Source organism: Eubacterium sp. 3_1_31 (genome assembly GCF_964249515.1).
Lineage (GTDB): Bacteria > Bacillota_I > Bacilli_A > Erysipelotrichales > Erysipelotrichaceae > Longicatena > Longicatena caecimuris.
Genome location: NZ_CAXUBY010000007.1, coordinates 1 through 107,916, shown reverse-complemented (window position 1 = coordinate 107,916; position 107,916 = coordinate 1). Strand labels below are relative to the sequence as shown.

Here is a 107,916-nt window from a genome sequence, read left to right as displayed (position 1 = left end):
AACAAAGGAAGTATAAAAAAACAGAAGTAAATCCAAGATGTTAAATTTGGAAATACCCCTGTTTGTCGACAGTCTGAAACCGCATTGCATGCGGTTTTCTTATATATTATGATTTTTTAGATGCCGTCTGAAGATTCTTCCTGAACAACTGGTTTAAATTCATAACGAACTACCTGATCTTTTCCTGTGTTCATAGCCATTTCTGTTAAAGCCCCTAAGTCTTCGATGAAAGAACGGCCCATATTCACTTCGATCAGCATAGGCAGGTTAGTACCGGCTAATACTTCGACATTACCTCTTGGATATCCAACCATTACAGCTGTTTTGAAAGGAGAACCTCCACCAAGATCAGAAAGTACCAAAATACCATCACAATCTTTTAAAGAATCTAAAGCTTTAGTTAATTCTCTTTCTAAATCTTCTACTGAATATTCCTGTGGAAAGTCAACAGCTACATAGTTTTGTGGATCACCAGCAATTAATTTCAAAGAGCTAGTAAGACCTGTTGCGAAATTTCCGTGTCCGGTTACGATTAATCCTATCATGTTATTTACCTCCAACAATTATTTCTTTGTATATGGGTGCAAGATGACACCTTTTACTACACGGTTAACTTCTCCTGTAGGACATGGATTGTCTGGAGTAGAACCATATGCTAATGATTTGAATAATGCTAAAATCTGTGCAGCTACGATGTAGTTGAATCCTAAGAATGCATTGTCATGTTCATTTTTCAAGTTACAAGCATATGCATAATCAACTAATTCAACGATTTCTTTATCTTCTTTATTCATGATCGCAGCAATTTTATTGCCTTTACGCTGTGCACTCATTTCTTTAATCAAATCCACTTCATACTGGCGAGTATATGGATCGTCACTAACATAAACAACTGTTAATGTTTCATCATTGATGATTGATTTAGGTCCATGACGGAATCCCATTGGCGTATCAAACATTGTAGCAACTTTACCTGCAGTAAGTTCCAACATTTTCAGCTGACTTTCCTGAGCGATACCTTTTAAGCAGTTTGCTCCAAGGTAAACGATACGGTTGAAATCAAATCCATCAGCGATTTCTTTAAATGTATTCCAATCATTTGCGCAAGTATTTTCAGCAGCTGTGATAACATCTTCTAATTCTGCTTTTACTTCATCCAGATTATCCAAGCTGAAGCATAACAGCGTTGCTAACATCATGTTAGAGAAACTGCTGGTCATAGCAAAGCTTTGATCGTGTGTTTCTGGAGTTAAATTGATAGCATATGCATTATCACGTTTTGCAGCTGCTTTACTCAAAGCACCTTCTGCATTACAAGTGATGAATAAGTGATATACATTCTTACCGCATACTTCATCCGCAACATCAACAGCACCTACAGATTCTGGTGAGTTACCACTTCTTCCATAAGATACTAACAGGGTTGGTTTGTCCTGAGATAAATAAGCTTCTGGAGTTGCAACGATATCGGTTGTTCCATAAGATTTTGTTTTGTAATTTGTACGTCTTGCAACATACGTATAAATAGAGTTACCAACAAATTCACTTGTTCCGGCACCTGTCAGAATGATGTCATAATCTTCATTCTTTGTGACATTTTCAATAAATGCCTTTAATTCATCTTTGCTGTCTTCGATCTGTTTGATGGTTTTTCTCCACGTTGCCGGCTGCTGGTTAATTTCCGTTGCAGTGAAGGTTCCCTTCAAACTTTCCCACTGTGCTGAGTCTTTTCCAAAAATCATGTTTCATCGCTCCTTTTCTGAATTTTGAAATCCTTTTCATTACGACTTCATTATATCTCACGATAGTAAAAAAAACAACGCACTGTGCATAAAGTTGTTAAAATGTGCAAAAACCTCACTAATTTTCGATATTGCCTTTTTTATAGCGTTAATTATCCGCTGACAGCCTTAATAAATGTGAAAGAAGTGGATTCTGATATAGGATAAGAAAATAGGTATGCGATGCTTTAAAAAGCATTATTTTCTTTGTATTTCTTTCTTTTAAGGTAGACGAACTTCTTGTTTCCATATATAATAAGCGTTAGAGGTGATTTTTAATGGCTATAAAAGGCAGAAAAACCGCGATGTCAGCAGAAGACAATAAAATAGGCGGTCTTAATGTATATCATGATGAAAAAGGACGTCCCGTATATCTTAACCGTATGAATCATGTAGGTTATGTGTTAACAGATAAAACCAAACCATTCCGTACCTATAGTTCGCGTTTCTTTATCGGTGGCATTGCCGCAATCTTTGCATATATGTTTGAGCTTCCTTTGATTATGTGTATTTTCCTAGGTATTGCAGCATATGCGCTCATGGAATTCAAATTCCGTAAATTCCTGCAGACTTTGCCACAGATACCAAATTTCAAACCGGTTAATCACATGGGAACGATACAATCAGAAGCAAATTTAGATGCGAAAAAAATTATCATCAAGATCTTTTTATTTATCGCTTTATCTGTATTGCTGATCATCAATGCATATCAGCAAGGGTATGAAGGTGTCATCCTGTATCTGAATTGGGCAATTGCCGTTGCCGCTGCTATCATGTGTATAATTGAAATCAGAGCATTTCTATTCAAGAAAAACAACGTTGGTTAAGAAAAAAACTGTAATCAAAAGATTACAGCATAAATTCATTGAGAAAGAAGAGAATTCTAAACGGCTATTCAGCCATGTATAAGAATTCTCTTTTTATTTCTTGATTTCACAAAACAATCTTTTTAAAGCATACGGTATATTACAAAAAAAGCTAAAGATGATATTTTCATCCTTAACTTTCTAAATATCTTTTGCTTAGGCATCTGCCAGTTTTACACTTGACTGCCCCTAATAATACTCATGCAGCCATAATGGCTTTTTTAAAATGGCATACGCTTCTTTGGGCGTTTTTGCTTTGGCATTAAACAGCTTATTAAACAATGGATAACTGTTAATGCGGGCCATCATAAAGGCTGAACGTTTAGGTATCGCCAAGGTAAAGATTTTTTCAAGTTTTTCACTTTGACTGACTTCCACGATAATAGCCTCATGATCACCAAGTATCTCTTTCATCATCCGCTGTAAAGCAATCGACTCCATATAAACAGCCTCTTTCACAACGAGATCATTTTTCTGCATTTGATAAATCAAATACCCGCAAAGCGTCCCATGCGCATCACGATATGTTACCAACTGCTTAATTCCCAGAGTCAACTCTTTTAACAATGTTTCATAATAGGCCACATCTCGTTCATAATATCCATCAAAATGACGGATAAATTGCCGATACGCCTTTAACAACTCTTTTGCTTCAGCCTCATGTGCCACTCGCAGTGGTATGATCTTATTAAGGTATTCCCTTTGAATGAGATATTGTTTGCGTTCATATAGTACCTGAAAGCCAAATTGTTCATATAGTCGCGGATTGAATGCTTTCACCAATGTAATTAAATGGTTATGACTCGCCTCATCCAATGCACTGTTCATCAATTCACGCATATGTCCGCGGCGGCGATAATCGGGTAATGTGCTAACTCCCAATATATAAGAGATATTCAACAATTTACCTTGAAACCGCATGACGTGTGTATTCATTTGCAGACTGGAGATAATACGATGATCCTGTTCCTGTACCAAACAAACACCTTCATCAAATAAATGACGGAAATAGAAGCTTAAATAATTACGATTTTGACTTGGATAGGCATGTTTCCATAATTCATAAACCTCAGATTTGTCGTCTCTTCCAGCTTCCTTTACCATGCTTACCACGCTCCATTATCATCTTTTTCTTCCGTTTCTGTATATTCAACATCAATGATATCATCTGTATCACTTGTTCTACGCTGATTGTCATACCTACGATAGTCTTGAAAATCCTCTTGATCATAAGAATCCATATCATCTTCAAACTTTTCCATGTTTTTTTGAATTTTATGTTTCATATATAAAATATAGAAAAATAATGCCAAGACGATGAATAGAATAATCGGTAAAACAATTGGTAAAATCATAAAGAATACATAAAGCAATAAAATAGCTACAATAATATAGATAAGAATGTCCATGATATTCCTCACTTTCATCAAAATATTACAGATTCATTATAATATAAAATCTTTGTTCTGTATATGAAAAGAGGGATTTCGCCCTCTTCTTCTATAATAAGTCTTTTTCGTGTACACCCAATGCTCTCGCAATTGCTTCCACTACCCGCAGCGACACATTCCGAACACCACGTTCGATGTCGGAAATATAATGTTGATGAACATGGCAAAGGGCTGCCAGTTCTTCCTGCGTCAAATGTCGCTGTTTTCTCAATGAACGCACATTGCGTCCAAAGCGGGCTTCAATACGCAGTCGTTGATCTCCTCTACATTCTTTTTGCCGTCTTTCCAGCTCCTTTTTCGAAACATTGGGGGTACGTGCAATGTATGCCTGCATACACGCTTCCCACCTTTCTAGGTTCTATTGTATCATATTTTTATGACGTAAAGACGACTTTTTCGCTTTTTTATGAAAGCCATAATAGAGCAGCATACCTAACCATAAAAGAGTACATATTCCAAGATATATAGGCCCCTGAAAAGGATAACGCTTATGTTTTTTTTCTATCGTTGGTTTTGCCATCGTCTGTGTTGTTTTTGTTTCTGCTTTCTCCATTTGTTCCTCATATACATATTCAGGATTGCGTATTAATATATAAGCAAGACCCTGTGAAAGCAATTCTTCTTGTATAAGCGTTCCATCCGCAAACAGATATACACTTAGCTTTTCATTAATTTGTGTCGTAGGATCTATTTCCATTGTTACATGATCTGCCTCCATTAAGATAGAACAGGTTTTCTTCCAAGCATTTTCATTTTTTAAATGGATATTAAATAAAGAAAGATTTAATTTGCTTCCTTGACTCTCTGCGATAATCTGATTTTTTTGGCAGTCACTAATTTGTACTTCATAAGGCGTATTATGTAGAAAAGGAAAAAGTGCAGCTATTAGTATCATGAAGATTTTCATATCATCACCCTTTTTAGTCTGCACTTTTCTATTTAATTTATACCTTGCGGTACTGATCAGCCATTTCCTTTAATTTTGCCAAGCGATGTTTCATGCCCGATTTCGATATAGTTTCATCATATACATCTGCGCAATAATCACATAGCTCTAAAAGGCTGGCTTCCGGTAATTCCTTTCGCGCATAAGCAGCATGCTGAAGCTTTTCAGGCAATGCCTCTAAACCACGATAATTTTCAATCCATTGAATATCTTCCAATTGTTTTTTCCCCGCTGCCATACTTTTCATCTCATTTGCCAGCTCACAATTATCCAAACGTGTCAATGAGTTCATGAAATCTCGTTGAATACGACTATCTTCAAACGTAAAGACTGCATCGCTTGCGCCAATATAACGAAGAAAATCACCAATCTTATCACTGGCTTTTAAATAAATCACATCTTGATTGCGGCGTTTGATATATTTTGCCGGCAAATCAAAGCGGTTCATTAGCTTTTGAATAAACTTTGCCAACGCTTCATTGTTGGTACTGATTTCTAAATGATAATTTGCTTTATTCGGTGAATTAACGCTACCTCCAGCCAAGAAAGCTCCTGCTAGATATGCTCTGGCACAGCATTCTTTGCGCAACATACGGCTAGATGGATGAGCCTGCAAACCTTTTTCGGTGAATATTTCCAAATCCTTTAAGATTTCCATTGCTTTATTTTCCACACGTATCACATAGATATTATTTTTTTTCAGTTTCATCTTTTTGATAACAGAAAGTCGTGTCGTTACATCATAACGTTCTTTCACCAATTTATAGATACGTTTCGCCGTTGTGGGATTTTCTGTTTTAATTGTCAGATGCACCCCATCACTAGTGAAATTCATCGTTGAACACATTTGTAAAACAGCGCTCAATTCTGCTTTCATACAGCAAGGATGCAACTCATTCGCCGCTATTTCCGATTTAACTTCCGTCGTAAAAGACATCTACATCATCCTAACTCTTTTTCTATAACTTCCTGAATTACATCTCTAATCTTATCTGAATCATGACGAATCAGCTGATCTTCAAAACTTAAGACATCACGATATAATATTTCATAATCATGCTGCTCTTCCTTTACCTTGACCGGTTCACTTCCCATAGCTAAATATTTATCAAGTAATTCTTTGCTGACAACATTATTATGCGTAATGACAATATCTACGGCATCCGCAAAGGAATGACGCTGTAAAGCCCGAATATGATCTTCAACTGAGAAATGATCTGTTTCTCCCGGTTGTGTCATCGCATTACAGAAATATATCTTTTTTGCTTTATTTCTTTTTAATTCATCCACCACACCATTGACAATCAAATTAGGCATAATGCTTGTATACAAGCTGCCAATACCGTAGAAAATGATATCCGCTTCATGAATGGCTTGTAGAGCTTCTCTAGTAGCTTCAACATCATCTTGATAAAAAACCTTTTCAATACGATTGGAAAACTTAGGGATATTGCTTTCCCCGCGAACAATCGTTCCATCTTCCATAATAGCGTAAAGCGTAATGACCTGTAAAGAACTTGGTATAATATTTCCACGCACTTTTAAGAATTTTGAAAAGGCACGGATGGCCTCCATAAAACTACCGCTTGTCTGTGTTAAAGCAGTCAAAATCAGATTGCCTAAATTATGACCGCCGACATCACTGTCATCCCCGTCAAAGCGAAAATTCATCAGCGAGGTAAACATCGTTTCTTCCTCTGCCATAGCACACATCACACTGCGGATATCCCCCATAGCGGGGATATGAAATTGTCTGCGAATACGACCTGTACTGCCACCATCATCTGCGACGGTCACAATAGCGCTCAGGTTAATGTCAGGAATCTGTTTTAACCCTCTCAGCATAACCGATAACCCAGTGCCCCCGCCAATGACTGCTACATTTTTCATAGTTTAACCCACTTTCTTATCACGGTGTGATTTATAACAGGTATACTGATCACGATAATGAGAATACAGCCAATTGGTAATTGTCACACTGCGATGATGCCCACCGGTACAACCGATCGCTACCATAATGTGACTCTTATTTTGGTTTTTATATTGTGTGAAAACAAAATCTAAAAAGTTTTTTAAATGTCGGACATATTCTTTTGTCTGATCAAAACTCATCACATAATCATAAACCGGTGCATCATCACCCGTTTGTTTCTTCAGTTCCTCTATATAATATGGATTTGGTAGGAATCTGACATCAAAAACTAAATCTGCATCCATAGGAACTCCGTGTTTATAGCCAAAGGATACAAACGAAATCGAAAAGACACGGCGACTGTCTAACGCCAGCTTTTCCATCAACATGCTCTTTAATTCATGTTGATCCAATTTCGTGGTATCAATATGCATGATGGCATGTTCGCTTAAGGCATCAAACATATCGCGTTCCAATTCAATTGCCTCTTCTAAGGTTTTGGCCTTATGAAAGATGATCATGGGATGATGACGTCTTGTAAATTTGTAGCGCAATAGTAACTTCTCATTGCTGGCATCTAAAAAAACAATATGAATATTCACATCGATATTCTCAAAATACTGTAAAAATTTAGGATAATCCATTGCTGTTGTTGCCAAGGCAATGTTTTTATAGCGTGGATCCGGTTCGGTGTTGATAATTTTTCCCAGTGATGCAATTAACTGTACAGGGAAATTATCAATACAGTGATACCCCATATCTTCCAGAATACCCATGGCAGTTGTTTTACCTGCACCAGACATCCCGGTTATTAACACAACATTCTGTTCATTCATCTGTATCACCTCGCTATAAGTTTACCACAGCGAGCACACATTCGCTACTTTTTCTCACAAAAGAATCCTCTTTCCCTAATCATAAAAAAAGAAGCTGTTTCCTTCTTAGTAATCGGATAAAATCAATTACACGTAACAGCTGCTTTTACTGATATGCTCTTTATCGAAAATGATATTTATTCTTGCTTTTCACTCAACTCTCCGCTTTTCATAATTAAAACTTTGTCGCAAAGGCAATCAATATCTTCTTTATTGTGACTTGCAATAATAATTATGCATCCCGTATCTCTTAGTTTTTTGAATAAATCTCTAATTCGATAAATACTAATCTCATCCAATGCATTTGTAGGCTCATCCAATAATAAAACCTTTGGCTTCTCAAAAAGAGCTTGCGCGATTACCAGTTTCTGTTTCATCCCCAACGAATAAGTCTTTACTTTCTTCTTATCAGAAGGATTTAACCCTACATCTTCCAGTGTTTGCTTTATATCTTCTTCGCTGGCGATATGACGAATCATTGATAACATTTTCAAATTCGTAAAAGCGTCATACTGCGGCAACAAGCTCATCGTTTCTATGATAATTCCTGTATCTTCCGGAAAATCAATATCCTTGTGCAGCACCTTATCATCATATCTAATTTGTCCGGATGTCGCATAAATCATTCCCGCTAATGCTCTTAACAGCATTGTTTTTCCTGATCCATTTCGACCATACAAGCCATAAATCATCCCACTCTCAAATATATAGTTAATATTTTTCAAAACTTCTTTATCACTTAAAATTTTTGTATAATTTTCTACGATAATTTTACTCATTTTGCATTCTCCTTTCTCTTGTCAGCCCATAGTCCTTTCTTCGAACAACTGTTTCCCCTGCCACATAAATTAACCAGATTAGCGCAACATACTTGGCACAAACCATAAAATACATTATTAAATTCAAACGATTTGACCAAATTAGCTGAAATATATCAAGTTCTGAAAAAAGCACACTGCTTCGGTGATAACGAAACTCTGCCAACAACAGCATAGAAAGCCCAAAAGCAATGCCTATTCCTACTAGTTTAGAGCCATTACACAAATAACTAAAATAAAAGATTGCGCCAAATATTGCATAAGTTAACGTCCATATAATTATATTTAAGATCATCCCTAACAAATATCCGTTGTCAAACAACGAAAATACCTCTTGTAATTGTACAGTTATAAACAATAATTGCATTACCGCCAGTAAAGCACTAAAAAGTAAAGCACTGCTTACGATACTTTTCATTCCCTTTTTCAAATACGCTTTGCGTGAATACCTAATTACATAAAGTTCATTATGTAGTGGTAATCGATTGTCGCAATAAACAAATAAAACAAATTATAAACACTTAACATATATATAATATTCGTGAATCCTGATGACATCGAAATTACATTAAGCAATTCTTCAATTGTAGAATCAGAAGGCATATACCGATATGCCACATACCACCGAAGGCTTAGCACAAAAACTATAGCAATGATAGCGAGCAATGTCTTCTTTTTATTTGACATCCAATCCCCTCCTTACAAAATGTCTTTTTTGGTGATCATGATGCTCCCTCCAAAGTAAGTAAAAATAATCACGATTAATTCAACAGCAATTATCATACTAGGAGCAATATCTAAATCTATTAAACGATAATTCATCGCTAAACTAGGAAGAAAAAACAGATGGTATGCATCCGGAACCTTTGTTCCAATCAAAATATCCCCTATCCAGAATGAAATAAGAAAATAGCTTAAGATGAAAATCCACGCAAACTTTTGATGTACAAACACCTCTAGAAACATCATGATACTCAATAACATAATTTCCATCAGAACAAAAATTATAATCATAAATAAAATGTCTGTGAAGCTCATCATTCCACCTAAAACATCCTCAAAACGAATCTTCCCAAAAAACAATAACACACCCAAACTAAAAATAGCGCATTTCCATACTTCAAATAGAACTGTTTTCTTTATTATTAGCTTTTGGAAATGTGAGTATATCGCTTTCCTATTGTTATTCCTGACAACTAAACAAGCAGCATACTGTTCTAAGTAAGAAGTAAAGCGCAAGTTCAATAAAGAACTAATCATTGCAAAACTCCAAAATTGATATCCGTAATAACTTATGGATACCCTAAAACCAGGTTCTCCGTAAAGTGCTGAAAAAAGACCCCAACTATTCCGTGCAAACATAAACATACATACTAATACCGAGAAAATTAGAATTATCACATTATTTTTCTTGGATGACATCTTATACCACATCCCCTCTTGTGAATTGTTTATAATTCATCACTTAATACTTTCTTCTTATACCCCACTGCAATACTTCCTGCGACAAATAAAAGCAGTGTACAAAAAGCCGGAATGATCATATCTAATCCACATTCTGTAAAAGGCTGTAATACTGACATTATATCCCACGGTGACATAACCATAATCAACCAAAACATTAAAGAAACACCATATAAATATTTCAAATCTAATATACAAAAGCTTAATGCTGCACACATCACACCGCTTAACGATAATACGATGGAATTTATGATAATATATACAAACAGCATACTATATGGATAGGAAGCTATAAATGCTTGGAAAGCTCCATCCCTTTGTAATCGTTCAAATAAGTCTATATCTGTCCCTTGTCCGAATACAATTAAACAACATATATAGTTAATGCTACATGTTATAAACACCATTGCAAAACTAATCATAAACGTTGCCAACAGTTTTGTGAAAAACACTTTCTTCTTACTGCTTCTTGTAGACAATGCTTTATATGCACCACATTTATATTCGCTCACATAGGAATCTGCAGATACCACAAGAATATATAAAGGAAAAATCCACTGATACAGCATTGCTGTAATATGTCCTTCTGATGAATTAGCGACAAATGTTAGATGCGGTGCTATATCTACTTGTGACCAAGCAACAGGTTCTCCATATTTAATATGTGGTGTTATATTATTATGATAATTGATATACAAATCAAAAAAGGTAATCCCCAATAATATAAAAAACACCACATATGTTTTTTTATTCAGTAAAATACCATATAGCTCTTTTTTCAGCACACTACTTTCCTCCCTTTTTTAAGATATGAGTGTGGACTTTAGCCCACACTCATATTACTTCCCTGTTTCTTCATCCCAAAAACCACGAACTGTATAAGTCACATCATTAGACCTATTATTTTCCGCGGTTAGATAAACGGTACACTGACTAGCTTCTCCTTTTGCCGGGCTATATACAGTTCCATCTTGAACATTTATGGTTACTACATCTGAAACATTATTACCATTGTAGTTTTCTAACCAAAAACTTGTATAGTCCCCAGGTCCACCTTCATTGGTATAAGTCATCTTAACTTTCCACTTGTTATTGACATTCGTTGCTCCTCGATATCTTCCTTCAGAAACTCTTGAATTTTGCATATATTGTTTAATATGCAAAGTAAAAGGAATATTATCATCGACTGCCCCTGCCATAATTGGTGTTAAAGATGAACAGGTAACAAATACAGCGGATGCTAAAACGACTTTCATCCTTGTTTTCATACCCATGGTCTCCTTTCTGTAAACTTTGAGGTTTTCAATAACCTCACTTACATTGACACTATAGCACGAAAAAGAAGGCATGGTTTTTACTATGTCTGAAATAAGGAAAAACGTGTTTAAGGTATGATTTTTTCATTCATGATACTTATAATCACAGAAAACATTTGATCTGTATATTTTATCTGCATGTCCCCATGATATTTTTCTACTGTATTTCGCACGCTGCTTAAACCTAAACCCTTATGGTTTTCTTTTGTTGATAAAAGTGTTCCGTCTTCTTTCTTGTTGAATTTTTGTGGTGCTGGATTCTTAATTTTAATTACCATCATTTGCTGTATCTGTCGAATGCTTAAAGTAACGGTTTTTTTATCTTCACTTAGTGTTGCTACTGCTTCAACAGCATTATCTAATAAATTTGAAAAGATTGTTACTAAGTCAAAATCTTCGATGTTTTCAAATTTAACATCACGATTATGAATATCCACAAATATATTTTGCTTTGCTGCTTCTTTTACTTTATCATCAAACAATACTTGCAATACATGACGTGATGAATACCTTTGTAGTTCTTTATTTTTAATCTGCTCGGCTAAACTTTCTAAATAAGTTGATGTCTTATCTTGTTCATTCATACTCATAATCATTTGCAAATGATTTTTCATATCATGCAACAAATAGGATATTTCTTTTTCAGCTTCTTCTCTTCGCTTATAATAAGCATAATTCAAATTTTCTTTTTGCTTTATCTGCTCAAGGTCTATCTCTGCTTCATATCCTTTACAAAGCTGTTGTGCCAGATACAGAAATCCAAGCAATATAAAAAGAAAAAACAGAATAATGATAAAAGATAAAATCTCAAACAGTAGGTCTTCATAAATAACAGAAAAATATTGTAATACTATAGAGATAAGTAAAAAGAATATAAGCATGATAATTAAAAGTATAAGATCACGATTCTTTAACTGATCGAACGCATCGATGACACTAGATTTATTCAATTTCCGATCACTGATAAAAAATAAAACAGCTGATATAAAAATGCTGATCGTTGTAAAAATCAATGTTTGTTCCTGTTGTACTGAAAAAAAGCATTGTAAAAAGGAGTATACTGTTAATAATACAAGTAAACTTGCAATGTAATATACACAATTTGTAATCATATCTTTCTGTGATTCAAATCGAAACACGCTATGTAAATACACATACATTATAAAACTCAACATAATAAAATGATATACCGTCATATCTCTAAAAAAAGAACTTATGACAATCAATGATAATAGTGATGCAACATTCATTGCTTCTGATACTTTTGTTTTATACCTTTTTTCAAAAAAGCCCAAATAGCTTACAAGAAAAATAAAAGTGCTGATATAGTATGCCAATGTTAAAAAAGAATTTAAATGTCCCATGTTTAATCAGCCACCCTATCCAGAAAATCAAGCATTATCTTTTTAAATTCCTTTGATTTTAATTGCGAAACAGGAATTAGCGTTTCATTTTTATCATCTAACGTTATACTTAGAGCCGTATACTTAGATACATGATTGAGATTTACCAAATAAGAACGATGAGGCTGATAAAAATCGCTACTTTCCAATCTTTCATTTAATTCTATGATTGTACTGTTAATAGCATAAGCTTCATCCCTTGTAAAAAGCCATGTCACTCTTTGAATATGTTCAATATACAAGATATCATTTTTCTTAAGTTTTAAGATATTTTGTCCACTACGAAACGTTAAATAATCCGTTTCTTGCTTATTTTCATGATAACGTTCTAACTCATTCAAAACATGAAAGATTTTCTCTTCATGCACAGGTTTATCTAAATAATGGAAAACATGAAAATCATATGCGATACTTTTATATTTAGCATATCCGGATAAAATGATAATCTCAACGTCAGTATCTGTTTTACGTATTTCTGCTGCTGTTTCCATACCGTTTAAATTTTCCATTTCAATATCTAAAAATATTACATCAAAATGGTTTTCTGCCTTTAACAGGGCTTCACCGCTACCAAAGCAAAACACTTCACTTTGTCGGTTTTTATTTTGAAAATATCTTTTAATTGTTTGTTTCATCCAATCCTGGATTTTTTCGTCATTATCACATACCGCTATTCTCATACTTCTTCTCCCAAAAATGTTTTCTCCTTTTTCTCATTTTATCATATTTTCGTTATTGCGTACACGTATTGCGTAATTTATATCGCATTTATAAAAGAACCTTTGCAAGTACATCGTCTTTCGTTTTCATCAAAATTCTAAATTATGAAATAAAAAAAACTCAATCAGCCTAATGCCAATTGAGTCGTTTTTACGTGTTTGATGAACATAAAACACGATAATATTATTCACTTAATTCACCATTTTGCATATATAATACTTTATCACATAAATAAGCTATATCCTCCTTATTATGACTGGCAATGATAATTAAACACCCCTGACGCTTAAACGCGAGAAATAACGATCTGACTTCTCTCATACTTTCCTCATCTAATGCATTTGTAGGCTCATCCAATAATAAAATTTTTGGCTTCTCAAAAATAGCCTGGGCAATAGCCAACTTTTGTTTCATGCCTAAAGAATACGCTTTTACTTTCTTCTTATCATTTGCATCTAATCCAACTTTTTCTAATGCTTGTCGAATATCTTCATCTGTTGCAACCTTACGTATCTTTGCTAAAAGTTTTAAATTGGTAAAAGCGTCGTACTGTGGCAATAGGCTCATATTCTCAATCATAAGCCCCAAATCAGAAGGAAAATCTATTTCATCATGTAAAATACTTCCATCAACTTTCAATTCCCCTTTATTTGCATAAATCAGTCCAGAAATTGCTCTTAATAACATTGTCTTACCCGAACCATTTCTCCCATATAATCCATAAATAGTTCCGCCATGAAAAGTATAATTGATATTCTTTAATACTTCTTTATTTTTTAAAATCTTCGTATAATTCACAACTTCTACTGTACACATCGTCTATGCTCCTTTCCTTATCTTATGATTCTTATCATAATACATCTCTTAAAACATCTCGTTTTCGAAATATATTACATGTGACGATCCCCATAAATATCACGATGAGCGAATACTTCATCATGGCAGTTCCCCACTCCATATAAGGTATTCCTACAAATTTGCCATGATCTGCAAAAATCAAATCGAATACATAAGTATCCGCAAATAATAATGGGATTTTGCATGTTCTGTTTAATATATACACAACGGTCATTACCGCTATTGTTAGAACTGCCGCACGCCATTTTCGCATGCAAAGAAACATAAAGAAAAGATATAACATACCTACGACTATAAAACAAAGCCAAAATAATAACACATTTAAGATAACGCCATGGAAGTAATAATTATGCAACAATGTTTCTACACGATAGAATTTTACAATCATGAAAACCGTTTTAATCACATTCGCAGTTAAGGCCATAATGAATGAACACCCTACAAGCGCCGGGAGGCATTTTTTGAAATATTGTGTTCTTGTCATACGCGTTATTTCAAATGATTTTATTGGTGGGATAAAAATTAATATAAATAAAAGAAACATCAAAATATCTCTTGTGAAAAGACTTGGATCTAATCCTGTAAATATATTAATTTCGTGTTCACTTAATACTTCTCCATAAATTCTATAAAACACAAGATGCCATCTTGTAATTAAAAACAGAATATAAAAAATATAGGTAACTGTAAAAGTACTTATTTGTCTTTTCCACATTTGGTTTCACCTTTCTTCCTGTAAGAAAACTATAGCACAAAAAAAAGCGATTCTTATGGTGATGTCTGAAATAAGGATATTCTTGTCTTAAATAAGAAAAGTCATATCTTTTTTACGGATATGACTTCTTTACCATTATAAACCTTTTATAACATGAAAGGCATGCTGTGCCGCAATTGCACCATCATTGGTTGCCGTTACAACCTGACGTAATTGTTTTTCAATCACATCACCTGCACCGTAAATACCTTTTACCTTTGTTTCACAGTTCTCATCCACAACCATATAACCACGTTCATTTAGAACAGGCAAATCTGCTAAGAAAGAAGTTGCCGGATCTAAACCAATATATGGGAAAATGCCATGTGTCTCGATTGTTGTTTCAATACCTGTATCAACATTTCTTACTTTTAATCCAACCACTCGATTTCCATCATCTATAACAGCAATTGGAATGTGTTTTGGAATGACATGAATTTTAGGATTCTCTCTAATTGCTTTTTGTACGATACTGTCTGCCCGAAATACATCTCGACGAATTATGATATTCACGCGGCTTGCGAATTGCGTTAAGTAATTTGCCTCCTCTAAAGCCGAATTACCGCCACCGATGACACAAACTTCCTGATTGCGGAAAAATGCCCCATCACACACTGCACAATAAGATACGCCACGTCCGATATTTTCTGCTTCGCCTGGAATCTTCATCATACGCTCCTGTGTTCCGGTTGCGACAATAACAGCCTTTGCTTCATATACCTCACCATCATCACAGATAACTTTCTTATAATCTCCTGCATCTTCTACCTTGATAACATTCCCATACAGATATTCTGCACCGAATGCCGTAGAATGTTCAAACATATCACTAGCCAGTTTAGCACCGTTTGTTTCTATGGTTCCCGGCCAGTTACTGATTTCATTTGTCTTTACTAACTTACCTCCGGGTGCTCCCATCTCCAGCATAGCCACTTGTAAGCCGGCACGGCTTCCATAAATAGCAGCACTCATTCCCGCAGGGCCAGCCCCGATGATAACTAAATCGTAACGTCGCTCCATTCGTGATCCTCCTTTACCAAATTGATGATCTCTGTCATGTCATGTATTATAGCACAAGGTTTTTCTGCTTTCATCTCTTCTGCTCTTACCTCTTCATATACAAATGCGACGGAATAAGCAGCCATCTTCTTACAAGCCTGTATATCGGTCGGAGAATCTCCTATGTAAATAACATCATCGTGCGGCACATGGAGTTTTTCACATGCTTCCAAAATACCAACTGGGCTTGGTTTGGGCTCGCTGATTTCTTCACCACCTAAGATGACCTCAAAATATGCTTCTAAATCAAATTGCGCTAACCCCATCTTCACGATATCCGACAGCTTATTCGACATGACTGCTAAAGGATAATCATGTTCCTTCAGATAGGCAAGTGTTTCTTTCACATGCGGTATTTCCGTTACATATTCATCATGATGTGCATGATTAAACGCACGATAATAGGCAATGATTTCATCAACTTTTTCGGCATCAAAATAACGTAAAAACGATTCTTTTAATGTCGGCCCTAAGAAGGAGTGCAATTCCTCATCCGTTAAGGTATGCTCTGGCAGATACTTTTTAAATGTATGGCGAAAAGAAGCAAAAATAAGTGCTTTTGTATCAACAAGCGTACCATCTAAATCAAAGATAATAGCAGGCTTACGGCGCTTAAATGGCCAAATGTTTTTAAACAGGCGGTCAAAGACACCAAGTATACCTAAGACACCTAATACGACCCCAAGCAAAGACACGACTTGTGCGATACGTAAAGGTCCAAGCATTAAAGAGTCGGTTCTCATTCCTTCCACAAAGAAGCGTACCATACCATACCATGCCAAATAGGCAAAGGCCAGATCACCACGTTTTCTTCTGCCATATTTTTTATAGACAAAGGTAATCAAAAGGAAGCCGACGATATTACCGACACTTTCAAACAAAAAAGTTGGCTGACGATAATATCCGTCAATATACATCTGATCTTTTATAAAGGAAGGCCAATGGGCATAAAAGTCACCACTGACAATTTGTCCATAGGCTTCTTGATTCATAAAATTACCCCAACGACCAATCGCCTGAGCTAGCATTAAATTAGGAAATATAGCATCTGCAATGCGCAAACCATCTATCTGATGACGATGGAAATACCAGACACCAAATAAAGTTCCGGCGATTACTCCACCATGAATCGCCAATCCACCTTCCCATATATAAAAAGCGGAAATAGGATCTGCAGCATATAGATTATTCCATTCAAAAATTACATAATACAATCTTGCCCCAACGATGGCAATCGGCAGCATTAGCAGGAAAAAATTTTCAAATATTTCTTCTTTATAGCCCCATTTGCGAACTTGGCGTAAGGTCAGATAATAAGCTACAAAGGCACCTGTCAAAATGATGATGGCATACCAAGTTATCTGAAACCCACCAATGGCAATAAAAGTTTTCATATCAGGAAAAAACGTCATAACACCCCTCCTAGTTCTCTTGCTTATTGCGTTCAATATAATCTAAAACGCGTTGTTCAAATTCTTTTGCGCTGTCCATACCCATTTCACTCAACATGAAGTTGGTCACGGCAGATTCAATAATCACTGCCATAGAACGTCCTTCACGCACAGGAACAACGATTTTCGGTATTTCTACGCCGAGGATGTTTTCGTGTTTTTTATCTTCTATGCCAACACGATCATAATCCTGATCAGGATCCCATGGTTCTAAAGTAACCTGAAAGTTGATTTCTGTTTTTGGCAATACCGAACTTACGCCAAACATGCGTGCCACATTAATTACACCAATACCACGGATTTCCAGCATGTCTCTTAATAATTCCGGTGATTTACCAATAATCTTATTATGAATACGATAACAATCCACACGATCATCCGCAACTAATAAATGTCCGCGTTTGATCAATTCCAAAGCAATCTCACTTTTTCCCATGCCGCTTTCACCGCGAATGAGCACACCTTTTCCATAAATGGATAACAAACCGCCATGCAGACATTCACTGGTTGCCAGTTGTTCATCCAGAAAAGCTACCATATCGACGATTAAGCGCCAAGTCGGTGAAGCAGAGCGAAAGATCGGAAAATTCTTTCGCTTTGCACATTTTCGTAATAATTCCGGGCATTCATGATTTTTTGTGATAATCAATGCCGGAGTTGCTTCATTGGTAATAAAGTCAAAGGATTTTCGCTGTTTTGCGACACTCATCGTCTGAATATAAGCGATTTCCTTATCGCCTAATACCACCAGTCGCTTTACTTGACTGTTTTCAAAAAATCCTGCCAATTCAAGACCGGGACGATTTGTATCCGCGATGGAAATCGGGCGATCCAATGATTTATCATTTCCGGTAATCTGTTCAAAGTTAAATGCTTCCACTAAACGACGTACCGGGCAGCTGATTTTTTCTTCCATGATGACATCCTTTCCTACAGAACTTTTTTCAGATATTGTCCTGTATAGCTGTTTTCCACCTGTGCAACTTCTTCCGGCGTACCACATGCGATGATCGTTCCACCTTCATCTCCGCCTTCCGGACCAATATCGATCACATAGTCAGCTGATTTGATAACATCGAGATTATGTTCAATAACCAAAACAGTATCTCCATTGGATACAATGCGCTGTAATACTTCTAATAAACGTTTGACATCATGACTATGTAAACCAGTCGTTGGTTCATCCAACACAAACAATGTCTTACCAGTAGCCTTACGCTGTAGTTCACTTGCTAATTTCACACGCTGTGCCTCTCCGCCGGATAATGTAGTTGCACTTTGCCCCAGCTTAATATAGCCAAGACCGACATCTTTTAAGGTTTGCAGCTTATGTTTAATTTTATGCATATTTGCGAAAAAGTCAATTGCCTCTTCCACGCTCATTTCCAAAACATCATAGATGTTTTTTCCCTTATAAGTAACCTGTAAAGTTTCATCATTATAACGCTTACCGCCACATTCTTCACAAGGTACATAAACATCTGGCAAGAAATGCATGGAGATACGTAGGATACCATCTCCCTGACATGCCTCACAACGTCCTCCTTTTACATTAAACGAGAAACGTCCCTTATCATAACCACGCATCTTTGCTTCCGGTGTCTGTGCAAACAGGGCACGAATATCATCAAAGACTCCGGTATAAGTCGCTGGATTACTTCGTGGTGTACGACCGATTGGGTCCTGTGAGATATCAATAATTTTATCAATGTTCTTAATACCTTTGATTTTCTTATGCTTTCCTGCTTTGATACGCGTTCTTCCTAATTCATGCATGATGCCCTTGCTTAAGACTTCATTCACTAGTGATGATTTCCCACTGCCACTGACTCCGGTAACAACAATAAAGGTTCCTAAAGGAAATTGCACATCGATATTTTTCAAGTTATTTTCACAAGCACCGATGACCTCTAACTTTTTCTTATTACCTTTGCGTCGCTCACTTGGTACTTCAATTTTCATCTTACCACTTAAATACTGACCGGTAATGGAATTAGGATCCGCCATTACTTCTTCCGGTGTTCCGGCAGAAACAACTTGTCCGCCATGAATTCCGGCACCCGGACCGATATCGATGATATAATCACTTGCCCGCATAGTATCTTCATCATGTTCAACAACAATCAAGGAGTTTCCAAGATCTCGCATATCCTTTAACGTATTGATCAAACGATCATTATCACGCTGATGCAATCCGATACTAGGCTCATCCAGCACATATAATACCCCACTTAAGTGAGAACCAATCTGCGTTGCTAACCGGATGCGCTGTGCTTCTCCACCGGATAAAGTACCTGCTAAACGATCTAAGGTCAGATACCCCAAGCCGACATTATTCAGGAAACTCAAACGTTCACGTATTTCTTTTACGATTAATTTGGCAATTTCTTCTTCCTGTTTTGTCAGTGTTAATTCTTCCATAAAGATAGCTGCCTGACGCACTGACATCGTCGTCCATTCATAAATATTAATGCCACCGACACGCACGCTTAAAGCCTGTTCATTTAAACGTCGCCCGCCACAGGTCGGACATGGTGCTTCTGCTAAGAAGGTCGCATACCATTCCCGTGACATCTGTGAACTGGTTTCCATATAACGTCGTTCGATCAAGGTACATACACCTTCGATAAACTCCGTTTTTTTCATCACATTCCCACTGCGTGATTCAAGTTTATAAGAGATCAGATCTTTAGAACCATACAAGACAATATCCAATTCTTTTTTGGTAAAATCTTTGATTGGTTTATCAATACTGATATCATAATAGTTTAATAAAGCCGCAAATTTTTGCCATTCCAGATTTTCCGTATTAACAATATTCTTATAATAAACGATACCACCCTGACGTATGGATTTTGTACGATCCGGTATCAGATATTCAACATCAACCTTTTGGGTAATACCTAACCCTTTACATGTATCACATGCTCCAAAAGGTGCATTGAAAGAAAACAATCGAGGTTCTAGTTTAGGAATGTTAAACCCACAATATTTACAAGAATAATTACTGGAAAACAAGACTTCTTCATGGTTATACGTAACTACTGCCAAGCCATCACTCATCTTTAATGCCGTTTCTAATGAATCATGCAACCGTGAACGATCGCTTCCTTTTACGATACGATCAATCACAACATCAATATTATGTTTCTTATTTTTCTCTAATGCCTCGACATCTTCCAATAGCTTCATTTCACCATCAACTCGCACGCGAAGATACCCTTCTTTACGTAAATGGTCAAATAAATCCTTATGCGTCCCTTTTTGACCATGGACGGCCGGTGATAAAATCGTTAAACGTGTCTTATCTTCCAGCTCCATGATTTTATCTACCATCTGTTTAATTGTCTGAGATGTAATAGGTTCATTATGCGTAGGACAATACGGTACACCGATTCGGGCATACATCAAACGCAAATAATCATAAATCTCCGTTACGGTTCCAACCGTTGATCGCGGATTATTACTCGTCGTTTTCTGATCGATGGAAATGGATGGGGATAATCCTTCAATAGAGTCTACATCCGGTTTTTCACTATTGCCTAAAAATTGACGGGCATAAGCACTTAAAGACTCCACATAACGTCGTCTTCCTTCGGCATAAATCGTATCAAATGCCAAAGATGTTTTTCCTGAACCGGATACTCCGGTCATAATGACAAATTTATCGCGTGGTACCTTAATATCGATATTTTTTAAATTATTCTCACGGGCACCTTTTATATCTATATAATCATGGCTCATATTTCTACCTCCAAACAACTACTATTATACATTAGTATGACCTTTTCGCCTAACTTTTCGCATTCTGAATCGCATTATTTTAAAAAAAATAATAAATTTGAAAGGTTTTATAAAATAGCATCGTGTTATAGGTGTACAAGGTACACAAGGAGGAATTTATTATGAAGAAGAAAAAAACAGTCGTCGTGATTGCAGTCGCTGCCACCCTTATGCTTTCAATAACTTTATTGAAGGCAAAAGCTGACACCTTTCCACATTTTGGTGTTCATCATGGTTATGAAACACATGAACATTGTGACAATACACAAAAGCATAAAGAAACACACCATGCGATATCTCAAAACAAGGCATCTGTGAAAATAGCCACCCCAAAACAAAAAAGCCCTCTTACGCCAACAACGGTGTCTACAAATACTACAAATACGCGTTCAGTAAGCAATAATGATTCTTCGCAAAGTAGAAATCAGCAGCCTTGCGCTAACGAGAATGGACAGTGTCAAAACAACAACCAAACCTTATGCCCAAATTGTCAAAAGCAACATCGTACACAGACACCATGTCCAAACAAAGGAAACTACCAAATGAAACAAACACGTAGCGGAAGAAGTAATCACACTGCTTGTAATAGAGGATATCACGGAAATCACCACTAGGCAAAACAATTAGAATTCAGTATACTAAGAATAAGGGATGAGGAAACCATGCGAAGTGAAGAGGAATTGAGGACAGCGATTCATCGTTATGCGGACATGATTCGCAAAATCTGTTTTATCCATATGAAACAGGAGAGTGATGTGGATGATGTTTTTCAATCTGTCTTTTTGAAATATGCGAAACAATCAAGCTTTCATGATGATGAACATGAAAAGGCATGGCTGATTAGGGTGACCATTAATGAATGTCATGATACTTTAACTACATGGTTTCGCCGTAAGGTCATTTTGAGTGATGAATTGGAAAGTTATGCACCCAGTGTTATTTCCATGCATTCCACGATGCTGGATGCTGTTCTTCATTTGAAACCAAATTATCGCAATGTTATTTATTTATATTATTATGAAGGTTATAAGATTCGTGAAATTGCAGATATTCTGCAAAAGAAAGAAAATACGATTCATACCTGGCTGAAACGAGCAAAAGATGATTTGAAAATCATGCTGGGAGGTGATGATCTTGACTAATCCATTAAAAGACTTAGATCAGCTGCATGCCAGTGAAGAAACGAAAGAAAAAACATTACTGTATGTTTTATCAAAACAACGTCATAAGAAAACATTGCCAATATGGCAAGGAGCACTCGTATGTGCGATCAGCGTTTTGTTGGTTATGCTTTGGCAGCCTTGGAAAGTTGATGATCTTCCAACAAAACCAACTTCACCGGCAGCCATTGCCTCAACCATCACCTTAGATGTGAATCCAAGTATGGAATTATCTGTGGATGCGCAACATCGCATTTTACAAACAAAAGCTTACAATAAAGATGCGAAACAGATTTTAGCGAGCATTGATCTTAAAAATAAAGAGCTTGATGAGGCATTAACTTTATTATTTGCGAATGCTACCTATCAGAAATATTTAGCAAATGGTATCTTGGAAGTCGGTATCTATGCCGATGATGCAGCTCTGCAAAAAAGTCTAGAGGAAGAAATTGACGCTTATCTGAAAAACAATGCTACGGCAAAACGATATCACTGTGCATCTATTGATTCCAAGACACATGAAGCGGCCAAGACGCATCATACAAGTCAGGGCAAATATCGTGTGATTGAACAAATACGTTCTTATGATGCAGCTTATACAATTGAAGAATTGTCAAACTATAGTATGAAAAAATTATATGCGCTATTAGAACAATACGATGATACCGCTGTACCTGAAGGCTGTCATAGTGATACTGCACATGAGAGCAATCAGAAAACACATCATCAAAACCGTCGTCATGGCAATCATGATTAGTCCCTATAAAAGGGACTTTTGTATTATAAAGTTAGGAGTTAAATCGATTTAATTCCTAGCTTTTTATTTACATCAAAAAATGAAAATTATAAGACAGACTATTTAACATAAGATCAATAATTTAACATGCATGTAGGTTTTGATGAAATGAGAAACCCAAACCTTATTTCAACGCTTGACACGGTATCATTGGAATACTAACTTTTAAAAAAGGCTTGAAAAAGTTCTTTTGGGCACATGGCTTTCATATAAAACACATGAAAAAACAGGATTTGATTGATTTCATCTTCTCCTGTTTATTCTAATCTTTATCACGTAAGTTATTGATCTTTTTCCTTACTCCTGTATCATTTTAAAATATTGTACAGCCTGACAGCCTCTGCCGGTATGTACTCCCACGACACTTACCAGCTTAATGATTTGATGCTTTGCATTAGGAAAGGCTGCTTTGATCTTATTCATATAATATTCTGCTTCTACTGCATCATCCGCATGTGCGACTGTTATCATATAACTATCATCCACATGCTCTTTACGCATGATTTCAATCGCCATATCCATTGCTTTATGCATGGTTCTGACCTTATCCACAACATCAATTTTTCCATTGGTTTCTTTATTTATTTTTAGAATTGGTTTGATTTTCAATAATCCCCCTAAGGTTGCGGCCAACGGTGTTAATCTTCCGCCACGCTTTAAATGCTGTAGATCATTAGGCAACAACAAAGTATCTGTCGTATCCACGATACGAGATAACACATCTTTGATTTCTTGAATTGTCTTGCCTTCTTCATGCAGCCTTTTGGCTGTCTTTATCATATATTCCTGTACCACCGCCGTAACATGACAATCAACATAAGCAAATGCTAAACCTACTGTTCTGGCACACATTTCCATAGCATTAATCGTACCGCTTAGTCCACTGCAAATCGGTACGGCGAAAATTTGCTCATATCCATCATTTTTTAAATGTTCAAATAAAGCCTCAATTTTCCCAAGTGAAGGCAATGAAGTAGATAGCATCACCCCATCACGCATAAGTTCATAAATGCGGTCAATACTTAATTCTTCTAGATCTTGATAGTTTGTATTGTCATAGCTCACCTGTAAAGGTACGCTGAAAATACCTTCCTTTGCTAATTCTTCAACTGTTTTACCTGTTCCACTGTCTGTCACAAACGCTGTTTTCATGGTAAACCCCTCCAATATCTAACACATATTATACTTTATTTCATAGAAGATGAAAAGCCATTCGCCAGAAGTTGTCATTCTTCTTGGGATGGTACGTAAAAAGAGGAGGCTTCCTCATTCCTCCTCAAATGTTTACATTTTAACTTTGCGGATGTATTGTATACCCAAGCATCCTAACCCGGTGTGACAAGAAATCACAGCACCAATGAGCCCAAAATAGAGATCCATTCCAGGAAAAGCCTCTTCCATCAAAGTTTTCAGCTTTAACCCTTCCTCTTCTGAACCACTATGTAAAACGGTTAAGGTATATGTGTCATCAAGTTTTGCTTCTTGGAATGTAGTAACGGCTTTGCTCATCGCCTTTGACATCGTACGCACCTTGTCAAATACATCGATTTTACCTTGTGAACCTTCATCCAGTTTTAAAATAGGCTTAATTTTTAATAAACCACCTAAAGCAGCAGCTAACGGTGTTAATCTTCCGCCACGTTTTAAATGCTGTAAGTCGTTAGGAATGATTAATGTGCCACTATGTGCCACACTATCCTGCAAGCGTTTCACTATTTCTTCTGCCGCAACCTCCTGTTTTACTAACTGCTGCGCGCATTTTGCTAAGTAGCACTGTATATTACAAGTAGAATACGTTTCAATAATATGCAGCTTCAGTTCACATTCTTTCGCAACTGCGTGCATCACGCTGGATGTTGAAGATAAGCCACTTGTTAAAGGTATCGCGATTACATCTTCATATCCATCTTTTTTTAATTTATGGAATAATTCTTCAATGATTCCCATTGGCGGCATTGATGTTGTCGGCATTTCACCTTGTTTCAACATCTCATATATTTGTTCTACCTGGATATCCACCCCGTCCAGATACATGTTGTCGTTTACAATAATTTGCAATGGCAGATAATAGATACCCAAAGCATCTGCCTGTTGTTTATTTAATCCGCTTCCGCTGTCGGTTACAATCGCTGTTTTCATAGGTAACCCTCCCTTTCGTGTACGGCTTATCATTACATTTCAGGTTATCAAACAATCCTGATTTGCTTTTATATTATAACAGATGAAGTTTGAATGTCAAACGACAATTCGGAAAGGATGTATATGCCCATACTAGATAGCATATATCTAGATACCTTTTATTATAAAAAGCTTACCCCTCATAATAAAACGTCTATTGTCATACATACCACTAGCATCACTTAAAGGAAACTTTAGGTACATTTACAATAGACGCTTTTTTCATCAAAGCTTTCTGGTAAAGACAATGACACTGTATGGTTCTACATTTACTTTCTGAATCAAAATATCCTCTGCCTTGCCATTGTAATACAATAATTTATAAGCCGTATTCATATCGTGAGTGAAATACTCCTGTGAAGGATTAAACAGAATGATCATTTCTTCTGTATCATCTAGCAGTTTGTAAATCAATGCCTTATTTTGGATGGTATCAAAATGCACATGCTGTTCTACATCCTCCTTGCGGCAATAACGCAGACAGGCATGTGTTCTACGCAGCTTAATCAGCTCTTTTGTACATTCCACGATGTCTTGATACTGATTCCGACGCAGATAATCTATTTTATTTATCTCATCACTTTCTTCATACGTATTTGGTAATCCATGCTTACTACGGGCAAATTCTTGACCGCTGTGTAAGAAAGGAATCCCTTGTGCTAGTAAAACCGCCGCAATCATCATCTTATGCTTTGCGATGCGGATATCTTTGCTATCTTCCTTACAGCATTCTTTCAATTTATCCCAGCTAGTCATATTATCATGACATTCCACATAATTCACAACATTTCGAGGATTGGCAAACATAGCTTCCATTCCTTCATTTGTACAGCTGGCACTTAAACAGTTTTTCATAATATCAATCAGATACAATGCGCCACTGCAATATCCTTTTACATTTACTTCATTGCTTGCCGTGCGGCCTTTTACAACATCTCGGAAACGATCAGAGAAATGTGCGATAAATGGCATTTGAGCATTATTGCCAATGCTTGCACGCTGACGGAAATCTAAGAAACTTGGCATATCCCAACCTTCCCCATAGATCATAAAATCTGTATTAATTGCGCAACATTCCCGATAGATGGCATTCATGGTATCAATATCTAAAATGCCCATGAGATCAAATCGCAATCCATCGATATGATAAGTTTTTACTAAGAATTTGCAAGCATCGATAATATATTTAGCACACATGCGACGTTTACTGTCTATATCATTCCCACAGAAAGTACCATTAGAAAAATCGCCTTGCTCATTCATCTGAAAATAATAACTAGGGACTGTCTTGTCAAAGAAGCTTTCTTCCTTATCATATACATGATTAAAGACTACATCTAAATTGACACGAATGCCTGCTTTATGACATTCTTCCACCAGTTTCACAAATTCAAATATACGGCTATAAGGGTTATTCGGTTCAGTGCTGTAACTGCCTTCAAAGACCCGATATTGGACCGGATCATATCCCCAATTGTAATGTAATAATGGATAAATTTCATCAACAGATCCAAAATCCATGACCGGCATCAGCTGTACATGTGTAATGCCTAATGATTTTAAATAAGAAAAACCCGTCTGCATGCTTTTTGTTTGTTCATTTTCTTCCACAAATCCACGAAAAGTTCCAGGACAGCTTACTCCGATATTGCTTTGCATCGTAAAATCACGCACACTTGTCTCATACACAATTGCATCACATGAACTTTGCAATGGCGGTAAAGGATAATCCTTTACACGAATCTTTGCCAAATCAACAATAGCCGAACGTCTGCTGTTTTCTATGGAAGATACACCATATGGGTCAATGGTCTCTTTCCATTTACCATTTACTCTGACAAGGTATACATAGGTCGCATTTTCTAAATTTTCTAATATCGAATAACGAAATACCCCATGTTCACTACGTTTCATCTCATACGTATACGTAACATCATTTTTCATGATTTCTAACTTTACACGATAAGCTGTAGGTGCCCATAATGCAAAAGATGTGGCTTTTTCATTATACGTATAGCCTAAATCATCCCCATCATAATAAAACAATTCATCAAATTTCGCTGTTTTTACAACAGCGCTGTATTGTAAGACGGTAGCGCGTGCATGTTGATGCACTACATAATACTCATTTCCTATTTCAATGGAATCATAAAGAGCCAACGTATATTTATTGTAGTTGCTATGAGTTGTTTCAATGGACTGAATATGGAGATCATAAACATGTCCTCTGGTGTCTTTCAAATAAAACTTATTACTGACACCTTCATAGCTGTTACGAGACATAAATACAGTTATCTTATCAAAGTCATCCAGATAAGCTTCATAATATTTCTGTTGTCGCATATTTTATCACCTTGACCTTATTATAACAGACTTTCTTCTTTTTATCATTCTCAAGTGGAATTTCCTAGCAAAGCACCTTATTTTAATATCATTTCTGCTAAAAAACTAACGGCATCTTTTCATCGTTTGTATGCATACATGCTTACATCTTTAATAACCAGTTGCATCTTACCTCATATTGTTCCTTAGAAAAAGGATGATTCCTTTAACGTTTTAGCGTTTTATGAAATTCATCCTGTACCTTTCGTAATAAATCTTCTTCCATGAGTAATCTTCTTCCAAGATTCGCCAATGCGATGGCACCATCACGTAAAGCTTTTCTTCCTGCCTCATGAATCGTAGCTGCCGCCATTTCTTTTGAATGTCCATTGACGCATGCATCGGCAATCTTGATATAGCCATGCAATGCCGGGCAACAATAGCTGACACTTCCGATATCACTAGAGCCATTTGGCACCTCATCTACCGGTTTCACATCCGTTCTGCCTAATGCCACATATTCTTCTTTCAACAAATCACATAAGGTATAATTTATGACACAGTCTTCATAAGGGCATTCATATGTCGTTACCTGATAGGTACAGCCACTCGCTTTACAAGCTCCCTCAACACAATCAATTGCTCGCTGACTGAGCTCTTTTACATACTGCATAGAGGTTCCACGGAAATAATATTCCAAACTGGCATAGGCCGGAATGACATTGGCAGCTTCACCACCATCACGAATAATACCGTGAATATATGTATTTGGCAGTGCATATTGGCGTAGCAGATTAATGCCGATATAGCTCATAACCGCTGCATCCAAGGCTGATTTTCCATGCTCAGGTGAACAACCATGTGTATTTACACCATAAAATTCAAACTTCAATGGTAACAATGCCAAAGTTCTGCCCCCGACTCCATCTTCCGTATCTGGATGAATCATCATCGCCACATCCACATCGTCAAAAACATGCGCATTCGCCATAGACACTTTCCCACCGAAATTCTCTTCTGCCGGTGTTCCTATCACACGTATTTCTCCGCCGATATCATCAATGATTTCTTTTAGGGCCACTCCCGCAGCGATGGATGTTGCCGCAATCAAATTATGTCCGCAACCATGTCCCACTTCCGGCAAAGCATCATATTCGCATAAATATGCAATTACCGGACCTACCTTACTACTTTTATACACTGCTTGAAAACCAGTTGGCACAACGAAAGCCTTTTGCGTTTCAAAACCAAAAGATAATAACCCTTCACTTAACAACTCCATCGTTTCAAATTCTTCATTACCGATTTCCGGATGATCGTACATATGTTGTACATAGGACATATAAGTATCTAAGTTTTTTTCAACACTTGTGATTAACTTTTCTTTTAACTCCATCTTCATTACCCCTTTTCTGTTGCCTATTATTTTAACGAAATTCACATAAAATTGCAAATACAGCTTTTTATAAAGTAAGTATCCTCAAGGCATGCGTGTATCAATGCCCTTTTCCATCGTTAACACTTCATAAAAACACCTTTATGCATCAAGGGAACAGAATACCTGTTTGCGTAAGCGTTCGTTACCGCACTTATCCTTTTTGATAAGCTGGGATGTAGCAATAGCACATTGCAGAATTAAGCTTATCGCCCCTCATTTATGTGAATGCTTGAAATTATGTATTTGGCAAGCATTCTTTCCCGTGTTTATGAAGAAAAAAATAGCCATATGAGTAAATTTAAGCATAAAAAAAGGAAGCATGACACGATTGCGAAATAGTGCAATTGCCATACCTCCCAGTTGATTGTTCCCAAGGAAAAATCTTTCTTATTTAACCGTCACCGGTTTAATATTCCAAATATCACGTGCATATTCATGGATCGTACGATCACTTGAGAAATAGCCAGACTGTGCGATATTTATCAGACACATTCTTGCCCATGCTTCTGCATTACGATAGCGCTGTTCAATATTGCCCTGCGCATGCACATAAGCTTCAAAGTCTGCCAACAACAGATATTCATCATTTTTGAACATCAGTTCATTATAAATCTGCTTGAAATCTCTAGGATCATTTGAGAAGGTACTGTCTACCAAGCTATTGACAACCTTCTGAATATCACCGTTTTGATTGTATTTTTTCCAAACATCATAAGAATTTTCATGACGAATCAAGGCCACATCATCTGCACGAAGACCGAAGATTTCAGCATTCTCATAGCCGACACGTTCTACGATTTCCACATTAGCACCATCCATCGTACCTAAGGTAATCGCACCATTCATCATAAACTTCATATTACCGGTACCACTTGCTTCTTTACCGGCTGTAGAAATTTGTTCTGATACATCGGCAGCATTCATCAGGATTTCCGCAATGGATACCCCATAATTCGGAATGAATACGACCTTCATATAACGGTTAATATCACTATCGTTATTTACCTTATCAGCCACACAATGAATCAGCTTAATAACTTCCTTCGCGAAGGTATAGGAAGGTGCTGCTTTTGCGGCAAAGATAAAGGTTCTAGGATAAATACGGAAGTTAGGATCTGCTTTCATACGGAAATAGAGATGAATGATGTTCATCACATTTAACAGCTGACGTTTATAAGCATGTAAACGTTTTGCCTGTACATCAAAGATGGAATTTACATCAATGTCAATGTTCAAGGTATCCTTAATGTACTTCGCAAGTATTTTCTTACGTTCCATCTTCACATCCATGAATTTCTTCTGAACTTCGCTGTTATCTACATACTTCATCAGATCTTCTAATTTTTCAGGATGTTTTTTGAATGCAGGACCAATGGTCTTTTCTAACAACTGTGTTAATTGTGGATTAGAATACAACAACCAACGACGATGTGTGATACCATTCGTCTTATTGTTGAATTTGCCAGGATATAAATCATTGAAGTTCTTCATTACATCTTCTTTTAAGATTTTCGTATGCAAAGCCGCAACACCATTCACACTGTGCGAACCGATGATGGCAAGGTTTGCCATATGCACCTGTCCATCCTTGATTACACAACATTCATTCATTAAATCAGAACGTCCTAAATCATGAGAGCAGGCATATTTGAAACGACGATCGATTTCTTCGATAATCATATAAATACGTGGCAATAAATCTTGTACATACTGAATCGGCCATTTTTCCAATGCTTCACTTAAAACGGTATGATTCGTATATGCCATTGTATCTGTTACGATTTTCCAAGCATCATCCCATTCGTAACGGAAATCATCCAACAAGATACGCATCATTTCCGGAATACACAATACTGGATGGGTATCATTCAACTGAATGGCATTCATTTCCGCAAAGTTGTCCAATGTTCCGTATACGCGTAAATGCGCATCTATAATGTTATTTAATCCTGCCGCAACAAAGAAATATTGCTGTTTCAAACGCAATAATTTTCCATGTTCGGTAGAATCATCCGGATAAACATTACGGCAGATTTCACGAACTTCGTTTACATATTCATTCAAGTTAGCCGCATCACATGCATCATCGGCAACTTCTGCACTCCACAGACGTAACGTATTGGTCAGTTTCGTATCATAGCCAACCACAGGTACATCATATGGAACCGCACGAACAACCAAGCTTGGCACATGGTTTACAACCGCCTTGCCATCTTCTCCCATCCACATGTCCACATGACCGCCGAATTTAACATTGACTGCATGCTTTGGTTTTCGCACTTCCCAAACGTTACCTAAAGACAGCCATTGATCAGGTACTTCTACCTGTTCATTATTTACAATTTTCTGTTTAAATAATCCATATTCATAACGAATACAGTTTCCATTACCCGGTAAATTCAAAGATGCTAAAGAATCCAGGAAACAGGCAGCCAGTCTTCCCAGACCTCCATTTCCTAATCCTGCATCACTTTCCAGGTTTTCAAGTTCATTAATATCCAGATCCAGATCAGCTAAACCTTCTTTGACTAAATCATAGATACCGAGGTTCATCAGATTGTTTGTCAGAAGACGTCCCATTAAGAATTCCATAGAGAAATAGTACATCTGCTTGCTTTTCTTCTCTGCGATGGCATTCTTAGAGTCGTTCCAGTGAACACTGGCATAATCTCTAACCATTTCCCCTAAAACCATGTATTTTTCTGTTATGTGCGCCTGTTCGATAGAACGGCCGTAGCGTTCAATAATTCTTCTTTTAAACTCTTCTTGAAACTCTTTCTTGTTCTTGAATTCGTTTATCATATACTCGCTTACTCCTCTCAGTAACATATTAATTTTACAATATTTGTCTCTTAATTACAAATGAAATTAAGAAATGCATACAGTTACTATATTCATTATGCGAAAGATGTGTGAATTCATTCAACTGTAAAGGCTTTCTTTATTTTTTAGGTAAAATCATTCTCAATTTTTTCTTTTTGATTGTGCTGTTTCCTATCTTGATAATGGTTATAATCCCTCTGAAATTGCTTGTTCACTTCACTGTCTTTATTACCGCTGATACCATAAGATTGCTGAATATAAGCGGCGATCATGCCACTTACCTTCTCCGCCCCATATACATTCATATGATAACCGCCATCTTTTGTGTCCGTTAACCAGTTGATCTTAGATGAATAGGGTTCTAAGTTCATATCCAGATAATCGACCTGTTCTTTTTCAGCAAATTTACTTACCAAACGCGCTCTGGAAAAGGACCATTCTCGAGCACCCGGTACGCGCAACAATAAGATTTGCATTTTCTGTTCTTTCGCAAGTCTGATCAGCTCTTTCACCCCTTGTTGATTGATTGCATCAAGCTCTGTTATCTGTTCATTATTCTGCATATAATCATGATCATAGAATGGTTCTATTTTGGTATTCATGATGAAACCATGTGTTGTATGTTTACTATCTAGTTGCTGTTTTGTTGGCTTCAAACGTTTTCGTATGACATCTCTTACATAGGAGTGAAGTAACGTTGCTTTGGTTTGTTCATCCATACTGGTATCCGTATAAGAAAGCAAATGTCGTATAGCTTGCATGCGTTCTTTCTCTGGTTTCATGGCATTGATTGCCGCGCAATTACGCGCTAATCTTCCTTCATTTTGAGCACGAAATAAATTTGCGTCAATAATCAACACTTTTGGCTTTTGATAGCGCAAGGCGCTTTTTAATAGGTAAGTACTGGTCCATGTTGTTTGTGTCGCACTAGCCAGTGTATAGGAGGTGATACCTGTTTGTTTCCATACGATCAAAGGATTGATGGAGCGAGTAAAATTACTATCACCAAGAAATAAGATATCTAAGCTATTCTCTTTTTCTTCATAAAAGCCTTGGATTCCATCACTTTGTGCAGTTGTACATTGATCGAGGTTTTCCGCAAAGATTTCCCTTTGCGTATTCCCTTTTAAGAAGAAACAAAAACATACACATAACAATACCATACCCTTCTTCATTACTTTCATATGACCACCTGCCACCTGCATTATACTCCTAGTTTCATACGACACATCTTAACTTTCCTTAATTACTTATCTTTTTTACTCTTTCTATATGAAGATAACAATCACGCGATAAAAACACCCCATTCTTTTATGAAGAAAAGAAAAAGTCTAATTGCTTACCAATCTTATAAGATCATGGCAGCCGTAAGACTTAAGTTGTTATAATCTTCCGTTTGCTTTTTCATACTCCAAATAACGTAATGTTCTTGTAAATCCTTCTTCAATTGTGTTAAGTGGTTGCCAACCAAGCTCGCGCAAGCGTTCACTCGATAAGATTCCCATGGTAAACGGTGCACATCCTGTGTTCGCATCCTTAGGAATATCAAAGCATAACTTTAAATGTTTCTCGGGATTTATCTTCACTAACAATTCAGCCAATTCACGAATAGAAACTTTTCCGTTTTCATCTCCAATGTTGTATGCCAGTTCTTCCCCATTTAGTAAAATGCGCCACATTCCGGCAATGGCATCTGCGATATAGGTGTAAGTTCGCACACTGGATCCATCACTTTTTAATACAATATCTTCATTGAATAGGACATTCTTCAAGAAGTCCGCCTGGACACGGCCATCATAAATGGACATGCCTGGACCATATGTATGGGCTAATCGTGCAATTTTCGTATTTAAACCATACTGCTTATGGAAGGAAGCACACATGGTTTCAGCCGCTTTTTTCCCTTCAGGATAGCATGATCTAGCATCTAATGGATCCACAAGACCATACGTATTTTCATAGAAGAATTCCTGGTTTTCATCTGGCTGTCCATAAATTTCGCGGGAAGAAATAAACATATAGCCTTTGGCATTCTTCTCTTTCGCTAAACTTAGCGTATAGAAAGCTCCAAGTGTGTTAGCCGCAATCGTACCTACCGGATCTTCGCGCATGATCAATGGACTGGCAGGGCTTGCGGCATGAATGATATAATCAACCTTTCCATCATATACCATCGGCTTACTTACATCATGTGCCACAATTGTTACGGCCGAATTGTTTGCTATATCTTCCGGTATCTTTTTGGGATTACGCACAACGCAGATAACCGTAGCATTCATCTTTCTTGTTTCATTTAATGCTAAAACGGTCCGCACAAAATAGGTTCCTACCATTCCGCTGGCACCGGTAACCAAAACGGCGGCATCTTTTAATTTATCCCAAGCGATATCCTGTGCGCAGATACGTTGTAAATCTTCTTTTACTATTGGATTCATAGTAGCCTAGCCTCCTCAATCTATTTTAAGCCTAAGATCTGCTCATTTTCACGATATTGCAATAATGCTCGTAAAATATAGAAATCTTCCGGCGTCGTTACTTTAATATTTCCGCGATTTCCTTCAACGATGTACATTTTCTTACCCAGATTTTTATATAAGTTACAAGAATCGGCAATATCAACATAGTCTGGATTTAGTTCCCGCATTTTCTTATGCGCCTCCATGATTTCACCTAAGTAAAAGCTCTGTGGTGCCTGTGCTGTAAACATTTCTTTTTTCAATGGCATCTCTTCTACTTCTTCGCCGCCTTTACTTAAAATCGGTGTTTCAAAGAAAGAGGTACAGGTAACAGCACTGCCATGCTGCTTTACACATTCAATGTTTTTCTGGATCACTTCTTCACTGACAAACGGGCGTACTCCATCATGAATCAAGACGATGGCATCCTTGTCATTTTCTGCATCCGCTGCACGCAATGCGCGATAGATGGAATCCTGTCCATTGCTTCCACCTTCCACAATGCCACACACCTTCGTAATCGCAAAACGTTTTGTCAGATCTTGTAATGTCGTGATATAGTCTTTTTTGCAAGAAATATAAATCTTATCAATGGATGGACTATTTTGAAAATTGTCCAAGGTATGGATAATGATTGGTTTCCCATTGATTTCTAAAAATTGTTTTGGCATTCCGGCACCCATACGTACCCCGCTGCCACCGGCAAAAATGATTGCTATATTCATATGAATCCTCCTCGTATGTATCTGTTTTCATCAGCCTTATTATACTCCTAAACAGAGGTTCTAACAACTGACGATTTCGTAATATATCATCTAAACACGCAGCTTATCAATGTCAATTTGTTTCTGGAATTTCATGATTTCCTGATAAATTCGCTCACAATTATGATGATCATTTTGAGCATAGAAATTATCTGCGCGCTTGCGATACTCCTCTTTCATGGCACAGCCTGTTTTCATATATTCACATAACATATCAATCAGCTGCTCACTCTTTGTACATATTTCACCAAAGCCCATCGTATCGTAGAAGAAGATACCATCATCATAATGTGGCGGTAAAACATCCGGATGGAAATACACAATCGGTTTTCGCATATACGCAAAGTCAAATTGCACACCGGAATAATCGGTAACCATTAAGCTGGATTCGGTTAAGATTTTTTCATAGCTCAGATCACCAACGGAAGGAATAACTTCTAATTCATCATTTTTGGTAAAGTCCTCAAGCTGCGAACTTAAGATTGGATGCAGCAAGAATTTAATCTTATATCCATAAGCTTTTGCACAACGTAATAATCGTTCATTGTTGATTAAATCGTTATACACATGGAAATATGTTGAATTTTTAAATTCCGGATTATAGCCTCTTTGTTCACCTTCACTGGTTGTTACAGGCAAGGCGTTGTACATACGCCATGTCGGTGATAATAAAATCTGTTTCTTATCGTTATTAATTAAGCCGTCATAACGTCCGATTCCGGTTAACTTCAAAATATCAAATCCCTGATAGCCATAGGCATGTTTGGATAAATTTTCATACTCAAACTTACTTGCTAAAAAATACATTAGGGTATTATCAATGATACGGCGCTGGGCGATTGCACACTTTTGCACCGATAATCCATGCTGCAGACACATGGAGCCAAAGTTACATAAGCCTCTGATATATTTAGAAGTACTCTTATTATAGCCATTGAATGGGAATAAATGAGAATTCGTTATTAAGACAATATCGGCATGGACAAAAACAAGTTTATGCTTTAACGAGCCGTTCTTTAAAGGCGTATAGCCATCTTCCTTCAACTTTCGATAATCACTTGTATTTTCATTAATCAAATAATACTTCGTGATGCCATCATCAAATTTGGCACTATAGCGGTATAAATACTCACAACTGTCTCCGCCTTTATACAGCTTATCCAACATGAGCCAAATGCGTTTATTCTTATACCATGGATACGTGATCCAATATAACCAACGAAAGCCTAAAGCCGCAAAATCCTTTTTATGATGGTTTTTAATTAAATTTAATTGGAATTGTATCTCTCGTTTTATGACATTTGTCTTCGTCGCTTTTTTAATGGTAATACCATTATCGGCATGATGACATAAATATTTATGGAAGCGCCAGTAGGAATACCGCGGTGTCTTGGATAGTTTTGCCCAATGATTCGCAAATGAAATCTTCATCTGATATTCTTCTCCCTGAATGCGGGCATAGAAGGTAATTCTCTGCATTGCTTTTTTCTCATCTAAAGGAAATTCCAGATGATATGTGAGACGGCGATATCCTGGGACCCCAAAGTATTTTGTTAAGGAATATGCATCAGTATCTACTACCGGATATTCTTTCCCATTAAATTTTGCGTAATATTCTACCTTCCCATGCTGAAAGATACTGATTAATGAACCATCGATCCAAACCTTTCCCTGAATGTAATTCATGACATTGATCGTAAAGCGATGTTTATTCAAAGAAGAGATGCGCAAACCATGAAAACACATTTCTACATCCCGCTCATTCTCCTCATCCAAAACACTTTGATAGGTGTATGCCACTTGGTCTTTTCCATATTTGATACGCAAATACATGCAACGAATCTCTGGATTTTTTGTCATATAGGACAATTCATCTTGATTCAAGAGATAATAATCATCAATCTGTAGAAATAATGTTTGGACTAAGTCTAAATACGTATCTAGTTTTTTCCCTAAGACGACTTTTTTATTGCGATTATCTTTATTGGCCATCATTCGACAATTTACATAATAGACACAATAATTTTGTAAAAAGGCCGGAATCGTTTTCTGGGTTTTTTTCGCATATTCTAACAATGGGATAAGATAGCTCTGCAAAGATTCATGATACCAACGTGCATCATGGGATGGGACATGATAAAGCACTTGATTTTCACGTGGCGCAAAGTATTCATATTCCGCTTTTGCTACGGTGGCATAAACCGGTTTTTCTAATAGAAGCTTCATCACCATATCGGTGCCTGCTTCAAATGGCAGGGTTTCATTAAATCCTATCCGTTTGATCATTTCACTATGAAAGATGGAAGAATCTAAAGCAGTATGTAAAGCAGAATACTCCTGTGACAGATCATAGACAGTGTCTTCTTCAATAAAAAGTTTGCTTAAAATGTGCTGTTTGCGTGTTTTTGTCATCAATGGGTTATTGCAATAGGATTTACCGACAACAAAGGTAGCCGCAGGATTTTCTTCCATTACTTTCATTGCTTTCTTGATGAAATGATGATTTATCGTATCGCCGGTTTCCATAAACATCACATAAGATGTATCAACATATTGCATCGCCTGATTCAATAAGGCTCCCCGCAGGTTGGCATCACTTTCGATAAGCTTTGCATGAAAAGATGACAATGCTACTTTTTCAACCGTTTCCCTATCTTTTGGCGCACAGACAAGGATAAGCTGAAAAGCTTTCTCTTTTTGTTGGCGCAGGCTTTCTAATGTTTTCGCTAGCCCTTCTACCCCATTCTGCATCGTCAATACAATTGTCAGTTTTCTTTCATCCATACTCAACACCTCTCGCCTTTCTCATGTAAAAGGATGCTGTCTATCACGATATCACTCGACAGTTTCTCATGTGTATCAAAGCATTCTTCAATAAATGCAGCCAGTTTTTCCATTTCAAAAGTTTTATTACGAATAGTCGATAAGACCTCATCAAACGTTGTACACACCTTGCCGCACGCATCATCCAAACTGCGATGCACCCCTCGGCGCAGCTGATAATAATCTTTATCAAACGCATAGAAAATGATTGGCTTTTTATGTAACGCAAATTCATAAATATTACTTGAAAAATCTGTAATTAAGATATCCGTAATATAAAACATATCATTGATATCACCATATTGTGACAGATCTTTCACATAGGTTGCATAAGCAACAGGAATATCCACTTTTTCCTGAATGAAAGGATGCATCTTAAAGATAAAGGCATAGTCTTGTTCACAAAGCTTTGCAATACCATCCATGTCAATCTTATCAAATGGATAATATGCATCACTTTGCGTATTTCCTCGATAGGTTGGCGCAAACATGATGATCTTACGACCTTTTAATTCCGGGAAATCCTGATAGAATTTCCTTTTATAAGCATTTATACGTTCTTCATCTAAATAATTATCCAAACGTGGCAATCCGGTTGCTAAAAAGTGCGAACGATCAATTCCGAAAACTTCTTCATATACCGGAATTAAGCCTTTACTGCCTACTAAGGCATAATCATATTTACGATGACATGAATCTTTCGGTAATGGTGAGCCGGCTTTTCCAAAACGTGAATATCCTACCGATTTAAAGCCGACTCCGGCATGCCATGCCTGTATCAGTTTTGTTTTAGAGCTTAAAGTAATCGTTTTAAAAATAGGGACATAGTCATCCACAAAAATATAGTCCTGTTTCGCAATGAGCCACAACAGTCTTGACCATGTAAAAAAAGTTTTAAACTTGCTTTGCTGCAAGGTTTTTGAGAAAGAATAACTTATTTTAAAAGTTTTATCTAAGCCGCGTTCTTTCATACGATCATCAATCGCTTTTAAATTACCGCCAATCGGTGTTCTTGTTTCAGACATGAAGAGCACATGTTTGCCATCCTTTTTACGACAGCTGCTTAATACCGCAAAAATCCCTCTGATCGCCGCTTTGGTAAGAATAAAAGCTACTTTTCGGCATCCTTGTTTCAAGGATTTTGATTCTAAGCGCACATCTTTTCGATTGGGATGGTCATTTCTTTTCATATAGGTGGTAAAGGCACATAAAATCAAATCTTCTTCATCCCCATGGATGACCGAAGGAGTCTGCGGCGCTTTTTTCTGTAAAACCGCTATATCGCTAATCTGAAAATTAATGGCATAGGCATAGCATTCTTGGCCATAACGATACAGCTTATCCAATTGTTCCAGTTTGTATCCACATGCCGCTGTGATACTGAGATAATATTTTTCATGATCTTTTTCATAATAAAAATACCATTTCCCATTATCTAAAAGTTTGGTTTCATTAATGTTTACCATATTTATCGTCAGCTTATTGTCTACAGGTTGTTCTAGAGGATATACTTTTTTTAAATCCGTCACATAAAAATGGCAGTCCTTGATGGCATCCCCTTGTAAAGATAATGTCAGATAAATATTATGCCAATACATATCGGTTATGATAACTTTATTCATGTGCATCGTTTCCTTCTTTCATCAAATTCAATATAAAATCGGCAATATGAAGACTGGTGTTCCCATCATATACCACATATTTTTTGCAGAAGCGTTGTAATTCATCCATATCATACGGCTCTTTTTCAATAGCATCAATAATGACTTTAGGATCTTTACTGATGACTCCGGGAAGCTCGTTTTCATAGTCAATCGCAAGACCTCGTTTACCGGTGTAATTTTGCATATCAAAATTATAAAAATACAGAGGGATATTTAATAAAGCCGCTTCATAAATAATACAAGAATAATCACTGATAACAGCATCGGCAACAAACAACATATCAAAGGAGGTAAAGGAAGTATCAACCAATACATGTGGATTGTGAATCGTCAGCTTTGATAATGGATGCCGTTTTACCACTAGGATCTGATCATCATATAAGGCATCACACAGTTTATCAACATATGTCTGCATCATCGTTTCCTTTTTTCTAAATGTCGGAACATATAAAATAACTTGCTTTTCTTTCAAGATTGGATATTTTTGATATAGCTTTTTACGCATTTCTTGTTTATAAGAAGCATCGGTTAAGATATCCACTCTTGGCAAAGGATAAATGCGTACAATGTCTTCAGGGCAATGAAATCCCTTTGCTAAATCGGCTTGATAAGCAGGGGAACTGGCGAATACATAGGAATACTGTTCATGCATGCGCATGGCCTTCGCAATCTTCGTACTTGTTCCTTCTGCCGTATCCAATGCGGTATAACCAAATTTTTTCATCGTTCCTATCGAATGCCACATCTGAATGATTTTTAAAGAACGTCTATGTTTCAAAAGGGAGATGACGATACAATAGGTATCTAAGACGACCACTTTACTGCTGGCAATCTCTTTCATCTGCTTCAACATATGAAAGGCATATTTGATTTTATCTTTGTACGATGATTTTAATCCGCCATCTAAGGTGTGACATAAAAACACGACATCGACGGATGCATCTTGTTGTTGAAGAGCTTTTTTCAACAAGATGAAATCTATGGATGGTGTATTTGACTGTCGGGATATCATGACAACTTTATTTTTTACCGGTAAAAGTTTTATGAAAAAATATAAAACATTTAAGGCTGCGGTACCTAGCTTAATAATTGCCTGCATCTTTTCACTCCGTTCTTAAAATCGATGAATTATGTTTTGGAACCTTTTTGGCATTTTTACTATAAAATATAAATAACGATTAATAAACCATATAAATATCACCATGATGAAGTATATGATGATGGATGCTAACACGGCATAAAACTGACTTGTTAAAAAAATCGGGAAAGCCGCCTGGAGAATACGTAACATAGGGATGTGCAAAGCTAATATGATAATGGTATTCTGTCCGATATAGGATAATAGCTTCGAGTGGAAATTAAACTTTTTCGCAAGAAAGATGAGAATGAAGGATAACGAGAAGGAACTAATCAGCATATAGGTGATATTGCGATACAGTTCATTGCTCATATCTACTTGCTTATTGATAAATGCCGAAAAGGTTCCCACACAGAACAACAGAAAGATTTTAAAGCGATAATGCTCCTTAAAGGCATTCATGAAATTTGTAAAATACTTTCTTATCAGATAGCCACAACCATAATAAAATTGCGCAACTAAAGATACATCAAAATGGAATGGAGCATCCAAAAACTCTTTTCCCAACGGTGCCATAACACCGATGACACCCAAGATACACGACATTAAGAAGACCGATTTATCATCTTTTAAATAATAATGTATCATATAATAAATAACCTCAGCAAATAATAAGGTCATTAAAAACCATGTCGCATTGGATGGAGCTCTGACAACGGCGCTATTGGAATAGAAGACACCGAATAAAACTTCTATCAAAGAATCCGGTTGGATCATATGGGTTTTCATGTTGATGTACCAAAAAGGCAAGGATAATATATTTAACATGATGTAGGGATGAGCTAGTTTTATGATTTTATCTTTCACACAATCCATGATAGTCGTATATTTATCAGGACGAAATGTTAAGCCGGATATCATGAAAAATAATGGCATATGGAAGGAATAAATAAAACGAAATACTTTTCCTTCTTTAAACTTTAACAGTGAATGACCTAAAACGACGAAATACATGGAAATAGCTTTTAATTGGTCTAGCCACACTAATCTCGTCGTTGTATTTTCAACTGCTTTATCCATAAAAAACTCCTTTCATTGCATGTTCTTTCCCTTTCAACTATAGAGCAAAAGCAACAACGATGTTGTTGCTTTATTTTTTCGTGAATAATTTAGATAAGAATCCCTCTTTATAGTTATGAATGATTCGCTGTTCAAATTTTTCGTTTAACATTTTTTTCTTTTCTTTATCACTCATTGCATTCAATTTATCTACATACTCTGAATAGTGGTCACATACTTCATTAATTTCCCCAAATTCAATAAGCTTTCCACCTTCAATCCACATTCCCGTCTTACAGAATTCTCGTACCTGTGGCAATGCATGTGAGATAAAGAAGATTGTCTTTCCTTGTTCATCACGCAGTTTTTTCATACGATTCATACATTTCTGGGCGAATCCTTTATCTCCTACGGATAAGGCTTCATCGACAATAAAGATATCCGGATCCAATGCCAGAGATATTGAAAAACCAAGTCTTGATTTCATACCGCTGGAATATTTTTTTACCGGCTGATATAAGAAATCGCCTAATTCTGCGAATTCAATAACATCCTCTGTAATTTCTTGAATACGTTTTTTAGAAAGGCCCATCAAAGCACCCTTAACGTTGATATTTTCTAAGCCGGTCAATTGTTGATTCAGCCCTGTATTGATGGAAATTAAGGCTTGTTCTCCACTAACATTCATTTCCCCGCCATCGATATCGGATATACCGGCTAAAATAACGGATAACGTTGATTTACCGGAACCATTGGTTCCTAACACACCAACAACATCGCCTTTTTCAACTTTGATACTAATATCTCTTAACGCATAAAAGCTTTCATTATCATTTGACTTTTGTCCGTCTTTTTTCTTTAATTTATAAATTTTAGAAATATGATGTAATTCTACCGCATAAGGGTTTGTTTCATATGTATTTTTTGCCATTCTTATCACCTGCCTAAATTAAGTCAATGAACTTACGTTTAAACTTATACATCAGCATACAGCCAATTACAAATAAGACAATCGTTACTCCCCAGAAATAAATCGTCTGTGCCGGGTGAGCAAATATCCATCGGTTATAGAAAATACAATCACGGTAGCCATTTACGATATAATACACCGGATTTAATTTCATAATAATGTTTAGGATATTATGAAATGGAACACTTGCCGCAAAATGACATTCCCAAATAACGGGTGAAAAATACATCAGCATTCGCATTAGCGAAGTTACCAGTTTTCTGACATCTCTCCACAACATCGTTAAGACGGATAAGATCAAGGTGACAGATTCAACGAACATAAAGGAACAGATCGTAAAATAAATCAACCCTAACCAATATACATTCGGGAAGAAACCGCACATAAATAACATCACGATTGCAATCAGCATCATACAAAGGTGATTAAAGAATTCCTTCGCACAAATCGTTGCCGGTAAGACACTGACAGGGAATTTCATTTTGGTGATAACGCTGGTTTTGGAGAAAATGGCATTACAACCATTCTGGATACATGGCTGAATAAACCACCATGCAGCATACCCAACGACCAACCAAGGCAGATAATTAATTTCAATACCGTCATGTTTGATAGGTTTTCTTGACCATGCCAAACCAAAAATCAGGAAATATGTAAGCACCTGAATTGCCGGTGATGCAAAATTCCAAAATAATCCAAACTTAGAGTCACGCATATCCGCAAGTAATTCATACTTCGCGATGCAAAATATACGATATAAGTTAGAGAAGTTTTCTTTTACTACATACTGTACGCTTTTAAACATATACAATACTCCTTTTTTCATTGCTTCCTATAAGCACTATTTGCACAATCTACCACATTATACAACATATAGCAAGTAGAAACTAGAGTTTTTTTACCATTTCTAAAGGGAAGATCCATTTCTTACCATCGTATCAAAGAGGTAATATTTCACGGTTACATGATGATTATAGGGGAAAAAGCGTATGACAGGATGAAGATGGTACAAGTAAAGAAAAGTGTTTCTAACGCACAACATTCGCGATAGAAACACTTCTTTATCTTTCCATAAGATGGTTTTTAAGCTTACTTTGTTTTGCAAGGTTTCATCGAACTATAAGAGCCATAATACTTTTTACCATCTATCGTCTTATAAGCTCTTACTTTTACATAATACGTTTTATTTCTTGATAGTTTTAAGGTTTTACTTGTACCACTTGTGACATACTTCAGTTTTCCTTTAGCACTTGTGGCATAGGCTATTTGATAACCGCTTGCTCCTGTGGCTTTGGCTGTTACCTTTAAGCTTCCTTTGCCTGCCTTGATACTCACACTTGGTTTTTTCGGTACGATCTTAAAGCTCTTAGTGATTGTTCCACTATAGTTGCCTTTTCCGGTGATTTTTACTGTGCCTTTTCCGGTTGCTACATTTTTTCCATAAGACAGTGTGTAATCACGTCCGTTTTTTAAAGTTGTTTTTCCATATTTCACCGTAATGGATGGTTTGATAGCCTTTCCTGTATAGGTTCTTGTAGATAGACTGCTATAGCTTAATGTGGTAACACTTCGTTTACTAATTGTAAATGTCTTCGTAATCGAACCGGTATAATTCCCTTTTCCACTGATCTTTACCGTTCCTTTGCCGGGAGAAATATTCTTTCCATAAGAAACTGTATAATCGCGTCCATTCTTTAAGGTCGTTTTTCCATACTTCACGCTAATGGATGGTTTGATAGCCTTTCCCGTATAGGTTCTTGCAGAAAGTCCGCCATAGCTTAATGTGGTGACACTTCGTTTACTAATTGTAAATGTCTTCGTAATCGAACCGGTATAATTTCCTTTACCACTGATTTTTACCGTTCCTTTACCTAATGCGGTATTCTTTCCATAAGAAACTGTATAATCTGTTCCATTCTTTAACGTTTTCGTACCATCTTTTATGGTGATGGATGGTTTGATTTGTCCTCCTGAATAGGAATAATTACTTCCCATTGTACATGAAAACTTTTCTATGCTTCGTTTCTTTATCACAAAACTTTTTGATATGCTGCCTGTAAAGTTTCCTTTTCCTGTTATGATAACCGATGCGTTACCGGCATTTGTATTATTCTTATATGCGATTGTATAATCCGTATTATTCAGCAAGACCTTGTCAGCGTATTTTACAGTGACAGAAGGTTTTATTTCTTTCCCTGTATAGGTCACAGAATTGATACTACTCATTGTTGCTTGTGAAAGACTTTTGACTTTCGGCAGTACGATTTTACTTGGTGTAGATACAGAGCCTGTATTCCCCAATAAGTATCCTACATTTTCACCCCACGCATAAAGCTCACCTGTGTACATCAACGCTAAAACAGAGTTGTCTACTAATTTAGCTTTTTTGACATTTGTTAAAACTTTTATTGGCTTAGTAGAATCCGTCTTGGTTCCATTTCCTAATTGCCCAAAATAATTAAATCCCCATGTGTAAACTTCTCCGTTTTTCGATAAAGCAAGACCGTTATTAATCGATAACTCAATAGATGCAATGTTTGATAATATTTTAACCGGCTTTTTTTGATTTCCCATTGTTTGCCCATTCCCTATTAAGCTGTCATTATTATTGCCAAACATATATAAGTCATCATCTTTTGTAATCACTGCCGTAATATTTTGAAATAAAGAAACCGATTTTACATTATTCATGATCTTTACTGGCTTCGTTACTTCATATTCCATATCGTTTCCATTACCAATTTCACCATAAAAGTTTTCACCCCACATATAAAGAGATCCATCTTTTTTAATAGCGGCAGAACGATTGTCGTTTATGCAAAAAGACGCTACATCACTCATGACTTTTACTGGTGTGTCTTGTTTCGTATTCGTTCCATTTCCGATTTGCCCATTAGAATTATCTCCCCATAAGAATAAATCACCATTATTTTTTAAAACACCCCAGAAATGATCTTTTATGTCAAAGTCTGCCACATCATCCAATTTCATCTGACCATTTTCACCAGTTCCCCATAGGTATAAATTGCTCGTTGCAGATAAAGCACCGGTATAATATTTATAACTTTTATACTTCACAGCATTACTTATTAATTTTTTAGGTGGTGTGCTCGTTTTACTTCCTTGGCCCGTCATCGCAGACAAAGAATCACCGCCCCATGTATACAGATCGCCATTTTTCTTTATAGCAGCACAATCCGACCCCGGTATATAGGTTTTTACATCACTCATAATTTTAGTTGGTGTAAGTTTCTTAGTATCCCAAGATGCTGAAATGCCCAAATCTCCATATCGATTTGATCCATTAGTATATATACTTCCATCTGTTTTTAAAATAACGGTTGACCTTTCTTTTTTTTCAACCGCCTTGACATCTCCCATAATGCGCGTAGGCATATGTTTGGCAATCGTCGTATTGTCCCCTACTTCGCCATCCGTATTACGTCCCCACATATAGAGGCTACCATTTTTCGTAACAACTGCACCTTCCATACTATCTGAAGCATCAAAGTCAACAACTTGATATCCATCATCTTCTGCTGCCCTTACCTTTGACATCCCTAATGTTGTATTTTCCACATCGACTGGCAACATCATACAAGATATTGACAATACACCTGCGATAATTCCTTTTAAAATTTTTTTCATCTCTGTTGTTCCACCTTTCTTTATTAATCAATCATTTTTATTATAGTCGAAAAAGGAATCGCTGCCTTACGAATAATGACATGAAACTTGATGTTTTTACGATATGGTACCAACATTTACATTTTCCATAAACACGGTGATGCTTACCTCATGTCCCTTATCCCGAATTAACATATCTCCATGATACTTTTCAGCTGTCCGCTGTAAAATTTTTAACCCCAGTCCATGCGGTTCACTCGTGTCTGTTTTTGTCGTTTTCCCGCTGTTTTTATCAATGTGTAGATTGGCAGGTTTTGCGTTTTCTACCTTAACGATCAGCTGATTCATTTTTAATGCCGAAGTTATGTTTAACATGCGCTGTGTTTCATCAACTTGGCAATTTGCCTCAATTGCATTATCTAATAAGTTGGCATAGACACATATCAAGTCGACATATGCAATATTGAGCTGTTGTGGTATTTGCACTTGGATATCAAAGGGTATATGCAGGCTTTTCGCTAACAGTGATTTATTATACAGGATAGCATCAATCGTTTTGTTATCACAAAAATCTACTTGATAAAGCTGCTCACTGTTGGAAATAATCTCATTTACCGCTTCATGGAATGCTTTTTCACTCATCTTTTCCGCATTCATTTGTAGATTTTTTAACATAAACGAAACTTGCTCTTTAATGTCCTCTAACTGATTATCCAATTGCGCTTTCACCTTTTTGTGTTCTTCGGCATATTTTTGTTGCTTAAGCAGCATGCTTTGTTTTTTCTCTTCTTCTATGTTGCGAAATATTTTACGAAACAAATAATATAACACGATGCAGGAAATGACTTGCAATAAGAATACTCCTGCATATACATACATATCACTTGTTTTATGCCATTGCCCAAATGCTAAAACAGTGAAGATCAGCACTTGCATGATACCTAATAAACCGATTTCTTTATTCTTCTTTAAAAATTGAATCATGTTGTTCCTCCTGATGTAACAGCATATGGGCTGTTTCCATATAATTTTGTAAATCATGATGTAATACATGCTGGTACATTCGATTATCTTCAGAATTTCTTAATAACAATTCATAAGAAGCATAAGATGCTTTTACCTTTTCTTGTCTTTGATACATAAGGCTGACATGACGTGCTTCATAACAAAAGATGATAAAAAAGACACTTTGGACAATTCCTGTTATAAAGTAGTTGATTTCGTTTTTCGGACAGCATAGTAAATAAAATACCGGTGCCAAAAAAATAGTAATCATTCCACTGGCACAAAATAATAACAAATATTCCGGGTTTCGGGAAGGTGATATTTGAAAATATGAACGTAGGATTTTTTGTACAAGATAAGCAAAGCCCCAAGTAATCAGAAAGCATATGCCATATACCCATGGTTGTTTTAATAAGATAGTCATTATATCAATATGCAAAATATACATAACAATAAAATCGAACAAAAACTCCGGTAAGAATAAAATCATAAGATATGTCATTGCCACAAATATGCGATATTTGATTTGGTCTTCAAATAAGAAAATAACAAAACCAAACATTACTGCATATGCAATCAGTGATCGCACGACTCTGTCACTGGATAAAAATGGCAACATATCACAAATCATAAAGTTGAGCGCGAAAATACCGTATTGCCATAATTTCCCTTTGAATGTAAGACAGCGATAGCAAAACCATACGAATACGATGTTTAACATTGTCTGGTAAAAGAGCTGAAAAGATGTAACTGATAATATATTCATAACTACACCATGCTTTCATCCATTAGATGATAAATTTTTTCTTTTGCGGTTTTTTTATAGCTTCGACTGACAGGCAATTCTTTTCCGTTTTTCATAATGATTTTATCTCTTGAAAACGAGCGGATGTAATCAAAATTGATAATAAAACTGTGATGAATACGAATAAATAAATCCTCCGGTAATTGATTCATAATATCATCGATCTTCTGATAAACGGTTTGTTCTTCATCACACATAATGATATTTGTTTTACGTCCTTCCCGTTCGATATAAATAATATCGGGAATGCTTAATAAGATAACTTCTTTTTTCCAATGAATCGGCAATATGTTACGCTCTTTATTGTGATAATGCTTAATGGCTTTTGCCAGTGCTTTAGGAAAGCGATTTAAGGTATTTTTTTTATAAATGAAATAGACATGGTCAACTTCATACACAAAAGGAGCGTACTCTAAATAAGCACTTATAAAAATAACTGCCGTATGCGGGTAGATTCGCTTAACTTGTTTTGCCAGTTCAATACCATTGGCATTTGACAGGCGAATATCCATAATGAGAATATCTATCGGCTTCCCTAATTTCATATGTTCTTGCAAACCTTCAGCATCAATATAACAAGTGATTTTATATTGCTCCCCTTGCAAATATTGTTCACATAATATTCGATATTCTTCCAATTGGATATATTCATCTTCTACGACTACAAGTTGCATCATCATTCTTCCTCCTCTGTAATGTTTTGACTGTTTCTAATTGATTTTGCAAATCATGGCGAAAAAGTCGTACATATTCATCTCTTTTCTTTACATCGTTTAAATAATGTCATTCACTTCTGTATAAAATACTTGATGGTTATGTAATGCTAATTCACTCCTTTTCTTTCGCACATATTCCCATAGGGTAATCATACTTCCGATAAAGCAGGCCATTGCCAATACAAAACATATTCTCATATCATTTTTATAATAACCGCCGATAATAACAAATAACGGGAACAATACAACCATAAAGAAGGCTAATAGAAAGATTATCCATAAGTACAGGTCGATTGATATGGTAAGATGGTCTTTTTTTCGTATACTGCGTGAACATAAGACCATGCATGGGTATATCAAAAGAAGTGATAGAAAGATAACATCCGTATGCTCTGCATAAAAAGAAGCGATATCCCCTTTTAGCAGTAATAATACAAAGTCAAATGGCAATTCTGACAAGATCAACAGACTACTAATTGCTAGAATATGGAAGACATATCGTTTTGCTGATCCTTTATAAAAGATATGTTGAGAGAAATACCAACAAGCATATGTAAAAATATTACGCATAACGACTTGATGAATAAGTATGGTTTCGGTAATTAGAGCTGCCACAGAGCAAATAATGATACATGCAGGCAAAGACAGTTTCTTATAGTTTCGTTCTAGTAAAGAATCAAAGAAACAAGCAATGCCAATCGATAAGAGCACATTATAAATTAAAAAATTTAAAGATGTATCCGCTGTTTGCATTTCTATTCATCTTCCCTTTTTTTAGTAGTAATATCTTTTCTACATATGAGTTCTAATGCCGCTAATTGATTTTTTAAGTCATGACGCAAGATCTGATTATATTCCATCTTATACTCCTTCATCTGTTCAACCTCTTCTAACATCGCCTGGGTATTACTTTGCATTCGCTTGATTTGCAGCGTGCTGTCATAGTATTTTTTCAATACGTAATGATTTAACCATAGCAGCAAGATTTCCATCATTAATAAAATTGGTGATTGTGCTTTTAAAAAATCTTGTAAGTAAATTAACAACGGTATAAAAAAAATTAATAAGAAATATGATAAAAGCAACACTGTCAAATACACATTTATGTGTAAAACCGCGTGCCGTCTTTTTCTTAAAAAATATGATACTAGCCATAAACCAATAAAATTCCAAAGCCCTAATAATGGCATGGTTATCGGATACTGTTGTAAAAATACTTCAGGTGAATACGTGGTACAATTTATTACATAAAGATCCAAAGGGATTTCCAAGATAGGAACCATCAGCATAAGGATCACAAGAACGACCATTCTCCATAATAAACGGTCTTTATACAAGAAGCAGATAATAAAAAGCAAACTGCTAAAATATAAGAATTCGCGCATCAATAGTTCTTCATAAAAAATATTCATGATAACAATGGAACTGAACAAATTACAGATAAGATGGATGTACAGGGAAGTTTTTCCATATGCTCTTGTCAAAAGAGTATCCAGATAATAGGTGATGGCGAGTGCATATAAAAAATTATAAACAGCAACATTCATTTCTTACTCACCTACCCCGACTTCACGTATATATATTATCTCATATATCTCTTTTTAATTATGTCAAAAATTACATGAATCGCGATATTTTTACAATATATCCTTACAATTGCTACACCATATAGGAAAAGTGCTTAAGCAATTTGAAGATGATTGGTAAACGCTTATCATGGTTATTATCGGATAGCTTCTAATACAAAGAAAAAGCAATTTATCCGAGATGGAAAAATTCCATGTTGTTGTTTGATTATCTTTTTTTAGCTGTAGCTTATGAAGAGCATGCAGCACGCTGCTAATCAGTAACGTGATTGCGGTAATTGTGATATAAAAATAGTATTTAGAAGCATTCAGATTATAAAAATAGTCGATAAATCAGTATAGAAATAAACTGTCGAACAGAAAAAGATAACAATATGCCATCTTCCTTGCCATAATTAAATATCCGGTTTCTTTCTCCATAACAACACTCCCCTATGTATGCTTTATGTATAGTATAGCACTTTTTTATGCGCAGCTACATCGTTTTTTGTATGAAAAAGAAGTGCTGTTCACACTTCTTTTCGTGTTTATTTGTTTTTATTCGGGCTGCCACATTCCGGACAGAATTTCATATTCTCATCACTGGTATAGCCACATGCTTCATTACTGCAAACAAAACCTTTTGTTGGTTTTGGTTTTCCACATTCACTACAGAAGTTGCCGGAATTGACTGCTCCACAAGCACATGTCCATCCTTCTTCTTGCGGCTTCGGTTTTCCGCATTCACTGCAGAAGTTACCACTGTTGACAGCGCCGCAAGCACATGTCCATGTCGGCTTGGATGAGGCTGGTTCCTTCTTCATGAAGAAAGGATTATCTTCTTGTTGCTGCATGCCGCTATACATATTAGCACCTTGTCCACCTGCTGCATTGGCCATTCCCATACCTAAGAATCCGGTAAAAGCTCCGGCTTCATTACTGGCTGCATTCTCCATAGCATTGGCCTGTGCGCCAGCAAGTCTTCCGGCTGCTACGCGAGAATCAGATAACATAATGGCATCATCGATGGTTTCAATACGTTTTCTGGATTCATCATCCGGTGTAACCTTAGAGATTGCGACAGCTTCAATTTCCATTCCCCGACGTTCACGCCATTCTTCATCGAGGGTGTCATTCATGAACTTCGCAATTTCACGCTGCCGTTTTGGCAGATCATTAAATTGGAATCCTTCATCACTACATTTTGCCAAAGCTTCATCCAATGCATTCACAAATTCTGCATCGCATTGTTCCATCAAATCAGCTTTTGTATAAACATCACTAATATTTCCACTGATGTTGGTATAGAAAACGATAGGGTCTTTGATCTTGAACGTATAAGAGCCAAAATAACGAATATAAATCGCACGATATGTTGGATCGTTATATGCCATCGGTGTAGCACTGCCAAATTTATTATCAAAGATTTCCTTTAAATTAATGAAATAAACACGTTGATCTTTGCCGGCAGTACCACCCATTGTAAAACGTTTCCCAAACGTTTTAAAGGAATCCTTTAATCCCTGCCAGCCGTTATCAAACAAACTTGGCTCACTGGAAGAATCCCAGATAAAACGACCGGGTTCTACAGTAAAATCAACGACCTTACCATCTTCCACAATCAACATTGCCTGTCCTTCATTAACCGCAATACCGCTGCCATTGGTGATGACATCCGGACTGCCTTTCGTGTTACTTCCGGCATCGACACGTTTACTGGCTTTTTTAACCAGTACATCATCGCTTAATGAATCACAATAGAAATACTCCAGCCATTGATCGGCTAATGTTGTTTTCGCACTGCTGATAGCTGCTTTAATTAATCCCATATGCTTACCTCCTCGTCATATATTGGATATGTCTAAGTATGCTTACCATGGACTGTAACGGTTTAATACCCAGCCAAAATCACCATTGGTAATGATGGATTTACAATATTCACATTGTCCGCTGCTGGTCACCGTAGTAGGTGCTCCACAATTCGGGCAATTGGTAACTGCTGTACCTTCCTGTTCTTTTGTTTTTATCCCTTTCTTACGAATAAATTCAAGATTATAAGAACGATATACATAATCTGTTTTACTTCCTTCTAACACTTTGCCACTGTCATCATCGACAACATAATCAAGCAGGCTGGCATCTAACTTCACATGGACAATTTCATGTTCCTCATCACTGCTATAGCTGGCAATCGTAATGCCTCTGACATTCTGCATATTCATGTAATTGGTTTTATGATGGTCTATATATTCCTGTAATTGGCGATTATGAACATTGAACAAAGTATTACTTTCAAATGGGCGTACCTTATGCCAATCTTTGGCTTCCCATGCCTCTTGCAAGGTCAACCACACTTCACTTGCATAATTACGAAAGTTTTCGGCTGAGAATGCAGGATCTTCTTCCTGGATACGGGCAATGATTTCCTCTTCAAAGATACCTTCATTAGATTTAATGCCGGGATTGGCATAAGTATACGTATTGCCTGTTCCCTTTCCTTTTCGCATATTATATACAGCATATAAAACCAATAAGACCAGCACAACAATTCCTATCGGTGAACTTGATAGAAAGAAAATACCACTTAATCCACCGGAACCGCCGTAAGAATGGGAGTATCCCCCACCTCCTCCTGAGCTGTGTCCGCCGCCGCCACTGAAGGAATTTCCTACATCGGCATGAATAGGGGCAGTTATCAGAAAGCAGAAACTCAACAATAACACTCCTATGACAGCTATTTTCATCACTTTTTTTCTATCCATACATCTGATCTCTCCTCTTCATAGTTCTATGTTGATTATAACAGACTCTTGACATTCTCACAATTCCCTTTCATGAACATCTAAAAATCGTTAGGTGCATAAAGAAAAGAGCATGATGTCAGGCTTCACCATATAAGATGAATCATTTTATCATACTCATACTATTTTTTGCTTAACGTTTCCAATGCAGATATTTCGTCGTTGATAAGAAACTGCCTATCAAGCCTACCAACATACCAAAACCTAATAAAGCGGCACAGATTTGTAAAGTGAATGGATATATCGGTTGTAAGCCAAATAAGCTTGTGACGATTTGACCGCCCAGCATTTCATATAAATAAGGATAACCAAAATATGTAAAGATGCATGGTAAGATGGCTCCCAATAAGCCAATTAGGATACCTTCCAACATGAACGGAACTTTGATGTACCAATTGGTGGCACCGACATTTCGCATGATGGCAATTTCAGCATTGCGGGCATAAATGGTCATTTTAATCGAATTACTAATCAAGAAGAGTGCCAAAAGAGTCAATAAGATGACAAAGATCATACCGCCAAAACGAATGGAATCAACCATGGACACCATCTTTGGTACACTGGTTCCTCCATACATCGTCTGTTTTACATGATCCAATTGTTCTATCTGCTTACTGATAGTCGCAATGGTATCGGCATCCTTCACCGAAACAAAGAAAGCATTACTTAAGGGATTCTCTTTTCCCCGATACATTTTAAAATCTTCTCCATGCTCCTTAATCATAAGTTCCAATTCATGATCGGCATCAGAAAAAGTCACTTTTTTTACACCTTGTACGCCTTCAATGTCTTTTTGTACATTATCAAGATCCGCCTTTTTCACCACATCAGGTTGCAACACGACATGAATCCGCAGATCATCTTCAATATTTTTTGTGAATAATGAAATATTACCTGCAATCATCAAAAAGGTACTAAACAATAATAAAGTTACCGTAACAGCGCTGATGGCAGATAAAGACATGGCCAAATGGCGAAAGATACTTATAAAGGCGGTTTTTATATGCTTGGGCAAGGAACGAAAGAAATTACTCATGTTTCAAGTAGCCCCCCTTCATGATATCGGCTATCACGTAGCCTTCTTCCAGACAGATGGTGCGTTTTTTGAAACGATCGACAATGGTAGAATCATGCGTGACCATGACAATGGTCGCATGTTCTACTTCATTGATTTTTTCCAGCAAATCCATGATTTCCGCCGACATTTGCGGATCCAAGTTCCCCGTTGGCTCATCCGCAATCAGCACTTTTGGATGATTGGCAATAGCACGGCCAATGGTTGCTCGCTGCTGCTGTCCGCCGCTTAATTCATCTGGGAAGGCTTTGGCTTTATCCTGTAAGGAAACCAGTTCTAGCACTTCCCGCACACGGCGTCGAATATCTACTTTTTTCATTCCGATAACTTCCAATGCAAAAGCGATATTTTCAAAGATCGTCATGCGTGGCAAAAGTCGAAAATCCTGAAAGACAACACCGATATTTCTGCGATACACAGGTACTTTAGAGTGTTTTAATTTTCCGACATTAATGTTTTCTACCATAACCGTGCCGGAATTTGGTATTTCTTCGCCATCCAGCAGTTTGATTAACGTAGATTTCCCACTGCCGGTAGGACCAATAATATAAACGAATTCGCCATCCTCGATGGTCAGATTGATATCACGCAGAGCATGAACCCCGTTTTTATATTCCTTTGAAACATTTTCTAATCGTATCATACGTTTCACTCCTGTCTTTTGGATTGTTCTTATCGATAGCCATATACATCTTCGGGATGCTCACGACATGGTGGGCCTTTTACACTGCACACATTCGCCAAACCGGCAGATCCCCAGCCATTGCCCCAGGCAAAATCCGCAGTTGACTGAAAACGACTAATGGCAGTATCTATTGCCATATTACCGAGATTGATGACTTCTAAATGGCAATGCGGACCTGTTGTATTCCCGGTATTTCCGCTTAAACCTAATAATTGTCCCTTACTTACCTTCTGTCCGGCGCGGACACTGAAATTCTCCTGTGCCATATGGAAGAACGATAACGCATAGGTCGTTCCATCAACTCTTGTCAGCATCTGAATAGAATTTCCGGTGCCGGCTGGATACCCTGTTGTATTGCCGATATATCCACTATTTGTAGAAACCGGATTATTTGCGTATAGAATGACCCCATTTGCCGGCGCATAAATAGGCGTACGCAAAGAAACTGCTACATCTAACCCTAAATGCACACCACCGTTTGGATAATAGAAGCTATTTGCCGATATAGAACCATTGACCGGTTTGGCTAATTTGCCACTTGTCGTAAAATTAAAGGAACCATTTGGAGCATTCGTAATATTGATCATATTCTCTTGTATTGTTGAAATATCAACCTTTACTGAACGCATCTTTTCATCCAGTGCCTCTTCCTGTTTGCGGAATTTATCAAGCAGCACTTGTTTCTGTTTCCGCACTTCTTCAGCTTCTTTTTTGGCCTTTTCATTATTCCTTTTGGTTTCTTCTAAAGCTGTTTTTAATCGCACTTTTTCACTTTTTTGTAAATTTTGTTCCTGTTTCTCTTCTTTGATCTTATCAATTTCACGCTGATCCTGTTCATTGATACGATTCAATCCATCAATCTTGCGAATCATATCTAAAAGATCTTGCGAGCCCATGATAATTTCCAAACTCATATTCGTACCAATCGTTGCTTGTTCATCCTGCATTCGCTTGATGATAATAGCATTTCGTTCATCAATGGAACGTTGCAATGCATTGATTTTCTCATTCAGTTTTTTAATATCTGAATTAATCAGACGAATGCTGGCCTCATTCATGGCAATTTTCTTTTCAATCGTCTTGACTAAGGATGCTTGTTTTTTTACTGCTGCAGCCAGTTTATCTATATTGTCATCCAAGGCACTGATTTGTTTTTTCAGACTACTGACTTCATTTTGGAGCTGTGTGCTTTGTTTGGCATAATATGTTTTAAACTGTGCACATTTTGTTGCCATTTCGGAACTGCTCTGCGCAACACTGCAGCGTTTGACCCAGGCATCTTCATTTCCTTCAAACTCATTTGCCCGTAAAGCTGATGTTGACTGGGAAGATGTCACTACCCAGGTACATAAGAAAGCTGCCAGTGTGATCTGTTTCCATTTTTTCATCTTCGCCACCTCAAATATTTCGTTGTCGCCAGAAAGCTTCCCGCAACACCGACAAGCGCTCCGCTGCCTACTAAGACAGCAGACAATTGTAACAGGAAGGGATACAGTGGCTGCATCACAAACATACTGGATAAAAAATACCCATTCAGCATGTGATATAAAGTACTATATCCGATACACATCAAGGCAATCGGCAGAATAGCACCTAAGATGCCGATGCACATACCTTCCATCATAAATGGTGTTTTTATGTACGCATTATTTGCGCCCACAAAACGCATGATGGATAATTCGGTATTCCGCGTATAAATTGTCATTTTAATCGTATTGGTAATCAGAAATAAGGCAATCAGTGATAATGCCAAAACAAAGATAAAACCACTGCTGCGAATAAAAGAGAAGGTGTCAATCATATGCTGAATGCTTTCTCCGCCATATTCGGCCTTTTCTATACCATCGATTGCATTTAAGGCTTTGGTAACGCTAGGAATTTTTGATGCTTCTTTTACCTCTACAATAAATACATTGGGCATGGGATTTTTATCTTTATAACGTTGAAAGACACTGCCGCTTTCTTTGATCAACGCATCCAATTCTTCTTCTTTGGAGCTAAAATGCACAGCTGCCACATCTTGCATCTTGGCAATTTCTTTCTTCATTGCCGTAATGGCGTCTTGATCGGCAATGGAATCAATTGCCACATGAATCTTTAAATCGCCTTCCACATGTTGCGTGAAATTTTCTACATTGCCCGCAATTACAAAAAACAGTGCCATCAGAAGCAGTGTTACACTGACTGCTGAAACACTGGAAATCGTCATAGCCATATGGCGCTGTAACCCTTTCAGCGCACTCAGCACATGTTTTGGCAGATATTTCACAAACTCAATCATGTTGTATGTATCCGCCTTTCTTTATATCGGCAACGATAAATCCTTCTTCTAAGGCTATGGTTCGTTTTTTATATGCATTTACCAGTTTTTCATCATGCGTTACCATGACTATGGTCGTCTTTTCTACCTGATTGATCTTATCTAATAATTGAATGATCTCAATGGATTTCTCTGGATCAAGATTGCCGGTTGGCTCATCCGCAATGAGTACCTTAGGATGATTGGCAATGGCTCTGCCGATGGTTGCCCTTTGTTGTTGCCCGCCGGATAATTGTTCCGGGAAGGCTTTGGCTTTATCTTGCAAATCGACCAGTTCCAAAACCTCACGGACACGACGACGGATTGCCGTCTTTTCCATGGCCAGAACTTCTAAAGCGAAAGCGATGTTCTCAAAGACGGTCATCTTTGGGAGTAAACGAAAATCTTGAAATATTACACCGATATTGCGACGATATAGCGGTACTTTCGCATGTCGTAACTTACCGACATTGATACCATTGACAAATACCTCGCCATCATCCGGCAATTCTTCACCATCTAATATTTTGATGAGTGTGGATTTGCCACAGCCGGTTGGTCCTATGATGTAAACAAATTCACCGTCTTCTACTTCCAGGTTGATATCACGGAGTGCATGAACTCCATTTCTGTATGATTTTGAGACATTTTTCAACAGAATCATTCTATCACTCCTTCGCGTTTCATTATAACATAAATAGCAGTCATTTCCAAAAGTTTGCGAGCTGTAAAATTCTTACATTTCCTTAACTCCAATTTGCTAAAACAACATCAAAAGTAAAACAGTGCTGCACATTCAGGCGGCACTGTTTTTTTAAGATTATAAACCTTGCATATATGTAAAACCTTCTCCTTGTACCTCATTGACATCATTCACAATCACAAAGGCTTCCGGATCCACATGGGCAATGATACGATCCAATACAGGAAATTGTTTTTTCATAACGACCGTCATGATCACCGGTTTTTGTTTCCTTGTATAACCGCCTTCCGCATGCAAAATTGTTGCGCCGCGATTGATGTTCGTATAAATTTCTTGCATCAGCTCTTCATATTTATCCGAAATAATCATGATGTTTTTAGCCTCATGGCTGCCGATGGTCATCACCTTATCAATGATCTGTCCACAAATCCAGACAGAGACTAAGCCAATCATGGCTGCTTCAATGCCATATGTGCTAGCACCTAGTAATACCGTAGCACCATCTATGCACATTACCAACGTTGGCAAAGGAATACCGGTATATTTATTTATTACCAGCGGTGGTATATCCATTCCACCTGTGCTTGCGCCTACACGATAGACTAGCCCAATGCCTACGCCGATGCAGACACCACCGTAAATACTTGCCAGTAATGCATTATTGGTGATAAATACATTCGCAAACATTTCATGCGTTACCGTGATAAACAAAGGATAAACGATGGTACTTAAAATCGTCTTCATAGCAAACTGTTTGCCTAATACAATAGCGCCTACGATAAACAATGCAATTGTTAATCCATTGATTACTAAGGTGGCCGGCAGATGAAAAACCGGCTGTAAGGCTACGGCGATACCCGCTACGCCTCCTGATAATATATCGGATGGCAAAATAAACAGATTGACTCCAAGGGCAATGATGAGGTTCCCTGCTATTACTGATATTACATCTATCAACATTCCATAGGTTTCTTTTTTCATGTTCGTGCTCCTTAACATCCCATCCGTTATTATACCACAGTAGTAGGACTTTTGTATGAGATATCGTTATTTTAAGAAAAGAAAAAAGGGACGCTTTGGCAATGGTGAACACCCGTAAGGAAGTAATTTAATCATGTGACAGGGTGGCATAGCTTCAACTATGCCGTCTTGCTTTTTCTCTGCCGTTCAATCGTCTGCTTGTCCTCATCCTGTTTCAGTTCCCCAATGATGTTTTAAATAAGTTGAATTTTCTGCCTGCGGTGCCTGCTAGACTTGCCGAAAGCGCGAACAATTATCTACTTGTTGGGATATTCCCAAACCCTTTCAATACCTTCACCACCGCAAAATGAAAAATGCCAAAGGCTTTGACAATATTAGAAAAATATTTTTTCTCTTTACCACGATGGAGATAGGGCAAACTTCCAAACAAAAGCAAAAAATATTCGCCCGCTCATGGGAAACAGACGAACGGGGCGACTGTGATAGAAATGTTCATAGGAGGGATGTGGTAAAATGTAGTATAAACAAAGCGACATATTTGAATTTGTTGGGATGTAGAGAGATTTGTATTTTGGAGGTTTCATGAGTAAATTTCTTGATGACTTTATAGAAAATTACAAATTTAGATAATGATTGCAGTATAATAGGAAAGAAGATTTCTTTATTTTTTTCCGTTTTTTAGAAGATTGTGGGTTTATAAAAATGCAGTAGAAAAATATAGAACATTCGCATTTGAGTAAGGGAAAAACTATTGATCTTATTTTTCAAATGTTAGGAAGCATCGAGTAATAAAATTCCGCTTTTTCGGGATGAATAGGAATTAGAGTGAGGAAATATGGAAATTGCAATTATATACATATGGACAATGTTATTGACTGGTGTTATAGGTTTAGGAACAAAACCGAAGGGTGGAATTTTCATTTCTAAATATATGAAATGGATTTTATTAATACCAGTACGAAAGGGAACGGTAATTCCACGATATATTATAATCATACGCGTATTGATGCAATTAGCTACCATTATTTGCATAATATACTTAGCTATTAAGTCTACAACAGTGGAATACCGAGATATTCAAAAGATGTATGGAATGTTTATGGGGGGAGTGTGCCCATTGCTAACAGTTGTATGTAGTAAGATTTTTTAAGAAAGGAAATAAAAAGGAAAAGAAGATGAAAAGAAACTAGAATTTGTGGAAGTGATAAAAATGGCAATAGATAATGCAAATGTTATTGATGTATTGGGATAGATAAAGAACGAAATGCAGTACGCCTTTTGTTGACAGACCATCTTGATTGGATAGGCAAAGCTGAAAATACATTGAGTGAATATGACCATAGTTTCTCTTTCTTGCTTAGAAGCGTATATATAAGCATTATTAAACAAGAATCCCTTTTCATGAAACTGCAAATAGCTAAAAACAAAACATACTATAGCCACAATCCCTAAAATAACAGCTCCGATTATATTTTCCATAACATTCTCTCTGTAAGTTTCGAATAATTACGTACTTTCAACCACTATCAATTACTTTAATTATAATACATAACTATATCAATATTTCTTAGATAATCTAAATGTATAGTAGGTGTCAACAACCAGAAGAATTGTTATGACGCCCATTGTCCACCAAAAGCAGGTAAAACCTTTTGTTAAAAAGCATACTGTAATTATAATAGCACCTCCAGCGATAAATGAAATACCACCAAATCGTTGGCTTTTTTTCCATGTCGCTTCATTTTTCATACTCCATACTGTTCTCAGCCCAACAACTGCGTTCATTCGTAATTTTGGCATAATACTGCCTAAAATAATCATCGAAACGCCAAGCAGTCCAAATAAAAGCTGATTGATATCTAGAGCAATCGAAGAAAGGTTTTCAATCGAATTGAAATCAGCATACAGAAAATAACCCGTCATGGCATTAAACAGAGCAAGAGATACCATTCCAGCTACAATACATACATTTTCGTTATTACTTCCATTTTCTTCGTTTTTTGAAAAATATTTAGCCGTTCCAAGCATAACGTATCCGAAGACAACTGTAATCACAGGAAAAATTAGTGTTTCATATTTACTGCCCCAACGTGTTACTTGATTATTCAAATCATAATGAGCCGGGATTTGCTCTGGCAAGAATTGTAAGGCAATTAGAGCAACTATCAATGGTAAAAACATAAGAGTGTAAAAAACGATTTTTTTCTTTTTCATTGTTGACCTCCATGCAAATTACTATCCAAATAATTGTTTCATCAAGGATAGATAAATTTAATTCATAGTAAATATAATTTTTATATCATGTTTCGTAAATCAAGTCTGCCTTTTTTAGTTTAGATAAATGGTATGACAATGCCAATGGTGTCATATCCAATGCGATAGCTAAATCTTTTGAACTTATTTTTCCTTGCTGTAACTTTAGCAGATTTTTTCGGCGAGTATCGTCTGCTAAAGCAGCTAACACTTTATTTATAGCCACCCCATCACGCCTCCACCTATTTCAAATAATCTTTACATGGATTATGTCAGCCTTGCGTTATTTTTACAAGTCTATTTCAAAATATTTTTAAATAGCAAAACAAAAAATACTGTCAATGATCATGATAAACAGTGTAAGCACTGCCATCGATGGTATTTTTTATTTTGCTTATGGGTAGGCAAGGACGATAAACCAAGAACAGGCTTACCGCCCAATCATTTATCTTGTTATGCGTAAATCAATTCACTATTGACCACCTTTCTTGCACAGGCTTGAATGTTGTTCATCAATCCTATCCATTCCCAAAGTTGCTCTGCTTAGTATTTCCATCACACCCTGCCTTTCTGCCATTTCCTTAATCAATCTATGGAACATATGCTCCGCTTGTTGGTTAATATCGGCAAGATAGCGGTTAAGTGTACCCTGTATGGGTTTATGTTACGAAGTAGATGCAAAAAAGCTTTGATTTATGCTACTTTACAGACGCAGAAATGAGGTGGTAAGGGTTTTATACTCCCTTTTCGAAAACGGTGTTCTATTGCGTAACATTTGTCCTTTTCACACATGCCTATAGGAACAGAAAGAACAGGCAAGAAGCTCCCCGCTTCTTGCCTGTTCCTTGTTGTAACTCTGTTTGTCAGCCGTTAAGTTAGTTTTGTGTGGTACTTCCTTATCAGCTTTATCCTAAAAGAAATGTCACCTTGTTTTGTGAATGTCAGTCTTATATAGAGAACCTTTATTGAATTAACGTTTTTAAATAAGCAAAGATAAAGCCATCTAAATCACCGTCCATGACACCTTGCACATCACTCGTCTCATGATTGGTGCGATGATCCTTTACCATGCTGTAAGGATGGAAGACATAACTGCGAATCTGAGAACCCCATTCATTCGCCTTAACTTCACCCTTGATTTCCGCCAACTTTGCCTCTTGTTCCTCAATCATCTTTTGATACAAGCGACTCTTTAACACACGCAATGCTTCCTCACGGTTCTCATGCTGACTGCGTCCGTTTTGGCAAGTTGCGACTAATCCGGTCGGTTTATGTACCATGCGTACGGCAGAATCCGTCTTGTTAATATGCTGACCACCGGCACCACTGGCACGTTTTGTTTCCACGATTAAATCTTCCGGTTTAATCTCAATTTCAATTTCATCATTAAATTGAGGCATGACATCCAAAGACGCAAAAGAGGTATGACGTCTTCCTCCGGCATCAAAAGGAGAGATACGCACTAAACGATGAACACCTTTTTCTGCCTTGAGATAGCCATAAGCCATATCACCTTCTACTAAGAACGTGATGGATTTAATACCGGCTTCATCCCCCGGCTGATAATCCAGCACACTGACTTTGAATTCGTGCTTTTCCGCCCAGCGAGAGTACATGCGATACAACATATCTGCCCAATCACAGGATTCGGTTCCTCCGGCTCCTGGATGCAGCTCTAAAATCGCACTGGAATGGTCATATTCATGTGACAACAAGACCTTGATTTCAAAATCAGCAAAGTTTTTTTCCATCTCCTGATATTCTAATTCAAAAAGTTCAAAGATTTCTTCATCGAAATCTTCCTTCAACAGTTCCTGTGTTTCATCAAGTGAGCTTAATGCCTTTTGTAACGCATTATAGCTATCCACAACATCCTTGATGGCATTTAACTGACGAATGACGACTTGTGCCTTTTGCGGATCATTCCAAAAGCTTTCTTCCAACGTTTTCGCTGTCAGCTCCTGTATTTTATAGCGTCTGGCAGTTAAGTCAAAGTGACTCACCAAGCTGTTTCAGTTTCGCCTGATGAGTGTTCACCCCCTGCCTGATTTCGTATAGTTCCATTTATGCTTCCTTTCTTTCGATTTGCACCTTCATAGCGAAGAAGACAACTTCACGGGCAATTCTTGCCTGCATTTCTTCAAACATCTCATAACCTTCTTCGATGTAGGCCTGCAATGGATTGTTTTGTGCATAGGCACGCAAATGAATACCATTGCGCAGTTTATCCATCATATCGATATGTTCGATCCAGTTACGGTCCATATTACGTAAAACGATGGTTTTTTCAAATTGTTTAAATTCATCACGGATATCACTGATCTTATCATCATACAGCTGGAAAATATAATCGCTGCAATATTTTGCTGTTTCATCGGCATCTTTACCACGCAGATTTTCAACCTTTATATTATCTTCTGCCGCTACACCTAATACTTCCAGACCTTGACGGATACCATCATAATCGACATTATCTTCACGTTTTGAAGTATCAACGTTGGCATTGACAACATTTTCAATGACCCGATCAATCATATCGCGAACGATGCCATGAACATCTTCGTTTTCTAAGACAAAGTTACGCTGTTCATACATGATTTCACGCTGTTTACGCAAAACATCATCATAATCCAGCAATTGTTTACGAACGTCATAGTTATAGCCTTCGACACGTTTCTGTGCCTGGGTGATAGATTTGGTAACCATCTTTGATTCAATCTGAGCATCGCCTAAAGAATCAAACAGCTTTTCAAACTTCTCGCCGCCGAAACGAATCATCAATTCATCCTTTAAAGATACATAGAAACGAGAGAAACCAGGATCACCCTGACGACCGCTTCGTCCACGCAGCTGGTTATCAATACGTCTGGATTCATGACGCTCACTACCTAAGACAGCCAAACCACCGAGTGCTTTTGATTCCTCAGTCAGCTTGATATCGGTACCACGACCTGCCATGTTGGTCGCAACGGTAACACTTTTCGGACGACCTGCTTTGGCGATGATTTCCGCTTCTCGTGCATGGTTCTTCGCATTCAATACTTCATGTGGAATGCGTGCTTTTTGTAACAGCTGATGTACCAGTTCACTGGCTTCAACGGAAATTGTACCGACCAATACCGGCTGCCCTTTCGCATATAACTCTTTTACTTCTTCAATCAACGCATTGAATTTCAAGCGAGGATTGGCAAAGATAGCATCCGGATAGTCTTCACGGATAACCGGACGGTTGGTTGGTATCTCAATAACACGCATGTTATAAATATCTAAGAATTCTTCTTCTTCAGTTTTGGCTGTACCGGTCATACCAGCCAGCTTATCATACAGACGGAAGAAGTTCTGATACGTAATTGTCGCCAAGGTTGTTGTTTCTTCTTTAATTGGCACACCTTCTTTAGCTTCAATCGCTTGATGTAAACCATCCGAATATGCACGACCAGGCATCGTACGTCCGGTAAAGGTATCGACGATGACAATCTCATTATCCTGAACGACATATTCCACTTCGTTTTTCATAATGTAGTTTGCCTTTAAGGCCTGGGTAATATGATGAACCAATTGCGTATGTTCAATATCATATAAGTTCTTGATTTTAAAGTAGCGTTCTGCACTATGAACACCCTTTTCACTCAGCATGATCTGACGTGTTTTTTCATCAATTTCATAATCGTCGCCTTTTAAGCGTTTCGCAAAGGCATCTGCCTGTAAATATAAGTTTGCTGTTTTCTTCGCCCCGCCGCTAATGATCAATGGTGTTCTGGATTCATCGACCAAAATGGAATCGACCTCATCGACGATTGCTACATGCAAGCCGCGCAATACACGATCTTTAACATCCGTAACCATGTTGTCACGCAAATAATCAAAACCTAATTCGGAGTTTGTCGTATAAGTGATGTCACAGTTATATGCTTCACGTTTTTGTAATGGTGATAAAGGACGTGAGTTTACCCCAACGCTTAACCCTAAGAAACGATAGATCTGTCCCATCCATTCCGCATCTCGACTAGCTAAGTATTCATTGACGGTAACTACATGTACACCTTCTTGTGATAATGCATTCAGATACACGCACATGGTTGATGTCAAGGTCTTACCTTCACCAGTCTTCATCTCGGCAATGTCACCGCCATGCATGGCAGCAGCACCCATAATCTGTACCTTATAAGGGAATTCGCCAATGGTTCTGCGCGCAGCCTCACGAGCTACCGCAAAAGCTTCCACCTGCAGATCCTCCAATGTTTCTCCTTTGCTGTAACGTTCTTGGAATTCCTGCGTCTTAGCCCGCAGTTCATCGTCACTCAATGCCTCCATGGAATCTTGCAATGCAATAACCGCATCGGCAATTTTCTCCAGTTTGTGCAATGTTTTCTTTTCGCCGTTTAATAATCGTTCAATAAAATTCGCCATGAAAAACCTCCACTATATGTATTTGTCATATTTTCATACGTTTTCACTATTTTAATCGTGAATATTTAATACAAATTACCTTTTCTATTGTAACACAAACTTGTCATGGATACACCATAAAAAAACAGGCTTCTGCCTGTTTTTACACTTTTTTAAAGTTTTACGATGTTGTGAGCCTGAAGACCTCTTTCTGTTTCAACAAGTTCAAATTCAACCTTTGCGTCAGCATCGATTGTTTTGAAACCTTCCATCATCAACTGAGAGTAGTGAAAGAATACATCTCTGCCATCTTCTAATGTGATGAATCCGTATCCTTTCTCTTGATTAAACATTTTAACTTTTCCTTGCATTCTTAAATCCTGTACCTTTCTATGCGAACCTTACTGCATAGTAAAATTATAAAGACATTTTATTGAAAAATCAATGAATTTAGTACATTGTTTTGTAAAAAAATCGTCAGTTTTTGTTGGAAGTACAACGATTTTAAACATTTTTTCAAAAATGTATATTTTTTACACACAGCTTTTGTTCCTTTTACAAATCCTTTTCATTTCCAATACAATCTAAATGAATTGTATTGTAGCGATTTAAGGTGATCTACCTTAAAGAATCCTATGTTTTTATGTTACGCTAAATCTTAAAAATTAAGATGAACAGACTTCGACATTACGTGCCTGTAATCCTTTATCTGATTCTACTGCCTCAAAGGTTACCGTCTGACCTTCTTCCAGACTCTTGTATCCATCTTGTAGAATTTGTGAATAATGGACAAAGACATCTTTGCCATCCTCACTGGATATGAAACCATATCCTTTTTCTGCGTTAAACCATTTTACTTTACCTTTCATTCACTTCACCTTCCTGATTTCAACAATCAAAGTATAGAGAATCGCATACGTTTTAGCAAACCTTTTTCATCGCAGGATTCGACAAAAAGAGGATGTGCTGCCAGTACCAGCGCCTCTATTTTATATGTATGCGGCAAGAGTTTTTGGTATGCACACAAGATGGTAGAACCACTTGTGCATACATCATCAACAAGTAATAGGGGCTTTTGGGGCAAAGAAACATCACTTCTTCGTTGTATTACCTGGGAAATAAGAGCCCTGTTTTGCATATTTTGTAAGGATTGTTTGTGATTGCTTGTCTTATAAAAGGGTTCAATGATTTCCAGCTTGCAAGCTTGCAGCATCTCCCTTACTGGCAAGAAACCGCGTTCCAACATCTTCTCTTTACTGGAAGGCATTAATACAATGGCATATTGTCGAAATTTGTCATTAAGTTCCTGCATAACTTCATGAAAAAACACAGGACGCAAGGCAATATCCCTACCTTCTTTAAATTGAAAGATCATGCTTTCTAAAAAATCATTGTAACGATACAACATAGACAATTGCAGCGAGTCCAACTTCGTGCTCTTGCATAAGGGCTCCAACTGTTTTCGGCATGCCCCGCATAAGAAAGAAGAACGTTTTACATAATGAAAGATATCTTCTTGTTTATGTACATTCTGAAAACATAACAGACAATGCTCTACAATGTCTGATTCATCTTGTGAATGGCGATGGAGCAGCGTTTGATAGAAGTGGTTTTGTGGCTGCATAAAAACACTCCTTTCCCTTTCGGCATTTCGATGTTACGACCAACACGCCCAATCATTTGGATGAGACTGGCCTCTTGAAAAATGGGATGATCGGCACATAGGATCATCACATAAATACCGCGAATGGTGATACCTCTTTCTAAAATGGTCGTCGTGATTAAGAAATCATATCGTTTTTCATGAAATTCATCTATCACCTTTTCTTTCTCTTTTGTTTTTGAGGTGAATACGGCACAACGATGTGTCAGTCGTAAGAAACGATACAATGTATTCGCCATATGTATCGTCGGAACAAATACCAAAGTCTGTATACCATCATGTTTTTGTTTACGTAAAAAATAAAGCATCCAAACTATCTGCGAAGCTTTTGGCATCTGATATACCTGCGGTTCTATCAATGGATAGCCATGCGGACGCTGAAACAATTCCACCATGCAAACTTCTTGCCTTTCCACCTTTTCTAGCATATCTTCATCCGGTGTGGCTGTGAGCATGAGCTTTTGTCCGATGCACGCATGCATCGCAATTGCTTCCAATAAAGCATTATCACGATAAGGAAACGCATCTACTTCATCCATAATGAGCAAATCAAACCAGCCATGATAGCGATATAATTGATGCATAGTACAAATAATCAAATCTCCATCCGTGATATCCGTAAATCCTTCACATACCGCAATGACCTGTAGCATAGGAAATGCCTGCTGCATACGTTCCTGTATTTCTAAGACGACCTGTCGTCTGCTGATCGCAAAGCCCACCTTCTTTCCTTGGCATAAATACCATTGTATTGCTTCCATTGTTAATTCTGTTTTACCGGCTCCGCAAGCGGCATACACTAAAACATCTTTGCCTTCTTTTAGGTACTGCATAATGGAGGCAACTGCGACTTGTTGTTTTGGCGTTAAAGGATAGGGCAGCGTGTAGTGACACTTACATCGTCTGCGCATGCATGGACGCGTTATTGGTTCCTTTCCGACATCTACTCTGCCAAACCCAATGCATTTTCGACAATACCAGACACCCTCATCTTGATAAAAATAGTTCATGTCCTCATTTCCGCAACGTTGGCAACGCATAAAAACCACCTCACTATGTCATACGACACAACTTGGTGGTTTTCCGTGTTTATTCAAATATTTTCATATTTTTCTAGTAAATAATCTCTTATTTATAGTTTTTACGTTTCGCAATATCATCACTTACGCATGGATTTCCAATAACGATCATACGTCTCCACGATTTCTTGATAATCTTTCATCGTGTTTAGATCACCGCCATATTTACGATCCAATTGATAAGCGTCTACCTCGACTTTTTTTACTACCTCTTGTAACAGCTCTTCCCATTCCCCATCAAAGCGTTTCTTTTCCTTCTCATGCAGATGGTTCAAAGTTTCTAATAAGATCATCTGAGCATCCTTACGCCAATAGCTGACACCGAGCAAGGACAATACTCTACGTTCTCCTCGATCGATATGGAATCCTTGAATATGGTGCTGTTCATCCACTTCAACAACGCGAACAGGTGCTCCATTGGGACGTTTCAGCATCGTATAAAACGTAGTATGTGTAAATGCTTCTTTAAAAATATTCTTGAATAAGACCGTATCCCCATGAATCAGCCAACATTCATTCAATTGTTCTGCAATTAAAGCAAGGGAATGGATATTATTGTATTCACCATATGCCGTATTATACAGGATATGAATAGGGTAGTTCTTTTTCAAAATAGAAAAATCTTCATGCCGATGCCCGGTAACAATGGTAATATCGCGAATACCTGCTTGTAATAAATACTGAATGATCTGTTTGATTACCATAGTTTGCCCGATGGTAAAAAACGCTTTATTTTTATATTTCGTCAATTCTTTAAAACGATGTCCCACACCTGCAGCTAAAATTACTGCTTTCATATAAAATCCCCCTGTGAAGAAAGGCAGCCCATCCGCTGCCTTTTCGATCACTTGTCTTTATTTCTTTGTTGTCTGTAAGAAATGCCAAGCATCCTTGCACATTTCTTCTAATCCTTTTTCTGCTTTCCAGCCTAACTCTTCCCACGCTTTTTTCGTACTTGCATAACATTGGGCAATATCCCCGGGACGGCGTGGATCAATTTGATATGGTACCTCAATCGCATTCACTTTTGCGAATGTATTGACAACATCCAATACGCTATATCCTATGCCGGTACCTAAATTGTACGCATCTACACCGATTGGCTCCATGACTTTTTTTACTGCATTGACATGGCCTTTGGCTAAATCCACCACATGAATGTAATCACGCACGCCGGTACCATCAGGTGTATCATAATCATTGCCATATACATGTAAAAAAGGCAGTTCTTTGTTTGCGACTTTTACAATGTAAGGCATTAAATTATTAGGAATGTCGTTTGGACTTTCTCCTATCAGACCACTCTTGTGTGCACCAATTGGATTGAAGTAACGCAACAATGCGATATTCCACTCAGGGTCAGATACATGCAGATCTTTTAGAATCTGTTCAATCATCAATTTTGTAGTACCATAAGGATTTGTGGTAGGTCCTAATGGAAAATCTTCATAGATAGGAACACTTGCTGGATTGCCATAAACCGTTGCGCTGCTAGAGAATACCAGACGCTTACAGTTATGCTTTGCCATCACTTTACACAATGCCAGGGTACTCATTAAATTATTCTGATAATACATCAAAGGTTTTGCCACAGATTCGCCCACTGCTTTATAACCGGCAAAATGAATAGCGGCATCAATCTTATGTTGGGCAAAGATTTGTGCCAACGCAGCTTCATCACAACAATCAGCTTCATAAAAGGTTACTTTTTTCCCTGTGATACTTTCTATCTTATCAACGACATCTGCCTGTGAATTATAAAGATTATCAAGGATTACAACGTCAAAGCCTGCATCCAGCAATTCTACACAGGTATGACTTCCAATAAATCCGGTTCCTCCGGTCACTAATATTTTCATAAGCTTCCTCCTGTTATTTCTGTTTCATTATAGCATTAATATAGCCTCTTGCTGCATTTATTTTTTATAAGCTGAAAAATTCAAATATCCTAGGGGATTTTTATGCCAATACTTGTTATCAATCTGCTTAATATACGCGTACCTTACAGCGTACCTTTTTACCATTGCTGGAAGTAGCACTAATATAGGCTGTTCCTGCTTTTTTCGCATATACCTTTCCTTTTGAAGTGACGGTTGCCACTTTCGTATTACTGGAACTCCATTTCACTGTTTTATAAGTTGCCTTGCTCGGTGAGATATAAGCACGTAATTGAAAAGAGCGTATTTTATTCAGAGTTAAGATGGTCGTATTTAGTTTGATGGAAGATACCGGTGTATGTTTTTTTACCGTTACAACGCAAGTTTTTTTAAGCCCATTCGCACTCACCGTGATCGTAACTTTTCCCGCTTTCTTCGCTGTCAACTTCCCGCTGCTGCTTATACTTGCTATCTTGGTGTTACTGGATTTCCATGTTGCCTTTGAAGATGCACCCGATACCTTGGCAGTTAAGGTTGTACTACCTTTTTCATATATAGACAATTTACTTTTAGAAAGGGAAAGCGATGGTGTTTTCACACTGACCTTACATGTTTTGGTAATTCCATTCGCAGTTACCGAAATGGTTGTTGTCCCTGCTTTTTTCCCGGTAATCTTACCTGTACTGCTCACTGTGGCAATGCTACTATTCTTTGTTTTCCATACACATTTACTGCTAAGTCCCTTGACACTGGCGGTTAAGGTATAGGAGCCTTTTACATTCACGGCAACACTTGTCTTAGATAACGACAAGGATGGCTTTACAACGACGACTTTACAAGTTTTCTTAGCATCGTTTGCTCTGGCACTGATATAGGCAGTACCGGCTTTTTTAGCTGTGATCTTACCAGATGAAGAAACTTCTGCCACTGCTTTATTATCTGATGACCAACGCACGGTTTGGGATTTTCCATAAGCCGTCGCTTTTAAAGTCACACTACCTTTTTCATACAAAGTTATTGATGTTTTATTCAAGGTAACGATTGGCTTTTTCACGCTAATCGAACAGGTTGCCGTAACTCCGTTTGCGATTGCGCTGATTTTGGTTGTTCCCGCTTTTAGCGCCGTTATGGTTCCCTTGGCATCAATTTTGGCTATGGATGGCTGTTCACTTTTCCATGAAATAGATGCTGTTGGAGTTACTGTGGCTTTTAAGGTATACGTCTTTCCAACATAGGTCGTCACAGATGCTGTATTCAGCTTGATGGTAGGATCTTTTACCGTGACACTGGCAATTCCATTCTTTCCATCCGCGGTAACAAACACAAGTGCTTTGCCGGCTTTCTTAGCCGTCAATACCCCATCGGCATTGACACTGACAACACTGGTATCACTACTCTTCCATACAGGTGTGCCCTGAATAGCTGTAACGATTTTCAAGGCCATCGTTTTATTTCGATACATCGTGATTGAAGTCGTATGCAAGGTTAATAGTGCTGGTTTCACGCTTACTTTACAGGAAGCCTTGCCCCCTGCTGCATCTTTTGCCGTAATGGTGACACTGCCTTCACGAATACCCAATACAGTGCCATTGGCATCCACACTGGCGATGTCAGCATTACTGCTGGACCAAGTAACCTTTTTATTGGTGAGCTTAGATGAAACCATTGGTTTTATGGTCATCGTGGTACCTGCTGGCAGCGATGTCGAAGACGTCGAAAGCTTTAATTGTAACTTCGTATATTCATCTTTTACCATCGCTTTAAACTTCGTCCAACCCATGGATCCCTTTTTCATATGATTCATGTTATATGGACAATCCTTGCCAGACCAGTCTTGATGACGTTTGACTGCTGTATACGGCAATCCATTTTCATATAAGATACTGGCTGTTAGATAAGCAGCATTTTTTTCAGCCTTAGCATAATTACCATCTGCATTTTCACAGATTTCTATCCCAATCGTTGATGCATTTCCACTGTCATTGCCATCACCGGCATGCCAGCCTACTTCATTCATTGCCAAACTTTGATAAATGACTTTATTATCTACTTGAAAATGCCAAGATGTCCATGCGGCCGTTCGGTTAACGTTGCGTTCATACTGGATATTCGCATGGGCTGCGGCATCCGCGCCTTTACTGGCATTTGCTGTATTGTGTATGGTCACATACTTTGGAACCATCGAGATACCTGAACGTGTAGGATCAGAAATCTTAGGTAATAATTTTTGTTTAATAGCCACACCATTAACACTTGTTTGCGATAAGGTCCGCTTGGTATTTAGATAGGTTGCATATTGCTTACTGAAAACCGTACCGTCATCATGATAGGAAGTTAAGATCCAGCCTTTATATTTTCCATTATTCACATAGGCAAAATAATTCGCACGCTTGCTAATCGTGTAAGTACCTGCCGGTATGGTTCCTGTCTCAAATCTATCATCAAAGATAGGTACAGAATAAACATCTAAGGTCTTCGTTGTTTTTAGCTGTGCCGATATATCTTCAATTTCTAATTCCTGGATGTTATCATCCCAAGTGGTGATCCATCCACTTCCTTTTTCTGTATTCACATAAAAATAATTGCCATATCGTTTCGTAGCATAGCGTATCTTTGGCGATAATTTTGCCTTAACATTGCCATATGGCTCTTTATATAATGATGTTGTTTTAAGGTTATATAAAATATAATTGCCGTTTCGCTGATACGTATACCCCTCTACACGTGCATAAGGATTTGCTTCCGCTATATCCTGAAAACCATCGCCATATGCATATTCTCCATCGTTGAAGACATCCTCCTTTATGGATGTGTTCGCTGTTTCTTTCTTTTCCTGCGCATGCACAAAAGACATCGATGATAATGGCAATGCCACACAAAATAATGCTATTAAAAGTTTCTTCATATCCTTTCAAATCCCCTCTCATTATTCATTTTATCATAAATGTGTCACATAAAGTTACAAGTTTTGGATATTTCTTACCGTCATGATCATACCAGCCTCTTTGAAAACTTATAGCGTTAACACTTATTACTATTATTATAGTCCCTTTTTCCTTTATTTGAAAGACAAACCTTATCGATTGTCTTACCATCTATCTGGTATATCAAGATGTCATGGTCTGATCTTATAATTCATCCTTATGATGAATTTCATTTTCGCTATTTGAATCAAATCGATGTTCCCTCTTGCATAACCTAACAAAAACAGTTACAATAACCACGTAATACGCAGCAGTGGCAGAGTCTGGTTTAATGCACCGGTTTCGAAAACCGGCGTGTCTTTTGACACCGGAGGTTCAAATCCTTTCTGCTGCGCCAAGTGTTTAGAATACACCGTGATAACGGTGTTTTTTTATCCCTATGATGCTCTGAATTCATTATCTTTATGAAACCTATAACCTTTTCCAGCGCAAACGTTTTCTCTTTCCTTCATTCTTATTTCCAAGAAAAGGATTGGTATATCAGAATTGCCTTTTTACCTCGAGAAATTATATAATAGAAGAAACGCTAAGGAGGAAGTTCACATGCTTGATTTCTCATCATTACCAATGGGCGCTACACTGCTGGCACCGGCACATCTGCATCCGCTCATTCGCCAAAAACTTTTACAAACGACCCATGGATTGTTAGGCTTGCGTTTATATACGCTGAATGGTTATCTGTCTGCCCAATCCTTGGAAGATGCGCCAAGTGAGGCTTCCATCTTATTTGCCTATCGCGAGCGTATCAAACAGCTTTCTTCTTCCTTACATATTTATCAAGAAGCTGCTCTCACTTCTGTTTTCTTAAAGGAATGTATGCAGTGCCTTTATGATCTTAAGATATGGCAGATTCCGCTGAGTGTATTAAGTGAACAGGAAGAAGCTCATGCTGAGCGAAAAACTATCCTGACTGCGTTGTATCCAATTGAAACACAAGGCGATTTGATTGTTAAAGCGATTCGTGAAATAGCGCATAAGGATGCGCATATGGTATATATTTATGATGCTTTCTTCACTCCACAGCAACAACAACTAGTCAACCTGTTGGTTAGGCAAGGTGCTACTTTATTACAGGATGAAGAAATTCCTCATGAACGAAAGTTTTATCATGCAGTGAATAAACGACAAGAAATTGAAGGCTGTGCCCAATATATCTTACGCCATGAGATGAAAGCTGAGGATGTTGCCATCACCTTGGCAGATACCTCGTATATCCCCATCCTGGAACAAATCTTTACCCGCTATCATATCCCTTATACAAACCTTGTGGCATCCGCTGCCAGCAGCATTATTGTCAAACGCGCACACATGCTGTTGAATTATTATTTACAGCCAACGCAAGAACATCTATTGGCCTGCTTAGATTGTGGTATCTTTCATGAGGAAACTTTATCCTCCTTACTGCAATATTTACAAATTTATCAAAAAGACTTCTTTCAGCCATTTAATCATTTACAAACACTTTCCACCACTTCTCATATTCTGAATGAAACGGATGTGGGAAAGCTGAAAGAAATAGAGGAACGTGCAGAAATTGCCCGACAGCATATCGCTGAACAATTACAACCACTCATGCATCCAGCTTCTTATGAAGAAATGTTACTCACCGTATTAAAACTTTTAAAAAACAGCCTGGGTAACGATATGCAGCAAAGTGCGGTTTTACAAGATGTCATGAACGTTATCAATGAAGTATATCCATATATAAAGGAAAAGGATGATATCACTTTTTTACTACAGTTATTAGCGGATATTACTGTACATTCCACGATTCATCAATTGCAAGGTGTCAGTGTCACCTCATTAAAACAGGGATCCTGTACCAGAAAACATCACTTCTTACTAGGCGCTACACAAAATCAATATCCTGCCTTTATGGCAAAACGTGGTATCTTTGATGAGCACTATTATGAAACCCTGCCTTATCCAAGCATGGAACATCGCTATCAATTGCATCTGAAACAGTTACGTAAGCTGCTAAACCGCAGCCAACATCTCTATATATCCTATCCCTTAGGTACGTATGAAGGAAAATCTTTAGAAGCTGCCTTAGAAATAGAACAAATGTTTGATGAAAGAGCTAAACCCTATCCTTTACAGGAAATGTATGAAAAAGCAGATATTGCGCTGACCATTACTTCGCAAACAGCCCATGCGCTGTTTGTTCGCAATCAGCAAATCAAAGGTTCCATCTCTTCTATTGAACGCTATGTAAAGTGTCCGTTTTCATATTTCCTGCGTTATGGGTTAGGTATTAGAGAACCTATGAAACTAGGCTTTGCGGATTCTTATATGGGAACCCTTTCACATTATCTGTTAGAAACCTTGACTAAGCAACAGGGGAAAGCCTATACAAGTGTATGTGAAACAACGCTTACCGCCTTGATTGACAAGGAAATAGACGCCCTTCAAGAAGTCTTTTCGGACATGCGTACCCGCTTACAGATTTTACGTATCCGTATCGAATCCAGCATGATACAGACATTGCGACGTTTAGCTTCTTTTGAGGAACATTCTCATTTCCAGCCCTGGCAACAAGAACGCGAATTTCAATATGAAATACCTGTAACATCGGATGTCACACTGGCTTTGCATGGCTTCATTGATCGTTTGGATGTATATGATGATATCCTATGCATTCTGGATTATAAAAGCAGTGCAAAAACACTATCGGAAACAAAAGTATTTGCGGCAATGCAGTTACAGCTTTTAACCTATTCCATCGTCATGGCCAAACTGGAACAAAAAGAAATTATGGGAGCTTATTATCTATCATTAAAAAATGAAAATATTCCCCATCCGGCAGGTAAGCTATCGCGCCGCAAGCCGGTTACCTATACACCGATTGAAAAAGCAGATCTACAAGATGCCATCATCAAAACGCATCGCATACATGGATGGACCATGTATCCGAATGTATCCTTATTAGATGATGAAGGCACGCATGTGAGCGGTGTTCGCTGCAATAAAGACCAGCTCATCAAAACAAGTAAATTATACGACTTACATAGCATAGAACGCTGGTTCACGAGCATATATCAGCAATTAGCCAAACGTATGCTGGATGGTGATATCGTCATAGAACCAAGTGAAGATGCCTGTCTATACTGTGATTTTCATGCTATCTGCCGTTTCCATGGTATGCCATTTGAACGCAAAGCCATGGTTGAAACAGATGATTCCCTCTATCGGAAAGGAGAGGATGAAGATGCCTAACTGGAATCCCCAACAGCTGAAAGCTATTCAGACAAAAGATAAAAACATCATGGTATCCGCCTCTGCCGGCAGTGGTAAAACCACGGTATTAATTGCCCGCTTAATGGATCTGGTGGTAAAAGATCGTGTTCCGATTGATGCCATTTTGGCTATGACCTTTACGGAGGCGGCGGCCAGTGAAATGAAAAAGCGACTGGCTGCTTCTTTACAGAAAGCCTATGAAGAAACAAAGGATCCTGAGGAACGTGCTTACATCACCCGCCAGCTTACAAGTATACAAACTGCCCATATTTCGACCATCCATTCTTTCTGCTTATCCATTTTACAAGAGTATTACTATATGATTGGCCTAGATGCTACGCGCATCACCAACATCATGGATAATGGAACGATGGTCTTATATCAGGGAGAAGCATTAGAAGAAGCTTTTCAAAACCAATATGCCAAACAGGATAAAGTTTTTATTGATCTTTGTGCCATGTTTTCCTCACGCAGTGAAAATGATGAGGCACTGCGCAAGCTGATTACCTCACTTGCTGTCATGGCCTCCTCACAAGCAAATTCCGATGACTGGTTAAACGCTTTGCTCATCCCTTATGATAATATCAAGCATATACAGGATCTGCCCATTGCCATACAAGAAAACTTCTTTTCCTACTTAGCAGTAGAATGTTCGCGTTATGAAGAAGGCATCTTGCGCATTCAGGAACTTTATCGTTACCGCTATGACAGTGAAGTAAAAAAAGCTGCATTAGTAGAACAAAAGGTACAGGCTTTGCCATCTTTACAAGAAACCTTAGCCAAACGTGATTATGAAGGCTTTCGTTTAGCCTTTCAATCCATTGCCCATGGTATCCTTCCTCCCTCTCCGGATAAAGAGGATAAAGAATATGTTCATTTGCGTAAACAATCACAAGAATTAGAAGATCGTTTATTAGGACTTTTATTCAGTGAGCAACAATTCATAAAGGATATGCAAGCATTAAAGCCTTACGTTCAAAAGCTGATTGAAATGGTCAAGGATTATCGAAGGAGCTATGCGCGTATAAAACAAGAACAAGCAGTCATTGATTTTGACGATATGGAGCATTATGCACTGGAAATCTTGCAGTGTAAAGATGGTCAGGTAGCACAGCGCTATCGTGAGCAGTTTACTGAAATCATGGTAGATGAATTTCAAGATAGCAATGATGTGCAAAATACCCTGGTTCAATCCATTTGCCGTGAAAATAATGTCTTTCGTGTCGGTGATATTAAACAATCCATTTATGGTTTCCGACATGCCAAACCTTCTTTAATGCGCGGTATCATTGAACAACAGGGTATCTATGATGAAGTCATCTATTTATCAAACAACTATCGTTCGAAAAAAATGATCGTTGATTTTAATAACCTCTTATTTAAACAGTTAATGAATTTAGACGGTTTCTCCTGCCGCTATGCCGATGCAGATGATGTAGAAACCGGCGTTGCAGAACAATTGCAAGACAATGTGCCAATCTGTTTTCATGCCATCTTTCATGATGAGATCAAGAAGGCCAATGCGTTGATTCTCGCTAAAAATGATCTGAAGGCCAGCTATATCGCCAATCAGATATTAGAAATACGTGAAAAAGAACAGCGTCAATGGAAGGATTTTGTCGTACTGGTGAGAGGAAATGCTCGTAAAGAAAATATGAAGAAAGTGTTTGATGAACTGCATATTCCTTATTTTATTGATGTGAAATCCGGTTTCTACCAATCCAGTGCCGTATCGCTGATGCTAAGTGCCTTGCGCGCCATCGAAGATCCGCATAATGATATCGCCTTAATCGCCATCTTACTATCTCCTTTATTCCCTTGTAGTGCAGAACAAATTGCCCAAAGCAAGCTGGCCAAACGTCAAGTGGCACAAAAGGCAAGTCAACAAGCTGCACATAAGGTATATGAATCTAGTTTTTATGCATATTTAAAGGAACATCCTATTCCCGGCTTTCAGGCCTTCGAAGAATTACGCAAAGAATGTTTTGGTTGTTCCCTTATAAAGACGCTGAATCGTTTATATGAGCAAAATAATTATTATGCATTGCATACAAGCGTGCAGGAAAAAACCAATTTGGATCTATTGTTTGAAAAAGGAGCAACCTTTGAACAACAGCAAGCCATGGGCATTCATGCGTTTTTGAATCAGATTGAACAGATTAAAGATGCTCAAACAGCAGAGGCAATACCGATTGGCAGTGAAGCTGATGTCGTCCGTGTCATGAGCATCCATCAATCAAAAGGGTTGCAGTTTCCGGTTGTCTTCTTATGGTCAAATGATGCCATGACAGCAATTGAATTTAAAGATTTATGTATCTGTGACAGTGAACTGGGAATTGCCTTAAAACGAATGGAACTGCCTGAACGCTATGTACGAACAACGATTCCTCGTATCGCCATGGAGCATAAAAAAGATAAAGAAGAGCTAGAAGAAGAAATGCGTATCCTCTATGTGGCTACGACACGTGCTCAGCAACAAATGCATATCGTAGACTGTGTTTTAGACCTGGAACAATATAATAAGCCTTTAACAACTTCTTCTATATACGATCGTGGCGGTTATACCTCCTGGCTCTTACAAACCTTTCTGCAACATCCAAATGACCTTTTCACCATTAAAGAAGTACATACCCTGTGGCAAAGTCTTCCTCTTCAGGAACCGATAAAACCTCAATATCACATACAGCCTTATCATCAAGAGGTGGAAACCTTACAGTTTGCGACAGCTTCTGCGAAAAAAGCTACAGATATAGCAATTACCCTGCAAAAGCCAAAAGGTATGCAGTATGGTACGATGATGCATAAGATGATCGAAGCCTTGGGCAATTCATCATACGAAAATACCGCAATTCGGCAATGTGCGGCACGCCTGCACATAACGCTGTCTGAACAAGATGTTAAGCGCCTGCATGACTTATATGAAAACGAAGTCTTTCAGCGATGCTTGAAAACCACCTGTTATTATGAGCTTCCTTTCATGGTGAAGGATGGTGAGGAAGTCTTACATGGTTTCATGGATTTTGTGGCAATACAAGAGAACGGTATTACCATTATCGATTTTAAAACCGATGCCATCTTTTCAGCTGATGAGTTAATAACAAGATATCGGGAACAGTTACTGTTGTATCAAAAGGCTATGAACACGCTATATCCAAACAGTAAGATCGCTTGCTATATTTATTCACTGCATTTATCTGAGATAATTCAAGTCTCATAAATGATTAGGTTATGCAGAGGGTACCAAACGGTATATGGTATCCTCTTTTTTTGTATCTGAATTTATAAAAAAAGAAGGATTTCTCCTTCTTGAATTCGACTAGTAAGTGTATGTGTAAGAGCCTTCATAATATCCTGTGATGCCCTTATAAAGTAATGCACCCTTTTTCAAAGTTCCTGCTGATGAGAACTTAAAGGTTATTTTCTTATAACTATATGGATTAATATTTAAAGCAAAATTTGTAAAAGTTTGATTCGCTATTAATTTACCTGTATAATCATAAATTTTAAAATTAATTTTCTTAAAGTTCTTAACCGTTGTCATACGATTATTGACTACATAAGTATCTAATCGTAAAGCTCCACCACTATAATAAACTTTTCTAACTGCTACCGAAGGATCACCACGATCATAATCAAATACATTGGTGGAAACATTATAAGATTTTGCGTTTTCTTTTACGCTGACTTTACATTTTGTCGTATACCCGTTTCGTTTCGCGTAAATATATGCCGTACCGGCTTTTTTACCAACCACACGGCCACTGCTATTTACCGTAGCAATGTTTTTATTTGATGAAGACCAGGTAATCTTACCTGTACCGCCATTTACTTTTAAGGTTGTATAAAATCCAGTATAGATACTCTTGCTGGTTGCATTCACGCTAGGTTTTTTCACTGTTAATTTACACTGAGCAGTATAACCATTACGTTTTGCCTTAATATAAACAGTTCCAGCTTTTTTCGTTGTGACATACCCTTTGCTGTTTACTGTCGCAATGCTCTTATTGGAAGATGTCCAAGTAATCGCACCGGTTCCACCAGTTACTTTCAGTGTCATATGAGAACCTAAATACAAAGATGCAGAATGCTTATTCAAAGCTGGCTGTTTCACTGTGATTTTACATTTAGAAATTGCCGTCTTTGATTTCGCCGTAATATAAGCAGTACCGGGTCTTACAGCTGTTACTTTCCCATACTTGTCTACTGTCGCAACACTTTTTTTATCAGATGACCATGTTACTGTTCCATAAGATCCCTTAAACGTTAATTTGGTCGTTCCTTTTACATACAGTGATGCGCTGGTCGTTGTTAAACCTCTTTTAAGAACGGTGATTTTACAAGTCTTTGTAATACCATTTGAGGTCATTGCGGTAATCGTAGCAGTACCAGGTGCTTTTGTGTAAACCAAACCAGTACTGTTTACGGATGCAACTTTGGTATTGCTAGAAGACCATGTAATCGCACTGTTTGTTGCATTGCTAGGTGTTAGTGTAGCTTTTAATTGTAAATGTTCATTTGTGTAAAGTGTTTTTGAAATATAATTAAATGAAATCTTTGAAACACTAACATCATTCCTTTGGCTTTCCATCGTTGCTGCTTGTACTGGTCCCATCATGCTAAACACTATAAATAGACTCATCAAACAGCCAATAAGCTTCTTGCATATTTTCATGTTATTCCCCTCCTAAGGCCAATTACGCCTTTAATAGGATTATTATAGCTTCATTTCAGGTACATGGCAATATTTCTCATACAATCGATTAAAGAAAGGCAAGATTTCAGTCTCTTGCCCATTATTTATGATCTAAACGTTTATGGTAAGGTGGATATCATAGAAAATTGTTGCAAATCGCAATTTTGAAGAAATTTTCTAACGGCTTCCCAAATGGAATACATAATATTTTCTAAAACACCAAGCTCCATACTATGAATGATCAGCTGCAGCAGATAATCCTCTTTTCCGGTATTTCGATCATTATCAAACATCAACAACAAAACAGCTATGAGATCATTTTTCTTTAAATACTCCAAATCCTCTTCCACCATATCCCCATTATGAAGTTGCATGGTTTCTTCTCCATGTTGACGTATTTCAGCATACACTTCTTTTGGTATCGCAATACGTCCTTTGCGATAAAATAACTGATCTTCCTCCTGCCATAATACAAAACGATTTGTAAAATCCATGACCCGCTTCGTAAGTGGTAAGCGCCAGTCTTCAAATGGTTCTAATTTGCCACTTTGATTCAGATCTTTAAACGCAAAGCCATCCTGCTCAATTATTTGTATACCTAGGTTGGGATTATAACTTAATGTTTTTCCTCCTTCATTTTCAATGATGTCATGTTCATGTTTATGAGTCAATTTCCATTTCATATAGAAACCTCCTTGTGATCTCTATTGTCAGTATATCACTAAACCCTGGCAAGATATGTCAAGTAATCTTGTGAAATTATGTAATCGTTATTACAAATCCAAAACCTTAGCATGAAGCATAGGAAAAGGGAGCTCAGCTCCCTTTATCATCCCTTCTGCTTATTTTGTTTTCACATGCTTTAAACTACTATAAGAACCATAGCATTTCTTTCCATCTATTGTTTTATAGGCTCTTACCTTTACATAATACGTTTTATTTCGCGAAAGCTTTATCGTTTTACTGCTGCCACTCATCGTATAGTTCCATTTCCCCTTGCTACTTGTCGCATATGCAATCTGATAACCGCTGGCACCAACGGCTTTCATGCTTACCTGAAGCTTTCCCTTCGCCGCCTTAACACTTACACTTGGTGCTTTCGGTACAATTTTAAAGCTTTTCACAACCGTGCCGGCATAATTACCTTTTTCGGTTATTTGTACAGTTCCCTTACCAACAGATGTGTTTTTTCCATATTTGACAGTATAATCTTTTCCCCTTTTTAATGTCGTCTTTCCATATTTTATAACAACTGCCGGATTCATTCTCTTCCCTGTATAAGAGCGTGTTGTTAAACCTGAATAACTTAACCCTGATATATTCTTTTTTACAATTGTAAAGGATTTCTTTATTAATCCTGTATAATTTCCAATACCTGTGATTTGGATTGTTGCCTTACCAACCGCTGTATTTTTAGTATAAGATAACTTATAATCTTTTCCTTCTTTTAAAGTTGTTTTGCCTAGCTTGACTGTCACAGAAGGTTTTATCTGTCCTCCTGTATACGTTTTATTTGGGATGGTTGCTACCGTGGCAGAAAGCAGACTGACTGACTTCACCGTTATATTAGCGCTTCCCGTTATCGCTTTATAATTAGGATGTTCAATCTTATAATATACTTTTGTCGTTCCTGCACTGGCTCGTAATGGTTTCTTTGTTGTCCATACGCCAGAAGGACTTGTTCTGTAATGTATGCTACTACCCGTTGGATAGCCACTCAAAGTAATACCATGCGCCTTAGCATCATACGTTCCAGAATAACCTTTCACCGTAGCAGTAGCTGTTTTTTCTTTAGTCAGAAAGAAGAAACCTTTTTGATTCGTCTTAAATGTTAATACGTTATCCTTTTCTACAGCCCTGCCCGCATAAGAAATGCCATTTGTTTTCGGATCATAATTATATAAATTATAATTACCGTTCGAAAGGTTTTCTGCCCGCATATAAATTTCCGCCATACCAGGAATGATCTTAGCATCCTTATTTATTTCAATCGTGTAAGCATTTTCTAGCTTATGATTTTTAAGATATGTGTTAAGCTGGGTATTGCTTATTTGATCATGCGCTGAAGGTTTAAATGAATTCGTACTATTCGTAATTTTCTTAAACATCATATGATAATCATGAAGATACCCATATTCACCAGAATAGAATATGATCGGCACATCAATTTTCTTTAATGACGTTAATTCTTGAGATGTGAAGGTTGTTGGATGCTTATAATGCATCTTTATCGTATCCTTATACATGCGATAGGCATTTTCACCGTCTGCCAAATCTGAATAATATGCCCCATCATAACAATATTTGTCATGATCTCCATAATAGTAACATTTCTTTTCTATCACTTGACTCGGTAAAACAAAGGCATTAATTTTATTCTTTTGTTTAGCCATTTGATATTCTTTTATCGCATATTCCAACCATTGATTTGAATCTTTTTGTATTTCACCTGTCGCAACATAATTATAAAAATCCGAATAATTAACAGTAAACTTCGTATTATCAAGGCCAGCTTTCACCCCAGTTATAGTCCCATAAACGCCATTTTTTCCTCGTGTTTTACCATCGATATAATAACGAAAATAGCTATCATGTCCTGTATAATCAAATTCACGATAGATTTCTAAGCTATTTTCATTTTGATTACTTTTACATGCTTGTACTTCTTTTGCCGTTCTTGTCCGATCTTGTTTCTCTGCAGCATACAGTGAACTGACTTCAATTACAGATAATCCCAATAACAAAGCCAAACAAGTAATGAATCCTTTTTTTAAACTAAATTTTTTTAAACTAATTTCAACATTTTTCATACATTTCTCCCTTTCCTTTTTAATATTCAAATGAATTCTTTATATCTTAGCCTCATCTCCTTTATGATACAGTCATTAAATGTCCTAATACATAGATATTCGCTAATCGATCATTGCTTATAATCTTCCATAGCCCATTATCGTTATATACATGATATTATAGTTTTTTGTTAAGTTATAGTTGTGACAAAAGGTGTGACAGGAATTCCATTTAGAGCAGGCATCCAGCAAATCATGTATAGTAAAAGCTGGCTTGTGCATATCAAGTTACAAACAAGAAAAAACTGTCAGAATATGAGAAAGTTTTATAGCTTTTCACTAAACTACTTTCCGTAATTCTGACAGTTTCTTTTACAATGCCGATAGCTGATGTTTCTATTTGAGAGGATTCTGCTTACTCACTGTCCGCATATTCTCCCATTATCAACGTTGCTATTTTCATATTAACATCTTTTTTGCACATAACCTTTATCATAAAATATGCTCGCATCCCCTGTGTGGATAAAAGATAACACTATGTAAGTGTTAACCCCTTTTAAAAATAAAATACTTTTCGATCATCCAAGCGCAACAATGCTAATTGTGTATATGCATTATTTGCCGCACACCCACAGTCAATATTAATCACATGTGCATCTTCTATACTTCTATTTCCTGTCCATATCGTGTACGGTCTGCTATCTTGCAAATATAAGGTAGGCGTATGTCCTAAAATTACGCAACGATCATTAAAAAATGCCTCATCTTTTTCGATTCGCTCCCAAACAAAATCCTCAACACACACCTCTGTATCTTCCAGATCCTTCATCCTTACACAACCACTTTGAAATTGCATGCAAGGATAACCATGCACCAGATAATACTGCTGCTCTTGCACATGTACATCACAATAAGCCAGTGGAAGATCGGCTAGATAAGATAAGATTTCTTCTTGTTCCTTTATTGTCAGCTTTTGAAACTGGGCAATGGTTACCTGACAGTGATTACGCTGCCAGCGATCCAGGATTAACATCTTATCGTATAAATCCATTTTTTCATCTTTTAATGCCTGATAATACTGCAGCATCATATATTCATGATTTCCCATCAGCATCTTCACATTGCTTCGTTGCATGACATCCTGTAAAATGACGATACCATCAGGGCCACGATCAATCACATCTCCTAAGATGTACAAAGTATCCTCTTCATGAATTTTTTCCATCATACGATCATAGCGATCCTTTAATCCATGCACATCACTCATCACATAAACAGCCATAGAATGCTCCTTTCTCAACTAACAGTTGAAATTTTCATAAAAAACTTAACAAATACTCGCTTGTCGTTGCGCTTTTGCTCAACTATAATAAAACCATACAAGGCCATGTATAGAAAGAGGTTTATATGAAATATAGTTTAGGAAATAAAATACGCGAATTGCGCTTACACAAACAGCTGACACAAGAGCAGCTTGCCCAACTTTGCAAAGTAAGCAGTGCAGCGATTAGTAAATGGGAACATGACCTTTCTTATCCCGATATTACTCTTCTTCCTATTTTAGCACGAATCTTCCATGTGAGTACGGACGAATTACTTAATTTTGAAAGTGAACCAAGTGAAGAAGAAATTGTAGAAATGGCTAAAAAAGCTTTGGAAATGTATCAAAGCGTTCCTTTTGAAGAAGCTTTTGCCTATACGAAAGAATTGTTATATACCTACCCAAACAGTGAATTACTGAAATTGCGCATTGCGTCAAATACGATGTATGTCATGATGTTTGGCGGTGAAAAGAATGGTGCTGTCTATCAAACATTTGCGAAAGAACTATGTGAAGAACTCATCAACAGTACCAGCGATCCTATCAAGGAAGGAGCTGTTATTTTTCTTGTGGATTTTTATATGATGGAAGAAAAATACGACAAGGCAGAACAGCTGTTAGAAAGCTTTCCAAAGCATTTTGATCCAATATCCATGTTGCCAAGCATTTACTTAATGCAAAAGGATTATGTAAAGGCAAACAAATTATTGCAGGAACAATTATATCAGCATTATCATGCCATCTGCATGAATATAATGTCCTTAGCAACCATTGCCAGAAACACGCATAAGAAGGAAGAAATTAAAGCCTATCTAGATTTACTAAAGGCGCTACAAACAATCTTTCATATGGAAGAGGATATTTCCTTTATGCCGATTACAGAAGGTTATTATGAAGATAAACAAGAAGCCTTGTATTATGTAAAACGCTATGTGGATATGTTGTTGCATTGGGATGAGATGGCAAAACGCAAAGAAGCTTTATTGAAACAAACACTTTGGTTTCAAGAGATTGCATTGGATAAAAACAGCTTACCTACCATTATGGGAAAGGAACAACTGTTACAGCTCTTAGACGATAAAGATTTGGATTATCTAAGAGAGGAAGAAGAATTTCAGGCATTATATAAGAAGATACAAAACAGTTAAATTCGGATGCTGATGCAAAAAGCAACCTATATAGAGAAAGAGTCGTATAAGTGATCATACGGCTCTTTTTAATGAATAGTGATTATTTACATATGTATAGAGTATTCTCTACCCTTTTTCGCCTTGCATCGCATGCCATTTTTGACAATTGCGCAAACGCTCTCCCTGATCTCCTTGCTTTTCATCATAAGCAAAGGATTTTGCTAAGGCGCATGGAAATTGCGCACATTCTCCACAATGGGCAAGCTTTTTTTCTTCAACACAGCTTTTTACCGGACATTGTTCTCCCCAAAATGGTTTTGTAATCTGTAAACAACCGGCACAATTCATCGTGTTTTGAAATTCGCACTTGCTGCAACAGATACCACATCTTGATTCTATCATCTTCATCACCATCGTAATGACATCATCATTACCGATCCTTTCTTCCCTTATAGTATAAGAGATGAACGCCCTTATTTCATGTAAAAAAAGGACATAATTAGGGATCTTCCTAAACGTTACCTAATCATAAGACTTAGCAAAGATATCTAAGCTCTTGTTGTTTGGTAAATACCTTAGGCGACATGGTCACAAACATCAAAAAAGGGATGCTATTACTTCATCCCTATCTTCGTTATTTCTTTGTCATCTTACGACTTTTATCCGCACAAGCTCGCATACCTTCCATGATGGCACTACGCAAACCTTTTTCTTCCATTTTCATGACAGCCTCAATGGTCGTACCGCCCGGTGAACAAACCATATCTTTAAGCTCCCCGGGATGTTTCCCGGTTTCTAATAACATTTTAGCAGAACCAAGCATGGCTTGTGCCGCAAATTTATAAGCATCTTTTCGCGGCATGCCCTCTAACACCGCCTCATCTGCCATAGCTTCCAAAATCATAAACATGTATGCCGGTGAAGAACCACTGACTACCGTTACCGCCTCCATCATTGACTCCTGTACTTCTGCACATTGTCCAAAGCTTTCAAAGATATCAATGATATCTTCTTTATCATCCTTACTCATCATCTCTCCAAACGCTAGTGCACTCATTGCCTCACCAACAAAAGCAGGGGTATTGGGCATCGCTTTTACCGCTTTCACCTTACGATGAAACATTGCATACAGATCTGCTAAGGTAACACCGGCAGCGATATTCACCATGATTGCATTTGGTTTCACATGCTCTCGTATTTCTTCAATGATCTTGCCATACATATGCGGTTTGACAGCAAGAAATAAAATATCCGCATTGCAGGCTACAGTTTCATTATCACTGATATACAAATCATAAGTTCTGCTTAATGTTTCCAGTTTCTCTGGATGCTGATTACTGACGATCATATGATCGCCATCCACTAACTGTGCCTTCATAATGCCTTCTACCATAGCTTTTCCCATATTGCCACAGCCAATAAATCCAATTGTTTTCATATGTGTGCCTCCTATCGTGTATGGGGTTCCTGTATCAGTTTTCCCAATAAAACAGCTTTTTGCTGTTCATCCTTTGTTTGTTTAAACTCTTCTTGTGTAATTGGATGAATCCATGTCAGATGGACACCTTGTTTTTTAATTGATAAAGCTAAAGCGTCGGCAAAATGATCATCATCTAACAATATGCAATACGATGTATCATGAAGCTGCATATCCAAGGTATGCTGATCAGCCAGACAATCCATTTGTTTCCAAGGCAGCTCGCATAAACCGGCAATTTTTGCAAAGACTTCCATTTGCTCATCTGCGCTATATACATCTTTTCTTAAGGCGATAGCAAACTCACTACGTGCATAAGATTCATAATCATCATAATAGCTATCTGCATTTGGCATCGCAAACATTCCCACACCAATTGTAAATGCATATAGGACTTCATCCTTTTCAAAGGTCATTAACAGACGGCTTGGAAATTGATCCTTATGCAAATCATAACAGTTGCTTGCCTTGCCAAAGATCTTACACAAATCTTCAAAGTAAGGCGTATGATAAGCTTTCCATACCTCATTAAATTCCTGTGCCCAGAAGGCCTTTCCTGCTTGCATGCGTGGTGCTAAAGTTTCATAAGCATCCATCAGCTTCCATCCTACCATCGTATTTTCTTTCAAATTACGGGTATACCCGCTAAAGCTTTTTCCATCAGCCCAGCTTGGGATAATGCTGTAGAGCTCTTTTTGATAATATAAAGCTGCGATATGCCCTTCTTTGCTCCAAACAATTTCAATATTGTCTTCATCCCAAGGTGAAATATCTGTTGGATCCTGCAAAAATTGCTTTGGCAGCATAGGCTGATGATCCTTAGCAATCGCATTCTGATCAAACGCATCCGGTGCTGCTTTCAGATTTTTGACCCAACAGGCACTGCGGGCAATTAAACGCTGTTGTTCATAATCCAAATCATACATATAGAAATAGATGCTTTCACCATCACTGATAACATCTGCCGCAATCGGACATAGCGGTGATTGTGAAAACGCCAAACTTTCTTCTTTTATTTGCTCCATTCCATAACAGCCTCCTATTTCTTTCTATTATTATACAAGATATCGCAGACGATGAACAGTTGTTCAAAGAAAATAGTCATTTGATTCTTGCTCATTGGAAAGAAACATCATATTTTAAGTATCTTATGAGCTTTCTGTTTGTATTCTAATAGTATCATCGATCTCTTTCTCATCTTACTCATCATATGAAACATGATTACAGTATTTTGCATAGTGTATGAGATGCTGAAGCATACAAGCATAACAAAAAGTGAAGCTTTCATCCTATTGCTTAGATGATTGCTCCACTTCCTTGCTTATTTAATTTCTTTAATCGTTTTAATTCCTTCCGTATCAACATAAGTGATATTCAGCTTATCCTTTGGTTTTAAGAATACCAGCTGATTCTCATATTTCGTTGTAAAGGAGATCTTAAAGATTTCATTGTTCTCTGCCTGAATATAATACAGTGTATTTCCTTCCACATTTAGTTTTTCAATAGATTTCACCACAATCGTTGCCGTCTTCATACTTTCGGCACTGATATTGTCACTGGACGTACCTAACAGGTTCAAAGTCTTTTTAAACAAGGCATCCAAGCCTTCATCACTGGATACGGTCGCAACCTTTTGATAATCAACTGCTGAAACTGTCGCATACATCTTAATCAAGCCATTGTCTTTCAATGACATTAAATACACTGGGTTGCCTTTGATATTGATCAATAATGGGAAAGTAGACTCATAGCCATAGTTTTTCACTTCGGATTGTGCACTCTTCATAGCGCTGGTTTCATTTGCTCCGGCCGTCGCAATCTTCATTGCTTCATGAGTTCTCAGATTCACTAATACAAAGCCTAAGTTGGACTCATCGGCATTCGCAGATGTAATACCACTATACAGCCAAATATCGCCATCTTTTTCTAAATAATTATAGCCTTCACTTGTTAAGGTCACACCATTTTGTCCAAACACGGAATTCCAATAGCCGCCTTGCAAACTACCATTTTCATCTAATTCATTAATAACCAGTGATTCAGGGAAAATACGGTCAGCCCATGTCGGTATCTTTCCTTTATCATATTTTGTACTTTCACCGGTAATCGGATCAAGGAAAATTGCCCCTGTTACACTCTTCTTCGCCCCTACCCCTTTATAGGTATAGGTCGAACAAATATACCAAGGTCTTCCTTTTTCATCAATTTCAAAAGAAGGAGAACCAAAGATTTCAGTTGGATGTTGGAAACGTAAATGACGCATCAGATTTTCATTAAACATTGCCGATGGGACATATTTCATTCCATCCAATCCCAAATCCTTTAATTTTACCAAAGATGTTTTTCCACTTGTACTATCTACCGTGATATAAGCAGGAATCCCGTTCCCTTTATTTTTAAAATACTTAATGAAACCATTGTAGGTTAACGGGGTCACGCGATACACACTGTCTTTATAAGAAATCTGTGTATATTCATCACTGACATTAAACTGTGATACCCATTCACTCATATTGCCCATTACCTTATCACCCAGACGTATTGAGCTATCTCGATCAATGATGGGTGTCTTTTTGAAATCCACTTCCGGAATTTCCTTAAACTTTACATCCTTCACCGCAATACGGTTTGCATATTCTTTTGCATGGAAGATTTTTGAACTGATTAAGGATGACGCAAAAGGAAAGATAATCATGATGGCTAAAGCAATCGCACTTAGTTTTGCCGCGGTTTTCCAATTGCTTGTTTTTGCTGTTGCATCATGTACCGTCTGCTTCGTGAATTTGCCTTTTAATCTATCAAATGCATGCATTCCCTGATTGGTTAAAGAGAAAATCAGGGTGATAATTAAGATTGGTCCTACGGTAAAAATCAGAAACTGCCAAAACTCTGGCGCATGCCAGTTTAATGGCGGTAATGCGACATAGAAATATCCGAAAACATATACCAGATATACCGGTATGATAAATAACATATATTTTTTCATATAACGCACCTCACTTTTTGATAGTACTTACTATATCATATTTATCACAAAAGATACAGAAAGTTTTCTTATCAAAGTTTTTCACAAAGATAATATGAAAACTGTGAGCAAATCAGCTTCACTCACAGTTATATACACTATCTTTTCTCATCCATTAATACGATGTGATGACACTCTCTGGTTTTCTTCATATCAATCAGACGCTGATTGCTAGAACCACGGAAACGTAAAGTAATATCCTTTAACTCTTCGATAAAACGTCCATCGACCAACACATCAATAAGCGAGAGTATTTCATCGGTATCCTCGCCATATCGTTTCCCTTGCACAATTAAATCTTCATCCAATGTAAAACCGGTAAAACACCAGATATCTTTTTCCGGCAATTCTTTGCGCACTTTTCTTAATAGCTTTACCAACACTTTTTGATTCTCGAATTCAAACGGTTCCCCGCCAAGTACTGTTAAGCCTTTAATATAAGGAGAAGCCAATGCCTGCAGTATTTCTTGTTCACTTTCTTCTGTATATGGCTGTCCATAGGTAAAATCCCATGTTTCCGGTTGGAAACAATGCGCACAGCGATTTGTACATCCGGATACAAACAAACTAACGCGTACCCCGGGACCATTGGCTATATCATACTTTTTAATTGCTCCATAATACATGGCGATTGCTCCTACAGATGCAAGACACGTTCTTTGATTTCCTGCGTTCTTCCTTGATTCCAGAACTGTGTACCGATATAACCACATGTTCTTCTGGCAACATTCATCTTATCCTGATCACGGTTATGACAGTGTGGACATTCCCAGATAAGCTTATTATGCTCATCACGAATGATCTGGATTTCTCCATCAAAGCCGCAAACCTGACAATAATCACTCTTTGTATTTAATTCAGCGTACATGATATGATCATAAATATGCTGCATAACCGCTAAAACAGCATCTATATTATTCTTCATATCCGGTACTTCCACATAGCTGATTGCTCCACCTGGAGATAGCTTCTGGAATTGTGACTCAAAAGTCAATTTATCAAATGCATTGATTTCTTCCGTCACATGGACATGATAGCTATTTGTTATGTAGTTTTTATCTGTTACACCTTCAATGATGCCAAAACGTTCCTGTAAACATTTTGAGAATTTATATGTCGTAGATTCTAATGGTGTGCCATATAAAGAGAAGTCAATATTTTCATCAGCCTTCCATTTTGCACATGCATCATTCAAATACTGCATAACCTCTAACGCAAATGGAGTAGCTTCTGGATCCGTATGAGGTTTTCCTGTCATATAGCGTGTCATTTCACATAAGCCGGCATAGCCTAAAGAAATTGTGGAATATCCATTAAATAACAATTTATCAATGGTTTCTCCCTTCTTTAAACGGGCCAAAGCGCCATTCTGCCAAAGGATAGGTGCCACATCACTTGGTGTTCCCTTTAAACGATTATGGCGACACATCAAGGCTTCCTTACATAATGCCAAACGCTCATCCAAGATACGCCAGAATTCCTTCATATCTTTTCCACTGGAACAAGCAACATCCACTAGGTTTAAGGTTACAACACCTTGATTGAAACGACCATAGAATTTATATTGATCATTTTCATCCTTATATACAGTTAAGAAAGATCGACATCCCATACATGTATAGCAATTGCCATCCTTCAGCTGTTTCATGATCTTTTCGGAAATATAATCTGGAACCATACGTTTTGCCGTACATTCTGCAGCTAATTTTGTCAGATACCAATATTTGCTTCCTTCGCTCACATTATCTTCTTCCAATACATAAATCAGTTTTGGGAATGCCGGTGTAATATAAACGCCCTGTTCATTTTTTACACCCTGAATACGCTGATTTAACATTTCTTCAATGATCAAAGCCAAATCATCGCGCAGTCTTCCTTCCGGTACTTCATTCAGATACATGAACATGGTAATAAATGGTGCCTGTCCATTCGTTGTCATCAACGTAATGACCTGATATTGAATTGTCTGTACCCCTTGTTTGATTTCACGCTTTACACGCAGCTCTGCAATTTCATTGATAATTTCATCGCTTACCTGTACCCCGGTTGTTTCCATTTCACGACGTACTTCCCTTTGGAATTTTTCACGGCTGATCTGTACAAACGGTGCTAAATGTGACATGGTGATACTTTGCCCGCCATACTGACAAGAGGCAATTTGCGCAATCGCCTGGGTTGCGATGTTACAAGCTGTTAAAAAGCTATGTGGCTTTTCAATCATCGTTTCCCCAATGACCGTACCATTCTGCAGCATATCCTCTAAGTTTACCAAACAACAATTATGCATATGCTGAGCAAAATAATCCGAATCATGGAAATGGATAATACCTTTTTCATGTGCTTCTACAATTTCCGGAGGCAATAAAAAACGCTTCGTAATATCCTTGCTTACTTCTCCTGCCATATAGTCACGCTGTACGCTGGAAATGGTAGGATTCTTATTAGAATTCTCTTGTGCCACATCTTCATTCTCAAATTCCAACAAACTTAAGATCTGTTTATCTGTTGAATTTGACTTTCTTACCAATTCCCTTTTATATCGGTAAGTAATATAATTATTGGCTACCTTAAAAGCCGACTGCTTCATGATTTCTTCTTCTACCTTATCTTGAATTTCTTCTACGGTAGCACTGCGATTCAGATGCTGACAATATGCCGTGACATTTGTTACGATCTGGGCAATCTGTTCACCACTCATCTGGTAAATATGGGTGACACTTTGATTTGCTTTACAGACAGCATCCTCAATTTTTGATGCGTCGAAGACAACTTCCTTTCCACTTCTCTTTATGATATTCATACACTACACCTCTTCATCATTCCTAATATCCTTTAGCATTATATAGGAAAAAGTGAAGAAAATAAAGTATCATGCTAAAGAACTTTATCACCATATTTCACAAGTGAAAACTTTCAATAAAAGAAAGCCTTTGTTCATCGCTTTTCTATTTTTGGAATAGCCTTTGTGAATGAAAATATATTTTTTATTTTCACATCATCATCGTAGTAAAATTAACATAAAAAGAAAGATGCCGTTAACTTTTTAGAGCTCCCCCCATGAAGGTATCGGTTAAAAAAAGGATCTGGAGAAATGGACTCCACTTCCTGATTATTACCCCCATTTGATTCGCTGATGCCTTGCTTGTTTCTACTCCTATCATAGCCTCTTGTATAGGTATTTTATATTTAACAAAGAAAGCAAAGAAATAATTAACTCGCTATCTCATAAGTTCAAGATACCCTAATCTTTATGGGCATTCTTGAGCTTTTTAAATTGCATTTTGATAACTATTTTTTACAAAGGCATAATGCCAAGTGAAACAGGCTTTAGATTTTCCAGTGGATTGTAACGCTCTCACTGGTTGCATCAATGTGGGATATGAGAATATCAACCACCTTGCGCTTATCGTCAAAACTCACGGACTCCCAATCGTTGAGGTAATTCGTGATACAGTCAATTTGCGTGTCCGAAACGGAATTAGCGGTGAGATCGGCCACCAGCTTTAACTGCTTTTGCCGTTCTGCGTCCAGCTCCTCGATCCTATTGTTTGCGTATTGCAGGAGCAGCGGGTTTGCCCCGGACAAAGTGTCCAGAAGTTTCTCAATCTCGCTTTCCGTCTTTGCCAGGGCAACACGGGCGGCGGTCAGTTTGGGGTTATAGCCCGGTTCCTTGCCGCCTTTCAGCGTGTGATACTTCCGCATTTTCTCCACCATCTCGCCATACACAAAGGACTCCATGCTTTGCGCCGTCAGCGTACCGGCACCCTCGCAGCTCCCGTTATCGGCCCGCTGCTTGCACCGCAGGTAAGTAACGCCGTTTTGGGCTCTCAAGCCCACCAGAGCATAGCCGCAGCGTCCGCACTTGATTTTCCCGGCCAGCCAGGTATTGTGGCATTTGCGGCCATTCTGGAATGAGGTGTTTTGTGACAGCTTACGCTGGACGGTCAGCCAAAGGCTGGAGGGGATGCGCCCCTGGTGGGGAGCGATTACAAGGATTTGTTCTTCACCCTCCCGGCCCTGGTAGAGATAGCAGCTATTGTCCCCCGTGAACATTTCCGGGGGGCTTTCGATTTTTACGCCCTGGGCTTTGAAGTATTCGTAGATGTCCATATCGGCCTGGACATAGACCGGGTTTCTCAGCAGTTTCGAGATAAAGGCCCGTTGCAGGGCTTTTCCATAGACATCAATGGAGTTTTTGACAAAGTACCGGGTTATATCGCCGTAGGAGCTGCTCGGCTCCGCATACATCTGGTACATCAGCTCGGCAAAATCCATTTCCGCATTTTCCACCAGCTTCTTTGTCTTGATCCCGTCCATGACGATGGGCTCAGTATCAAAACCGTATGGCGTCCGGCCCCGCATATAGTAGCCTTTGGTACACCGGGAATAAAAAGCGTCCTGCACGCGCATTTGGATGCTTTCCCGTTCCAGCTGGGCAAACACGATACAGATATTGAGCATCGCCCTGCCCATTGGGGTAGAGGTATCAAATTTTTCCGTACAGGACACAAACTCCACATTGTACTGCTTGAACAGCTCCATGAGCTTTGCAAAGTCCACAATGGAGCGGCTGATCCGATCCAGCTTGTAGACGATCACCCGCTTGATGAGCCCCAGCTTGATGTCCTGCAAAAGCCGCTGGAAGTCCGGGCGTTCAATATTCTTGCCGGAGTAACCTTTATCCTTGTACTCCCGGCCCTCACCGCCTTTCAATTCGTAACGGCAAAATTCAAACTGACTTTCAATGCTGATACTGTCCTTTTTGTCAATCGACTGCCGCCCATAAATCGCGTCAATTCTGTTATCCATAATTAGCTCCCTTTCCATAAATGGGAGCCAACCTACAACTATATTATACCTCTAATGCCCCCATGCAACAAGGATGACTCCGGCCTACCCCCTCTGTCCGGCGTACTTTACAAACACATCAAACAGCCGCCGCTCGACCTCACGGCTTCGCTTATCCCGCTCCTGCGGCGGGTAAATGGGGGTAACATTCTTGACGGTGATCGTCCGATCCCCAAGAACGGCAGTTTTGATCTCGCTTTCGTATTTGACCTGTGCCTGCATAAAATACCTCCCTCTTAAAACGGTATGGATAAAGGAAACGGCCAGCACCCGCATAGGGCGCTGGCCGCTTGACGGTGTGACCTCTGGACACTTTGTCCAGAAGTCAATAGGGGCTCCGCTCGTAGTAAGCCGCAGCCTCCTCCGGGGTGGTGTAGTCAAAAACCTCGTGGAGCTCCAGCATGACCTGTTCAATGTCGGCGGGCTTGAAGCCGCACCGCTCCATCGCAGAGATCACATAGCCCCGGCAGGCCCCCTCGCTCCACGGCTGGGAAAGCAGGGCCGCCAATTCTGGATCGTAGTTCATAGAGCGTTCCCCTTTTTCATAAAGATATAGGGGAGCGCCGCGCTCATTTTCTTGCCCCGTCATAAGACAGCATCCTCGGCGGCGGCGCTCCCCCGCAAAGAGGGCGGCGGCCCGGCACTGTGGCCTGGGGCCCCCGCGTCCTCTTTACGGAGAGGGAAAAAACTTCCTCTCATATACCCAGGACAAAAAAGGGGCAAATGGAGATGGTAATTAGAAATTTTCTCTTAAATATTTTTTCATCCGTTTGATGCCGCTTTCCACGGAACAACGGACGGCGCTTTTATCCACGCCCTCCTCGCGGGCAATCTGGCGGTAGCTCTTGCCGAGGATCAAGTGAGCGTCCACCCGGCGGCCCTGGATTTCCGGCAGGGAGTTGAGGGCGTTCCACAGACGGAAAAACATTTCTTTCCGATCCAGGAGCTCCTGGGGGCTGGGCTCGTGCAGACACGCGGAGTATTCGATCCCGTCATCGCAGTCCAGGGAATAAAACGCCTTGTTCCGGGTAAGCCGCCGCTGATAGGCCGCTTCATTCCTCCGGCTGGCCAGAAGCACCTCGGCCACTTCATCGGGCACCTCCACCAGCTCGTCCACTATGTACCAATAATAAAAATCTTTCATATTGATTGTAGTCATAACTTGTCCTCCATTTTGTTTCGGTGGGTTGGTTGATCGGAAACAAAATGGAGGGCTGGCGGGGAGCGGCACCCAGGGGAGCCGCCCCGTACCCCTGGACACTTTGTCCAGAAGTAAGGCAAGCAAAATGCGCTTGCACAGCACAAGGCCGCACAAGCGCATAAAGCGAGGAATTTATTTATATTAGAACAATTTTCGCAACCAATATCAGAATATCCTGGTCCGGTGCCTGGGCTTTTTTTGACAAATTAAGGGCATGGACAAGGCAAAGAAACACGGCGTACCTCCTTTGCCGCCGTGGGTATAAAAAAGCGGCGGCCTTGAAATGATTAGTTTCAAAACCGCCGTTTGACTTCTGCCCCTATTTGAGGCGCATAACAACACAGCCGCCAATCCAACGGTTTTTTTATATGCCGTTTCCGTTGGCGGCCCCCAAACAACTATTAACCTCAAGAAAAAATACAGAAAAGAGAATATAATACGGTGCCGATGCCAAGTAATATATACACTATTCTCAACCCGAACGAATATTTTGCGTCTGGATTTCTCGTTAAGAATTTTGGTAATTTTATTTTGTTGCAGATAAAACCGAATATCACAAAACCTGCACCAATCACAAGCGTTACATATTGCCAATACTCACTTAAAAACTTTTCTATAAACTCCATCACTTACCCATCCAATATTTCATGCAATACTCACTCAATTTTTCATAGTCAAACATATAATTAACGTCCATGAGATAATTTTCCATCATCGCCACGGAACTAATAAGCTGTAAATCTATTTTGCCATCTTCAAGCTGGTCATTCTTTAAGATGAACAGGCTTGTTTTCTTGTCCTGCGTCATTTCGGAATTAGTCTTTTTGCAATAAATAGGTTCATCAATCCAATCCCATTTAGGATCTACGGGAATAAGTACGATTTCAGGAATGTTATTATCGTCTATGCCATAGCCCATAAGCCAGTTGTAATATGTATGAACAGTTTTCGTTAGTTTTTTCTTTGTTGTCATTTTCCAGACAACGGCGGTCTGATAATCTTTCCCTGTCTTTTCCTTAAATACTTCCGCTACCTTTTTCATATTTTCTTCTTGTTTAGCGGTCAGCTTTCCTTGCAGCGGCTTAAAAATGTTTCCAAACAATCCCATGATTTTTCACCTTTCCTTTTTGTTATTGTTGCAGTCGTTTTTGCATTGAAAGTTTATCCTCTTTCCATGCTTCATACAATTCCTCGTTTTCTTCCCACAATTCTCTTAATTCAGAATTATCAGAAAGAATGGCACCAATAGCCGTTACTGCTTTTTGTTTGAGGGGAGAAAAGTCAAAACATTTTTGTGAACTTGTCCACTCAAAATAATCTTCCTCATCACATCTATACACAAAGCTGTTTATTACGCTGTCAATAACGGCCGCTGATACTAAAGCGTAATGAGCTTCATCATAGCCGATATATTCAGCCTGTATAACCTCATCAAAATATCGTTCCATATCAGCAATTATGTCTAATGAATTTTTAAGGTCAGTCAAAGCGTCATACGCAGTATCATCATCAAAAACACCATAATTCCATGCGCCCATATATCATCCTCCTTTATCTACCGGGCCACTTCTGGACAAAGTGTCCAGAAGTCCGCACCTAAACAAGCAACGTAGCGATACTACACACGATCAACACGCATCCCCCGCGCCAAAGATGAAGCGGCAAGTTCCTCTTTATTTTTCCTGTTCTTGCTCTAATCGCTGAAAGAGTATATCAAGATAATTTCTTTTATCCAATTAGTACCACACGTCCACGCTCTGGGAAATAAATATTCAACCCCATCTTCCAAAGTTCAAAATAAGGACGGAAAGGATTTTCCCGTTTCGTATCATACATAGGCCACTGGAGATAATCGGACAATAGATAATCGCAGTTGATATGGTACAATGCCTCAGTCATTAACTCAATATCCTCATAGCCCTCCTTGTACAGCATATCGCTACACCAATCTATCAAATCAGTTTCTATTTCTGTACTTTCTCCATTTATTTGTTGCTGATAGGCTTCTTCTCTGAAAGTCTGGGCAGCTTGTCCGAATAAAATTTCTATTTTGGCGTTCTCGTCCAATGGAGCAGCTTCCTTGAACTCCTCCACGAAAATACGATTTATATTTCTAATATAGGCTTGTACTGCATTTTCAGCGTTCTGTCTATTATCTTCTGAAAATCGAGTAAAGAAATACCCTGCATAGCTGGTTTGTTCGTCTGGCAGTTCAACCTTTGCTGTATCTTTGCTGATTTCATCAATTTCCAAAAGTTCTTGTAACATATTTAATCCAGTTTGCCCATAGAGAGCAAAAATAGGGCGCAGATGTTCGATATTTCCACCGCGCAACTCCTGAAACAGAAAAGGCGGTACAGCTTCTTCCTCCAAATCGTAATCATGTTCTTCAAAGATTTCCATTAGTAATGGGTCTTGTTGAATAATCTCTGCCCAACGATTGGGAAGATATTTTTTACATTCATCTATTGTCATTAAAAATTTCTCCTCCTTTTCCTGCATATAGGGTGTTCTTATAGTACATCTTCATGCCAGATTTGACGAAGCGTAATTCCTTTTTCAAAGGTTTCCTCTGTGCCATCTTCAAAATGGACTTCAACCCGAATAGCTTCTTCATTCTCGTCATTTTCCGATTGATTAACCCAGTCAACCCATTCGATTATTGGAGATAGTTCATCATTGTCCCTAACAATTCGATACCCTTCTCCCAGATTTTCAGATAAAACATCTTCAATTTTATCAAGCTGCATTGTCATTAACTCCTTTCCGTTTCATCATCTTCAATTTCAATCCATTCCCCGGTTTCGTCTTTCTCCATACACGTGCCATAAGGCAAGGACAACAGGGGCACTACGGTTGGGTCAATGCGGCAAATGTCTCGAATATCGTAAAAGCCGCCGTTTTCGTCATCTTCAATTTCATCGTCATCATCGGAAAAGAACCCCCAGCCGGTGTCCCAGCCCCATTCCTCACGCTCCGGCGCTACCCGTTCTGCCACCTTGATTTTATAACCCTCTTGAGCGATACGGTCAGTTGCATAGCAGAATAGGGGACCGTCCCAATCGGGAATGATAGGCGGCTTTCCATCGGCGGCACGTGCAACACGCAGTTCGGGATCATCTTCAAATTCTGCTTCCAAAAATTCTTTTAACCGCTTATCCAAAATTGCACTTATCGCCTGGTAGCTTTCCTCGGTATAAGGCAAAAGCAAATATGCGGCTTCTTCCTCCTCAATGCTATTCCATGTATGGTCTTTCAAAACAGCCAGAGCGCAATCACGGTAGTCCCGAAGATAGCCATAGGGGTTTGAGCGATTGTCCTGGGCATACCATTGAGCAAAGCCAGAGCCTACCCGATCAAAAAATTGTGTGGACAATTTTCCGTCCAGCTTGTCCCGGATAAACACACGCAAGTCGGGGCCATTCCCCGCCCTAACTGCTTCTACCACATTTCGGTACTGGGTAAGAAACGGATTACTCATTTGCCCTCGTTCCATAGCCCAACGCAGATAAACGGCCATAGAGTTGTAAGCGGCCAGTTCATCAACAGGCAAATGCAAATCCCGGATACGTTTTAGATGACTTTCCGCATTATCCATTTCCGCTAAATCATAGCCAATCGTATCTTCATCTGTAATTGCATTAAGGCGCGTGGGGTTAATGACCTCCAAGATTTCGTCCGGGCATTTATCTATAAGTTCATCTACACTATTTTCTAACTTAAACTCCATTTCTTCCTTGTAGAGAGGGATAAGCTGATAAAAATTCACTTCGTCCCCGTCGGGGAGAGTGCAGAAGTATGAGGGTTCACCAAACACACCAGGGTTTAATAACATAGCCCCGCACAATTTTGTACTTTCCGCAAATGGCTCACCGGAACTTATGGTATGTCCCCAGCCAAGCCAAGTATTTCTATCTTTAACAGGTATGCGGGCAATCCATTTCAAAACATCAATAGGCCAATACCATTTTTCCTCTTGCCAATCCTCCTCCGACAATTTCCAATCCGGGGGAAGATTGATTAAAAGCTCTGCCCGTTCCAATTTTTTCTCTGTTAGTTCCTCTGGCACGTTCATTCTATGAGCGCCCATTCCAAATGTAACAAGGGTATAATAGTTATGATCTTTTCGCGGTGGAATAACGCAGATGTCCAAATGAATACCTGTGGAAACACTTTCGTGAAATACGTAATCATAATGACCGAAATATTTTTCAATGTGTTTCTCTACCGCATCCCAATCGGCCTCGTCATACATTTCGACTGGTTCTTCCGAAAGATACCCCTCACAATCGCTCACCAATTTCTGCGCTTCTGGATTGTCCGGCTCTAATTCCAGCCACCGCTTTCCATATTCAAGAGCAACAGCCGCCGTATCATCTGCCATGAGGTGAGCATATCCCATGCGAGCGTTCCAGTACGGGTCATTTTCTCCCTGTTTCCATACAGTTTCCAAAATGTCAATGGAGTGTTGGATAAGTTCCTTATCTACTTCATCATCATCTCCATGCGCCTTGTGATCTCCCAATACTGCCAAATTGCTATAAGCCCGGCCAAGCAATACGGTCAATTTATATCCACGCTCTTTTTCCGGGATAGCTTCAATGGCTTCAATACACCGGGAAAATTCATCGTTTTTATTCCACTGTTCAAGTTGTTCCAGCAAATTGTCCATACCATAATCCTCCTCCAGTTGACGTTTTCAAAACAAAAAAGCGTTTCTATCCGCGCAGAAAACTGCCTTGATAGAAACGCTTATATATACCAATATTATTGGGGGCATGACAAAAGCCCGATGCTACATAGTTATAGCACCGCTCCGCTTGCTTGCTTGCTTGCTTGCTTGCTTGCTTGCTTTAGGATGGCAGAAGTCATGTTGCTTGTCAACCCCTTTTTGAAAAGTTATTTATAGACATTATAGCAGAACATTTGAAGTATGGCAATATTCTTTTTGGAATGTTCGCCCCCTGCACTATCCGCTCCAAAGCGCCTGTTTTTCGGGTTTGCACGAAACGGCAAGCAGGGCAGGTGTGCCCACACCTGCTATTTTTGCGTGGCCGGTAGCCCCGCAAAAATGCTTGTTGGGGAGCTCCCCAAACCCGCTGGACTTCTGGACACTTTGTCCAGAAGTCCTTATTGTCTGCGGCCCCGGCGCTACCGCTCCTGGGCCTTATCTTCCCGCCCTTCTGGATAGCAGCGCAGGAAGTCGATGTTGCCCTTGACCGCCACAGCCTCACGCATATCCGCCTGGGCTTTGCGGTACTCGGCATAGAGGGCCTTTTTCTTTTCAGAGAGCTCACGCCGCCGCTTTTTCAGCGCGTCCATCTTTGGGAGTTTTGCCCCGTCCAAAAGCTCACTCATGGCGGCCTTTGCCGCCCGATAGTCAGAAAGCTCCGCCTCGTGCTGGGCCAGATATTTTTTAGAATACCGGGCCGCCTTGTAGCCGTCAAACACGGGCCTCGTCTTTGCGTACTGCACCACCGCCCCCATGAGCTGGGAAGTATGGGAGAGGGCGGCCTCGGTGTCCCGCAGCTCCCCGGCCAGGGTGTGAAAGCGATCCACCGCCGCCTCGGTGGTGGCCTCCAGCGCCGCATAGTCGGTCAGCCCATGCTCCCGGAGATACAGGAGCGCGGCGGCCATCTGTTTGAGGTTGTAGACCTTCGCCCACCGTTCATAGGCCGGGCCTTTGCCCTGGGCCAGCCGATTTTGAATGTCGATGATGAGATCGACGCGCCGGGGCGGGGGCGGGCCATCCTTTGGCAGCTCCGGGATCGGGCGCTCCCCGGCGATCACCGCCCGGATGTCCTCCGGGTCAAAGCCCAGGCCCAGGGTGGACGAGCGCAGGCGGGTGGGCTTATCCTGCCCAGGGGCCAGGAATGAGATCACCCCGCCTCGGCCATGCTTCACCGCAAAGCCGGACTCCTCCATGAGCCGCAGGAACGCCGCAAAGTCGGCGGGCTGTTTCCCCAGGGCCTCCACGATAGCCAGCCGCACCCGCTGCTGGGCCGAGGGCGGGCGTTCCCCGATCCATTGGCCGTAGTGGAGAAAGCGGCCCTTGCTGTGGAGCTTCGGGTTTTGGATCACAGACAGATCATGCTCCAGGCATACCCGGTCAGAGAGCCGCCGCAGGGCTGCCGCCGATCTGAAAAAATCCCGGAATTTCCCGGTATAGTCCAGGGTGGTGGAATTGTAGTAAATGTGATTATGGATGTGCTGGCGGTCTGTATGGGTGGCAACGAAAAAGGCGTGCTTCCCCTTTGTCCAGCGCATAGCCGTTTCATAGCCCACCCGGTTTGCCTCCTCCGGGGTGATCTCTCCAGGACGGAAGGACTGCCGGATCTGATAGCACAGCACATCCGCATCCCGCCGCTGCTCCCGGCCCGTGACGGCTTTGTACTTTGCCTTTGCCAGCAGAAACTCGGCATCGGCTGTGCGGTGGTCGCACTCATAGGCGGAAATGAGCTCCCCGCCTTGGGTTTTCTCCGGGTTTTGGCCGTAGTCGAAACGGTCTTTCAGCGATTGGGCAACAGTTTCCCCCTTGCTGATATGGTGGGTGATCAAGCGTGTTGTGGCCGTAGGCTCACCTCCTCCAGATAGACGAAAAGCGGGCGACGGGAAAATCCCCGCCGCCCGGCACTTCTGGACAAAGTGTCCAGAGGTCATCAGCTAAACATAAAATCCTGCAAAGCGTATTTCACCCCATACAGGCGCTCCAGCAGCCACTCCCCGATGGCCGGGAGCCCAAAGGGGGAAACCAAAAACGCCAGCACCAGCATGGCAATACACCCGGTATGCAGCCCTGCGAAAAAACCGCAGGCCGCCAGCAGAACGAAAACCGTACACGCCAGCCAGCAGAGCGCCCCTGCGATGCAGGAGAGGAACGAGAGCACCGCCACAGCGAGGATCAGCGCCAGAACAAAGGGGGCCGCGATGATTTTCAAAATGATACGCATGGTTCATACCTCCTACAAAAGTTTGCTATTTGCCTCTATATGTATATTATAACTCAGTAAGAGGGGGCCAACAAGGATGACTCCGGCTGCCCCCACCTCTGGGCAAAGTGTCCAGAAGCCGGGGCAGCCGGGGAGCGTTGCGCTCCCCGGCAAGGGTTAAAGCTCCACCACCGCCGACAGCTTTTTGAGCAGGTCGGACAGCGGCTCCCACAGGGTTTCATAGTCCCGCTGGAGGGCCTTGATCTCCTCCGGGTAAATGCCGCCGTAGGTGTTCGCCTGGATCGCCACCTGGTTTAGATTGTTGGAGCACCGCCGCTGGAGTGATACCAACTCCCGGACGGGCGAAAGGTCAACATGGAGCACATAGCCGTTGAGCGCCATTTTCCGCACATAGGCCCCCAGGTTACGGACACCCGCCTCGGCCATGCGCTCCCGGATCAGCGCCAGCTCCTCCTCGGACACCATCACATGAAGATGGACAGGGCGGCGGCGCTTTTTCTGGCTCACCGTTCCTCGCGCTCCCGGCTCCGATAGGGGCGGGGCGGCTCCTTTACCTTGTCCAGCGGCTTTTCCTCCTCCGGGGGCTGGGGGGAGCCAAACACGCCGCACAGCCTTTTCATTTCCAGGTCGGCCCGATCCTGTTCCCTCTGTTTTTCCATACACATACCTCCTAACGCTCGCCCCTATCGGGGGCTTTCTTTTTTGGAGCCTCCGGCTCCCGGTGCTCCAGGGCCTCCCGCTGGGCGGCCTTGATTTGTTCGGCAATCGGCTGTTTTTCTTTCGCCTGTTTGTGGGCCTTAGCTGCTACTTGACGCTCCACCCCACGGGCGCGGGCGGTAAGCTGCTCCGGGGTGACATACTCTTTCGCCACATAGCTGCCAAAGTCGGGATAAAACCAGGTCAGCCGCCTTTGTTCCGGGACATGGTGGGCGTCCTCCCATTTGCCTACCACCTGGGCCTGGGCATCCATCTGCCGCCGGATGTCCAGATTTTCACGGGAGGGCCGCAGTTCATAATCCTGCATTTCCCGCTCAGTCAGCGGCTGGGCATAGGTGATGGCACCACACGCCTGGAACGCCTCACCCGTCACTTCCAGGCGGGTGAAATATAAATCCATGTGGACAGGACGGTTAAAGTAGCTGTTCGGGTAGGTGCCGATGTCGATGGGCCGCTGGGTGGAGTAGTATTTGTAGGTTTCCTTGTCCGGGGCCTGCTCTACCTCAAACACATGATAGCGCCGCTGATAGTCCTCAGCCCGATTGTGAAAATCCCGTTCTGCCATATCCGGCTCGTTGTGATAGTGGCCCCAAAAGAAGTCCCGGTGCCCGTCCTGCTCGTTGAATTGCCATGTTACATAGGGGTTTGGAGCCTTGGGGTTTTCCCCCAGCACAAAGCCACATTTGTTGTCAAACAGGATCGTGTGGCGTATCACATAGCCTTGATTTTCTTCCAGAATACCGCCTCCTTGTCATAATCAAATAGGCCGCCACCTCTGGACAAAGTGTCCAGAAGTGACAGCGTGGGGATGTGGAAAGCATTTGGCTAAAACGGGGGTAGGCCAAAGAAACATACGGCCCACCCCAAAACCGGCCCCGGAAAGCCTTGTGATCAGCGGGTTTTCCGGGGCCTAATTTTCCACACATCACCTCCGCTTTTTCCGCATATACTCCCGCTTTTGCCGCCGCAGGGCGATCCGGGCGCAAACCTCGGAGCAGTAGGCCATGCGCCCATCCACGGGGACAGCCCCGCCGCAGATGGGGCAGGGTTTGAAAACCGGGGGCGGGCCCTCGGTCAAGAGCGCCGCCTCCAGCGCCGGATCAAGGGGCAGGACAGCCTCCCGGAAATAACGGCAATAGGCCCCCGTCCAGCATTTGCCGAACATATAACATTCGCACTCCAGGGGCAGGCATCCATATTCCTTGTTATAGTTGGCGCACCACTTCACCACCAGGGCGCGGATTTTCCTTTTTTCCTCGCGGGTCAGTTCACGGGCCACCCCATCACCTCCCGGCAGGGGTTTTCAAAAGCTCCCGGTAGCAGGACACGCAGCTGATCCCCCGCCAGTAGGGGCACCCGGAGCAACGGGAGCCTTTGGGCGCTTTGGGGATGGAGGGGGCCAGAGGCCGGGGCTTCTGTTTCATCATTTTTTCATAGGGGTTATTGGTAAAGTTCATTCCTCATCCTCCTCGCTGTTTTCGTCCTCGTCCCAGGGCGGGCCGTCGTCCTCATAGTCCTCCTCGCCGTAGTCCTCCTCCGGCTCGGCGGCCTGCTGCTGTTTGGGCCGGATCACCTTGAAATAGAACGCGGCCCCGCCGCCGATCCCAGCCACTGCCAGGATGAGAAGGAGCCTCCCCATGCTGCCGCCTGTTTCCGGCTCCTCCGCAGGCTCCTCAGTTTCCGCAGGCTCCGGGGCGACGCCCACGCATTTTCCCATATTGACAGAGCAGACGGCGCACTCTGTATTGACAGCCCCCACCTCGCATTTTTCAGAGCAGGAGCACACCGCCTGTTCCACGCCAGCGGCCTCGGCTGCGGCCAGCAGGTCGGCTTCGTCCACCACATTCAGAAAATAGGTTTCGTACTGTTCGCCCTCCTCGTCCACGGGCTTGTCGTAGTCAATGACGAAATAAAATGTAGCCCCGCCGCTGGTCTGGACGGTGATAAACTGCTTGTTGGTGTTTTCGTCATAGAGCAGGTCGCGGGTCACAAAACCGCCCTCCTCCGAAAAGCCCTGGCCGGGCTCTATGGTAGGCTCCGGCTCCGGGGCCAGGGTTTCCATTGTGGGATCGCCGTAGTCCTCATACTCGCCGCCCCCAGCATAGGCGGTGGTGCTGAATCCGCATAAAAGAACAGCGGCGCAAAGCGCCGCCGTCAAAGACTTCCATCGTTTCATATTCAATTTTCCTCCTTTTCCATAGGCCCCGACTTCTGGACACTTTGTCCAGAAGTACCCTCCCGGAGCTGCTGAAGCACCAGGGGCAGCTCCTCCAGGGAAATGCTCAGACCCCGCACGATGTCCACGATCTCGCTGTTTTCCGCCTCCAGCTTGTTTTTCTCCAGCTCCTTGAGCCGGGCCTGCTGCTCGTTGATTTTGGCCTTGACCTTTTCGATCTCGGCCTGGATTTTTTGGCTTTTGCTTGCCGCCATAGAGTACCTCCAATCATGGTAAACGCCCGTAGGCGTAGAAATGGGACTGCCAGTAGCTTGTATTCAAATTCGCGTAGCTGATGGGATCGCCCGCATGGATCATCATCCCGTCCCCCACATAGTAGAGTAGGAAAGCACCGCCTTTCCTTATTTCTAGGGTAGGTTTGTGCAGTCCTCTCCCCGAACCGTGCTTGCATTTCTCAATGCACACGGCTCTCCATCTTTGCTCCGTTACAGGTTATTTCTTTTCGCCATGATGTATAGCCATGTGACACTTGTGGCATACCACGATTGTTTTCCGTCTTTTGGCTATCATTATCTTTTCCCATTCTGATTTTCCTTTAAGGTTTTTAACCTTGTTTACATGATGAATTTCGTATCTGTCACTTTCCGTACACCCACATACTTCACATATCTTCGCCTTTAATCGGCTTTCTAATGTTGTTACGTCATGGGAATAATTTTTAGCTGTTTGTGGAACAATATCAGTAAACTTCTTTCCTTTGCAGTCAGCATAATTCGCAAAATACATTTTCTTTATTACTGTTTTAGTTTCATAAGGAATAGCCCATTTGCCTGTACCGTCTTTATACATAGCTCTAA

Annotated in this window: 98 protein-coding genes, 1 tRNA gene and 1 pseudogene; 8 read left to right on the top strand and 92 right to left on the bottom strand. The window is 39.1% G+C overall.

What is annotated here, in order from left to right; all coding sequences use genetic code 11:
* Positions 1-116: 116 nt before the first annotated feature.
* Both agaF and ACESSZ_RS04940 read right to left on the bottom strand, forming a co-directional pair.
* On the bottom strand, positions 117-545 hold the full coding sequence (gene agaF / locus ACESSZ_RS04945) for a PTS galactosamine/N-acetylgalactosamine transporter subunit IIA (RefSeq protein ID WP_008690595.1): 429 nt from the start codon (positions 543-545) through the stop codon (positions 117-119).
* 18 nt (positions 546-563) lie between these two features.
* Positions 564-1,742, bottom strand: coding sequence for an SIS domain-containing protein (locus tag ACESSZ_RS04940; RefSeq protein WP_008690594.1), 1,179 nt, complete (start codon positions 1,740-1,742; stop codon positions 564-566).
* 317 nt (positions 1,743-2,059) lie between these two features.
* Here ACESSZ_RS04940 and ACESSZ_RS04935 point away from each other — a divergent pair, with 317 nt between their 5' ends.
* On the top strand, positions 2,060-2,608 hold the full coding sequence (locus ACESSZ_RS04935) for a hypothetical protein (protein ID WP_117547971.1): 549 nt from the start codon (positions 2,060-2,062) through the stop codon (positions 2,606-2,608).
* Between the two features lie 228 nt (positions 2,609-2,836).
* Here the strand turns inward: ACESSZ_RS04935 and ACESSZ_RS04930 are convergent, their stop codons facing one another.
* The 21 genes from ACESSZ_RS04930 to uvrA all read right to left on the bottom strand — a co-directional run bounded on the left by ACESSZ_RS04930 (position 2,837) and on the right by uvrA (position 21,418).
* Positions 2,837-3,751 (bottom strand): GNAT family N-acetyltransferase, encoded by a 915-nt coding sequence (locus ACESSZ_RS04930; protein WP_008690592.1) that lies wholly within the window; start codon positions 3,749-3,751, stop codon positions 2,837-2,839.
* 2 nt (positions 3,752-3,753) lie between these two features.
* Positions 3,754-4,056 (bottom strand): AI-2E family transporter, encoded by a 303-nt coding sequence (locus tag ACESSZ_RS04925; RefSeq protein WP_008690591.1) that lies wholly within the window; start codon positions 4,054-4,056, stop codon positions 3,754-3,756.
* Positions 4,057-4,147: 91 nt separating this feature from the next.
* Positions 4,148-4,432, bottom strand: a complete 285-nt coding sequence (locus ACESSZ_RS04920; RefSeq protein ID WP_117547970.1) for a helix-turn-helix domain-containing protein — start codon at positions 4,430-4,432, stop codon at positions 4,148-4,150.
* A 24-nt stretch (positions 4,433-4,456) separates the two neighbouring features.
* Positions 4,457-5,005: a thermonuclease gene (locus ACESSZ_RS04915; RefSeq protein WP_117547969.1), complete on the bottom strand. Its 549-nt coding sequence runs from the start codon at positions 5,003-5,005 to the stop codon at positions 4,457-4,459.
* A gap of 37 nt (positions 5,006-5,042) precedes the next feature.
* Positions 5,043-5,981, bottom strand: a complete 939-nt coding sequence (whiA, locus tag ACESSZ_RS04910) for a DNA-binding protein WhiA (protein WP_117547968.1) — start codon at positions 5,979-5,981, stop codon at positions 5,043-5,045.
* 5 nt (positions 5,982-5,986) lie between these two features.
* Entirely contained in the window at positions 5,987-6,934 is a 948-nt protein-coding gene (locus tag ACESSZ_RS04905) for a gluconeogenesis factor YvcK family protein (RefSeq protein WP_008690583.1), read from the bottom strand.
* A gap of 3 nt (positions 6,935-6,937) precedes the next feature.
* Positions 6,938-7,792, bottom strand: a complete 855-nt coding sequence (gene rapZ, locus ACESSZ_RS04900; protein ID WP_008690580.1) for an RNase adapter RapZ — start codon at positions 7,790-7,792, stop codon at positions 6,938-6,940.
* Positions 7,793-7,968: 176 nt separating this feature from the next.
* Positions 7,969-8,610 (bottom strand): ABC transporter ATP-binding protein, encoded by a 642-nt coding sequence (locus tag ACESSZ_RS04895; protein ID WP_117547967.1) that lies wholly within the window; start codon positions 8,608-8,610, stop codon positions 7,969-7,971.
* Complete coding sequence (locus tag ACESSZ_RS04890) at positions 8,603-9,067, bottom strand: hypothetical protein (RefSeq protein ID WP_117547966.1); 465 nt, start codon at positions 9,065-9,067, stop codon at positions 8,603-8,605. The genes ACESSZ_RS04895 and ACESSZ_RS04890 overlap by 8 nt, the downstream gene beginning before the upstream one ends.
* A 35-nt stretch (positions 9,068-9,102) precedes the next feature.
* Positions 9,103-9,336 carry a hypothetical protein gene (locus ACESSZ_RS04885; protein WP_117547965.1) on the bottom strand — a complete coding sequence of 78 codons (234 nt, stop codon included), beginning with the start codon at positions 9,334-9,336 and terminating at the stop codon, positions 9,103-9,105.
* A 12-nt stretch (positions 9,337-9,348) separates the two neighbouring features.
* A complete protein-coding gene (locus ACESSZ_RS04880) occupies positions 9,349-10,071 on the bottom strand; it encodes a DUF2705 family protein (protein WP_117547964.1) in 723 nt (240 codons plus the stop codon).
* A 29-nt stretch (positions 10,072-10,100) separates the two neighbouring features.
* Entirely contained in the window at positions 10,101-10,898 is a 798-nt protein-coding gene (locus ACESSZ_RS04875) for an ABC transporter permease (protein WP_117547963.1), read from the bottom strand.
* 54 nt (positions 10,899-10,952) lie between these two features.
* Complete coding sequence (locus ACESSZ_RS04870) at positions 10,953-11,381, bottom strand: DUF2712 domain-containing protein (RefSeq protein ID WP_117547962.1); 429 nt, start codon at positions 11,379-11,381, stop codon at positions 10,953-10,955.
* Between the two features lie 116 nt (positions 11,382-11,497).
* The gene (locus tag ACESSZ_RS04865) at positions 11,498-12,793 is read right to left on the bottom strand and encodes a sensor histidine kinase (protein ID WP_117547961.1); all 1,296 of its coding nucleotides are present in this window, start codon (positions 12,791-12,793) and stop codon (positions 11,498-11,500) included.
* Positions 12,794-12,795: 2 nt separating this feature from the next.
* Positions 12,796-13,512 carry a LytR/AlgR family response regulator transcription factor gene (locus ACESSZ_RS04860; protein WP_117547960.1) on the bottom strand — a complete coding sequence of 239 codons (717 nt, stop codon included), beginning with the start codon at positions 13,510-13,512 and terminating at the stop codon, positions 12,796-12,798.
* 223 nt (positions 13,513-13,735) lie between these two features.
* Positions 13,736-14,368: an ABC transporter ATP-binding protein gene (locus tag ACESSZ_RS04855; protein ID WP_117547959.1), complete on the bottom strand. Its 633-nt coding sequence runs from the start codon at positions 14,366-14,368 to the stop codon at positions 13,736-13,738.
* 34 nt (positions 14,369-14,402) lie between these two features.
* A complete protein-coding gene (locus tag ACESSZ_RS04850) occupies positions 14,403-14,834 on the bottom strand; it encodes a hypothetical protein (RefSeq protein ID WP_270355652.1) in 432 nt (143 codons plus the stop codon).
* Positions 14,835-15,260: 426 nt separating this feature from the next.
* Positions 15,261-16,184 carry a thioredoxin-disulfide reductase gene (gene trxB, locus ACESSZ_RS04845; protein ID WP_008978218.1) on the bottom strand — a complete coding sequence of 308 codons (924 nt, stop codon included), beginning with the start codon at positions 16,182-16,184 and terminating at the stop codon, positions 15,261-15,263.
* The gene (gene lgt, locus ACESSZ_RS04840) at positions 16,163-17,635 is read right to left on the bottom strand and encodes a prolipoprotein diacylglyceryl transferase (protein ID WP_117547958.1); all 1,473 of its coding nucleotides are present in this window, start codon (positions 17,633-17,635) and stop codon (positions 16,163-16,165) included. The genes trxB and lgt overlap by 22 nt, the downstream gene beginning before the upstream one ends.
* Positions 17,636-17,645: 10 nt before the next feature.
* The gene (gene hprK / locus ACESSZ_RS04835) at positions 17,646-18,590 is read right to left on the bottom strand and encodes an HPr(Ser) kinase/phosphatase (RefSeq protein ID WP_008690570.1); all 945 of its coding nucleotides are present in this window, start codon (positions 18,588-18,590) and stop codon (positions 17,646-17,648) included.
* Positions 18,591-18,604: 14 nt separating this feature from the next.
* Positions 18,605-21,418, bottom strand: a complete 2,814-nt coding sequence (gene uvrA / locus ACESSZ_RS04830; RefSeq protein WP_117547957.1) for an excinuclease ABC subunit UvrA — start codon at positions 21,416-21,418, stop codon at positions 18,605-18,607.
* A 161-nt stretch (positions 21,419-21,579) separates the two neighbouring features.
* Here uvrA and ACESSZ_RS04825 point away from each other — a divergent pair, with 161 nt between their 5' ends.
* From ACESSZ_RS04825 to ACESSZ_RS04815, 3 genes are read left to right on the top strand one after another with little or no spacing between them, the layout of a single operon-like run.
* Entirely contained in the window at positions 21,580-22,071 is a 492-nt protein-coding gene (locus ACESSZ_RS04825) for a hypothetical protein (RefSeq protein WP_117547956.1), read from the top strand.
* A 48-nt stretch (positions 22,072-22,119) separates the two neighbouring features.
* On the top strand, positions 22,120-22,599 hold the full coding sequence (locus ACESSZ_RS04820) for a sigma-70 family RNA polymerase sigma factor (protein WP_117547955.1): 480 nt from the start codon (positions 22,120-22,122) through the stop codon (positions 22,597-22,599).
* Positions 22,592-23,374 carry an anti-sigma-I factor RsgI family protein gene (locus tag ACESSZ_RS04815; protein ID WP_321193070.1) on the top strand — a complete coding sequence of 261 codons (783 nt, stop codon included), beginning with the start codon at positions 22,592-22,594 and terminating at the stop codon, positions 23,372-23,374. The genes ACESSZ_RS04820 and ACESSZ_RS04815 overlap by 8 nt, the downstream gene beginning before the upstream one ends.
* A gap of 336 nt (positions 23,375-23,710) precedes the next feature.
* Here the strand turns inward: ACESSZ_RS04815 and ACESSZ_RS04810 are convergent, their stop codons facing one another.
* From ACESSZ_RS04810 to ACESSZ_RS04615, 40 genes are all read right to left on the bottom strand, one after another.
* Positions 23,711-24,565: a DegV family protein gene (locus ACESSZ_RS04810; RefSeq protein ID WP_117547953.1), complete on the bottom strand. Its 855-nt coding sequence runs from the start codon at positions 24,563-24,565 to the stop codon at positions 23,711-23,713.
* Between the two features lie 132 nt (positions 24,566-24,697).
* A complete protein-coding gene (locus tag ACESSZ_RS04805) occupies positions 24,698-25,552 on the bottom strand; it encodes a DegV family protein (protein ID WP_117547952.1) in 855 nt (284 codons plus the stop codon).
* A 264-nt stretch (positions 25,553-25,816) separates the two neighbouring features.
* A complete protein-coding gene (gene pulA, locus ACESSZ_RS04800; protein ID WP_117547951.1) occupies positions 25,817-27,934 on the bottom strand; it encodes a type I pullulanase in 2,118 nt (705 codons plus the stop codon).
* Between the two features lie 205 nt (positions 27,935-28,139).
* On the bottom strand, positions 28,140-29,309 hold the full coding sequence (locus tag ACESSZ_RS04795) for a M20 family metallopeptidase (RefSeq protein WP_117547950.1): 1,170 nt from the start codon (positions 29,307-29,309) through the stop codon (positions 28,140-28,142).
* A 429-nt stretch (positions 29,310-29,738) separates the two neighbouring features.
* On the bottom strand, positions 29,739-32,153 hold the full coding sequence (locus tag ACESSZ_RS04790) for a glycogen/starch/alpha-glucan phosphorylase (RefSeq protein WP_117547949.1): 2,415 nt from the start codon (positions 32,151-32,153) through the stop codon (positions 29,739-29,741).
* A gap of 146 nt (positions 32,154-32,299) precedes the next feature.
* Positions 32,300-33,358, bottom strand: coding sequence for a hypothetical protein (locus ACESSZ_RS04785; RefSeq protein ID WP_270355651.1), 1,059 nt, complete (start codon positions 33,356-33,358; stop codon positions 32,300-32,302).
* A 198-nt stretch (positions 33,359-33,556) separates the two neighbouring features.
* Positions 33,557-34,609, bottom strand: coding sequence for an NAD-dependent epimerase/dehydratase family protein (locus ACESSZ_RS04780; RefSeq protein ID WP_117547947.1), 1,053 nt, complete (start codon positions 34,607-34,609; stop codon positions 33,557-33,559).
* Between the two features lie 20 nt (positions 34,610-34,629).
* On the bottom strand, positions 34,630-35,355 hold the full coding sequence (locus ACESSZ_RS04775) for an IspD/TarI family cytidylyltransferase (RefSeq protein WP_119983434.1): 726 nt from the start codon (positions 35,353-35,355) through the stop codon (positions 34,630-34,632).
* 90 nt (positions 35,356-35,445) lie between these two features.
* Positions 35,446-38,178: a bifunctional glycosyltransferase/CDP-glycerol:glycerophosphate glycerophosphotransferase gene (locus ACESSZ_RS04770; protein ID WP_117547945.1), complete on the bottom strand. Its 2,733-nt coding sequence runs from the start codon at positions 38,176-38,178 to the stop codon at positions 35,446-35,448.
* 2 nt (positions 38,179-38,180) lie between these two features.
* Positions 38,181-39,839 carry a CDP-glycerol glycerophosphotransferase family protein gene (locus ACESSZ_RS04765; RefSeq protein WP_270355650.1) on the bottom strand — a complete coding sequence of 553 codons (1,659 nt, stop codon included), beginning with the start codon at positions 39,837-39,839 and terminating at the stop codon, positions 38,181-38,183.
* Complete coding sequence (locus ACESSZ_RS04760) at positions 39,832-40,980, bottom strand: CDP-glycerol glycerophosphotransferase family protein (RefSeq protein WP_117547943.1); 1,149 nt, start codon at positions 40,978-40,980, stop codon at positions 39,832-39,834. The genes ACESSZ_RS04765 and ACESSZ_RS04760 overlap by 8 nt, the downstream gene beginning before the upstream one ends.
* Before the next feature lie 15 nt (positions 40,981-40,995).
* The gene (locus ACESSZ_RS04755) at positions 40,996-42,039 is read right to left on the bottom strand and encodes an acyltransferase family protein (protein ID WP_008690545.1); all 1,044 of its coding nucleotides are present in this window, start codon (positions 42,037-42,039) and stop codon (positions 40,996-40,998) included.
* Between the two features lie 70 nt (positions 42,040-42,109).
* On the bottom strand, positions 42,110-42,949 hold the full coding sequence (locus tag ACESSZ_RS04750) for an ABC transporter ATP-binding protein (protein ID WP_008690543.1): 840 nt from the start codon (positions 42,947-42,949) through the stop codon (positions 42,110-42,112).
* A gap of 13 nt (positions 42,950-42,962) precedes the next feature.
* Positions 42,963-43,793 (bottom strand): ABC transporter permease, encoded by an 831-nt coding sequence (locus ACESSZ_RS04745; protein ID WP_008978200.1) that lies wholly within the window; start codon positions 43,791-43,793, stop codon positions 42,963-42,965.
* Positions 43,794-44,077: 284 nt separating this feature from the next.
* Positions 44,078-46,636: an RCC1 domain-containing protein gene (locus ACESSZ_RS04740; protein ID WP_117547942.1), complete on the bottom strand. Its 2,559-nt coding sequence runs from the start codon at positions 46,634-46,636 to the stop codon at positions 44,078-44,080.
* A 96-nt stretch (positions 46,637-46,732) separates the two neighbouring features.
* Positions 46,733-47,599 carry a GHKL domain-containing protein gene (locus ACESSZ_RS04735; protein WP_117547941.1) on the bottom strand — a complete coding sequence of 289 codons (867 nt, stop codon included), beginning with the start codon at positions 47,597-47,599 and terminating at the stop codon, positions 46,733-46,735.
* Entirely contained in the window at positions 47,574-48,386 is an 813-nt protein-coding gene (locus ACESSZ_RS04730) for a hypothetical protein (protein WP_117547940.1), read from the bottom strand. The genes ACESSZ_RS04735 and ACESSZ_RS04730 overlap by 26 nt, the downstream gene beginning before the upstream one ends.
* Positions 48,387-48,388: 2 nt before the next feature.
* Entirely contained in the window at positions 48,389-49,102 is a 714-nt protein-coding gene (locus tag ACESSZ_RS04725) for a LytR/AlgR family response regulator transcription factor (RefSeq protein WP_270355136.1), read from the bottom strand.
* A 96-nt stretch (positions 49,103-49,198) separates the two neighbouring features.
* A complete protein-coding gene (locus ACESSZ_RS04720; protein WP_270355137.1) occupies positions 49,199-49,894 on the bottom strand; it encodes a hypothetical protein in 696 nt (231 codons plus the stop codon).
* Between the two features lie 2 nt (positions 49,895-49,896).
* Positions 49,897-50,688, bottom strand: a complete 792-nt coding sequence (locus ACESSZ_RS04715) for a hypothetical protein (protein ID WP_117547938.1) — start codon at positions 50,686-50,688, stop codon at positions 49,897-49,899.
* Positions 50,689-51,254: 566 nt separating this feature from the next.
* Positions 51,255-52,535 (bottom strand): SPFH domain-containing protein, encoded by a 1,281-nt coding sequence (locus tag ACESSZ_RS04710; protein WP_008978188.1) that lies wholly within the window; start codon positions 52,533-52,535, stop codon positions 51,255-51,257.
* Between the two features lie 42 nt (positions 52,536-52,577).
* Positions 52,578-53,468, bottom strand: coding sequence for a TIM44-like domain-containing protein (locus ACESSZ_RS04705; protein ID WP_119983431.1), 891 nt, complete (start codon positions 53,466-53,468; stop codon positions 52,578-52,580).
* A gap of 172 nt (positions 53,469-53,640) precedes the next feature.
* Entirely contained in the window at positions 53,641-54,543 is a 903-nt protein-coding gene (ftsX, locus tag ACESSZ_RS04700) for a permease-like cell division protein FtsX (RefSeq protein WP_117547936.1), read from the bottom strand.
* Positions 54,536-55,225 carry a cell division ATP-binding protein FtsE gene (gene ftsE, locus ACESSZ_RS04695; RefSeq protein WP_008690529.1) on the bottom strand — a complete coding sequence of 230 codons (690 nt, stop codon included), beginning with the start codon at positions 55,223-55,225 and terminating at the stop codon, positions 54,536-54,538. The genes ftsX (ACESSZ_RS04700) and ftsE (ACESSZ_RS04695) overlap by 8 nt, the downstream gene beginning before the upstream one ends.
* A 29-nt stretch (positions 55,226-55,254) precedes the next feature.
* Positions 55,255-56,655, bottom strand: a complete 1,401-nt coding sequence (locus tag ACESSZ_RS04690; RefSeq protein WP_008978184.1) for a murein hydrolase activator EnvC family protein — start codon at positions 56,653-56,655, stop codon at positions 55,255-55,257.
* Entirely contained in the window at positions 56,652-57,548 is an 897-nt protein-coding gene (gene ftsX, locus ACESSZ_RS04685) for a permease-like cell division protein FtsX (protein WP_117547935.1), read from the bottom strand. Before ftsX (ACESSZ_RS04685) ends, ACESSZ_RS04690 begins: the two co-directional genes overlap by 4 nt.
* The gene (ftsE, locus tag ACESSZ_RS04680; protein WP_008978182.1) at positions 57,541-58,230 is read right to left on the bottom strand and encodes a cell division ATP-binding protein FtsE; all 690 of its coding nucleotides are present in this window, start codon (positions 58,228-58,230) and stop codon (positions 57,541-57,543) included. The genes ftsX (ACESSZ_RS04685) and ftsE (ACESSZ_RS04680) overlap by 8 nt, the downstream gene beginning before the upstream one ends.
* 156 nt (positions 58,231-58,386) lie before the next feature.
* On the bottom strand, positions 58,387-59,250 hold the full coding sequence (locus ACESSZ_RS04675) for a YitT family protein (RefSeq protein WP_117547934.1): 864 nt from the start codon (positions 59,248-59,250) through the stop codon (positions 58,387-58,389).
* Positions 59,251-60,807: 1,557 nt separating this feature from the next.
* Positions 60,808-61,464 (bottom strand): DUF1648 domain-containing protein, encoded by a 657-nt coding sequence (locus tag ACESSZ_RS04670; RefSeq protein ID WP_119983430.1) that lies wholly within the window; start codon positions 61,462-61,464, stop codon positions 60,808-60,810.
* Positions 61,465-61,549: 85 nt separating this feature from the next.
* A complete protein-coding gene (locus ACESSZ_RS04665) occupies positions 61,550-61,729 on the bottom strand; it encodes an ArsR family transcriptional regulator (protein ID WP_270355139.1) in 180 nt (59 codons plus the stop codon).
* A gap of 246 nt (positions 61,730-61,975) precedes the next feature.
* A complete protein-coding gene (locus ACESSZ_RS04660; RefSeq protein WP_270355647.1) occupies positions 61,976-62,104 on the bottom strand; it encodes a hypothetical protein in 129 nt (42 codons plus the stop codon).
* Positions 62,105-62,465: 361 nt separating this feature from the next.
* A protein-coding gene (gene prfB / locus ACESSZ_RS04655; RefSeq protein ID WP_499842697.1) for a peptide chain release factor 2 occupies positions 62,466-63,567 on the bottom strand; the annotation gives its coding sequence in 2 pieces (ribosomal slippage) (positions 62,466-63,494 and positions 63,496-63,567; 1,101 coding nt in all).
* Complete coding sequence (gene secA, locus ACESSZ_RS04650) at positions 63,568-65,913, bottom strand: preprotein translocase subunit SecA (RefSeq protein WP_117547930.1); 2,346 nt, start codon at positions 65,911-65,913, stop codon at positions 63,568-63,570. It lies immediately after the preceding gene.
* A 152-nt stretch (positions 65,914-66,065) separates the two neighbouring features.
* Positions 66,066-66,263: a cold-shock protein gene (locus ACESSZ_RS04645; RefSeq protein WP_008690517.1), complete on the bottom strand. Its 198-nt coding sequence runs from the start codon at positions 66,261-66,263 to the stop codon at positions 66,066-66,068.
* Positions 66,264-66,557: 294 nt separating this feature from the next.
* The gene (locus ACESSZ_RS04640) at positions 66,558-66,761 is read right to left on the bottom strand and encodes a cold-shock protein (protein WP_008978176.1); all 204 of its coding nucleotides are present in this window, start codon (positions 66,759-66,761) and stop codon (positions 66,558-66,560) included.
* Positions 66,762-66,787: 26 nt separating this feature from the next.
* The gene (locus ACESSZ_RS04635) at positions 66,788-67,516 is read right to left on the bottom strand and encodes a ComF family protein (RefSeq protein ID WP_008978175.1); all 729 of its coding nucleotides are present in this window, start codon (positions 67,514-67,516) and stop codon (positions 66,788-66,790) included.
* The gene (locus tag ACESSZ_RS04630) at positions 67,447-68,595 is read right to left on the bottom strand and encodes a helicase-related protein (RefSeq protein ID WP_270757361.1); all 1,149 of its coding nucleotides are present in this window, start codon (positions 68,593-68,595) and stop codon (positions 67,447-67,449) included. The genes ACESSZ_RS04635 and ACESSZ_RS04630 overlap by 70 nt, the downstream gene beginning before the upstream one ends.
* 119 nt (positions 68,596-68,714) lie before the next feature.
* On the bottom strand, positions 68,715-69,431 hold the full coding sequence (locus ACESSZ_RS04625) for a sugar phosphate nucleotidyltransferase (protein ID WP_008690509.1): 717 nt from the start codon (positions 69,429-69,431) through the stop codon (positions 68,715-68,717).
* Between the two features lie 57 nt (positions 69,432-69,488).
* Positions 69,489-70,493, bottom strand: coding sequence for a UDP-glucose 4-epimerase GalE (galE, locus tag ACESSZ_RS04620; RefSeq protein ID WP_117547928.1), 1,005 nt, complete (start codon positions 70,491-70,493; stop codon positions 69,489-69,491).
* Positions 70,494-70,620: 127 nt separating this feature from the next.
* On the bottom strand, positions 70,621-73,416 hold the full coding sequence (locus tag ACESSZ_RS04615) for an Ig-like domain-containing protein (RefSeq protein ID WP_331866694.1): 2,796 nt from the start codon (positions 73,414-73,416) through the stop codon (positions 70,621-70,623).
* Positions 73,417-73,742: 326 nt separating this feature from the next.
* On the opposite strand from ACESSZ_RS04615, the gene ACESSZ_RS04610 reads away from it, so the two are divergent.
* From ACESSZ_RS04610 to ACESSZ_RS04600, 3 genes are all read left to right on the top strand, one after another.
* A tRNA-Ser gene (locus ACESSZ_RS04610) sits at positions 73,743-73,832 on the top strand.
* Positions 73,833-74,038: 206 nt separating this feature from the next.
* A complete protein-coding gene (locus tag ACESSZ_RS04605; RefSeq protein ID WP_331866695.1) occupies positions 74,039-76,711 on the top strand; it encodes a PD-(D/E)XK nuclease family protein in 2,673 nt (890 codons plus the stop codon).
* Positions 76,704-79,949 (top strand): UvrD-helicase domain-containing protein, encoded by a 3,246-nt coding sequence (locus ACESSZ_RS04600; RefSeq protein WP_331866696.1) that lies wholly within the window; start codon positions 76,704-76,706, stop codon positions 79,947-79,949. The genes ACESSZ_RS04605 and ACESSZ_RS04600 overlap by 8 nt, the downstream gene beginning before the upstream one ends.
* Positions 79,950-80,048: 99 nt before the next feature.
* Here ACESSZ_RS04600 and ACESSZ_RS04595 read toward each other — a convergent pair whose 3' ends face one another.
* The 4 genes from ACESSZ_RS04595 to ACESSZ_RS04580 all read right to left on the bottom strand — a co-directional run bounded on the left by ACESSZ_RS04595 (position 80,049) and on the right by ACESSZ_RS04580 (position 85,496).
* Entirely contained in the window at positions 80,049-81,404 is a 1,356-nt protein-coding gene (locus ACESSZ_RS04595; protein ID WP_196029255.1) for an Ig-like domain-containing protein, read from the bottom strand.
* 140 nt (positions 81,405-81,544) lie between these two features.
* On the bottom strand, positions 81,545-82,108 hold the full coding sequence (locus ACESSZ_RS04590; RefSeq protein ID WP_499842696.1) for a beta-glucosidase: 564 nt from the start codon (positions 82,106-82,108) through the stop codon (positions 81,545-81,547).
* Between the two features lie 159 nt (positions 82,109-82,267).
* On the bottom strand, positions 82,268-84,235 hold the full coding sequence (locus ACESSZ_RS04585; RefSeq protein ID WP_331866698.1) for a hypothetical protein: 1,968 nt from the start codon (positions 84,233-84,235) through the stop codon (positions 82,268-82,270).
* Between the two features lie 535 nt (positions 84,236-84,770).
* Positions 84,771-85,496, bottom strand: coding sequence for a metallophosphoesterase (locus tag ACESSZ_RS04580; RefSeq protein ID WP_132225849.1), 726 nt, complete (start codon positions 85,494-85,496; stop codon positions 84,771-84,773).
* 125 nt (positions 85,497-85,621) lie between these two features.
* Here ACESSZ_RS04580 and ACESSZ_RS04575 point away from each other — a divergent pair, with 125 nt between their 5' ends.
* Entirely contained in the window at positions 85,622-86,683 is a 1,062-nt protein-coding gene (locus ACESSZ_RS04575; protein WP_196029261.1) for a helix-turn-helix domain-containing protein, read from the top strand.
* Positions 86,684-86,791: 108 nt separating this feature from the next.
* Here the strand turns inward: ACESSZ_RS04575 and ACESSZ_RS04570 are convergent, their stop codons facing one another.
* From ACESSZ_RS04570 to ACESSZ_RS04450, 25 genes and pseudogenes are all read right to left on the bottom strand, one after another.
* On the bottom strand, positions 86,792-87,067 hold the full coding sequence (locus tag ACESSZ_RS04570; RefSeq protein WP_117547914.1) for a DUF3795 domain-containing protein: 276 nt from the start codon (positions 87,065-87,067) through the stop codon (positions 86,792-86,794).
* A gap of 232 nt (positions 87,068-87,299) precedes the next feature.
* Positions 87,300-88,103 carry a pyrroline-5-carboxylate reductase gene (proC, locus tag ACESSZ_RS04565; RefSeq protein WP_008978159.1) on the bottom strand — a complete coding sequence of 268 codons (804 nt, stop codon included), beginning with the start codon at positions 88,101-88,103 and terminating at the stop codon, positions 87,300-87,302.
* An 11-nt stretch (positions 88,104-88,114) separates the two neighbouring features.
* Complete coding sequence (locus tag ACESSZ_RS04560; RefSeq protein ID WP_331866699.1) at positions 88,115-89,167, bottom strand: suppressor of fused domain protein; 1,053 nt, start codon at positions 89,165-89,167, stop codon at positions 88,115-88,117.
* A gap of 296 nt (positions 89,168-89,463) precedes the next feature.
* Positions 89,464-91,128: a hypothetical protein gene (locus tag ACESSZ_RS04555; RefSeq protein ID WP_331866855.1), complete on the bottom strand. Its 1,665-nt coding sequence runs from the start codon at positions 91,126-91,128 to the stop codon at positions 89,464-89,466.
* Between the two features lie 137 nt (positions 91,129-91,265).
* Positions 91,266-91,793: an anaerobic ribonucleoside-triphosphate reductase activating protein gene (gene nrdG / locus ACESSZ_RS04550; protein WP_331866854.1), complete on the bottom strand. Its 528-nt coding sequence runs from the start codon at positions 91,791-91,793 to the stop codon at positions 91,266-91,268.
* Positions 91,794-91,804: 11 nt separating this feature from the next.
* Positions 91,805-93,967 carry an anaerobic ribonucleoside-triphosphate reductase gene (nrdD, locus tag ACESSZ_RS04545; protein WP_331866853.1) on the bottom strand — a complete coding sequence of 721 codons (2,163 nt, stop codon included), beginning with the start codon at positions 93,965-93,967 and terminating at the stop codon, positions 91,805-91,807.
* Positions 93,968-94,494: 527 nt separating this feature from the next.
* A complete protein-coding gene (locus ACESSZ_RS04540) occupies positions 94,495-95,976 on the bottom strand; it encodes a recombinase family protein (protein ID WP_025483343.1) in 1,482 nt (493 codons plus the stop codon).
* Between the two features lie 84 nt (positions 95,977-96,060).
* Entirely contained in the window at positions 96,061-96,237 is a 177-nt protein-coding gene (locus ACESSZ_RS04535; protein ID WP_015563782.1) for a hypothetical protein, read from the bottom strand.
* A 103-nt stretch (positions 96,238-96,340) separates the two neighbouring features.
* Positions 96,341-96,604 carry a hypothetical protein gene (locus tag ACESSZ_RS04530; protein WP_233513001.1) on the bottom strand — a complete coding sequence of 88 codons (264 nt, stop codon included), beginning with the start codon at positions 96,602-96,604 and terminating at the stop codon, positions 96,341-96,343.
* Between the two features lie 147 nt (positions 96,605-96,751).
* Entirely contained in the window at positions 96,752-97,174 is a 423-nt protein-coding gene (locus ACESSZ_RS04525; RefSeq protein WP_015563780.1) for an RNA polymerase sigma factor, read from the bottom strand.
* 667 nt (positions 97,175-97,841) lie between these two features.
* Positions 97,842-98,324: a hypothetical protein gene (locus tag ACESSZ_RS04520; protein ID WP_015563779.1), complete on the bottom strand. Its 483-nt coding sequence runs from the start codon at positions 98,322-98,324 to the stop codon at positions 97,842-97,844.
* Between the two features lie 22 nt (positions 98,325-98,346).
* Positions 98,347-98,754: a DUF4259 domain-containing protein gene (locus tag ACESSZ_RS04515; RefSeq protein WP_015563778.1), complete on the bottom strand. Its 408-nt coding sequence runs from the start codon at positions 98,752-98,754 to the stop codon at positions 98,347-98,349.
* Between the two features lie 190 nt (positions 98,755-98,944).
* A complete protein-coding gene (locus tag ACESSZ_RS04510; protein WP_025483351.1) occupies positions 98,945-99,691 on the bottom strand; it encodes a hypothetical protein in 747 nt (248 codons plus the stop codon).
* 38 nt (positions 99,692-99,729) lie between these two features.
* A complete protein-coding gene (locus tag ACESSZ_RS04505; RefSeq protein ID WP_015563776.1) occupies positions 99,730-99,966 on the bottom strand; it encodes a hypothetical protein in 237 nt (78 codons plus the stop codon).
* 5 nt (positions 99,967-99,971) lie between these two features.
* Entirely contained in the window at positions 99,972-101,888 is a 1,917-nt protein-coding gene (locus ACESSZ_RS04500; protein WP_025483352.1) for an immunity protein Imm33 domain-containing protein, read from the bottom strand.
* A 479-nt stretch (positions 101,889-102,367) separates the two neighbouring features.
* Complete coding sequence (locus ACESSZ_RS04495; RefSeq protein WP_054343783.1) at positions 102,368-103,729, bottom strand: relaxase/mobilization nuclease domain-containing protein; 1,362 nt, start codon at positions 103,727-103,729, stop codon at positions 102,368-102,370.
* 146 nt (positions 103,730-103,875) lie between these two features.
* The gene (locus ACESSZ_RS04490) at positions 103,876-104,166 is read right to left on the bottom strand and encodes a CD1845 family protein (RefSeq protein WP_015563774.1); all 291 of its coding nucleotides are present in this window, start codon (positions 104,164-104,166) and stop codon (positions 103,876-103,878) included.
* Positions 104,167-104,322: 156 nt separating this feature from the next.
* A complete protein-coding gene (locus ACESSZ_RS04485) occupies positions 104,323-104,673 on the bottom strand; it encodes a plasmid mobilization protein (protein ID WP_002578766.1) in 351 nt (116 codons plus the stop codon).
* Entirely contained in the window at positions 104,670-104,825 is a 156-nt protein-coding gene (locus tag ACESSZ_RS04480; protein WP_015563773.1) for a hypothetical protein, read from the bottom strand. The genes ACESSZ_RS04485 and ACESSZ_RS04480 overlap by 4 nt, the downstream gene beginning before the upstream one ends.
* Positions 104,826-104,836: 11 nt before the next feature.
* Positions 104,837-105,448 (bottom strand): defense against restriction DarA-related protein, encoded by a 612-nt coding sequence (locus ACESSZ_RS04475; RefSeq protein ID WP_272582143.1) that lies wholly within the window; start codon positions 105,446-105,448, stop codon positions 104,837-104,839.
* A gap of 360 nt (positions 105,449-105,808) precedes the next feature.
* Entirely contained in the window at positions 105,809-106,162 is a 354-nt protein-coding gene (locus tag ACESSZ_RS04470) for a cysteine-rich VLP domain-containing protein (RefSeq protein ID WP_025483355.1), read from the bottom strand.
* 174 nt (positions 106,163-106,336) lie between these two features.
* The gene (locus tag ACESSZ_RS04465; RefSeq protein WP_025483356.1) at positions 106,337-107,059 is read right to left on the bottom strand and encodes a DUF4366 domain-containing protein; all 723 of its coding nucleotides are present in this window, start codon (positions 107,057-107,059) and stop codon (positions 106,337-106,339) included.
* Positions 107,060-107,061: 2 nt separating this feature from the next.
* Entirely contained in the window at positions 107,062-107,313 is a 252-nt protein-coding gene (locus tag ACESSZ_RS04460) for a DUF4315 family protein (protein WP_025483358.1), read from the bottom strand.
* Positions 107,314-107,326: 13 nt separating this feature from the next.
* Positions 107,327-107,434: pseudogene (locus ACESSZ_RS04455) on the bottom strand (peptidase P60); the annotation flags it as partial.
* 117 nt (positions 107,435-107,551) lie between these two features.
* The coding region (locus ACESSZ_RS04450) for an HNH endonuclease (protein ID WP_499842695.1) at positions 107,552-107,916 on the bottom strand (365 nt) is incomplete at its 5' end.

Coding starts and splice junctions, on each gene's coding strand:
- agaF (WP_008690595.1), bottom strand. CDS start 545: ATGATAGGATTAATCGTAACCGGACACGGAAATTTCGCAACAGGTCTT.
- ACESSZ_RS04940 (WP_008690594.1), bottom strand. CDS start 1,742: ATGATTTTTGGAAAAGACTCAGCACAGTGGGAAAGTTTGAAGGGAACC.
- ACESSZ_RS04935 (WP_117547971.1), top strand. CDS start 2,060: ATGGCTATAAAAGGCAGAAAAACCGCGATGTCAGCAGAAGACAATAAA.
- ACESSZ_RS04930 (WP_008690592.1), bottom strand. CDS start 3,751: ATGGTAAAGGAAGCTGGAAGAGACGACAAATCTGAGGTTTATGAATTA.
- ACESSZ_RS04925 (WP_008690591.1), bottom strand. CDS start 4,056: ATGGACATTCTTATCTATATTATTGTAGCTATTTTATTGCTTTATGTA.
- ACESSZ_RS04920 (WP_117547970.1), bottom strand. CDS start 4,432: ATGCAGGCATACATTGCACGTACCCCCAATGTTTCGAAAAAGGAGCTG.
- ACESSZ_RS04915 (WP_117547969.1), bottom strand. CDS start 5,005: ATGAAAATCTTCATGATACTAATAGCTGCACTTTTTCCTTTTCTACAT.
- whiA (WP_117547968.1), bottom strand. CDS start 5,981: ATGTCTTTTACGACGGAAGTTAAATCGGAAATAGCGGCGAATGAGTTG.
- ACESSZ_RS04905 (WP_008690583.1), bottom strand. CDS start 6,934: ATGAAAAATGTAGCAGTCATTGGCGGGGGCACTGGGTTATCGGTTATG.
- rapZ (WP_008690580.1), bottom strand. CDS start 7,792: ATGAATGAACAGAATGTTGTGTTAATAACCGGGATGTCTGGTGCAGGT.
- ACESSZ_RS04895 (WP_117547967.1), bottom strand. CDS start 8,610: ATGAGTAAAATTATCGTAGAAAATTATACAAAAATTTTAAGTGATAAA.
- ACESSZ_RS04890 (WP_117547966.1), bottom strand. CDS start 9,067: ATGAAAAGTATCGTAAGCAGTGCTTTACTTTTTAGTGCTTTACTGGCG.
- ACESSZ_RS04885 (WP_117547965.1), bottom strand. CDS start 9,336: ATGTCAAATAAAAAGAAGACATTGCTCGCTATCATTGCTATAGTTTTT.
- ACESSZ_RS04880 (WP_117547964.1), bottom strand. CDS start 10,071: ATGTCATCCAAGAAAAATAATGTGATAATTCTAATTTTCTCGGTATTA.
- ACESSZ_RS04870 (WP_117547962.1), bottom strand. CDS start 11,381: ATGAAAACAAGGATGAAAGTCGTTTTAGCATCCGCTGTATTTGTTACC.
- ACESSZ_RS04865 (WP_117547961.1), bottom strand. CDS start 12,793: ATGGGACATTTAAATTCTTTTTTAACATTGGCATACTATATCAGCACT.
- ACESSZ_RS04860 (WP_117547960.1), bottom strand. CDS start 13,512: ATGAGAATAGCGGTATGTGATAATGACGAAAAAATCCAGGATTGGATG.
- ACESSZ_RS04855 (WP_117547959.1), bottom strand. CDS start 14,368: ATGTGTACAGTAGAAGTTGTGAATTATACGAAGATTTTAAAAAATAAA.
- ACESSZ_RS04850 (WP_270355652.1), bottom strand. CDS start 14,834: ATGGCCTTAACTGCGAATGTGATTAAAACGGTTTTCATGATTGTAAAA.
- trxB (WP_008978218.1), bottom strand. CDS start 16,184: ATGGAGCGACGTTACGATTTAGTTATCATCGGGGCTGGCCCTGCGGGA.
- lgt (WP_117547958.1), bottom strand. CDS start 17,635: ATGACGTTTTTTCCTGATATGAAAACTTTTATTGCCATTGGTGGGTTT.
- hprK (WP_008690570.1), bottom strand. CDS start 18,590: ATGGAAGAAAAAATCAGCTGCCCGGTACGTCGTTTAGTGGAAGCATTT.
- uvrA (WP_117547957.1), bottom strand. CDS start 21,418: ATGAGCCATGATTATATAGATATAAAAGGTGCCCGTGAGAATAATTTA.
- ACESSZ_RS04825 (WP_117547956.1), top strand. CDS start 21,580: ATGAAGAAGAAAAAAACAGTCGTCGTGATTGCAGTCGCTGCCACCCTT.
- ACESSZ_RS04820 (WP_117547955.1), top strand. CDS start 22,120: ATGCGAAGTGAAGAGGAATTGAGGACAGCGATTCATCGTTATGCGGAC.
- ACESSZ_RS04810 (WP_117547953.1), bottom strand. CDS start 24,565: ATGAAAACAGCGTTTGTGACAGACAGTGGAACAGGTAAAACAGTTGAA.
- ACESSZ_RS04805 (WP_117547952.1), bottom strand. CDS start 25,552: ATGAAAACAGCGATTGTAACCGACAGCGGAAGCGGATTAAATAAACAA.
- pulA (WP_117547951.1), bottom strand. CDS start 27,934: ATGCGACAACAGAAATATTATGAAGCTTATCTGGATGACTTTGATAAG.
- ACESSZ_RS04795 (WP_117547950.1), bottom strand. CDS start 29,309: ATGGAGTTAAAAGAAAAGTTAATCACAAGTGTTGAAAAAAACTTAGAT.
- ACESSZ_RS04790 (WP_117547949.1), bottom strand. CDS start 32,153: ATGATAAACGAATTCAAGAACAAGAAAGAGTTTCAAGAAGAGTTTAAA.
- ACESSZ_RS04785 (WP_270355651.1), bottom strand. CDS start 33,358: ATGAAAGTAATGAAGAAGGGTATGGTATTGTTATGTGTATGTTTTTGT.
- ACESSZ_RS04780 (WP_117547947.1), bottom strand. CDS start 34,609: ATGAATCCAATAGTAAAAGAAGATTTACAACGTATCTGCGCACAGGAT.
- ACESSZ_RS04775 (WP_119983434.1), bottom strand. CDS start 35,355: ATGAATATAGCAATCATTTTTGCCGGTGGCAGCGGGGTACGTATGGGT.
- ACESSZ_RS04770 (WP_117547945.1), bottom strand. CDS start 38,178: ATGGATGAAAGAAAACTGACAATTGTATTGACGATGCAGAATGGGGTA.
- ACESSZ_RS04765 (WP_270355650.1), bottom strand. CDS start 39,839: ATGAATAAAGTTATCATAACCGATATGTATTGGCATAATATTTATCTG.
- ACESSZ_RS04760 (WP_117547943.1), bottom strand. CDS start 40,980: ATGCAGGCAATTATTAAGCTAGGTACCGCAGCCTTAAATGTTTTATAT.
- ACESSZ_RS04755 (WP_008690545.1), bottom strand. CDS start 42,039: ATGGATAAAGCAGTTGAAAATACAACGACGAGATTAGTGTGGCTAGAC.
- ACESSZ_RS04750 (WP_008690543.1), bottom strand. CDS start 42,949: ATGGCAAAAAATACATATGAAACAAACCCTTATGCGGTAGAATTACAT.
- ACESSZ_RS04745 (WP_008978200.1), bottom strand. CDS start 43,793: ATGTTTAAAAGCGTACAGTATGTAGTAAAAGAAAACTTCTCTAACTTA.
- ACESSZ_RS04740 (WP_117547942.1), bottom strand. CDS start 46,636: ATGAAAAAAATTTTAAAAGGAATTATCGCAGGTGTATTGTCAATATCT.
- ACESSZ_RS04735 (WP_117547941.1), bottom strand. CDS start 47,599: ATGATTCAATTTTTAAAGAAGAATAAAGAAATCGGTTTATTAGGTATC.
- ACESSZ_RS04730 (WP_117547940.1), bottom strand. CDS start 48,386: ATGAATATATTATCAGTTACATCTTTTCAGCTCTTTTACCAGACAATG.
- ACESSZ_RS04725 (WP_270355136.1), bottom strand. CDS start 49,102: ATGATGCAACTTGTAGTCGTAGAAGATGAATATATCCAATTGGAAGAA.
- ACESSZ_RS04720 (WP_270355137.1), bottom strand. CDS start 49,894: ATGCAAACAGCGGATACATCTTTAAATTTTTTAATTTATAATGTGCTC.
- ACESSZ_RS04715 (WP_117547938.1), bottom strand. CDS start 50,688: ATGAATGTTGCTGTTTATAATTTTTTATATGCACTCGCCATCACCTAT.
- ACESSZ_RS04710 (WP_008978188.1), bottom strand. CDS start 52,535: ATGGGATTAATTAAAGCAGCTATCAGCAGTGCGAAAACAACATTAGCC.
- ACESSZ_RS04705 (WP_119983431.1), bottom strand. CDS start 53,468: ATGGATAGAAAAAAAGTGATGAAAATAGCTGTCATAGGAGTGTTATTG.
- ftsX (WP_117547936.1), bottom strand. CDS start 54,543: ATGAGTAATTTCTTTCGTTCCTTGCCCAAGCATATAAAAACCGCCTTT.
- ftsE (WP_008690529.1), bottom strand. CDS start 55,225: ATGATACGATTAGAAAATGTTTCAAAGGAATATAAAAACGGGGTTCAT.
- ACESSZ_RS04690 (WP_008978184.1), bottom strand. CDS start 56,655: ATGAAAAAATGGAAACAGATCACACTGGCAGCTTTCTTATGTACCTGG.
- ftsX (WP_117547935.1), bottom strand. CDS start 57,548: ATGATTGAGTTTGTGAAATATCTGCCAAAACATGTGCTGAGTGCGCTG.
- ftsE (WP_008978182.1), bottom strand. CDS start 58,230: ATGATTCTGTTGAAAAATGTCTCAAAATCATACAGAAATGGAGTTCAT.
- ACESSZ_RS04675 (WP_117547934.1), bottom strand. CDS start 59,250: ATGAAAAAAGAAACCTATGGAATGTTGATAGATGTAATATCAGTAATA.
- ACESSZ_RS04670 (WP_119983430.1), bottom strand. CDS start 61,464: ATGAAAAAGAAAAAAATCGTTTTTTACACTCTTATGTTTTTACCATTG.
- ACESSZ_RS04660 (WP_270355647.1), bottom strand. CDS start 62,104: ATGTTCCATAGATTGATTAAGGAAATGGCAGAAAGGCAGGGTGTGATG.
- secA (WP_117547930.1), bottom strand. CDS start 65,913: ATGGCGAATTTTATTGAACGATTATTAAACGGCGAAAAGAAAACATTG.
- ACESSZ_RS04645 (WP_008690517.1), bottom strand. CDS start 66,263: ATGCAAGGAAAAGTTAAAATGTTTAATCAAGAGAAAGGATACGGATTC.
- ACESSZ_RS04640 (WP_008978176.1), bottom strand. CDS start 66,761: ATGAAAGGTAAAGTAAAATGGTTTAACGCAGAAAAAGGATATGGTTTC.
- ACESSZ_RS04635 (WP_008978175.1), bottom strand. CDS start 67,516: ATGCAGCCACAAAACCACTTCTATCAAACGCTGCTCCATCGCCATTCA.
- ACESSZ_RS04630 (WP_270757361.1), bottom strand. CDS start 68,595: ATGCGTTGCCAACGTTGCGGAAATGAGGACATGAACTATTTTTATCAA.
- ACESSZ_RS04625 (WP_008690509.1), bottom strand. CDS start 69,431: ATGAAAGCAGTAATTTTAGCTGCAGGTGTGGGACATCGTTTTAAAGAA.
- galE (WP_117547928.1), bottom strand. CDS start 70,493: ATGAAAATATTAGTGACCGGAGGAACCGGATTTATTGGAAGTCATACC.
- ACESSZ_RS04615 (WP_331866694.1), bottom strand. CDS start 73,416: ATGAAGAAACTTTTAATAGCATTATTTTGTGTGGCATTGCCATTATCA.
- ACESSZ_RS04605 (WP_331866695.1), top strand. CDS start 74,039: ATGCTTGATTTCTCATCATTACCAATGGGCGCTACACTGCTGGCACCG.
- ACESSZ_RS04600 (WP_331866696.1), top strand. CDS start 76,704: ATGCCTAACTGGAATCCCCAACAGCTGAAAGCTATTCAGACAAAAGAT.
- ACESSZ_RS04595 (WP_196029255.1), bottom strand. CDS start 81,404: ATGAAAATATGCAAGAAGCTTATTGGCTGTTTGATGAGTCTATTTATA.
- ACESSZ_RS04590 (WP_499842696.1), bottom strand. CDS start 82,108: ATGAAATGGAAATTGACTCATAAACATGAACATGACATCATTGAAAAT.
- ACESSZ_RS04585 (WP_331866698.1), bottom strand. CDS start 84,235: ATGAAAAATGTTGAAATTAGTTTAAAAAAATTTAGTTTAAAAAAAGGA.
- ACESSZ_RS04580 (WP_132225849.1), bottom strand. CDS start 85,496: ATGGCTGTTTATGTGATGAGTGATGTGCATGGATTAAAGGATCGCTAT.
- ACESSZ_RS04575 (WP_196029261.1), top strand. CDS start 85,622: ATGAAATATAGTTTAGGAAATAAAATACGCGAATTGCGCTTACACAAA.
- ACESSZ_RS04570 (WP_117547914.1), bottom strand. CDS start 87,067: ATGATAGAATCAAGATGTGGTATCTGTTGCAGCAAGTGCGAATTTCAA.
- proC (WP_008978159.1), bottom strand. CDS start 88,103: ATGAAAACAATTGGATTTATTGGCTGTGGCAATATGGGAAAAGCTATG.
- ACESSZ_RS04560 (WP_331866699.1), bottom strand. CDS start 89,167: ATGGAGCAAATAAAAGAAGAAAGTTTGGCGTTTTCACAATCACCGCTA.
- ACESSZ_RS04555 (WP_331866855.1), bottom strand. CDS start 91,128: ATGAAAAAATATATGTTATTTATCATACCGGTATATCTGGTATATGTT.
- nrdG (WP_331866854.1), bottom strand. CDS start 91,793: ATGTATTATGGAGCAATTAAAAAGTATGATATAGCCAATGGTCCCGGG.
- nrdD (WP_331866853.1), bottom strand. CDS start 93,967: ATGAATATCATAAAGAGAAGTGGAAAGGAAGTTGTCTTCGACGCATCA.
- ACESSZ_RS04540 (WP_025483343.1), bottom strand. CDS start 95,976: ATGGATAACAGAATTGACGCGATTTATGGGCGGCAGTCGATTGACAAA.
- ACESSZ_RS04535 (WP_015563782.1), bottom strand. CDS start 96,237: ATGCAGGCACAGGTCAAATACGAAAGCGAGATCAAAACTGCCGTTCTT.
- ACESSZ_RS04530 (WP_233513001.1), bottom strand. CDS start 96,604: ATGACGGGGCAAGAAAATGAGCGCGGCGCTCCCCTATATCTTTATGAA.
- ACESSZ_RS04525 (WP_015563780.1), bottom strand. CDS start 97,174: ATGACTACAATCAATATGAAAGATTTTTATTATTGGTACATAGTGGAC.
- ACESSZ_RS04520 (WP_015563779.1), bottom strand. CDS start 98,324: ATGGGATTGTTTGGAAACATTTTTAAGCCGCTGCAAGGAAAGCTGACC.
- ACESSZ_RS04515 (WP_015563778.1), bottom strand. CDS start 98,754: ATGGGCGCATGGAATTATGGTGTTTTTGATGATGATACTGCGTATGAC.
- ACESSZ_RS04510 (WP_025483351.1), bottom strand. CDS start 99,691: ATGACAATAGATGAATGTAAAAAATATCTTCCCAATCGTTGGGCAGAG.
- ACESSZ_RS04505 (WP_015563776.1), bottom strand. CDS start 99,966: ATGCAGCTTGATAAAATTGAAGATGTTTTATCTGAAAATCTGGGAGAA.
- ACESSZ_RS04500 (WP_025483352.1), bottom strand. CDS start 101,888: ATGGACAATTTGCTGGAACAACTTGAACAGTGGAATAAAAACGATGAA.
- ACESSZ_RS04490 (WP_015563774.1), bottom strand. CDS start 104,166: ATGCGTATCATTTTGAAAATCATCGCGGCCCCCTTTGTTCTGGCGCTG.
- ACESSZ_RS04480 (WP_015563773.1), bottom strand. CDS start 104,825: ATGGAAAAACAGAGGGAACAGGATCGGGCCGACCTGGAAATGAAAAGG.
- ACESSZ_RS04475 (WP_272582143.1), bottom strand. CDS start 105,448: ATGGCAGAACGGGATTTTCACAATCGGGCTGAGGACTATCAGCGGCGC.
- ACESSZ_RS04465 (WP_025483356.1), bottom strand. CDS start 107,059: ATGAAACGATGGAAGTCTTTGACGGCGGCGCTTTGCGCCGCTGTTCTT.
- ACESSZ_RS04460 (WP_025483358.1), bottom strand. CDS start 107,313: ATGGCGGCAAGCAAAAGCCAAAAAATCCAGGCCGAGATCGAAAAGGTC.